The 89,845-nt window shown below is 37.3% G+C and carries 73 protein-coding genes and 2 tRNA genes; 30 read left to right on the forward strand and 45 right to left on the reverse strand.

The window, feature by feature from the left end:
• Nucleotides 1-198: 198 nt before the first annotated feature.
• The 5 genes from B154_RS0114535 to B154_RS0114555 form a co-directional block, all read right to left on the reverse strand.
• Nucleotides 199-537, reverse strand: coding sequence for a CHC2 zinc finger domain-containing protein (locus tag B154_RS0114535; protein WP_018614986.1), 339 nt, complete (start codon nucleotides 535-537; stop codon nucleotides 199-201).
• A gap of 387 nt (nucleotides 538-924) precedes the next feature.
• Nucleotides 925-1,209: a helix-turn-helix domain-containing protein gene (locus B154_RS0114540; protein WP_018614987.1), complete on the reverse strand. Its 285-nt coding sequence runs from the start codon at nucleotides 1,207-1,209 to the stop codon at nucleotides 925-927.
• An 87-nt stretch (nucleotides 1,210-1,296) separates the two neighbouring features.
• A complete protein-coding gene (locus B154_RS0114545; RefSeq protein WP_018614988.1) occupies nucleotides 1,297-2,019 on the reverse strand; it encodes a hypothetical protein in 723 nt (240 codons plus the stop codon).
• A gap of 160 nt (nucleotides 2,020-2,179) precedes the next feature.
• Nucleotides 2,180-2,254, reverse strand: a tRNA-Arg gene (locus B154_RS0114550).
• Nucleotides 2,255-2,276: 22 nt separating this feature from the next.
• Nucleotides 2,277-2,855, reverse strand: coding sequence for a MarC family protein (locus B154_RS0114555; protein WP_018614989.1), 579 nt, complete (start codon nucleotides 2,853-2,855; stop codon nucleotides 2,277-2,279).
• 750 nt (nucleotides 2,856-3,605) lie between these two features.
• On the opposite strand from B154_RS0114555, the gene B154_RS0114560 reads away from it, so the two are divergent.
• Complete coding sequence (locus tag B154_RS0114560) at nucleotides 3,606-4,175, forward strand: UbiX family flavin prenyltransferase (protein ID WP_018614990.1); 570 nt, start codon at nucleotides 3,606-3,608, stop codon at nucleotides 4,173-4,175.
• Nucleotides 4,176-4,246: 71 nt separating this feature from the next.
• Here the strand turns inward: B154_RS0114560 and B154_RS0114565 are convergent, their stop codons facing one another.
• Nucleotides 4,247-4,882 (reverse strand): deoxynucleoside kinase, encoded by a 636-nt coding sequence (locus tag B154_RS0114565; protein ID WP_018614991.1) that lies wholly within the window; start codon nucleotides 4,880-4,882, stop codon nucleotides 4,247-4,249.
• A 60-nt stretch (nucleotides 4,883-4,942) separates the two neighbouring features.
• Entirely contained in the window at nucleotides 4,943-6,007 is a 1,065-nt protein-coding gene (gene trpS / locus B154_RS0114570) for a tryptophan--tRNA ligase (RefSeq protein ID WP_018614992.1), read from the reverse strand.
• A gap of 255 nt (nucleotides 6,008-6,262) precedes the next feature.
• Here trpS and B154_RS0114575 point away from each other — a divergent pair, with 255 nt between their 5' ends.
• The 3 genes from B154_RS0114575 (at nucleotide 6,263) to B154_RS33910 (ending at nucleotide 10,900) form a co-directional block, all read left to right on the forward strand.
• On the forward strand, nucleotides 6,263-6,817 hold the full coding sequence (locus B154_RS0114575) for a GNAT family N-acetyltransferase (RefSeq protein WP_018614993.1): 555 nt from the start codon (nucleotides 6,263-6,265) through the stop codon (nucleotides 6,815-6,817).
• Between the two features lie 151 nt (nucleotides 6,818-6,968).
• Nucleotides 6,969-7,943: a Gfo/Idh/MocA family protein gene (locus B154_RS0114580; protein ID WP_018614994.1), complete on the forward strand. Its 975-nt coding sequence runs from the start codon at nucleotides 6,969-6,971 to the stop codon at nucleotides 7,941-7,943.
• Nucleotides 7,944-9,109: 1,166 nt separating this feature from the next.
• Nucleotides 9,110-10,900, forward strand: coding sequence for a M1 family aminopeptidase (locus B154_RS33910; protein ID WP_425423114.1), 1,791 nt, complete (start codon nucleotides 9,110-9,112; stop codon nucleotides 10,898-10,900).
• Nucleotides 10,901-10,958: 58 nt separating this feature from the next.
• Here B154_RS33910 and B154_RS0114590 read toward each other — a convergent pair whose 3' ends face one another.
• Nucleotides 10,959-12,686: a phospho-sugar mutase gene (locus B154_RS0114590; RefSeq protein ID WP_018614996.1), complete on the reverse strand. Its 1,728-nt coding sequence runs from the start codon at nucleotides 12,684-12,686 to the stop codon at nucleotides 10,959-10,961.
• Nucleotides 12,687-12,873: 187 nt separating this feature from the next.
• On the opposite strand from B154_RS0114590, the gene B154_RS28660 reads away from it, so the two are divergent.
• Both B154_RS28660 and B154_RS0114600 read left to right on the forward strand, forming a co-directional pair.
• The gene (locus tag B154_RS28660; RefSeq protein ID WP_169337672.1) at nucleotides 12,874-13,914 is read left to right on the forward strand and encodes a DUF2279 domain-containing protein; all 1,041 of its coding nucleotides are present in this window, start codon (nucleotides 12,874-12,876) and stop codon (nucleotides 13,912-13,914) included.
• A 178-nt stretch (nucleotides 13,915-14,092) separates the two neighbouring features.
• A complete protein-coding gene (locus tag B154_RS0114600) occupies nucleotides 14,093-15,493 on the forward strand; it encodes a c-type cytochrome domain-containing protein (RefSeq protein ID WP_018614998.1) in 1,401 nt (466 codons plus the stop codon).
• A 73-nt stretch (nucleotides 15,494-15,566) separates the two neighbouring features.
• Here B154_RS0114600 and B154_RS0114605 read toward each other — a convergent pair whose 3' ends face one another.
• The 3 genes from B154_RS0114605 to B154_RS0114615 all read right to left on the reverse strand — a co-directional run bounded on the left by B154_RS0114605 (nucleotide 15,567) and on the right by B154_RS0114615 (nucleotide 19,364).
• Nucleotides 15,567-16,589 (reverse strand): LacI family DNA-binding transcriptional regulator, encoded by a 1,023-nt coding sequence (locus B154_RS0114605; protein WP_018614999.1) that lies wholly within the window; start codon nucleotides 16,587-16,589, stop codon nucleotides 15,567-15,569.
• Nucleotides 16,590-16,695: 106 nt separating this feature from the next.
• Nucleotides 16,696-17,970, reverse strand: coding sequence for an ABC transporter permease (locus B154_RS0114610; RefSeq protein ID WP_018615000.1), 1,275 nt, complete (start codon nucleotides 17,968-17,970; stop codon nucleotides 16,696-16,698).
• A gap of 185 nt (nucleotides 17,971-18,155) precedes the next feature.
• On the reverse strand, nucleotides 18,156-19,364 hold the full coding sequence (locus B154_RS0114615) for a bifunctional 3,4-dihydroxy-2-butanone-4-phosphate synthase/GTP cyclohydrolase II (RefSeq protein WP_018615001.1): 1,209 nt from the start codon (nucleotides 19,362-19,364) through the stop codon (nucleotides 18,156-18,158).
• Nucleotides 19,365-19,668: 304 nt separating this feature from the next.
• On the opposite strand from B154_RS0114615, the gene B154_RS0114620 reads away from it, so the two are divergent.
• Nucleotides 19,669-22,953, forward strand: a complete 3,285-nt coding sequence (locus B154_RS0114620) for a TonB-dependent receptor (protein ID WP_018615002.1) — start codon at nucleotides 19,669-19,671, stop codon at nucleotides 22,951-22,953.
• An 86-nt stretch (nucleotides 22,954-23,039) separates the two neighbouring features.
• Here B154_RS0114620 and B154_RS0114625 read toward each other — a convergent pair whose 3' ends face one another.
• Nucleotides 23,040-23,879 (reverse strand): alpha/beta hydrolase, encoded by an 840-nt coding sequence (locus B154_RS0114625; protein ID WP_018615003.1) that lies wholly within the window; start codon nucleotides 23,877-23,879, stop codon nucleotides 23,040-23,042.
• A gap of 257 nt (nucleotides 23,880-24,136) precedes the next feature.
• Here B154_RS0114625 and B154_RS0114630 point away from each other — a divergent pair, with 257 nt between their 5' ends.
• The 4 genes from B154_RS0114630 to B154_RS0114650 all read left to right on the forward strand — a co-directional run bounded on the left by B154_RS0114630 (nucleotide 24,137) and on the right by B154_RS0114650 (nucleotide 30,009).
• A complete protein-coding gene (locus tag B154_RS0114630; RefSeq protein ID WP_018615004.1) occupies nucleotides 24,137-25,090 on the forward strand; it encodes an ATP-grasp domain-containing protein in 954 nt (317 codons plus the stop codon).
• Between the two features lie 174 nt (nucleotides 25,091-25,264).
• Nucleotides 25,265-26,374, forward strand: coding sequence for a carboxylate-amine ligase (locus tag B154_RS0114640; protein WP_026260200.1), 1,110 nt, complete (start codon nucleotides 25,265-25,267; stop codon nucleotides 26,372-26,374).
• 166 nt (nucleotides 26,375-26,540) lie between these two features.
• Nucleotides 26,541-27,842, forward strand: coding sequence for a hemolysin family protein (locus B154_RS0114645; RefSeq protein ID WP_018615007.1), 1,302 nt, complete (start codon nucleotides 26,541-26,543; stop codon nucleotides 27,840-27,842).
• A 511-nt stretch (nucleotides 27,843-28,353) separates the two neighbouring features.
• Nucleotides 28,354-30,009, forward strand: a complete 1,656-nt coding sequence (locus tag B154_RS0114650; protein WP_018615008.1) for a L,D-transpeptidase family protein — start codon at nucleotides 28,354-28,356, stop codon at nucleotides 30,007-30,009.
• Nucleotides 30,010-30,193: 184 nt separating this feature from the next.
• On the opposite strand, the gene sucC is transcribed toward B154_RS0114650, so the two are convergent.
• Nucleotides 30,194-31,405: an ADP-forming succinate--CoA ligase subunit beta gene (gene sucC / locus B154_RS0114655; protein ID WP_018615009.1), complete on the reverse strand. Its 1,212-nt coding sequence runs from the start codon at nucleotides 31,403-31,405 to the stop codon at nucleotides 30,194-30,196.
• A 326-nt stretch (nucleotides 31,406-31,731) separates the two neighbouring features.
• Between sucC and B154_RS0114660 the strand changes: the two genes are divergently transcribed.
• On the forward strand, nucleotides 31,732-34,185 hold the full coding sequence (locus B154_RS0114660; protein WP_018615010.1) for a TonB-dependent receptor domain-containing protein: 2,454 nt from the start codon (nucleotides 31,732-31,734) through the stop codon (nucleotides 34,183-34,185).
• 112 nt (nucleotides 34,186-34,297) lie between these two features.
• On the opposite strand, the gene B154_RS0114665 is transcribed toward B154_RS0114660, so the two are convergent.
• Nucleotides 34,298-36,769: a glycoside hydrolase family 95 protein gene (locus B154_RS0114665; protein WP_211217501.1), complete on the reverse strand. Its 2,472-nt coding sequence runs from the start codon at nucleotides 36,767-36,769 to the stop codon at nucleotides 34,298-34,300.
• Between the two features lie 174 nt (nucleotides 36,770-36,943).
• On the opposite strand from B154_RS0114665, the gene B154_RS0114670 reads away from it, so the two are divergent.
• From B154_RS0114670 to B154_RS0114680, 3 genes are all read left to right on the forward strand, one after another.
• The gene (locus B154_RS0114670; protein ID WP_018615013.1) at nucleotides 36,944-37,891 is read left to right on the forward strand and encodes an SGNH/GDSL hydrolase family protein; all 948 of its coding nucleotides are present in this window, start codon (nucleotides 36,944-36,946) and stop codon (nucleotides 37,889-37,891) included.
• Nucleotides 37,892-38,048: 157 nt separating this feature from the next.
• Nucleotides 38,049-38,507 (forward strand): (2Fe-2S)-binding protein, encoded by a 459-nt coding sequence (locus B154_RS0114675; protein WP_018615014.1) that lies wholly within the window; start codon nucleotides 38,049-38,051, stop codon nucleotides 38,505-38,507.
• 2 nt (nucleotides 38,508-38,509) lie between these two features.
• Entirely contained in the window at nucleotides 38,510-40,720 is a 2,211-nt protein-coding gene (locus B154_RS0114680; RefSeq protein ID WP_018615015.1) for a xanthine dehydrogenase family protein molybdopterin-binding subunit, read from the forward strand.
• 184 nt (nucleotides 40,721-40,904) lie between these two features.
• Here B154_RS0114680 and B154_RS33915 read toward each other — a convergent pair whose 3' ends face one another.
• The 4 genes from B154_RS33915 to B154_RS0114700 all read right to left on the reverse strand — a co-directional run bounded on the left by B154_RS33915 (nucleotide 40,905) and on the right by B154_RS0114700 (nucleotide 44,834).
• Nucleotides 40,905-41,369, reverse strand: a complete 465-nt coding sequence (locus tag B154_RS33915) for a YqaE/Pmp3 family membrane protein (RefSeq protein WP_018615016.1) — start codon at nucleotides 41,367-41,369, stop codon at nucleotides 40,905-40,907.
• Between the two features lie 278 nt (nucleotides 41,370-41,647).
• Nucleotides 41,648-42,076, reverse strand: coding sequence for a hypothetical protein (locus B154_RS28670; RefSeq protein ID WP_018615017.1), 429 nt, complete (start codon nucleotides 42,074-42,076; stop codon nucleotides 41,648-41,650).
• Nucleotides 42,077-42,342: 266 nt separating this feature from the next.
• Nucleotides 42,343-44,253, reverse strand: a complete 1,911-nt coding sequence (gene dnaK, locus B154_RS0114695; protein ID WP_018615018.1) for a molecular chaperone DnaK — start codon at nucleotides 44,251-44,253, stop codon at nucleotides 42,343-42,345.
• Between the two features lie 89 nt (nucleotides 44,254-44,342).
• Nucleotides 44,343-44,834 (reverse strand): GtrA family protein, encoded by a 492-nt coding sequence (locus B154_RS0114700; RefSeq protein WP_018615019.1) that lies wholly within the window; start codon nucleotides 44,832-44,834, stop codon nucleotides 44,343-44,345.
• 74 nt (nucleotides 44,835-44,908) lie between these two features.
• Here B154_RS0114700 and argS point away from each other — a divergent pair, with 74 nt between their 5' ends.
• Together argS and B154_RS0114710 are read left to right on the forward strand one after the other, a co-directional pair.
• Complete coding sequence (gene argS, locus B154_RS0114705) at nucleotides 44,909-46,801, forward strand: arginine--tRNA ligase (protein ID WP_018615020.1); 1,893 nt, start codon at nucleotides 44,909-44,911, stop codon at nucleotides 46,799-46,801.
• 310 nt (nucleotides 46,802-47,111) lie between these two features.
• Nucleotides 47,112-48,764 carry a catalase gene (locus tag B154_RS0114710; protein WP_018615021.1) on the forward strand — a complete coding sequence of 551 codons (1,653 nt, stop codon included), beginning with the start codon at nucleotides 47,112-47,114 and terminating at the stop codon, nucleotides 48,762-48,764.
• Nucleotides 48,765-48,916: 152 nt separating this feature from the next.
• Here B154_RS0114710 and B154_RS0114715 read toward each other — a convergent pair whose 3' ends face one another.
• From B154_RS0114715 to B154_RS0114730, 4 genes are read right to left on the reverse strand one after another with little or no spacing between them, the layout of a single operon-like run.
• The gene (locus B154_RS0114715; protein ID WP_018615022.1) at nucleotides 48,917-49,489 is read right to left on the reverse strand and encodes an NUDIX hydrolase; all 573 of its coding nucleotides are present in this window, start codon (nucleotides 49,487-49,489) and stop codon (nucleotides 48,917-48,919) included.
• A 2-nt stretch (nucleotides 49,490-49,491) separates the two neighbouring features.
• Nucleotides 49,492-50,031: a YfiT family bacillithiol transferase gene (locus B154_RS0114720; RefSeq protein ID WP_018615023.1), complete on the reverse strand. Its 540-nt coding sequence runs from the start codon at nucleotides 50,029-50,031 to the stop codon at nucleotides 49,492-49,494.
• A 2-nt stretch (nucleotides 50,032-50,033) separates the two neighbouring features.
• Entirely contained in the window at nucleotides 50,034-50,744 is a 711-nt protein-coding gene (gene bamJ / locus B154_RS0114725) for a BamJ family beta-barrel-assembly machinery protein (protein ID WP_169337673.1), read from the reverse strand.
• Nucleotides 50,745-50,796: 52 nt separating this feature from the next.
• Nucleotides 50,797-51,555, reverse strand: a complete 759-nt coding sequence (locus B154_RS0114730; protein WP_018615025.1) for an ABC transporter ATP-binding protein — start codon at nucleotides 51,553-51,555, stop codon at nucleotides 50,797-50,799.
• Between the two features lie 219 nt (nucleotides 51,556-51,774).
• Between B154_RS0114730 and B154_RS0114735 the strand changes: the two genes are divergently transcribed.
• The gene (locus B154_RS0114735) at nucleotides 51,775-53,280 is read left to right on the forward strand and encodes a saccharopine dehydrogenase C-terminal domain-containing protein (protein WP_018615026.1); all 1,506 of its coding nucleotides are present in this window, start codon (nucleotides 51,775-51,777) and stop codon (nucleotides 53,278-53,280) included.
• Between the two features lie 89 nt (nucleotides 53,281-53,369).
• Here the strand turns inward: B154_RS0114735 and B154_RS0114740 are convergent, their stop codons facing one another.
• Nucleotides 53,370-54,062 (reverse strand): SIR2 family NAD-dependent protein deacylase, encoded by a 693-nt coding sequence (locus tag B154_RS0114740; RefSeq protein WP_018615027.1) that lies wholly within the window; start codon nucleotides 54,060-54,062, stop codon nucleotides 53,370-53,372.
• 238 nt (nucleotides 54,063-54,300) lie between these two features.
• Here B154_RS0114740 and B154_RS0114745 point away from each other — a divergent pair, with 238 nt between their 5' ends.
• On the forward strand, nucleotides 54,301-55,356 hold the full coding sequence (locus B154_RS0114745; protein ID WP_018615028.1) for a methyltransferase: 1,056 nt from the start codon (nucleotides 54,301-54,303) through the stop codon (nucleotides 55,354-55,356).
• Between the two features lie 205 nt (nucleotides 55,357-55,561).
• On the opposite strand, the gene B154_RS0114750 is transcribed toward B154_RS0114745, so the two are convergent.
• From B154_RS0114750 to B154_RS0114760, 3 genes are all read right to left on the reverse strand, one after another.
• Entirely contained in the window at nucleotides 55,562-56,266 is a 705-nt protein-coding gene (locus tag B154_RS0114750) for an SDR family NAD(P)-dependent oxidoreductase (protein ID WP_018615029.1), read from the reverse strand.
• 9 nt (nucleotides 56,267-56,275) lie between these two features.
• Entirely contained in the window at nucleotides 56,276-58,054 is a 1,779-nt protein-coding gene (locus B154_RS0114755) for an aromatic amino acid hydroxylase (RefSeq protein ID WP_018615030.1), read from the reverse strand.
• A 280-nt stretch (nucleotides 58,055-58,334) separates the two neighbouring features.
• Nucleotides 58,335-59,960 carry a hypothetical protein gene (locus B154_RS0114760; RefSeq protein ID WP_018615031.1) on the reverse strand — a complete coding sequence of 542 codons (1,626 nt, stop codon included), beginning with the start codon at nucleotides 59,958-59,960 and terminating at the stop codon, nucleotides 58,335-58,337.
• A gap of 720 nt (nucleotides 59,961-60,680) precedes the next feature.
• Here B154_RS0114760 and B154_RS0114765 point away from each other — a divergent pair.
• Nucleotides 60,681-62,186: a flavin monoamine oxidase family protein gene (locus B154_RS0114765; protein ID WP_018615032.1), complete on the forward strand. Its 1,506-nt coding sequence runs from the start codon at nucleotides 60,681-60,683 to the stop codon at nucleotides 62,184-62,186.
• A 31-nt stretch (nucleotides 62,187-62,217) separates the two neighbouring features.
• Entirely contained in the window at nucleotides 62,218-62,967 is a 750-nt protein-coding gene (locus B154_RS0114770) for a c-type cytochrome (protein WP_157580781.1), read from the forward strand.
• 72 nt (nucleotides 62,968-63,039) lie between these two features.
• Here the strand turns inward: B154_RS0114770 and B154_RS0114775 are convergent, their stop codons facing one another.
• The 6 genes from B154_RS0114775 to B154_RS0114805 form a co-directional block, all read right to left on the reverse strand.
• Nucleotides 63,040-63,756 carry a 3-ketoacyl-ACP reductase gene (locus B154_RS0114775; protein WP_018615034.1) on the reverse strand — a complete coding sequence of 239 codons (717 nt, stop codon included), beginning with the start codon at nucleotides 63,754-63,756 and terminating at the stop codon, nucleotides 63,040-63,042.
• A gap of 106 nt (nucleotides 63,757-63,862) precedes the next feature.
• Nucleotides 63,863-64,714, reverse strand: a complete 852-nt coding sequence (locus B154_RS0114780; RefSeq protein WP_018615035.1) for an oxidoreductase — start codon at nucleotides 64,712-64,714, stop codon at nucleotides 63,863-63,865.
• Nucleotides 64,715-64,943: 229 nt separating this feature from the next.
• Nucleotides 64,944-66,038 (reverse strand): alkene reductase, encoded by a 1,095-nt coding sequence (locus B154_RS0114785; protein WP_018615036.1) that lies wholly within the window; start codon nucleotides 66,036-66,038, stop codon nucleotides 64,944-64,946.
• A gap of 219 nt (nucleotides 66,039-66,257) precedes the next feature.
• Complete coding sequence (locus tag B154_RS0114795) at nucleotides 66,258-66,950, reverse strand: DsbA family oxidoreductase (protein WP_018615038.1); 693 nt, start codon at nucleotides 66,948-66,950, stop codon at nucleotides 66,258-66,260.
• Nucleotides 66,951-66,980: 30 nt separating this feature from the next.
• A complete protein-coding gene (locus tag B154_RS28675) occupies nucleotides 66,981-67,544 on the reverse strand; it encodes a DsbA family protein (protein ID WP_018615039.1) in 564 nt (187 codons plus the stop codon).
• Between the two features lie 18 nt (nucleotides 67,545-67,562).
• Nucleotides 67,563-68,192: a nitroreductase family protein gene (locus B154_RS0114805; protein WP_018615040.1), complete on the reverse strand. Its 630-nt coding sequence runs from the start codon at nucleotides 68,190-68,192 to the stop codon at nucleotides 67,563-67,565.
• Nucleotides 68,193-68,306: 114 nt separating this feature from the next.
• On the opposite strand from B154_RS0114805, the gene B154_RS0114810 reads away from it, so the two are divergent.
• Nucleotides 68,307-68,714 carry a winged helix-turn-helix transcriptional regulator gene (locus B154_RS0114810; RefSeq protein ID WP_018615041.1) on the forward strand — a complete coding sequence of 136 codons (408 nt, stop codon included), beginning with the start codon at nucleotides 68,307-68,309 and terminating at the stop codon, nucleotides 68,712-68,714.
• Between the two features lie 98 nt (nucleotides 68,715-68,812).
• Here the strand turns inward: B154_RS0114810 and B154_RS0114815 are convergent, their stop codons facing one another.
• The 6 genes from B154_RS0114815 to B154_RS0114840 all read right to left on the reverse strand — a co-directional run bounded on the left by B154_RS0114815 (nucleotide 68,813) and on the right by B154_RS0114840 (nucleotide 74,454).
• Complete coding sequence (locus tag B154_RS0114815; protein WP_026260203.1) at nucleotides 68,813-69,469, reverse strand: alpha/beta hydrolase family protein; 657 nt, start codon at nucleotides 69,467-69,469, stop codon at nucleotides 68,813-68,815.
• Between the two features lie 656 nt (nucleotides 69,470-70,125).
• On the reverse strand, nucleotides 70,126-70,575 hold the full coding sequence (locus B154_RS0114820) for a DinB family protein (RefSeq protein ID WP_018615043.1): 450 nt from the start codon (nucleotides 70,573-70,575) through the stop codon (nucleotides 70,126-70,128).
• Nucleotides 70,576-70,662: 87 nt separating this feature from the next.
• A complete protein-coding gene (locus tag B154_RS0114825) occupies nucleotides 70,663-72,411 on the reverse strand; it encodes a glycoside hydrolase family 13 protein (protein ID WP_018615044.1) in 1,749 nt (582 codons plus the stop codon).
• A 176-nt stretch (nucleotides 72,412-72,587) separates the two neighbouring features.
• Nucleotides 72,588-73,208 (reverse strand): HAD family hydrolase, encoded by a 621-nt coding sequence (locus B154_RS0114830; RefSeq protein ID WP_018615045.1) that lies wholly within the window; start codon nucleotides 73,206-73,208, stop codon nucleotides 72,588-72,590.
• Nucleotides 73,183-73,329, reverse strand: a complete 147-nt coding sequence (locus B154_RS32440; protein WP_018615046.1) for a hypothetical protein — start codon at nucleotides 73,327-73,329, stop codon at nucleotides 73,183-73,185. The genes B154_RS0114830 and B154_RS32440 overlap by 26 nt, the downstream gene beginning before the upstream one ends.
• 156 nt (nucleotides 73,330-73,485) lie before the next feature.
• A complete protein-coding gene (locus tag B154_RS0114840) occupies nucleotides 73,486-74,454 on the reverse strand; it encodes a phytanoyl-CoA dioxygenase family protein (protein WP_018615047.1) in 969 nt (322 codons plus the stop codon).
• Between the two features lie 144 nt (nucleotides 74,455-74,598).
• Between B154_RS0114840 and B154_RS0114845 the strand changes: the two genes are divergently transcribed.
• On the forward strand, nucleotides 74,599-75,438 hold the full coding sequence (locus B154_RS0114845; protein WP_018615048.1) for an AraC family transcriptional regulator: 840 nt from the start codon (nucleotides 74,599-74,601) through the stop codon (nucleotides 75,436-75,438).
• 123 nt (nucleotides 75,439-75,561) lie between these two features.
• Here the strand turns inward: B154_RS0114845 and B154_RS30775 are convergent, their stop codons facing one another.
• Nucleotides 75,562-78,870: an Ig-like domain-containing protein gene (locus B154_RS30775; RefSeq protein ID WP_018615049.1), complete on the reverse strand. Its 3,309-nt coding sequence runs from the start codon at nucleotides 78,868-78,870 to the stop codon at nucleotides 75,562-75,564.
• 441 nt (nucleotides 78,871-79,311) lie between these two features.
• Nucleotides 79,312-81,360 carry an Ig-like domain-containing protein gene (locus tag B154_RS0114855; protein WP_018615050.1) on the reverse strand — a complete coding sequence of 683 codons (2,049 nt, stop codon included), beginning with the start codon at nucleotides 81,358-81,360 and terminating at the stop codon, nucleotides 79,312-79,314.
• A gap of 701 nt (nucleotides 81,361-82,061) precedes the next feature.
• On the opposite strand from B154_RS0114855, the gene B154_RS0114860 reads away from it, so the two are divergent.
• The 7 genes from B154_RS0114860 (at nucleotide 82,062) to B154_RS0114900 (ending at nucleotide 86,701) form a co-directional block, all read left to right on the forward strand.
• Complete coding sequence (locus tag B154_RS0114860) at nucleotides 82,062-82,565, forward strand: Kelch repeat-containing protein (protein WP_026260205.1); 504 nt, start codon at nucleotides 82,062-82,064, stop codon at nucleotides 82,563-82,565.
• A complete protein-coding gene (locus B154_RS0114865) occupies nucleotides 82,550-83,038 on the forward strand; it encodes a Kelch repeat-containing protein (RefSeq protein WP_026260206.1) in 489 nt (162 codons plus the stop codon). Before B154_RS0114860 ends, B154_RS0114865 begins: the two co-directional genes overlap by 16 nt.
• The gene (locus tag B154_RS0114870) at nucleotides 83,026-83,433 is read left to right on the forward strand and encodes a T9SS type A sorting domain-containing protein (RefSeq protein WP_018615051.1); all 408 of its coding nucleotides are present in this window, start codon (nucleotides 83,026-83,028) and stop codon (nucleotides 83,431-83,433) included. The genes B154_RS0114865 and B154_RS0114870 overlap by 13 nt, the downstream gene beginning before the upstream one ends.
• A 284-nt stretch (nucleotides 83,434-83,717) precedes the next feature.
• The gene (locus B154_RS0114875) at nucleotides 83,718-85,127 is read left to right on the forward strand and encodes an APC family permease (protein ID WP_018615052.1); all 1,410 of its coding nucleotides are present in this window, start codon (nucleotides 83,718-83,720) and stop codon (nucleotides 85,125-85,127) included.
• A 114-nt stretch (nucleotides 85,128-85,241) separates the two neighbouring features.
• Nucleotides 85,242-85,754: a Fe-S protein assembly co-chaperone HscB gene (hscB, locus tag B154_RS0114880; protein WP_083934968.1), complete on the forward strand. Its 513-nt coding sequence runs from the start codon at nucleotides 85,242-85,244 to the stop codon at nucleotides 85,752-85,754.
• A gap of 80 nt (nucleotides 85,755-85,834) precedes the next feature.
• Nucleotides 85,835-85,918: transfer RNA gene (locus tag B154_RS0114885), tRNA-Leu, on the forward strand.
• A 387-nt stretch (nucleotides 85,919-86,305) separates the two neighbouring features.
• On the forward strand, nucleotides 86,306-86,701 hold the full coding sequence (locus B154_RS0114900; protein WP_281166873.1) for a phage integrase SAM-like domain-containing protein: 396 nt from the start codon (nucleotides 86,306-86,308) through the stop codon (nucleotides 86,699-86,701).
• 1 nt (nucleotide 86,702) lies between these two features.
• On the opposite strand, the gene B154_RS0114905 is transcribed toward B154_RS0114900, so the two are convergent.
• From B154_RS0114905 to B154_RS0114930, 5 genes are all read right to left on the reverse strand, one after another.
• Nucleotides 86,703-86,936, reverse strand: coding sequence for a hypothetical protein (locus tag B154_RS0114905; RefSeq protein WP_018615056.1), 234 nt, complete (start codon nucleotides 86,934-86,936; stop codon nucleotides 86,703-86,705).
• A gap of 633 nt (nucleotides 86,937-87,569) precedes the next feature.
• Complete coding sequence (locus B154_RS0114915) at nucleotides 87,570-87,962, reverse strand: Dabb family protein (protein WP_018615057.1); 393 nt, start codon at nucleotides 87,960-87,962, stop codon at nucleotides 87,570-87,572.
• A gap of 243 nt (nucleotides 87,963-88,205) precedes the next feature.
• Nucleotides 88,206-88,778, reverse strand: coding sequence for a dihydrofolate reductase family protein (locus B154_RS0114920; protein ID WP_018615058.1), 573 nt, complete (start codon nucleotides 88,776-88,778; stop codon nucleotides 88,206-88,208).
• A gap of 103 nt (nucleotides 88,779-88,881) precedes the next feature.
• Nucleotides 88,882-89,109, reverse strand: a complete 228-nt coding sequence (locus B154_RS0114925; protein WP_018615059.1) for a hypothetical protein — start codon at nucleotides 89,107-89,109, stop codon at nucleotides 88,882-88,884.
• Between the two features lie 321 nt (nucleotides 89,110-89,430).
• Nucleotides 89,431-89,754 carry a cupin domain-containing protein gene (locus B154_RS0114930; protein ID WP_425423115.1) on the reverse strand — a complete coding sequence of 108 codons (324 nt, stop codon included), beginning with the start codon at nucleotides 89,752-89,754 and terminating at the stop codon, nucleotides 89,431-89,433.
• Between the last annotated feature and the right edge of the window lie 91 nt (nucleotides 89,755-89,845).

Consider the following 89,845-nt stretch of genomic DNA (forward strand, 5'->3'; position numbering starts at 1 on the left):
ACTGGCATCATAAGTACAAGGCCGATTCTTATTGGTGAAACAATCCCGTCGGTGAAATTGGTTTTGCCTGCTTATAAGCACTTAACATTGTACAGCTATAGTACGGGGAAGAAAATTTTTAATCTTTAGCAGGCGCACTTATGATGCTTTATTAGTCAAACTCCAACCCTTACCCTTTCGCTTAACATCAATCCATTACTAAGGTGGCCTGGTGAAGAAAAAGTATTTGCATAACGTATTAAGAATTTTCGGAAGAAAAGAAAAAGATTGGGAGAGCTTCTGGAGAAATTCGGGTATAGAGCATTTGTAGTATAACATTCCAAAGTCTATTATACTTCCGCCTTTGCCTAAACCGTGATCATACCATAGATTTAATTTCCTGTTCACTTTAAATGATGCTTCCTTTTCTTCTCTTAACGGTGATAAATACCAGTAATCATTATTACGGATGCTTTCAGGATGGTATCCTAATTTTTCAAGGTACTCTACAATGTCTATCTGCTTCAATTCCTGGCAGGAAAAATAAGGGTGGTTCATGGGTAATTTTTTGATGCAGTGATAAAAACCTTTATAACTGCTTGTACTTTAATTATTTATTGTAGCATCAAACCGGCATCAGCGTTTAAAATTCGGCATCAACGCTATTTTTCTGATGCGATGTTGATGCGACTTTTGATGCGTATATTTCTTTGACTAAGAATTAGTTATAGCAACGGCATCAAAATCATCAAGATTATTGAGGTTAAAAACCTTTTTTTGATTCAAGTCGAAACCACAATCTCTATATCAAGCTGTTCCCCAAACACATGATTAAGAAAGACAAGCATCACCTGAAGCCAATGGTTTACGTACCTTCTTATAATAGGTCGTACCAATACGCACATATTCCATAAAACTAATTTTTGCGGTCACTAACTAAAGTCTCTACATATTTTTGTTGCCTCTGGTTAAGTAGGCAAGTATCTCCTGTTTATTAAAAAACACCCTTGACCCTATATAATGCTTCTTATAATAGCCTTGGCTGACATGACTGTCAACTGTTGGCTTGGAAACCTTTAGCATTTTACACACTTCGTGTTTTTTGAGATAAACATCGTTATCCTCTTTCTTAAGCGTTGAGAGTTCCTGCTTAATGGTCTGGTGGATGCACTCACGGAGCTGCTCGTAAAAATGCTCCGGAGTATCACTAAATAAAATGGAGGTAGACATATACTTGATTTTAGAAAGCAAATCTGCTAACAAAATCAAGTAAAAGAAAAGGAAGGTATACCCTTTTTAAGCAATTTGTAAGAGTGGTTATTTTTTAATGGCAGAATGCTCTTTTAGAATATTTTCAGCGAATGCTGAAACATCCTTTCCGAAAATTTCAGGATTGACTGCAATCTGCCGGATCTGTGGTATTAATTGTCCTTTTGCACTCACCGCACTTTTGCTTTGCAAAATCTTTTTATAAGAAAAGTTCTTCATCTCTTCAATTCTGCCTGGTATTCTGCTAAGCTTAAATTTTGCTGAGATAAATTCTTTTAGAGCAGTAGTGTCACGAATAAGAGTTTCATAGTGTAGCTCATTATTATTTATTTCTAAGTAAATGTGTGTAGCGATAACATACGTACGCACAGGAAAGTCTGCAGCAGATAAAGGTTCTCCATCCGCTGAAGGCTCTTCAAAATTCGAAGGACGATTATGCATTAAAAGGCTGACTTTGTTTAAAAACTGCTTTATCTCCTCCTTTTTAATAGAGGCATCCTTTTTCTCAAACAAGAACATCATTTGATTTTTTGTCTCTATGTTTTCCAGGATTTTTGTTACAGCTGCCAGTGCCAAAGACTTTTTATTCACTGTGGTTTCCTTTGTCAATTCGATTGCTACCTCAATAAGGAGATTTTCCAGATACAAAGCTGCTGAAATGGTAGGGTCATCTTTGCTGCAAAAACGAAAGTGGTACCATTTGAACTTTATATAATTATAAATGGAGGGATTGAAATTATAAATGAAATTTTGTATTACCCAATTGCTCATTTTAATCCTTTAAAATACTATGTGGCTTTTTAAAATGTAAAAAGATGAGGTAAGATAAGAAAAAGAGAAAAAAAGATGAAAATAACGGGCAACTACACAGGCAACTAAAGGACCTGCTGAACCCATAATCCACTGATAAGCAAAAAGTTATAAAACTAAATGGTGGCCTCGACAGGAATCGAACCTGTATCTGGAGCTTCGGAAACTCTTATACTATCCATTGTACTACGAGGCCGGGAGGGTTGCAAAAGTAATAGTTACTTGCCAAATTCACCTATATTACTTCCAAATATCTTTACAGCTATCGCTAGTAGTATTACCCCAAAAAATTTTCTTACTGCTATCAGGCCTGCTTCACCAAGCGCTTTTTCTATAAATCTTAAAGACTTTAATACTATATACACCAATACCAGGTTTACCAAAATGCCTAATAAAATATTTATTTCGTCATAGTTGGCTTTTAAAGACATTACGGTAGTTAAAGTGCCCGAGCCGGCAATAATCGGAAAGGCGACCGGTACCACTGTACCTGCACGCGCATCTTTTTCACTTTTAAATATTTCATGCCCTAACACCATTTCCAACCCTAATAAAAAAATAACAATAGAACCACCAACTGCAAAAGAGTGGACAGTCACTCCAAGCAATTTTAGTAAAGGCTCACCCACATACAGAAAAACAATCATAAACAATCCGGAAATCACCGTGGCTCTGAATTCCCTGATACCTCCAAGTTTGTTATGAAGTGAAATAAGCAGCGGTATCGATCCTATTGCGTCAATTACTGCAAAAAGCGTAAAACTTACCGTAAGGAATTGCTGTAAATTAAATTTCATTCCATTGATTTATTACAAAATTAACCTCTGCGATTAAAACAAGTTTTTAATCACCATATTTCTTTTCCGCATTCTTTTCCTTTACGTGGAGTTAGTTACTTTGAACTTAAAGATCACCAAATAAAAAAGGGCCAGGATAGAAATCCAGCCCGTTTTTAATCCAATATTCTATGAAAAACCATTTATATAGACTGTAGTAAAAGAAGGAAGTTGCAATGAGTGATAAGTTTTTTTTGTGATATGCTTTTTATAGAAACACTTATACTTTTAAACATGCCTATTTTTTTGATCTTTCCAGTAAGGGAGGTAAAATGAACAGAGAAAAAAACAGATTAGTTAAGCAAAGAGCAAAAAAAAGGGCCAGGATAGAAATCCAGCCCTGTTTTTAATCCAATATTCTATGAAAAACCATTTGTATAGAGGTAATTTAAAAATATAAAGTTGCAAACCGGTTAAATAAATGCCAGCGTGAAATTGAGGCTTATAATCCATTTAAGCAGATAACAAGGCGGTAAAGCAGAAATATAGGTAACAAAAAAGGGCAAAGGATAGACATCCTGCCCCGTTGAATCCAATATTCTATGAAAAACGCCTTAAATATACCTTTATTTATAATATTTTAAAATAGTTGGAAAATTATTTTTAATTATTGTTATTAACAAAAGGGAAGAAACTGCCGTAATAAATTATTTTTAAACCCTTTCATAAAAAACCAAGTAGTAGTTTTACCTCATATTCTATTCTTTTCGCATGGCAAATAAAATACTGGTAGCTATCAGCGGTGCAAGCGGCTCTATTTATCCTAAACTTTTAATTGATAGATTGTTAACAATAAAAGATCAATGGGCAGAACTTAGTGTTGTAATGAGCACAAATGCAAAACAAATCTGGGCAGCAGAATTAGGAAATGAAGACTTTAAAAACCTGCCGGTTCACTTCTACGAAAAGAATGATTTTAATGCACCATTTGCTTCAGGCTCCGCAAAATTCAATATAATGATAGTGTCGCCATGCAGTATGGGTGCTCTGTCGCGAATTGCTACAGGCATAAGTAATGACCTGGTGACCCGGGCAGCAGACGTTATATTAAAAGAAAGAAGAAAATTGTTATTAATGCTTAGGGAGACCCCATACAATCTTATACATATCAGGAACATGGAAGCCGTCACGCTTGCAGGAGGAATAATATGCCCCGCTACTCCGTCTTTTTACAGCAGGCCCAAAACAATTGAAGATGCGGCAATGACTGTGGTAGATCGTTTGCTAGACCTTTCAGGTTTAGACATTGCCTCTTACCGATGGGGTTCAAAAGCAGATTAGTTTTTTTTGTTTTACTTAAATGATAATGGAAACTAAAAATGCTTAAAGTCTAAATTCCCTTAAAAATCGTTTTAAAATAACCCAAACAACTGAGCGTCAATTTTATTAATAATAATTCCGAGGTCTTCCTCATTTTCTGCAAAATTATTTTTATCTACATTAATTACCAGCAAAGGACCTTCTCTATAACTTTCTGTCCACTTATTATAGTATTCGTTTAGTTTTTTTAAGTAATCTAGGCGTATATTTTCTTCGTACTCCCTTCCTCGTTTCTGTATTTGCCCAACAAGTGTTGGCACAGATGCCTGTAGGTAAATAAGCAGGTCAGGAGGCTTTACCATTGATTTCAGTGTCTTAAAAAACTGGTAATAATTGTCAAAATCCCTTTTGCTCATCAAACCCATATCATGCAGGTTGGGTGCAAAAATATTGGCATCTTCATAAATTGTTCTGTCCTGTATTATCGTTTCTGTACCTCTCTCAATTTCAAGCAACTGGTTTAAACGGCTGTTTAAAAAATATATTTGCAGGTTAAAACTCCACCTAGGCATATCCTCGTAGAAATCCATTAAATACGGGTTATTCGCTACGTCTTCAAACTGCGGAATCCATTTATAATGTTTACTTAGAGCTTCTGTTAACGTTGTTTTACCGGCGCCAATATTGCCTGCAACTGCTATATGCTTCGGTTTCGTTGGTTTTTCCATTCAGTGATAATTACCTTGGTTTCAAAAAGTAGGTTGAGTAAAAAATTAAAAATAATATTATCAAAAGTATTTTAATCCCATACTTTCCCTTACCAGCAGCATTGTAGCCTTTGCACTTTTTCTTGCTTTTTCTGCGCCAACTTCCATTACCTGCTTCAGATAGATCTCATCACCTAATATATCTTCTACCCTTCCACGTATTGGCGATATAAAATTGACCATGTCTTCTGCCAACTGCTTTTTCATATCTCCATACCTGATATGGCAATTTTTATAATCATTCTCAAACTTATTGATTACATCATTACCAGAAACAAGTTTCATCAGCAGAAAAAGGTTTTCTATATAATCGGGTTTCTCCGAATTTGGTTCCGAAGGCCCCATATCAGTTTTAGCTTTCATCACCTTTTTTCTAATCATGTCATCTGTATCCGCAAGATACAAGGTTGCCATCTGGTTTTCACTCTTACTCATTTTACCTGTTCCGTCGAGACTAGGCACTTTTACCAATTGTTCGCTATAATTAAACGCCTGGGGTTCGGGAAACACATCTCCGTATCGGTGATTAAAACGATTGACAAAGTTTCTTGCCATCTCCAGGTGCTGCTCCTGGTCTTTTCCTACCGGTACCAGGGATGCGCGATGAAGAATAATGTCTGCCGCCTGCAAAACAGGGTAAGTTAGTAGTCCGGCATTAACGTTTTCAGGCTGCAGACGCACTTTGTCTTTAAAAGTTGCCGTCTTTTCCAGCTCGCCCTTATAAGCAAGCATATTCAAATACAGGTACAGTTCTGATGTTTCGTACACGTGGCTTTGACAATATAGTGCTGCCTTTTCAGGATCAAGGCCACATGCAATATTTTCTGCCAGCACCCTATGAACATTTGCTTTTAGGTGTCTTGTATCTGGATGAGTGGTCAGCGAATGCAAGTCGGCTACCATGAAAAAACATTCGAACTCATCCTGCATCCGCACATAATTACGAATTGCACCAAAGTAATTCCCAAGGTGCAAAAATCCGGTGGGTCTTATCCCACTCATTACAATTGGTTTCTTTCCTTCCATAAAGACGGCGAAGATAAGGAATGGAAAAGAGTTATAAAATGATGAAAAGGAAATGTTCATTAGTTTTGGCAGTTATCTTTACCAACTTGACATTTGCACCTTATTTATCATCCTTAACGATACAATTACTATTGCTGGCTCTTGACTTTACGTTTAAAGGCCTTCCAAAATCAAACAAATTGAACACCCTAAATTTGTGTCATTTATAGTTTTAATGATTTATAGCTTTACGTTGAGAGCGAGCATATATTCGAACAATAAATTAAACAATTGCATATAATTTATTAGAAATAATTTTTTTATAAAAAAACTTTCATGATTAAATTAGAATACTTTGATCGGGAAGATTTTCAACAGTTGATAGAGTGGATGAACAGTGAGCATTTAATAACCAATTGGGCAGGGTCGCTGTTTAAATATCCTTTAACCGAAGATAGCCTTGATTGGTACATAGAGGATACCAATAAAATAGACTCGTCTGACGCGTTTATTTATAAAGCTGTAAGTACTATAACCGGCAAAACTGTGGGTCATATATCTTTAGGAAGCATAAGCGACAAAAACAGGTCTGCAAGAATTAGTCGTGTGCTGGTAGGGAACACAGTGGAGCGCGGAAAAGGCGTTTGCACAGGAATGATAAAAGCCATTCTAAAAATAGGATTCGAAGATTTGAAATTACACAGAATAAGTTTAGGGGTATATGACTTTAATACTTCAGCAATCCGATGTTACGAAAAAGCAGGATTTGTAAAAGAAGGATTAATGAGAGACGTATTAAGATATGACGAAAATACTTATTGGAGCCTTATTGAAATGAGTATTCTGGAAGATGAATGGAAAAAATTGCAGAAAACGCATTTGATGAATTAGCAGAAATTTTAAAAAGAAAACCAGAATGGTGTTTTCTTAGACCACAGATATAACTTCAATTAATAATCCATTTGTAATTTCCTCTACAATCCTTTTTAATGCTGTTAATCGTGGTTCTGTATCTTTACAAGTATTAAATATATGAATAGCTATGCTGAAGATAGGTGTATTTGGAGTTGGACATTTGGGAAAATTTCATTTGAATAACTGGAAAGAGATTGAGGGAGTAAAAGTGATTGGCTTTTATGATCCGGCAAACGAAATGGCGAAAGAAGTTGCTGAAAAATATAACCTGAAAAGATTTACCGACCCAAATAAACTTATGGATACCTGCGACGCCGCCGACATTGTTGCACCAACCAATTATCATTTTGAATTGTGTGAAAAGGCTATTCGAAAAGGAAAACATGTTTTTGTAGAAAAGCCGCTTGCCAATACGATTCAAGAGGGAAGGTTACTTGTAAACATGGCACGGGAAGCAAATATAAAAATGCAGGTAGGTCACGTCGAAAGATTTAACCCTGCCTTCCTTGCAATTAAAGACATGAAGCTTAAGCCTATGTTTATAGAAGTGCACCGCCTTGCACAGTTTAATCCGCGCGGCACCGAAGTAAGCGTGATACTTGACCTGATGATTCATGACATTGATATTATTTTAAGTATTGTAAACAGTGATGTCAAAAATATTTCAGCAAGCGGCGTTGCTGTTATGACCGATACTCCTGATATAGCCAACGTACGGATAGAGTTTAACAATGGCTGTGTTGCCAACCTCACCAGCAGCCGTATAAGTATGAAGAAAATGCGGAAGATACGCATGTTTCAAAAAGACAGCTACATTGGTATTGACTTTTTGGAAAAGAAAACAGAAATAATAAAACTAAAGCAGCCCGAAGACGCAAACGTTTTTTCATTTGATATTGAAACACCAGGCGGGAAAAAAACAATAGCCGTTGCTAATCCGCCAATAAAAGATGTAAATGCTATAAAGCTCGAACTTGAAGCTTTTGCAGACTCAATCATCAATAATAAACCTACTGTTGTGACCGAAATTGATGGGTTTCTTGCCATGGAAGTAGCTCACCAGATTTTGGAAAAGATAAGCCGCTCTAGGTCTTTATCATAAGCTTAAAAATATTTGGATAGAAATAGTAGAAAGTTTATCAACAAACCTTAATTTTTAATGTGCCGTGGCAATCCTTTATAGGTTGAGCACTAAAAGATTGGCAAAAAAAATAAAATTTTTATTGTATTTAAAAAGAGAACCGAACCTTATTAATTAGTCTTTTTTATCTTCATTCATCAATTCTCGTCTGTGTGACTAAAACTATTCTTATTATATGCCTCCTTCTACTTTCTAACGTATTATTTGCACAACATAAGTATTGGCAGCAAAACGTAAATTTTACTATAAACGTTTCACTTAATGATACTGATAATACCCTTGACGCCTTTGAAACAATTGAATATACAAATCATTCTCCGGATACTTTACGCTTTATATGGTTTCACATATGGCCAAACGCATATAAAAACGATCGCACAGCCTTCAGCGAACAACTATTGAAAGAAAGAAGAACTGATTTTTATTTTTCAAAACCAGAAGAAAAAGGATACATTAATCAACTCGACTTTAAAGCCGATGGCAGCAATGCGACGATTATAAATGATACCAATAACATTGATATTATAAAGATTATTTTACCAAAGCCTTTGCCACCCGAAAATAAGACGATTATCACTACGCCTTTCAAAGTCAGGCTTCCTTATAATTTTTCACGTGGTGGACATGTGGGCAATGATTACCAGGTTACGCAATGGTTTCCAAAACCAGCGGTATATGACTGGCAGGGCTGGCACCAGATGCCTTACCTTGACCAGGGAGAATTTTATGCGGAATTCGGAAGTTTTGATGTAGAAATAACAGCTCCCTCAGCCTACGTTATAGCGGCGACTGGTACATTACAGGATGCTGCAACTTCGCAGCAGCTTAAAGAAAAAGGCCACCATACCATAGAAGGCACAACTAAAACATGGCATTATAAACAGGATAGCATTCATGATTTTGCCTGGTTTGCCAGTAAAGATTTTATTGTAAAACATGATACAGCTATTCTTCCTTCTAAAAAAATTATTGATGTTTTTTCCTATTATAGAGAAGGTTCAAAAGGGTGGAATAAAAGTATTGCGTACGCTAAGGATGGATTGAGAAAATACAGTACTTGGTTAGGCGATTATCCGTATGCGTCTGCAACTGTTGTACAGGGAAGTGAGAACCAAAACAGCGGCGGCATGGAGTACCCGACAATAACATTGATAACAACCCAGGAAAGCGGTGAGGAACTTGATGTGACAATAGTACACGAAATTGGTCATAACTGGTTTTATGGAGCCCTTGCCAGCAACGAACGAACGCATCCATGGATGGATGAGGGAATGAATAGTTTTTACGAAAAAAGATATGAAAAAGATAAATACGATTCACATTACAAAAAATCTTTCCTCTCATTAAAAAAACATTTACCTGTTGATGAAGAAGAAATGTTCTTCAACTCGATTGTAAAAATTAATAAAGNCCAGCCAATAGAAACACCTTCAGAAGATTTCACACTCATCAATTATGATCTGGTGGTGTATTATAAAACCAGCAAGTGGATGGAAGAACTGGAAGATGTTTTGGGAAAAGATGTATTTGAAAACTGCATGCGAAATTATTACCGCACCTGGAAATTTAAGCATCCTTATCCTGAAGATTTTAAACAAAGTATAGAACAAACCAGCAGAAGAAATCTTGACAGTATTTTTAATTTACTTCATACAACCGGGCCAATTTCTTCTGTCAAAAAAAAAACCATTAAACCTTCTTTGCTTTTTAATTTTAATGATTCCCCAAAGTATAATTATATAAATATTGCTCCTGCTATTGGTTATAATAGTTATGATAATATAATGGCAGGCGCGCTTATTCATAACTATACCTTACCCTTTACAAAAGTTCAGTATGTTGGCGGTGCAATGTATGCTACCAGCTCAAAAAAGATAAATGGATTTGCCCACGTCTCCTATAATATTTATCACAAGGCTTATCATCTCAATACATCTTTAGGTTATATTTCCTATTCACAAAATGATTTTACAACGAGTGATAATAATAAATTAATTCTTCCTGTGAAGCGTTGGACACCTTCGGTAAAAATCACCTTTTTTGATAAAGACGTCCATTCTTCCCGCCATTTTACTGCTCAATGGAAAACATTTTTATTAAATGAAGGCACACTAAATTTTAAAACAGTGTTCTCTCCTACTGATACAACAGACGTAGCAAGTGTCACTGACAATCATTCATACATCAATCGCTTGTCTTTCGTTATCAGTGATGACCGCATCTTATTTCCTTATAGTCTCAACGTATCTGCCGACCAGGGAAGAGATTTTGTAAGGGCTGGCCTGACTGCTAAATATTTTTTCAACTACCCCGATGGAAAATCAGGAATGACTGCACGTTTTTTTGCAGGAAAATTTATGTACCTAAACCCAAAAAAAAATATTACAAGCTTTAATAATGAACGATATTTTTTAAATATAAGCGCACCCTCTGGCAACGAAGATTATACTTATAGCGATTATTTTATTGGAAGAAATGAATTTGATGGATGGAAAAGCCAGCAGGTAATGGAACGGGATGGTTTTTTTAAAGTCAATACCAACCTTTTAAGCAATAAGATTGGCAAATCTGATAATTGGATCATGAGTGTTAACCTTGCTTCAGACCTGCCTGACAATGTTAATCCATTGCGCATTTTGCCTATAACAATTCCAATAAAAATTTTTGCTGATGTAGGAACTTATGCTGAAGCATGGCGAGATAACCCTGCTTCGGGCCGTTTTATTTATGATGCCGGCATTCAGTTACCCCTCTTTAACTCATTTATAAATATCTATGTTCCTTTAATTTACTCAAAAGTTTTCCGGGACTATTATAAAACTACCGTAACAGAAAAAAGGTTCCTAAAAACGATCTCATTTAATATTGATTTGCAAAAATTACAGTTGAAAAGCTTTGTAAAAGAAATTCCATTATAAACCAAGGGAGGCTGTCTCACAACTAATGAGACAACCTCTCTATGGATAAATAATTTGCTTATTTAAGTTTCAAATCTTTAATTATTGCCTGTATTTTATCATCCATTTTCTTTTGAGTTTCTTCAAATTTTTCAACACTTTCAAGGTGGGTCTTCACGCTGAAATAAAATTTAATTTTTGGTTCTGTTCCGCTTGGTCTTGCAGATATTTTTGAACCATCTTCGAGTATGAACTGCAGCACATTGCTTTTTGGTAATTCTATATCCCAGACGTTTCCTGATTGAAGGTTTTTACCAACCTTTGTCTGGTAGTCTAGTAATTGAACGACAGGAGTACCGGCAATAGTGGCTGGCGGATTTGCACGATATTCTTGCATCATCTCTGCAATTTCTTCTGCGCCACGCATACCTTTTTTTGTTATCGATATCAATGACTCTTTATAATAGCCGTATTGCACATATAAGTCCAGCAGTTTCTCAAACAAGCTGCGCCCCTTGTTTTTTTCATAAGCTGCCATTTCACAAAGTAGTGCAACTGCAGAAATTGCATCTTTGTCACGCAGTTGATCACCTATCATCAGTCCGTAACTTTCCTCACCGCCTATTATAAAATTTTCTTTGCCCAATTTTTCGGTTATCAATTCAGCTATCCATTTAAACCCTGTAAGAACATTATAACAGGTAACACCGTTTGCCGCAGCTATATCATCGATCAGGTTTGTAGTAACTATGGTTTTCACTACCATATCGTTCGGTTGAGCAATTCCTTTTGCCTTGCGTGCTTCGATCATGTAATTAAAAGCAAGAACAGCAGTCTGGTTGCCATTCATTAGAACCCACTCTCCCTTAGGATTTTTTATGGCGATACCTACCCTATCACTATCTGGGTCAGTTCCCAATAAAATATCTGCATCCAGTTCCTTTGCTTTTTTGAGCCCTATGCTCATCGCTTCACTTTCTTCAGGATTTGGATAAACAACGGTAGGAAAATTACCATCCGGGGTTGCCTGCTCTTCCACTATATGCACGTTGGTAAAACCAAAGCGTTCTAATACCTGAGGTACCAGGGTAATACCTGTACCATGTATGGGTGTATAAACAATTTTAAGGTCTTTTTGTTTTTCTATTACTTCAGGGTAAATGCTTAAACTTTTTACCATATCAACAAAAGCCTCATCCATGCCCTTGCCCAGTATGGAGATATTGGCTTCACCCCCACTCCATTGCACTTCATCTACGCTGGTAATAGCATCTACTTCTTCAATCACGTTTTTATCGTGTGGCGGTACCAGTTGTCCTCCATCGTTCCAATACGCTTTGTACCCGTTGTATTCTTTAGGATTGTGCGAAGCGGTAAGTACAAGGCCCGCATGGCAATTCAAATGGCGAATGGTAAAAGACAATTCAGGCGTCGGTCTCAGATCTTCAAACAAATAGACTTTAATGCCGTTTGCAGCAAAAACATTTGCTGCAGTCTCGGCAAAATACCGGCTGTTGTTTCTGCAATCATGTGCAATTGCTACTTTTATTTCAGCATTTCCATACACTTTTTTCAGGTAGTTGGCAAAGCCCTGTGTCGCCATTCCTACTGTAAATTTATTCATCCGGTTTGTGCCTACGCCCATAATTCCCCGAAGGCCACCAGTACCAAATTCAAGATTACGATAAAATGATTCTGCAAGTTCATCAGGAGAAGAGGATTGCATACGTTTTATTTCCTCTTTAGTCTCCTGGTCATAATTACCATTCAACCATACATTTACTTTTTCTAAGATAGCAGCGTCCATATGTTTTAGCTTTTATTGAAAATACATAATTATAGTACCAGCTTTTGTAACTCCGGTTAATCATCCTTGCGACGCTCCGTTTATCACAACAACAACATCAACCGTTTTTTAAGCAAGTTTAAGAATTTTTAACGATTAAAACCTTCAAAAATAAACTCTAATGTATTTAAACCCGTACGTTTGGCAAATGAAGAATGCCCTTATGCTCAAAAAATACGCTTTAAGTATATATGTGTTCATTATTTCATTTTCCCCATTATGCATAGCGGCGCAAAATATAGAGAAATTAGAATCTCCTCTTTCCTTTCACCAAAAAGATTCGGTTACTTATTTAACTCCCCACCCATCAACTGAAAATTTTCAAAATTCAACATACCATTCAACACAAAACAGGATCAAGATAATTGCGGCTACTAATATTATTGGTTACGGCGCGGCCATGGCTGGTTTGTATAGCGACTGGTACAGCAACTACCCACAGACTCATTTTCATTTTTTCAATGATAACCACGAGTGGAAACAGGTAGATAAAGTTGGTCATGCCTATAGTGCTTACGTTGAAAGTAATGGCAGTATGGAACTGTGGCGTTGGGCAGGAATGAAACGGAAACAACGTATTTGGATAGGAGGATTAAGTGGTATCGCTTACCAGACAGTAATTGAAACGCTTGATGGATTTAGTTCACAATGGGGCTGGAGCTGGGGAGACTTTGGGGCAAATGTTTTCGGGAGTGGATTGGTAATAAGCCAGGAGCTTGCGTGGAATGATCAACGAATTCATATGAAATTTTCAACGCATAAAAAAAATTATGGCTCTCCTGACTTCAATCAACGGGCAGATCAATTGTATGGAAAAACGTTTGGCGAACGCCTCATAAAAGATTACAATGCACAAACGTATTGGCTAAGTGCCAACCTAAAATCTTTTATGCCTGCAAGCAATCTGCCTTCGTGGTTAAATATAGCGGTGGGATATGGTGCTGATGGAATGTTTGGTGCAGTATCTAATGTAGGAAAAGATGAACGTGGCGATATAAATTTTGACCGCAGAGACGTTACCCGATATAGGCAATACTATATTTCGCCTGATATTGATCTTACTAAAATTAAAACGCGTCACACTTTGGTAAGGCTAGCATTGGTTGCACTTAACTGTTTTAAGTTTCCTGCACCGTCGTTAGAATATAACTCTAAAGGACAACTTGCCTTTCATTTTATTCATTTTTAGTGTTTTATTAAATAAAAACATTTGTGCCGGCATCAATTTTCAACATTTTATGTTTATTTGTACAAGATATTAAAGTATGCAAAACATAGTTATGGTGAGACTACTATATTAGTAGCTTCATAATCACTTTATTTAAAAATATTACTATAGCCAGTAGCTTTTACAAGACTTTTCATACATGATAGAACTGATAGGCCACTTTCATCCTTTACTTGTGCATTTACCCCTTGGTATTTTAATGGTTGCTTTACTGCTTCAATGGCTAGCAGGCAAAGAAAAATATGCATCGGTTAAGGAGGCAGTGCCTGTAGTTTTATTGTGGGGCTCGATAACCGCACTTCTTTCCTGCATAACAGGCTATTTTTTAAGTATAAGTGACGATTATGACAAATCATTAGTAAACTGGCACATGTGGATGGCCATAGCAGTTGTACTTACCTCTGCAATATTATATGCAAAAGAAAAAAATCCTGCATTTGAGGTTCCTAAAAGATTACTGTCATTGGGGCTTTTAGGGTTGCTCCTGGTAACGGGCCACCTGGGAGGCTCATTAACACATGGCTCTGATTATCTTACCAAACCATTTTTGAGAATTCTGGGTGATGACACTACTGCAAACACAGCTATCAAACCACTTCCAAACGTGCAGGAAGCACTGGCTTACAATGATGTAGTAAAACCAATTTTGCAAACCAAATGTTACTCGTGCCACAACTCCAACAAACAAAAGGGCCGTCTTAGAATGGATGATATTAAGCTACTGATGAAAGGAGGTAAAAATGGTAAAATAATTGATTTGAACAATGCTGATTCAAGCGAAATGATAAAACGCATGCTATTGCCTGTGGATGACGAGCACCATATGCCGCCAAAAGAAAAACCGCAGCCAACAGAAAACCAGGTTGCGCTGCTTCACTGGTGGATAAGCAATCAGGCAGACTTTACTAAAAAAGTAAAGGAGCTTAATCAAACTGTAAAAATAAAGCCAATACTGCTTGCACTGGAAAGTCCCGTGATCATTAAAAAAGAATCAACCGATATACCTGTAGCAGCCGTTGAAAAAGCAGATAATAAAGTAATTGAACAGCTGACACAAAAAGGCTTTTTGGTTTTACCAGTGACTCAAAACAGCAATTATCTTATGGCGTCTTTCGAAGAAGATACTGTGGTGAGTAAAGAAGATATGCAGTTATTACAAAAATTAAAAAAGCAATTGATTTGGCTAAAAATTAATACTACTATTCAAAAAGAGGCGCTTCTGCAACTTCCTCAGTTGACTAACATTATAAAACTAAATCTCTCAAAAACAAATATTACCGATAAAGAAGCAGCCGCTTTACAGTCTCTGGATAGCCTTCATTATTTAAACATGGTAGGCACAAAAGTTACTGCTGAGGGTATAATGCCACTAAAGAAATTGAAGTCTCTTCATTCTTTATTTTTATATGAAACTAATATTTCGAGGGACGATTTTAAAAAACTAAAGCTCTCTTTTGTTAAAACACAAATCGATTCGGGCAATTATTTTGTTCCTACCCTTGTGACGGATACAACAATTGTAAAGGAGAAAAAGAAATAACCGGAGAGGAAATACTACGCTAGATTATTCTGCAGAGAGATGAGTATGAATAATAGAGTTGTTGTATGCTATGTCAGTTTTTATTTGCAGATGTCGACTTGCGTATTATGAATTCAGGCTCAAGATTTACTTCACTTATCGGCAAGCGCTTTTCAATATGTTCTAATAAAATTTTTGTTGCTAATTGTCCCATTTGTTCTAATGGTTGTTTTATATGAGTGACAGGGGAATAAAACAGATCAGCGGCATCTGATTCATCAAATGATATCAGGGCTAAATCATCGGGAACTTTAAGGGGAAGATTGACGATGTATTTTAGCCCATAAATGGACAGGTAGTTTGAAGCAAATAAGATGACTTCCACAGGCTCCTGCAATCCTGTTAATTCATCAATCGCCTTTTCTACTGCTTCCTTTGAGCTGTTTATGCCTACTTCTTTTATCCATGTTTGCATAACTGTTACATTGTTTTCCTCAATAGCCGCTGCATAGCCCCGTTTGCGTTCCTGGAAATGAAAAAGGGAACTTTTAAAAGTGATAAGACCGATTCGTTTATAACCTTTGTCAATAACATGTTTTACTAAAGTATATGCAGCTTTATAATTATCTATTGCTACATAATTTGCTTTTATTTCAGGAAAATAACGGTCAATAAGTACAAAAGGAATTTCGTTTTCCTGTAGAAAAATTAATTGAGATAATGAGTCTTCTGCAGGTGCCAGAATGAAACCGTCAACCTGGTGATTAAGCAGGATATTCGTTAATTTCAATGATTTTTCTGCATTTTCGTCTGAACTGCCAAAGATGACAGTATAATTATATTTTTCTGCTTCGTCTTCTATAATTCGTGCCAGGCTTGACCAAAAAGTATTTGAAATATCTGCTACTATCAGTCCAATTATAAAAGTCCTATTCGTCTTCAGGCTTCTAGCAATCTGGTTTGTTCTGTAGTTTAATTCTTTTGCAGCATCTTTTATTTTTTCAGTAACTTCTTTGCCTATTCTGCCTATATTTTTATTATTTAAAACATAAGAAACAAGGGCGGTTGAAACTCCCACTTTTTGAGCAATATCTTTCAGAGAAACTTTTTTCTTCATAATACAACAACCAGGTTTAAATGGGAAGAATAGAAAAAGCAAATGTAACTCCAGTATCTTATGTCACACCTATTAAATACCGCTTCTGCAAGAGGAGTATTTTGGGTCATTCATATCGCAGAGCGACGATGGGATCTAGTTTAGACGCTTTGATAGCGGGCCACAAACCGGCGGTAAGTCCAACGATACTACAAATAATTATTCCGGTAAAAACCCAGCCCCATGGCACGACGAAGCCAGTCCCTAATACCATTGAGAAGACATTCCCCACCAAGACACCGAGCACAATTCCAAAAATGGCTCCTAACAAGCTTATTATGATAGATTCAAATAAAAACTGATTGCGTATACTACTCCTGGTGCCTCCCAGTGCCTTGATTAAACCAACCTCTTTTGTTCTTTCAGTTACTGCTACCAGCATTATATTCATCAATCCGATTGCGGCACCTATAAGTGTTATTAAGCCAATAGCGCCTGCAGAACCCGATATGCTTCCCAACAGGCCAATCATTGTTTCGGCCACTGCATCACTTTTGTCAATATAAAAATTATCATTATCTTTTATATCCATTCTGCGTATTGCTCTGAAAGTACCGGTAGCCTCACCAATTGCCGGGTCAAGTTGCGTAACATCATTTACCATAACATTAATTGTATAAGAAACAGCGGCATTTGGCAAACGACGAACATTGTTATAACTGGTTATCGCCACTTTATCCATTCGCATAAATACACTTGTGCCTTTTGGATTAAGCAAGCCAATTACCCGGTAAGGGATATTGGCAATTCTTATTATTTTGTCTACCGAGCTTTCAGGATTTTTAGGGAACAGCTTTTTTGCAATATCGCTTCCTAGCAGGCAAACATTTCGGCCAGTTTCTACATCGAGTTTACTGAAGTTTCTTCCTGAGTGCAAAGAATAGCCGTTGATTAATAAAAAGTTTTCGTCACCTCCATTAACCTGCACTTCAGGATTTGTTTCCTTGTTTCCGTACTTAGCAATCAAAGACCTCGGGCCACCCAACTGGATGCCGACATAGGATGGAAACCGGTAATTTTGCTTAAATAATTTTGCCTGGGTATAAGTTATCGGTTGACCTGCGTTAGAATTTTTATCCCTCCTTGCACCTCTTTTAACCTGCGATACCCGACTGCTTCCCGGTCCTATACGTATATTTCTTTCTTTATATCGAATGGTAAATGCATTCGCACCTAAAGTTGAAAAGCTTTCTTTCAGGCTCTGATTCATAGCCTGTATTGCAGTGATAATACCAATCAATGCCATTATGCCAAAAGCAATAATTGCAACAGTAATACCGGTGCGCAATTTATTACTGCGAACAGTACGGGAGGCCAGCGCGAAAATATCAGCGTATTTCATGCGCATTGTAACAAAAATTGGAAGTAAGCAATTTGAAAGATTTGAAAATGACGCCTTTTAAAATTATTAAATGCCAGGGTTGACTGCAGGATTTGCAATCAAAAAAGGAACTTTATGATCAATACAAAAGATCTTTCACCTCATTTCCCTTAGTTCAAATAATCATATGCATTTTATAAAGCCAATTATAATATATCATTCAAAATCTCGTGACCCATTTTATCGCGTTTGGTTTGGAGGTACTTCTCATTGTGCGGGTTTGACTTGACTTCAATAGGGATAATATCAACTATTTCTAAACCATATCCTTTCAACCCTGCTCGTTTTTTCGGATTGTTGCTCATCAATCTTAACCTGGTAACTTCAAGGTGTCTCAAAATCTGGGCACCCACTCCATAATCTCTTTCATCTGTTCCAAACCCAAGATGTATGTTGGCCTGCACAGTGTCCATCCCTTGTTCCTGCAGTTTATATGCTTTCAATTTATTTACAAGGCCTATTCCCCTTCCTTCCTGGTTCATATATAAAATGATCCCCTTACCCTCCTGCTCTACCATTTGCATCGCTTTGTGCAATTGTTCCCCACAATCACATCTCAGGCTTCCTAAAATATCGCCGGTGAAGCAACTGCTATGTACGCGTGTGAGTACTGGCTCACCTTTTTGCCATTCTCCTTTTATTAATGCAAGATGTTCTCTTCCCGTACTTTTTTCTTTAAAAGCCACCAGTTTAAAATTTCCATATTTCGTGGGCATTTCAACCCTGACGATCTCTTCAATCAAAGAATCCCTTTTAAGCCTGTACTCAATTAAATCTTTTATTGAAATAATTTTTAAATTAAACTTTTGCGCTATCTCCTGCAACTGCGGCAGTCTTGCCATGGTTCCGTCCTCACTCATAATTTCTACCAATACTCCTGCAGGCTCAAACCCGGCCAGCCGTGCTAAATCAATAGCAGCCTCGGTGTGGCCTGTCCTCCTTAGTACGCCACCTTTTTTTGCCCGTAACGGAAAAATATGTCCTGGCCGTCCTAAATCTGCCGGCATTGTATTACGATCTATTAATGCGAGTATTGTTTTCGCCCTGTCATGGGCAGATATACCGGTAGTACAACCATGACCTAATAAGTCAACAGAAACAGTAAAAGGGGTTTCGTGTAAAGAAGTGTTGCTATTAACCATAAGATCGAGTGCCAGTTCATCGCAACGGTCTTCTACAAGAGGAGCACAAATTAATCCACGACCCTCTTTGCTCATAAAATTTATAACTTCGGGCGTCACCATTCTTGCTGCGATTATAAAATCACCTTCATTCTCCCTATCCTCATCATCAACTACAATGACCATTTTTCCTGCCTGTATATCTTCAATAGCACTTTCAATAGAATCTAACATAAATCGCATTTTTACAAAATTACAATCAAAGAGTGTAAACCTTTCAAATATAACAAAATCAATCGTAAAGTTTAAATGTCAACGATTAAACATAACGGCGGTGTATACTACAATATAACGGTCTATCATACAAAGTACAGTTTACTAGGTGCAGTAATAATTTTAAATAAATACGTATTAAAATAATACAGCATAATATTTAATGAAACAAATTTTGTGCATCGTTGTTAATATTTAATTAATATCGGCAAATCGGTGATAAAAGAATAAAACGTTTCTTTGCCTTTCAAACAAAAATGCACTTATGTTTAAAAATTACATTTATTTTTTATTAATATTTTTTATACCCTTCGTCGTAATGGCACAGGAAACTACATCTGAAATTGTAGGAACAGTTTCAGATGGAAAAACGCCATTGGTAGGAGCTACAGTAAGTGTGCTTAATATTCCGACGGGCACCCAATCTACAACTACGACACGTAAAGAAGGCCGTTATAATTTGCCTAATCTACGGGTAGGCGGACCTTATTCTATTACAGTTAGTTATGTGGGGTATGAGCAATCAAAACGGGATAGTGTTTTCTTGCTATTGGGACAGGAATATAAAGCAGATTTTAATCTCACCGCTTCATCGGCAGCACTGCAAAATGTAATAGTTACATCTGTGAGGCAAGACAGAGTTTTTAATACAAGTCATACAGGTAGCCAGGAAATAATTGGACGCAACCAAATTGAAAGGTTGCCGACCATTAACCGTAGTTTACAGGATTTTACAAGACTTACTCCTTCCGCAAATGGCTTAAGTATCGGTGGACGCAGCAATTTGTATAATAATGTAACCGTTGATGGTGCAAACTTTAATAACGCCTTTGGACTTTCTTCTACATTAGGCGGCCAAACCAGTTCGCAACCTATTAGTCTTGACGCGATAGAGCAGATACAGGTAAACGTCTCTCCTTACGATGTGAGGCAAGGAGGATTTTCAGGAGCAGGTATTAATTCTGTTACAAGAAGCGGCTCTAATACTTTTAAAGGCTCTGTTTATACTTATATAAGAACACCGGACCTGCAGGGTTATAACGTAAGAGAAAACAAAATACCTAAGCCAAGCTTTGATTATAACTTACGCGGAGCTTCTGTTGGAGGACCTATTATTGCAAATAAGTTATTTTTCTTTATAAGCGGTGAACAGGAAAGAATAAGCCAGCCGGCTACTACCCTTGTTGCAGCTAAGCCTGGTCAAACCGGAGTGCCGGGAGTTGTTTCACAAGCTGTTGCTGACACTTTAGATGCGCTAAAGAATTTTTTGATGTCAAAATATAATTACAATCCCGGAGAGTACCAGGGTTATAATTACAGAACGCACAGTGATAAATTAACGGTACGGCTAGATTGGAATATAGACAAAGCCAATACACTTACATTGAAATACAATTACCTGAAATCATTCAGAGACATCGCTGCAAGTAATAGTGGTGCTCCTAACGGAAACAGGCAACCAGGTAATAATGGATTGCCTTTCAGCGGAAGTGGTTACACCATTAATAATAATTTCAACATTTTTATTGCAGAATTAAATACCAGGATCAGTAATAAGTTATCTAATAAGTTACAGGCAGGATACTCTGCATTACGTGACTTCAGAGCTTCTCTAGCAGGCTCAGATTTTCCTTTGGTAGATATTTTAAATCCAGTAGGGCAAACTTATACTTCCTTTGGTTATGAGCCGTTCACTTACAACAACTTGTTATATTCTGATATTTACCAGGTATCAGACATATTAACGTACTATGCAGGCCGGCATGAAATAACAGCAGGCACTCAGAATTATATTAAGAAATTTGAAAACGGTTTTGCACCTAATTACGAAGGCGCCTATATATTTAATAGTCTTTCAGACTTTTACAACAGCGCAACCAACGGTGCTCACACTGCCAAAAATTACGCTTTGCAATATTCATTGACTAAAGATGGCTCTTTTCCTTATGCTAATATAGGCTCTACCGAGATAGGATTTTTTCTGCAGGACAAATGGAGGGTTAAGAATAATCTTACTATTACTTATGGGCTTCGCACAGATGCTCCGATATTCAAGAATCAGTTTACGTCGAATCCGTTTGTTCCATCCTTAACCTTTAGAGACGGCCAGCATTATGATGTAGGTCAAAAGCCTTCTACAAATCCACTGATATCGCCAAGAGTGGGATTTAACTGGGACGTATTTAATAATCAGAAAACGCAAATACGCGGAGGAATAGGTTCATTCTCAGGCCCACCACCATTTGTATATATCAGCAACCAGGCAAGTAACAATGGAGTGCAATTCGGCTCATTTTCAAGAACTGTAAATCCTGCTGACAGTTTGCCTTATGTTTTCAGTCCTGATATAAACACTTACAGGCAAGGCACAACAGGAAAAGCAAATACTTCTTACAACCTTGTATTCACGGATAAAAATTTTAAGTATCCCCAGGTTTTAAAAACAAGTATAGGTGTAGATCAAAAACTTCCCGGTGGCGTTATTGCAACTGTTGAATTTACTTACAACAAAGACCTTTATGCTATCAATTTTGAAAATGTAAACCTGCCTTCAACAGGTACCCCTTTAGCAGGGCTTGATAACAGGATTCGGTATTCATCAACAAAAATTTATTCCGGTACGCCTGTCGCAACAGAAACTAATCCTAATATCACCAATGCAATATTGATGAAAAATTATTCTAAAGGATATTCTACTGTTGCAACAATTCAATTACAGAAAAACTTCCGCAACTTGTATGCTAGTGTATCTTATACATATAGTAAAAGCAAGAGTATAAACGATGGAGGCTCTATTGCTGCCAGCACATGGAGAGACAGGCCTGTTTCGAATGATCCAAATGCCCCTGAGCTGGGTTATTCAAATTTTTACCAGCCTCATCGTGTTATTGCCCAGGCTTATTATCGCAAAGAATATGGAGATCACTATGCAACATCAGTGGGTTTGGTTTTTGAGGCTGCGCCAAGCGGTGTCGGTTCATATACCTATGCAGGTGATGTAAATAATGATGGTACAGGTGGAAATAATGATCTTATCTACATTCCCAGAACACAGGCTGATATAGTTCTTGTACCTGTTAATACAGGTGGAGGCACTGTAACCGATACCCGGACACCCAATGAAATGTGGAACGAGTTAAATAGCTTCATTGACCAGGATCGTTACATGAAGTCTCATAGAGGACAGGTAGCCGAACGGAATGCTGCAGTTTTGCCTTTCTTTAAACACCTTGATGCTAACATAACACAAGATTTTTATTTAAAAACAGGCAAAAGCAAGCATACGTTACGATTGACCTTTGACATGATTAATATTGGGAACTTCGTAAATAAAAATTGGGGGATTGCTAAAAATTTCAGTTCTACTTCATTTCTTAAATATGAAGGTTTAGTAACCGACCCAGCTGACGCAAACTTTGGAAAGCCCCGTTATTCATTTCTTTACCAGGATGCTGCGAACAAAATTCCTTTTACAAACAGTTACCAGGATAATACAAGTATTTTTTCTCGCTGGCAGGGCCAGTTTGGAATAAGATATTTGTTTAACTAAATACTATTACTACACAGAAAAGCTGCGTTTTTAAAATAATAACGCAGCTTTTTTGTATTTGTATTTTTGCAAAATCAAAAGTTGAATTATTCCGTATTTCCCCATCCCCACTGTAAAAAAGCAGGGAAAGCTCTTTTCCATGTTTCTACGTTATGTCTACCATCTTCTAGCTCCAAATAAAAAATCTGTTCATCAGTATAGCCTAAATCTTTTAAGGCACTAATAAGGTCGGTTGTGTCTTCTATTGAGTCAATAATTCCATTATTGTTGCGATCAGCAGTTTCATCCAGTCTTCCACATTCAAAAAAGAATCGTAAGCCGGGTTTAAAAATTCCTTTCTTAACCTGCAAATGCATGAGCCGATCCTTTTCATCATTATAACCTTCATCTTCGTACCCTTTTCTTCTCCACCATAATGAACCACTAAAAACACCTGCTTTTACAAATTCGGCAGCATGATTCCAAACAAGATCAAGTGCACTTAAGCCCCCAAGAGAAAAACCGGCAAATGATTTCTCTTTGAACGAGGAAATAACGAATTCTGATTTTATAGAGGGCAACAATTCATCAAAGATAAACTTACCATAAAGGCCGGCCTTTACACCCCTGCCTTTGTAATCAACACTGCAGATCGTTCCGTATTCATTCATTCTGTCAATACCACAATGTATCCCCACACATAAAACCGGTCTAATACTTTTAGACATGAGCAACGAGTCTATAAGTGAAGTAAAGTTCATAGTACGCAGATCTTGCCCATCATTAATAAGCAATAATTCGATTTCTTCTGCAGTGCCAAGTAAACTTATGGGCAGATATATATCGACAATAACATCTCTCTCTAAATAATCAGAATAAATTCTTCTTTGTTCAACACATCGGATGCCACCAGTTTTTTCGTTTAAAACAACCTCATCTTCCAACATAAATCTTTAATATAATATTCCTAAATCTACATTTTTGCAATAAATGAGCCCCTTTTATAATTCTTTAAGTATATTCGAGAAATACAAAGATGAGGAACGAATGTATCACTTTACATACTCATTTTTACAGTCCGCTATCCTAATTAACTAAAAACGAATTAGCTGGCAATACTTTTGTTCTTGAGTGTCACTTGTATATGGCAGTGCTACCGGAAGCCCTATAAAAAAGGCTTTTAACATGAAAACAGTTAATTGTTATGAAAAAAATTGGAATTCTTTTTGGAAAAGAGAGAAGCTTCCCCATGGCTTTTATTGATAGAGTTAACAGCAAAAAATTTGACGGAATATCTGCTGAACCAGTCTATATAGATAAAGTAATGCAGGGAGAACCAGCAGGTTATGCAGTTATCATCGATCGCATCAGCCAGGATGTACCTTTTTACAGAGCCTATCTTAAAAATGCGGCTTTAAGTGGAACTGCTGTTATCAATAATCCTTTTTGGTGGAGTGCAGATGAAAAGTTTTTTAATAACTGTCTTGCGACCAAAATAGGAGTTCCTGTGCCTAAAACAGTTATTTTACCTTCATATAAATTGCCGTTAGACACTTCAAATGAATCTTTCAGCAACCTTGCCTACCCCTTAGACTGGGAAGGAATTTTTGACTATATCGGTTTTCCTGCTTATATGAAACCATTTGCTGGTGGAGGTTGGAAAAGCGTGTATAAGGTTGAGAATGTAGACGATTTTCTGGTAAAACATCATCAGACTGAAGAACTGGTTATGATGCTGCAGGAAGAAATTATATTTGAAGAATATTACCGGTGCTACTGTATTGGCGGAAAATACGTGCGCATTATGCCTTACGAACCCCGCAATCCTTTTCACTCACGGTATGTCGCCAATTTTTATCCTACTGAAGAAAAGCTTAAAGAAATGGAAGATATTGTTCTTCTCTTAAATAAATATCTTGGATATGATTTTAATACGGTAGAATTAGCGGTAAGAAATGGAATTCCATACGCAATTGACTTTTGTAATCCTGCACCAGACGCTGATATAAATAGTGTAGGCCAGGAAAATTTCGATTGGGTAGTAGAAACAGCCGCAACCTATGCAATAGAAAAAGCACTTTCCTATCAACCTGGAAAAGATAATCTTACATGGGGAGAATATGTAAAAAGAAGCAGTTCAAATGTAAATTTGGTTTAACAACAAAATTCTAATGTTTTCTATTGGTAATTATTTTATTCAAAGTTTTAATATTTCTGCAAAAAAAGTAATAAGAGTCAGCCGTGGTAATACCGATGCAATATTTCAATTTAAAGAATTTCTCACACACAATATCAGCGGGCTGAACAAATTTCTAAAATATAATCTACTTGTATGGGGCCTGCGAATTATAAACATTTTACGCTTGGGATAGAGGAAGAATATATGGTAATGGACCCGCAAACGCGCGAATTAAAAAGCCACGAACAAAGAATTGTAATTGAAGGTCAGAAAGTAATCAGAGATAAAGTAAAGGCCGAAATGCACCAGGCGGTAGTAGAAGTAGGAACGGACATTTGCCCCGATATTGATACTGCATACAGGGATGTTGCAACGCTTAGAAATACAATTGCAAAAATAGCAGGAGATATGGGGTTGTGGTTGGGAGCTGCCGGTACACATCCTTTTAGCCATTGGGAAAGACAGTTGATAACCGATCATGCCCGCTACAATGATATTGTTAACGAACTTCAGGAAGCTGCAAGAAGTAACCTTATATTTGGTCTTCATGTACATGTAGGAATGGAAAGCAGGGAGATGGCCATACATATTGCGAACTCTGCCCGTTATTTTTTGCCACATGTATACGCCCTCAGTACTAATTCACCGTTTTGGGAAGGCAGGTTTACGGGTTATAAATCTTACCGTACCAAAGTATTCGATAAATTTCCCCGTACCGGAATTCCCGATTTTTTTGAAAGTATCGAAGCATATGACAATTATATTAAGCTACTCGTAAAAACCAACTGCATAGACAATGCTAAAAAAATCTGGTGGGATCTGCGCGTTCATCCATTTTTTAACACTGTTGAATTTAGAATCTGTGATGTGCCAATGACGATTGACGAAACAATTGCAATAGCAGCTCTGTTCCAGGCTATTTGTGCAAAATTGTATAAACTTCGAACAAAAAATCTGAACTTTATTATGTACCAGCGCCTGCTGATAAACGAAAATAAATGGCGCGCAGGCAGGTACGGAATTGACGGAACAATGATTGACTTTGGTAAAGAGTCAGAAGTAAATACAAGAGTTTTAATTTATGAATTACTGGAATTTGTAGACGATGTTGTAGATATTCTTGGTAGCCGACATGCCATTTCTTTTGTACACAAAATACTTGAAAACGGAACTGGCGCTGACAGGCAGCTAGCAGTATTTAAAGAGACAAATAGCTTGGTATCAGTTGCAGACTACATACACGATAGCTTTTTACAAACGTGAAATATTGAAATAACTATTTGAAAATAAAAAAGAGCGAGTATCATAACTGCGATAAAAGGCAAAAAATGTTAAGGTTTATGCATATATAACATTCTGTATACGAATTGCTTTTTATATACTTTTCAAAACAAATTCATTTGCAATAGCTTTGCAGCAAGAAAGTAAGATGACTGAAATATTAATAATTTTTGGATTAATTGTAATAAACGGGCTTTTTGCAATGGCAGAGATAGCTTTAGTATCTGCCCGTAAGACAAGGCTTGAGCTACAAGCGAACAAGGGAGATGAGCAGGCAAAAAGAGCCTTAGAACTTGCAAACCATCCTGACACTTTTCTATCAACCGTACAGATAGGAATAACTCTTATAGGAATCCTGACCGGTATTTTCTCAGGTGAAAACCTCAAAGGATCTGTTAATGATTTTTTTAAACAGTATCCTTTACTGGCTCCGTACAGCGGGCCTATTGCTACTGCAGTGGTAGTAATATTGCTAACCTATTTTTCTTTGGTAATTGGTGAACTGGTACCGAAAAAAATCGGGCTTTCAAAACCTGAATCGATAGCCAAACTGGTAGCAGCGCCAATGAGAGTTATTACTTTTATTACCTATCCTTTTATTTGGCTGTTGACAAGAAGCGCAAACGCGCTGGTAAAAATTTTCAAAATTAAACCACATGAAAGTTCAGTGACAGAAGAGGAAATAAAAGCCATTATAAACGAAGGAACGGAAACCGGTGCAATAGAAGAAAAGGAACAGGAAATTATCGAAAGAGTGTTCCATCTCGGTGATCGGAATATTACTTCACTTATGACACACAGGAGCGACATTGTATGGATGGAAGTAAATGCCAAGGTTGCAGATATTAAACAAAAAATGAATGAGGTGGTTCATACCAGTTATCCGCTTTGTGAAGGAGTTATCGACAACATAAAGGGGATAGTTTCAATAAAAGATATTTTGCTCGCAAGTGATGATACCTTATTAAGAAATCTTATGAAACCCGGCCTATATGTTCCCGAAAACAATTCGGTGTACCAGGTATTGGAAAAATTTAAACAGTACAGTGCCAATAGCTGTTTTATAGTAGATGAGTATGGAAGCCTCGAAGGTATGATGACTCTTAACGACATTCTCGAAGCAATTGTAGGGGACATTGGTCCTGTGGATGAGGACGATTATGAAATATTGGAAAGAGAAGACGGAACATATCTTATTGATGGACAAATTCCTTTTTATGATTTTTTAAGCAGGTTTGAAAAAACGGAATTTATGAATGAAGGTGAACAGGAGTTTAATACTCTTGCTGGTTTTATTCTGCACCAGTTAAAGACCATTCCTAAAACAGGCGATACACTGAACTGGAAGGGTTTCGACTTTGAAATAATTGATATGGATGGAAACCGCATCGATAAAGTTTTAATAACTCTTTCGGAAGAAATAAAGACAGAACTGCAGGAAAACAGTTAAAATAGTTCCTTCTGCGTTTAAATTATTAAAACCGGTATAATAATTTCAGAGACATCGCTCCAAAATGTTAACGCAATAAAGAGTCCTTAATGAACGAATTTTACAAACTGTTCAATTTCCGGCAATGTGAGAATAACCTTCACCAGCCTTTTCTTAAGTAACATTACAGGCTTTTTGACGGAAGAATTTAAAAAAAGCTTTCAAAACCTTGCCCGTGTCTTCAACAAACCCAAAAAAATGTAATAGATTGTCACAAGGTGAATTACTTGTTTAAAAAAGAACACAGGATTTTAATTCAGACTCAAAGTTACTCCACATCTTTTTTTGGAAAGTACTCAACTAAAGCTAAATAAATGATCGTCAATCATTCTTAATGATAAGCTTAAATACTGAAAATAGAGATTTCATAACAGCAGGTTATTAAAAGATTTTCATAAAAAAACCCATCCAAAACCTTCTTATTTTATTACCTCTGATTGCGGGCATGCGATTTGCAAAATAGAGATCAATTATGAAAAGATTTATAGCCTACCTCACATTGATTTTAATTTTCGCCGCCTGTAAAAACAATAAAAATGATAAAGAAACAACAAACGGAACTGATAATGAAAAAACTGAGAACACAAAGAAAATAACAAAAAGAGATTATAGCATAAATTCCTCAAATTCTTATTCTGATCTTTTTCTTGACAGCACTGACGTAGAAAATTTTATTGCTGAAAAAAAATTAAACGACACCTTAACGAGGCGGATAAGAAGTTTTTATAACGCACGTAATTACCAGTATGCCTGGTTTGCAAGCGATGGAGTAACAGAGCAGGGCCGAAGCTTCTGGAATTTGCATCAATACTATACGACTTATAATAGCGACACCACTTTAGATGATAAAGCGCTAAAGAAAAAAATGAATGCATTGGTAAGTGTGGACACATTATCGGTAAAAGCTTCTGATAAATCAATCGCCAATACTGAAATAACACTTACTGAGCACTTTATTCAATATATATTGGATAATTATAAATCAGGGGAAATAAAGCGCAAAGAACTGGAAAGGTTTGTTCCTTTTAAAAAAGAAGAAGCGATGTCCCTGGCCGATTCTTTGCTCACAAAAAAGCATAAGGATAACAAATATTATTCTGATGTAAATCCTGCGTATAAGTTCCTCAAAGACCAGCTACAAAAGTATTTTGACATAGCAAAAAAGGGAGGCTGGCAATCTGTAGACGCGGCTCAAAAGAAGATAAAAAAAGGCGATTCATCGCTTGCTATTTCAGCAATTAAGAAAAGACTGCAAATGACAGGCGAAATGCCCGCAGGTGATACTACACAAACTTTTGATGATCAGCTCGCACGTGCTGTTAAAACGTTTCAGATCAGTCACGGCCTGACGCCTGACGCCATTATAACTCCTTCCCTTATAAAGGAAATGAACGTTCCTGCTCTTAAAAGAGTTGAGCAGTTATTAATAAATATGGGAAGAATGCGCTGGATGCTTAACCATACAGAAGGAAACTTAATAACGGTCAATCTTCCTGAATTTGTATTGCATGTTTATGAAGGGAAAAATAAAGTATTTGATATGAATGTAGTGGTAGGAAAAGAAGGACACAATACGACCATCTTTACCGGGAACCTTAACCAGATAGTTTTTAGTCCCTATTGGAATATACCTTCTAACATAGTTGAAAAGGAAATACTTCCTGCCATGGAAAATGATCCGGACTATTTGTCAAAAAACGAGATGGAAGAAGTTGGAGAACCGGTTGATGGTATACCTGTTATAAGACAATTGCCTGGGCCAAAAAATTCCCTGGGCAAGGTTAAATTCCTGTTTCCAAACAGCTACGATATATACTTTCATGATACCCCTGCTAAGAGCCTTTTTAATAAAGATAAGAGAGCTTACAGCCATGGTTGCATACGCCTAAGCGATCCGGTAAAAATGGCAAATTATCTTCTGCGAAATCAAAAGGAATGGACCCCGGAGAAAATAGAAGAGGCAATGAACAGTGGGGAAGAACAATTTGTAAAGCTTAAAAATCCTATTCCTGTGCTTATCACTTATTACACTGCATGGGTAGATGAAAAAGGAATGTTGAACTTCAGGGATGACATTTATGGCCATGATGCTAATCTTATTCAAAAAATGTTTACTAACCCGTTATAATAAATAAAGAAATAATATGGAAAGTAACCATAACGTCAGTAAAATAGCCAGGCATAGAAATAACAAGAAAAAATTTATTTTAAAATTGGATGTATACCAACATTAATAGCAATACAAAAGTTTTGTACAAAAAAAAGATCCTGCCATTACGGTAGGATCTTTTTTACATCATTCAAGTATATGTTTAGGCAACAGCTCTTCTTACTAATTCGGCTGCTTCGCTAAGTTGAATAGCGCTCTGCACTTTCAAGCCACTTTCGTCTATCAGTTTCTTCGCTTCTTCCGCATTAGTTCCCTGCAAACGGACAATAATAGGAATTTGAATATTTCCTAACTTATTGTATGCTTCTATAACGCCCGCAGCAACACGATCGCAACGAACAATTCCTCCAAAAATATTTATAAGAATTGCTTTTACGTTAGGATCTTTCATTATTATTTTAAAACCAGCTTCTACAGTTTGTGCATTTGCTGTGCCACCAACATCAAGAAAGTTAGCAGGTTCTCCCCCACTTAATTTAATCATGTCCATGGTAGCCATTGCAAGGCCGGCGCCATTTACCATACAACCTACATTACCATCTAATTTTACAAAATTCAAATTATATTGGCCTGCTTCAACTTCTGTAGGATCTTCTTCAAAAACGTCTCTCATTGCAGCCACATCCGGATGACGCATTAAAGCATTTTCATCAATGTTCATCTTACAATCAACTGCAATAATTTTTTCATCTGCTGTTTTAAACATTGGGTTAATTTCAACCATACTACAATCTAAGCCTACATATGCATTGTACAAATTTGTCACGAACTTCACACAGTTTTTAAAAGCCTCTCCATGCAACCCAAAGTTGAAAGCAATTTTTCTTGCCTGGAAACCAGGAAGACCGCCTCCAGGAAATACCCATTCTTTAAATATTTTCTCAGGTGTTTTATGCGCCACTTCCTCTATATCCATACCCCCTTCGGTACTGTACATGATAACATTCTGACCTTTTGTACGGTCAAGTAAAATACTTAAATAAAACTCCTTTACAGGGTTAGGGCCGGGATAATAAACATCCTGCGCTATCAGCACTTTATTTACTTTCTTACCTGCAGCACCTGTTTGAATAGTAACGAGTGTACCACCCAAAATATTTTTAGTAATATTAGAAATGTCTTCAAGACTTTTTCCTACAGCAACACCCCTTTGTTCTTTACCTTGTATTTTACCTTTACCACGCCCGCCGGCATGTATCTGGGCTTTTACTACAGCAAAGTTATTGCCGGTGTCATTCTTAATTTGCCTGTAAGCTTCTTCAGCAGCCATTACGGTATCTACTGCAATGCCTTCCTGTACAGGAACATTATATTTCTTCAGTAATTCCTTAGCCTGGTATTCATGCAAATTCATAGCTACATTATTTTGAGGCGAAGATAATTGAATTACAAATTGAAGGATGTATTAAAGTGAAATTTTGTTGCAGTCATTTGTTCTTCTAATAGCCTTAATCTTGTCTATGTACTATCTTCTACTTTATTAAGTATATGTGGGAAGAACCAAAGATGTTCCGTTAATCGTGATCCACTCGGCAAGTAAAATACTATCACTCCTATTTTTTGCCACTCATCCAATTATATAACCGCTCATAACAATACAAGCTACTATATTATACATAGTACCAATCTTTGTGATGTAATCTTGTATAACTAGTACTGTCAGAAATAAAAAAAACAATCATGAAAAAAATAATTACACTGTTAAGCGTGGTCTTTACAACAGTGTCATTGCTTGGTTTCTCGCAACCACATAATGGCAAAATAAATGGAAGCGTTACGGATGGAAATACCAAAATAATTGAATCTGCCACTATTACCTTATTAAGGGTTAAAGACTCTTCAATAGCGAAAATCAGTGCATCAGATAAAGTTGGCAATTTTCGTTTTGATAACATAGCAAGCGGAAAATATTTTGTTTCTATTTCGGCTGTCGGGCATGAAACAGCTTATTCTGAAGTTGCTGAAATAAATGAAAAAATTAGCTCTGTAACTTTAAAAACAATCCGCCTGGTACCGCAATCAAAATCACTGGGTACAGTTACCGTAACAGCTAAAAGACCTCTAATAGAACAAAGGCCCGGGATGACAGTACTAAACGTAGACGCATCGCCAACAAATACAGGTGCAAATGCTTTGGAACTTTTAGAAAAATCACCGGGAGTGTCTGTTGATAATGATGGAAACATTAGCCTTAAAGGTAAGCAGGGGGTGTTGATACTGATTGATGGTAAGCCTACTTATATGAGTCCGACAGACCTTGCTGCATTTCTAAAAAACATGCAAAGCAGTAACCTCGACCAGATTGAAATAATGACAAATCCTCCGGCAAAATATGACGCTTCGGGCAATTCAGGTATCATTAATATAAAAACAAAAAAAGGGAATATAAAAGGTATGAATGGCACTGCTAACATCGGTTATTCACAATCCGTTTACAGCCGGTTTAATGGCAGTACCAACATCAACTACCGTAATAATAAGCTTAACTTATTTGGCGGTTATAATGGAGGCACCTATGAAGGTTATAACAATATGACGATAGATCGCAAATTTTATAATGATGATAAAACTTTAGCAGGAAGCGGAGACCAATTTTCATACAGGCATTTTAAAGGGAACTATCAAAGTGTAAAAGCGGGAATGGACTACTATTTCTCTAAAAAAGACGTTGCAGGTTTTGTAGTCAACGGATATTTTGGTGATAATAAGCAACCTAATAATTCAACAAGTTCGACTGTACGCGATGCATCAGAAAATATTCTTTACAGGCTTAGATCTACTGCAGCCAATCCTTCTTCATACAACAACGTCTCTGCAAATGGAAATTACAAGCATACTTTCGACTCTACCGGCCGTGAAGTAAGCGTAGATGTGGATTATGCATTTTATAACAACAAAACGAATAACATTTTAAATACACAAAGTTTTGACGAAAACGATATAAAAGATGGCAATACTATAAGTCTGCTGGGCTCCATTCCCTCAAAAATAAATATTTACAGCGGAAAGCTTGATTATGTACATCCATTTAAAAGTGGAATAAAACTTGAAACCGGCCTTAAAACAAGTTATGTAGAAACAGACAACCAGGTTACATATCTGAGGAACAATGGTAGCGACTGGAGCCAGGATGACAGAAGTAATCATTTTGTATACAAAGAAAATATAAACGCTGCCTATGCAATTTTTTCTAAAAAAATGAAGAAATGGGATTTGACAGCAGGCTTGCGTTTGGAGAATACAATTTCCAAAGGACACCAGGTTAAAAATGACTCAACCTTTAATCGCAACTACACTAACCTGTTTCCTAATATAGGTCTTGCCTATAGCGCAAACGATAAAAACCAGATAAATTTCAGTTACAGTCGTAGGGTTAACAGGCCTGATTATGAAGATCTTAACCCATTTATCTACTTTATAGACTCGCTCACCTATGGCCAGGGAAATCCGTACCTGCAGCCGCAGTTTACGCACAACTTCGAACTCAGCCACACCTATAATAAATTCCTCACAACCACTATTAACTACACGCAGACCAACGGTATTATGACGCAGATATTAAAGCAGGATGCACAAAAGAAAACGACTTATCAAACTACGGAAAATCTAAGCAGCATGAAGCAATTTGGTATCGCGGTAACAGTAAATATGCCTGTAACAAAATGGTGGAATATAAACCTTTACACCAATGTTTTTAATAATCACTACAAAGGTATTTATGGCACTGATCCAATAGATATACAATTGACAAGTTTAATGGGCAATATGACAAACAGTTTTACGATGGGCAAAGGCTGGAATGCAGAAGTAAGCGGCTGGTTTCGCAGCAATGGAGCAGAAGGACTTTTGATAGCTGAAAAAATGGGTGCATTAAATTCAGCAATATCAAAACAAGTACTGAAGAAAAAAGGCACAATTAAAATGGGCGTAAGCGATATCTTCAATACCCAGCAGTTTCACGGTTATGCAAAATATAGTGTTGTAGATGTAAAAGTAGCTGGATACAGAACCAGCCGTCAGTTGAACATTAACTTCATATATCGATTTGGTAAGACAAATATTCCATCAGAGCGCAGGAAAACCGGCGGTGCTAATGATGAGCAAAACAGGGTTAAAAGTGGTGGAGGAAATTAATTGTACCAAGGTTAACTTTTTCAGAGATAAGACCTCAAATAATTAAGTCCCAATGACGTGGGACTTAATTATTAATGAAAAATACAACCAGTATTAAATTTTATAACTCATATCATAATGGAACAAGTGTATAAGCTTTTCCTTTTTGAGCTATAAAAGATAATACGTAACCAATATTCATTTTTTGTGTCTTTGCAATTACTCCTTCTATTTTTACTGGTTGCGAAGTTCTTAGTTTACAAGGCCCACCAACACCTGCTTTGATAGTCGCTGTAGTCAACTGCTTACTTTTCCAATCTATGTCTATTTCAAAACCACCTCTTGCTTTTAAACCCTTTACCTGTCCTTCCTCCCATGCGTCAGGAAGCGCAGGAAGCAAGTGCAGTTCACCTAAATGACTTTGAAGTAGCATTTCACTCATGCCAGCCGTTCCACCAAAATTTCCATCTATTTGAAAAGGCGGATGAGCGTCAAAAAAATTAGGATAAGTTCCCCCGCCCCCGGAGTAATTGGTTCCTTCCTGACCTGTAGCGTGTAGTAAGTCCCTCACCAATAAATAAGCGTGATTACCATCAAGCAGCCTTGCCCAAAAATTAATTTTCCAGGCCTTACTCCAGCCTGTTCCCTCATCGCCTCTTATTTCCAATGTTTTTTTCGCTGCTGCAGCAAACTCAGGCGTAGCAATTGGTGAAATCTGCCTACCTGGATGCAGCCCAAACAAATGCGAGACGTGTCTATGGTGCACCTCCACGTCTTCCCAGTCTTTATCCCATTCCTGCAGGTTGCCCTTGTGACCAATATGCATGGGATATAATTTCTTTTTCTTTGCAATCAACAGGGTACGAAAATCACTATCAAAACCCAATTCTTTTGAAGCGTCAATCAGGTTTGTAAATAAATCCCAAACAATAGACATGTCCATGGTGGTGGCAACAGACACTTCAGAAACTTTACCTTTGGCATAACTGAAAACATTTTCAGGAGAAACAGATGGGGCTACTACAAGGTACCCATCTTTATCTTCTACAAGCCAGCTTAAACAAAAGGTCGCTGCTCCTTTCATTAATGGATAAGCAGTGTCTTTTAGAAATTTTTTATCACCTGTAAAGCGGTAATGTTCCCATAAATGCTGGCATAACCAGTTGCCACCCTGCGCCCAGTTAGCCCACTTAGGGTCTCCGGTTTTTTGTCCCACAGGATTTGACAGAGCCCATATATCTGTATTATGATGTGCTACCCACCCCGGCAAATTATAAAATTGTTTTGCTGTTACTTTGCCCGTAATCGAAAGTTCTTTTATCAAATCAAAAAGCGGCATATGCATTTCTGACAAATTCGTTACTTCTGCAGGCCAGTAATTCATCTGGGTATTGATATTAATAGTAAAATTGGAACTCCATGGCGGCCTTAATTCCTTATTCCATATTCCCTGCAGATTTGCAGCTGTGCCACCCGGTCTTGAACATGAAATAAGCAGGTACCGGCCATACTGAAAATACATCGTTTCTATGCCCGGATCATAAGCTCCTTTTGTGTATGACTGAAGGCGTTCATCAGATGGTAAGGAGGCATTTTTATTCTCTGTAGTATCTTTTAAAGTAAAAGAGAACCGTTTAAAATATTTGTGATAATCAGATAAGTGGTTTTTTAATAATTGCTGATATGATTTATGCACTGCTTTTTCCAGGTATTGCTGAGCCAGCTTATTCTCATCTTTTCCGTCTTTATCAGGGCATTTATCAAACCCGTTGAAACTGGTAGCTGCTGATAAAAATAAAATAGCTTCAGATGCGTTGCCGATGTGTATGCCTGCAGTATCAGCCTTAACAGTCCCATCTTTTGTAACAGCTTTTATTCGTAATTGAAACCGCATTCCATTACATCCCGTTGTATCTTCATATGCAACAGGATCTTTGTCAGTGTTATGATAACTCGGATCTACATGAACAGGGGCTTTTCCCTTCATTATCAGTTCATCGTTACCTGATGCAACAAGTTGATAAAGCAACAGGCTTTTTGTACTTACTGAGAAATTTAATTGATTAGGCTTGCCGGAGGTTAAACGAATAACAATTACCTGGTCAGGTGCGGAGGAAAATATTTCACGTGTAAACTCAGTTCCGTCAATGGTAAACTTGGTTGTAGAAATTGCATCCTCTATGTTTAAATCGCGATAGTAAGATGAAGGAGTCGTGTCTTTAAAATTTTGTTTAATTAAAAGATCTCCCAACGGCATATAGGACTCAGTAAAAACACCTTGCATTTTTTTTGCTAATGCAATGGCGGTTTCGTAATCTTCGTCTTTCATTAATGCCTTTCTAATTAGTGGCAAGTATTTAGGTGCATCAGGATTTACATTTGTTTTTACCGGCCCACCAGACCATAAAGTACTTTCATTTAACTGTATTAATTCTTCGCTTACTTTACCAAATACCATAGCACCTAACCTTCCATTTCCAATAGGCAAGGCTTCCGTCCATACAGCGGCCGGCTTTTTATACCAAAGCTTAAGATTTTGCTGGGCCAGTAGTTGAGAAAAAATTAGCATGATGCTAAAAAAGACAAATAATAATTTTTTAGTCATAATCGTTAGTGCACTTTGGTTAACCGTTGTTATTAGAAATTATTTGAAAACATATGGATTGCAAATAGAAATCATTTAAGGCAAAAATGCTGAATTTTTCTTACAGCCAACTTCACTTTTCCTTCTTGTCAAGTCGAACTTTTCATAATTAAAAGTTTTCGTTTATTTTCAATTATGAATACGTTTACCCGTACTGCTTTCTTCCTTATCTTACTTTGTTTTCAATGGGCCAATGCATGTTACTCCCAAGCTCTTTCTGCGAAAGTGAAACGAATAGTTTTTCTTGGCAACAGTATAACCTACGCCGGTAATTATATTAATGACATTGAAGCTTATTTTATTTCACATTTTCCCGAAAAGCATTTAGAATTTATTAATGTAGGCTTACCTAGCGAAACGGTTTCGGGCTTATCAGAGGTGGGGCATGCCGGGGGTAAATTTCCAAGACCTGATCTTCATGAACGATTGGAGCGGGTTCTTGCTCAGACAAAGCCAGATCTTGTATTTACCTGTTATGGAATGAATGACGGAATTTATATGCCTTTTGATAATAGCCGTTTTACGAAATTTAAAGAAGGAATCAACTGGATGCATACTATGATTGTGAAGAGCGGCGCGAGGTGTATACATCTTACCCCACCTGTATACGACGAGTTTAAAGGTAAGAGTATTGGTTACGCTGAAGTTTTAGACCAGTATTCAAATTGGTTATTAAGCTTACGCTCCGAAAAAAAATGGGAAGTAATAGATATTCATTACCCTATGAAAAAATATCTTGAAGCACATAGAAAAGTTGATTCAATATTTAATCTAAAAGGTTTTGCGTTGGCAGATGATGGCGTACATCCAGGCGAAACAGGACACTGGATCATGGCACGGAAAATTCTGGCATATCTAGGCTGTAAAGGTGCTGTTGCTTCTCCCGGTATATCTGAAAGTCTTGCCGCAGATGCTAACGGCATACAAATTTTAAAGCTGGTTGAACAGAGACAGTTGATGATGAAACATGCATGGCTTACAGCTACTAAATATATACGTCCCGACATTCCTGAGGGATTGCCACTTAAGGAGGCACTGGAAAAATACGTTGAAATAGAGCATGAAATACTTGCTTTACAATAAACAGAGAACTTATAAAGATAAGATATTAATTAAGTAACCGACAGGTAAATAATTGATTGCCACAGCAAGAAACTAATAGAATAAAATTTGTATCTATTGTTTGTGAAGCAAAACCTATTTTCCTTATTTTTATAAATAATTTATAATCAATCAAGTTATGGCGATTTATAAGCTTCATATTAACGGCAAAGAGCAGGAAGCAGATGTAGCTCCGGATACTCCTTTGTTGTGGGTCCTGCGGGATCACCTGGGTTTGGTAGGAACCAAGTTTGGATGCGGAATAGCGCAATGCGGAGCATGTACTGTTCACTTTGATGGTGTTGCTGTAAGGTCTTGCATGTTACCTGTATCTTCTGTAGGTTCTTCCAAAATTACGACTATAGAGGGGTTGTCTGAAAATGGAGATCATCCTTTACAAGTAGCATGGAATGAAGTAGATGTACCTCAATGTGGTTATTGCCAGGCTGGGCAGATTATGACAGCTGCTGCACTTTTGAAGCAGAATCCGAACCCTACCTATGAACAAATAGATGGAACAATGCATGGTAATATATGCCGTTGCGGAGCATATCACCGTATTCGTGAAGCAATAAAATTAGCCAGTACTAAAATTTGATTATGTCTACCAACAATAAAAATAACAGGCGGGAATTTTTAAAAATGTCAGCTCTCACCGGAGGTGGATTGCTGCTGGGTTTTAGCTGGTTTGGTGCTGATGCAAAAGCGCCGGCAGTTGTTGATAAAGCAGGTGTAGCAGGAACGGGCGCTTTTAATAGTTATTTATCTATTTCTACTGATGGAACCATAACCATTCTTTCTCCAAACCCCGAGTTGGGACAGAACATTATGACTTCTTTTCCTATGATTGTAGCAGAGGAACTCGATGCAGATTGGACAAAAGTAAAAGTGATCCAAGCTCCTCTGGACACCAAGAATTTTGACAGGCAGGTAACCGGCGGTAGCGGCGCTGTTCCACATTCCTGGAAATTATTAAGGAATGCAGGAGCTACTGCAAGACACATGTTAATACAGGCGGCTGCACAACGGTGGAATGTTTTACCTGAAGAATGTACAGCAAATAATGGTTTTGTACTTCATTCAAAATCTTCAAGAAAATTAAGCTTTGGTGATCTTGCAGAAGAAGCTTCTAAAATTCCAGCTCCAACTGAAATAAAGCTGAAGGACAGAAAAGATTTCAAACTTATTGGAAAAGAAATAAAAAATGTTGCAAACAAGGATATTGTGACAGGTAAAGGGCTTTTCGGGTTGGATTTTTACAGGGAGGGAATGTTGTTTGCGGTACTGCAGCGTCCACCTGCTTTTGGCACTAAAATTAAGTCAGTAGATGCTGACGCCGCAAAAGCTTTGCCGGGAATTGTTGATGTGGTTACTTTTAAAAACAATGTGGCCGTAGTAGGTAAATCAACGTGGGAAGTGATGAAGGCAAGAAAGGTTTTAAAGATTGATTATGAAAAAGACGGCAATATTGAAAGCTCAAGTGATCATGACCAATTATTTAAATCATTATTAGAAACAGGAACTGCTACTGTGCGAAGAAAGGATGGAGACACCGAAGCTGCGTTTAAAAATGCTGATAAAACTATAAAAAGTGAATACCAGTGCCCTTTTTTATCGCATAGCCCTATGGAACCAATGAACTTTTTTGCCCATGTACGTGCAGATGGAGTAGAATTAGTTGGACCGACGCAAACGCCTGCAAGTGCGCGTGAAGCGACTTCAAAATTATTAGGCATACCGGAAGATAAAATCACTTTAAATATAACCCGCTTAGGTGGCGGTTTCGGAAGACGCTTAAAAACAGATTACGTAACCGAAGCTGCTGAATTATCTAATCTTATAAAAGCGCCGGTGAAAGTAATATGGTCACGGGAGGACGATATGACGGGAGGAAGCTACCGGCCTGCGGTTCGTTACCGGTTTGAGGCTGCTTTAGATACCAGCGGAAATATGATAGGATATAAATTAAGAGGCGTCGGAATAAATTCTGGAAATTGTACACGTGAAGATAATTTCCCATCAGGGGCAGTAGATAATTTATTGATAGATACTGTTGAACACGTATCACCTATCACAACAGGTGCATGGCGAGCTCCAATTACTAACTTTCTGGCTTTTGCAGAACAAGCCTTCCTTGATGAGGTTGCACATGCTGCCGGTAAAGATCCGGTTCAGTTTAGATTGGAGCTTTTACAAAAAGCAAAAAAGGCGCCGGTGGGTGAAATAAAATATGATATTGATAGAATGGAAGGCGTGATAAAATTGGCTGTTGAAAAATCGGGTTGGGGATCGAAAAAAGGAATCTCGCAAGGTTTTAGCGTTTACTTTTCTCATCGTTCATATGTTGCCCAGGTTTGTGAAGTTGCGATGAAAAGCGGAAAACCTGTTGTCAAAAAGATTTATGCTGCTGCAGATTGCGGACAGGTTGTTAATTTAAGTGGAGCACGTCAACAGGTAAGAGGGGGTATCGTAGATGGATTAGGACATGCCATGTTTGGCAAATTATCGTTTAAAGACGGAGCTACAGAACAGAAGAATTTCGATACGTATCGTCTGATACGTATGAAGGAAATACCGGAAATTGAACCATATTTTGTTGATAATGGTATTGACCCAACTGGTTTAGGGGAGCCGGCCCTTCCGCCTACCGGCGGAGCGGTCGCAAACGCTATTTTTGCTGCGACCGGCAAGCGTGTCAAAAATCAACCATTTATGGAAGAACCCGTTTTTAAAAGCAGTAATAAGGCCATTAATAAAACTAAGCATAGCAAGCTTCCAACCAGCAGCCTGGAAAGAGAAAAGAGGTCGTAGGAAAAGTTGCAGAATTTAAATAAGGCAGATAAAAGAAAAATATCTATAAAAGAGGGTGTCCAAAAAGGCATCCTCTTTTATTATTGAGTGGTTTTAGAGTTCCCGCTATAGCTTGCCGTATAAAAAAGGCTGCTTAAAGTAAAAGTTTGAGCAGCCTTTCAATTTTAATAAACAGTGTCTTTTATTACGTACCGCTTAAAATAACATACAAAGCATAAATAATGCCTGGTAATGACCCTAAAAAGAAAATTCCTGCAAAGCCAAAAAGAAGATAGCCTAAGAGTGTAAGTAACACTGAAATCCAAAACCTGTTGTTTATTTCGCCTTCATGCAAATAAACGGCTAAAGGCGGTATAAGAATACCAATTATTACAAGTAATAAGGTATTTGTACTAACATCGCTCCCTTGTTTTTTCTGAGCCTTGTATTCTTTAATAGCTTTCTTCATTTCCTTGATCCTGCTCTTTTTTTCATGCTTTGAAAGACTATTAAATTCTTTCATAGCTTCCTCTATGGTTGCAGTAGCTGGCTCCTTAGCTAGCGAAGTATCAGGCTTTTTTACTTCTCCCTTACTAAAGGCAGCAAAGGAAACACAGGGAGAAAAATACATTAAGAATAAAAAAATAAAAAGAGTAAATTTTGTTTTCATATCTTTTTTCTGATTTGGCAGATTAAAGCAATTTTTTAATAAAATTGTTTAACCTACTATACATTTTTGAAAATAGTAAATAATTTTTCAAATGTAGTATAAGTTTTTGTGGCAAAATATGGCAGCTGCGGTACGTGAATAACTTTATTAAGTGAAGGAACAACACACACAGTACGAATAAATGGCGTTTAGTAACAGAACAAGTAGTGTTAGATTTCTTTAATTAATTCTTTTACTTATAGCATTAAAGATGTTAACAAAGAAGGGACCGTTTTATTTTACCTGTTTACGGCATTCCAAACAGAATTAGGAACATCTAACAAATATTTAAAATCTCCCCTGATTGCTTTCAGAGCGTATTTTTCCTTTTCGATTTCTACCCTTGTTCTAAAACCAAGTTTTCGTAAAATAGGTAAGGCAGTTGTTCCGTTTTTTGCTATTGTATTTAATGCTACAATAGAGGCTGCCAATGATAATGCAAACCACTTTTTATTAACAGTTAGACCTAAGATCACACCAGCGATGTTTATTGCAGTGCTTTCCAATTGCAACACCCTTTCAATATCCCACTCATCATCCAATGCTACCAGTCTGGCTGTTATATCTTCCTGATCGTGATAATAACGATTCAACTTTTCCTGAATTTCTTTTTCTGCTTCAGTAGAATGTTCTAACGTTATGTCTGTTTCTTGTTCTAAATTTTCCATACTTTATTTTTAAAAAGAGAATTCATTTTTCGTACCAACTTTATTTGTTACCATGAAGATGACGGGAAAAAATTAAACTATGCAGTGTTGCGAAAATCATTCAACAAAAGACTCAAAGAATACACTTTCTAAAATAAGGTGCTTCGAACATATAAAACTTGTGCTAACTTTTTAATAGAATTTCCTTATCAGCTATATTATGTATAAAACAAAAATCCCCGCCAAAAGATGCGGGGACTTTTATATTCAGATTTACCGAACTAAATTTATTTTACTTCTTCAAACTCAGCATCAGTTACGGTTTCACCTGCATTAGTGTCAGCACCACCTGTGCCTGCACCTTGTCCGTTGCTACCTGGCTGTTCTCCTGCTCCTTGAGTTGCTTTATACATATCTTCACTAGCTGCAGTCCAGGCAGTATTCATTTCATTTAATGCTGTATCTATACTTGCCACATCCTGCGATTTGTGAGCGTCCCTTAATTTATTTAAAGCAGCTTCGATAGGTGCCTTTTTATCTGCCGGAATTTTATCGCCATACTCTTTCAGTTGCTTTTCAGTTTGGAAGATTAAACTATCAGCCTGGTTGATTTTTTCAACTTTTTCACGAGCTTCTTTATCCGCAGCTTCGTTGGCTTTAGCTTCATTCTTCATTTTTTCTATCTCATCCTTGCTTAATCCGCTACCTGCTTCTATGCGTATGTTATGAGATTTTCCGGTTCCTTTATCTTTAGCGGTAACATGTAAAATACCATTAGCATCAATGTCAAAAGTCACTTCAATCTGAGGAACACCTCTGGGTGCAGGTGGAATACCATCAAGGTTAAACATACCTAAGCTCTTATTTTGATTAGCCATAGGTCTTTCACCTTGCAATACGTGTATTTGTACGCCAGGCTGGTTATCGCTTGCTGTAGAAAACACTTCAGTTTTCTTTGTAGGAATAGTAGTGTTGCTTTCTATCAAACGAGTCATGACACCTCCCATTGTTTCAATACCAAGACTTAGCGGAGTAACATCAAGTAACAATACATCTTTCACCTCACCGGTTAATACACCACCTTGTATCGCTGCTCCAATTGCTACAACTTCATCAGGATTTACTCCCTTACTTGGTTTTTTGCCAAAGAATTTTTCAACTATTTCCTGTACTTTAGGTATACGTGTACTACCACCTACTAAAATAACTTCATTGATATCATTGGTAGAATAACCGGCATCTTTTAAAGCCTGCTCACAAGGTTTAATACATCTGGCAAATAAATTATCGCTTAGTTGCTCAAACTTAGCGCGACTTAGCTTTTTTACCAGGTGTTTAGGAACTCCATCAATCGCGGTAATATAGGGTAAATTAATTTCTGTTTCAGAAGAAGAGCTCAATTCAACCTTAGCTTTTTCAGACGCTTCTTTTAAACGCTGCCAACTCATTGGATCTTTGCGGAGGTCAACATTTTCATCTTTTTTAAACTCGTCTGCCAACCAGTCCATAATTACTTTATCGAAATCATCTCCACCGAGGTGTGTATCACCATTTGTTGATTTAACTTCAAATACACCTTCACCTAATTCAAGTATAGATATATCGAAAGTACCTCCACCCAAGTCAAATACTGCAATTTTCTGGTCTGCATGTTTTTTATCCAATCCGTAAGCCAAAGCGGCAGCAGTTGGCTCGTTTATAATACGACGTACATTTAAGCCTGCAATTTCGCCGGCTTCTTTGGTAGCTTGCCTTTGTGCATCATTAAAGTAAGCAGGTACCGTGATAACTGCTTCAGTTACTTCTTGTCCCAGGTAATCTTCTGCAGTTTTTTTCATTTTCTGCAAAATCATGGCGCTTATTTCCTGCGGAGAATATTGACGGCCATCTATATCAATACGAACAGTACTATTGTCACCTCTTACGACTTTATAGCTCCAGTGTCCTGCTTCAGATGTCACTTCATCAAATTTGTGACCCATAAAACGCTTAACACTCATGATAGTTTTAGCAGGGTTAGTAATAGCCTGACGCTTTGCAGGGTCACCTACTTTACGTTCGCCGTCTTTTATAAAAGCGACAATACTTGGGGTTGTTCTTCTGCCCTCGTCGTTAGCTATAACCACTGGCTCATTACCTTCCATTACGGCTACGCAACTGTTGGTAGTTCCCAGGTCAATTCCTATAATCTTTCCCATATTTTATCCTTTTGTATTAATATTTAATTGTCAATTAACATTTGTCAATCATTATGCCAAGGGGCAGAAGATGAAAAAATGGCAGAACACTACAGGCTATGCTGTTTAATCTTCTTTATTTTAAAAGTAAAATGTTTTTGGCTGAGATAACTGAATGTAATAACAACAACCGAGGTAAAAATTTTTGAAAGGGTCGGCTCTATATGCAATTGCTCAATAAAAAATTTAAGAAACATATAGTTAAGAGCCATACACGCTAGTACAAGAGAAAAATATCTGACTAATTGAATTCTGCCACGAACATTGCTTTCGGTAAAAACAACATACCTGCTCAGGTAAAAACCAATAGGAAAAGTGAAGCAAAAAGCTGCAACCAGAGCAGCGATGTGAGGGCTCATTGCCAGGGAATAAATTCTTATGATACCTCTTTGTGCAAAAGAAGATTCAAACTCATGAAAAAGAAAAATATCGAGTAAAGTATTAGCACCCCCGCAGGCAGCGTACCTGAAAGTCTGTAAAGGCATAAACTTTCTAAATAACGGATGAAAAAAGTCAATAACCTTAAGAATCAAATCCTTCATTAATGGTGTCTTTTCAAAAAGCGACGAAGATAAGAGTCTTAAATTGTACTTTTGCCGCCCAAATCGTTAAAAGAATGAGTGTCGTTTCAAACATAAAATCTGCTGCTTCTAAGGCCATTAATGAATTATATCAATTTTCAATAAATGAAAACGAAATAACAGTTAATGCCACCAAACCTGAATTTGAAGGTGAATATACAATTGTATTGTTCGCTTTTATTAAGCAATTGAAGAAATCGCCAGAATTACTGGGACAGGAGTTGGGAAGATATCTGGTTGAAAATAACAAAGGGTTATTTTCAGGATTTAACGTAATAAAGGGCTTTTTAAATTTATCAGTCTCCCCCGTCTATTGGACAGGCTTTCTTAAAAATGAATATCAAAATACTTCATTTGGAACATCTGCCAGCACGGGAAGAAAAGTGATGGTTGAATATTCTTCACCCAATACTAATAAGCCGTTGCATCTGGGGCATTTACGCAATAACTTTTTGGGGTGGAGCATTGCAGAAATTTTAGAAGCCTCCGGAAACCAGGTGATTAAGACATGTATTGTGAATGACCGGGGAATACATATATGCAAGAGTATGCTGGCATGGCAGAGACATGGTAATGGGGCAACTCCTGAAAGCACAGGTGAAAAAGGAGACCATTTGGTTGGCGAATACTACGTTCGGTTTGAAGAAGATCTGAAGGCTGAGGCTGCAATTGTTCTCGATCAGTTTTTAAGCAGGGAGTTCGAACATTTATCTGAAGAAGAAGAAAGTGCAGTAATGACGTTGCTCGATGCAATGGATCATGCAGTATTGGCACAAAACAAAGAAAAATACAATGCATTAAAAAGTGAATTGAATGAGATAGCACGCAGCAACACTCCTATTATGAAAGAAGCAAAGCAAATGTTGCTTAAATGGGAACAGGGCGATGCCGAAGTGCTTGAGTTATGGAATAGAATGAATGCCTGGGTTTATGCAGGCTTTGATGAAACCTATAAAAGAATCGGGAGCGATTTTGATAAAATTTACTATGAAAGTAAAACATACTTATTAGGAAAAGATATAGTAGAAGAAGGCTTACAAAAAGGTATTTTATTTAAAAAAGAAGATGGAAGTGTGTGGATTGACCTGACAGCAGAAGGATTGGACCAAAAACTTGTTTTACGGAAAGATGGAACTTCAGTTTACATTACCCAGGACCTGGGTCTTGCCCAATTGAAATACCAGGAGTATGGTATAAATGAAAGCATTTATGTAGTGGGCGATGAGCAAAATTATCACTTAAAAGTGCTGGAGCTGATTTTGCAAAAGTTGCAGTTCCCTTATGCAAATGGCATCACTCACTTAAGCTACGGAATGGTAGAGCTGCCTACGGGTAAAATGAAAAGCCGTGAAGGAACAGTCGTAGATGCGGATGATCTGGTAGATGAGATGATCTCCATTGCTAAAGAGAAAACGGAAGAACTTGGTAAAGTCAAAGATTTTGAAGAAGACGAATTAAAGCAACTACACGATACCATTGGATTAGGAGCTTTAAAGTTTTTTCTGTTAAGAGTTGACCCTAAAAAACGAATGGTGTTCAATCCGGAAGAAAGTATAGATTTTCACGGTTTTACCGGACCTTTTGTTCAATACACGTATGCGCGTATAAAAAGCATTTTACGGAAACAGCAACCAAAAGCAGTTTCTTATGCGGCTAGTCTGCTTCCTATGGAAAAAAATATTTTAGTTAGCCTCGAGCAATTTCCGACAATTATACAGGAAGCAGGGAATGATCACGATCCATCAAAAATTGCCATTTTTGTTTTTAATCTTGCAAAATCTTTTAATTCATTTTACACAGAACATTCGGTTACCAATGCAGAAACAGAAGAGAAAAAGGAACTTCGTTTGCAGTTAGCGCAACTAACTTCCCAGGTAATTGAGACATCTATGAGATTGTTAGGAATCAATGTTCCGCAAAGAATGTAAAACTTTGGCGATTTCTGACCTTTAAACCATCATAACCAAGCTGCTTTATGTATAGAAAATAAATAACTTTACAGAAAGAAAAAATACCGGTTTTAATTAAAACAGATAGTAAAAAACTTTTGAGCAGATACTAAATAATCACTTGTTTAAGTAAAAAAGTAAACACTTGCTGACAAGGCGAAGAAGTTTTAATGGTATTTTTTTTGAAACACAATCTTTCCGGCAATTGTTTCTTTAACTTACAAAATTTGAAAAACAATTTTTTAAAAAATTTGTAATAACAACAGTTTCACCTTTTAAATTTTTACAAATGATACCTGAAGAAAACGGTAAACAAAACCAAAACAACGGTGGTCCATCAACAGGCCAGTCAACGCCGTCTGATATTCTAACAACCCGGCAGGGTCATCCTGTCAGCGATAATCAAAATCTTCGCAGCGTAGGTAATCGCGGTCCAGCCACTCTAGAGAATTACCAGTTCCTCGAAAAAATGTCTCATTTCGACAGGGAGCGTATTCCTGAGCGGGTGGTACATGCACGCGGTACCGGTGCACATGGGTATTTTGAAGCATATGGAACCGTAGGAAATGAACCTATATCAAAATATACCAGAGCTAAATTGTTCCAGGAAAAAGGAAAAAGGACTCCAACATTCGTTCGATTTTCAACAGTAGGACATGGAATTCATTCTCCCGAGACGCTGAGAGACCCAAGAGGTTTTGCAGTTAAATTTTACACAGAGGATGGCAACTGGGATCTTGTCGGTAATAACCTTAAAGTATTTTTTATCCGCGATGCCATTAAGTTTCCTGATCTTATACATTCACAGAAACCTGATCCTGTTACCAACATTCAGAACGCAGAACGCATCTTCGACTTCTTCAGTAACACACCTGAAGCAATGCACATGATCACCTTTTTATATTCACCCTGGGGCATACCTGCCAATTATCGGCAAATGCAGGGATCAGGCGTAAATACATATAAATGGGTGAATGCAGATGGCGTTGGTGTTTTAGTAAAATATCACTGGGAACCATTGCAAGGCATTAAAAATCTTACCCAGGCACAGGCACAGGAAATACAGGGTAAAAACTTTAACCATGCAACACAAGACCTTTACCAAGCGATTGAAAGAGGCGATTATCCTCAGTGGGAGTTAAATGTGCAGATCATGGAAGATGGTGAACATCCTGAATTGGATTTTGATCCTTTAGACGACACGAAGATCTGGCCGCAGGACTTGTTCCCATGGATGCCGGTCGGTAAAATGACACTGAACAGAAATCCGGTAAACTTCTTTGCAGAAGTAGAACAATCAGCCTTTGGTACGGGCGTGTTGGTTGACGGTTTAGATTTTTCTGATGACAAAATGTTGCAGGGGCGTACCTTCTCTTATTCAGATACACAACGTTACAGAGTAGGTGCAAATTACCTTCAATTACCCATCAATGCGCCAGTAAAAAAGGCTGCAACAAACCAAAGAGATGGTCAAATGGCTTATTACCAGGATATTGTCCCTGGCTTAAATCCGCATGTAAACTACGAACCATCGAACTTAGGCGGGTTAAAAGAATCTCCTAAGACCGGTAAAGATCATACACCTTTTTATTCAGCTAATCTTGTTCGTCAAAAAATTGACAGAGTTAACCCTTTTAAACAAGCTGGAGAAAGATACAGAGCATTTGAGAATTGGGAAAGAGAAGAGCTTATTTCAAATCTTGGAAGCGCTCTTGCAACTTGTGCACAGGTGATCCAGGATAAAATGATCGACATGTTGACACAGTGCGATGCCGAATATGGGCAAAGAGTAGCTGATGGTATAAAGAAAGCCAAAGAATTGATAATGAAAGAAAAAGAGATGATGAAGGAAAACGGCCACGCCGCGGCAGGAAGCAATGCACAGAAAGAAGAAGCAGTTAAACAAGCTGAAGAAATATCTACCGAAGCAAGGCCCTATTAGTGGAGCAAACCTTTCTTGATCAATAAAAATAAAACAGCCTGGAAAATGATTTCCGGGCTGTTTTATTAAAATCGTTTTTAATAGTTTTTATATTGCTTTTACAAATCTTGTTCTTCCAATTTACAAAAGCAAGAAAAAATTTTCTTTGACCTTTAGCTAAGCTGAAGTTTCTTCAATCTTGCTAATGCATAAAAAATATTGGTTACATGCATAGACTGAATGAACTTGTTTTCAGAAAGCATCTGCTTAAATTCTTCGAAGCTTACAATTAAAATGTCAATTTCCTCATTAGCATCTAACTGCTGGCTTTGAACCTTTTCACCGCCTAACAATAAAAACATGTGTAAGGTATTGCTGTTGGTAGATGGATTTGCAGATGATCGTCCAAGGTATTCTGCAGTTTCAAAGCTGTAGCCCGTTTCTTCCAAAAATTCTCTCCTGATAGCTTCTTCAAAATTTTTATCAGTTTTATCTACACATCCTCCGGGTAATTCAAGGCACACCTCTCCTAATGCATGCCTGTATTGCCTCACTAGTATCACTTTCTCGTCTTTTGTCAGTGCTAAACCGGTTACCCAATCAGGGTATTCCATTACATAGTATGGATCAACAATTTTCCCGTCGGGTCTTATGCACCTGTCTTTTCTTGCATACAACCACGTATCTCTAAAAATATATTCCGAAGAAATTGTTTCCCACTTCATCCCTGTATTTTCTTTTTTCATTACTACCAACCTTCCTGTTCTTTAAGCCGCGTAATGTGTGCGACATGATGTCTCCCATGCCATGCATACATGCCCAACAAATCCCATAGTGACAATTGCTTCTGCTGCCCCGGATGATAAACAGTTCTATCAAAAAATTTCTGTTCGGTAATATTTTCGATAGCAGCATACCAACGACGGTGCAAAGCATGCAACAGGGTCGTTGACACGTTTACAGGAACGGAAAACACGTCTGTACAATTTGCCCACTCCTTTTCTTCGTACGTTTTAATAGTGGGATTATCTTCGGTGAGCGCAAGTTTAAAACGAATGTATGCATTCATGTGGCTGTCAGCAATGTGATGCGTCAATTGCTTCACTGTCCATCCACCTTCACGGTAAGGAGTATCCAATTGATGTTCATCCAGATTTTGAATAGCAAACTCAAGATCAGTGGGAAGAAACTTAATATCTGTTAACCATTTTTCTTTTAAGTTACCAGAAAAAGGTTGAGGCTCAAATTTTCCAATTGGATAACGAACGTTGTCATTAGCTTCAGACATAATTACTGTTTCGGTTTATTACTGCCAATTCCAAGCAACTCTACTTCAAACACGAGCGTAGATCCCCCGGGTATTTCCTGTCCTGCACCGTAGTCGCCGTAGCCAATAGACGATGGAATATACAATTTCCATTTACTGCCTACAGGCATCATAGTCAATGCTTCTGTCCAACCAGGAATTACACCTGAAACGGGAATACTAAGAGGCTCACCGCGTTTGTAAGAGTTATCAAATTCTTTTCCGCTAAGCAATGATCCTATGTAGTGAGCAGTAACAGTATCTTCTTTTTTAGGAACCGGACCGGTACCCTTCACCAAAATTTCGTACTGAAGTCCACTCGGAGTTTCAACAACTTCTTTGCGTGCTTTATTTTTCACCAAAAACTCCCTGCCCTTTTCTTTTTCTACTTCAGCAACCTTTTTCGCTTTGGTTTCAGCTAATTTGCCCATTATCTGGTTAGCCTGGTCCATATTCATCAATGTTGGCTGATCTTTTATTGTCTGGTCTATTGCCTTATTCAACATAGAATAGTTCAGCGTTTTTATCCCCTGGCTTTTCATATACTGACCGAGGGATATGCCAAAAGCATAACTTACACTGTCTGTATTACTTTTAAGTGCAGCTCCGGTAGTCGCAGTTTTGGTTTTTGTTACCGTTTTGCCTGTTTTTGTTTGTGCATGCAACGTTACAGTCAGCATCAGAACTGATGGCATTAAAAAAAGTCTTTTCATAAATCGTATAAATGGTAATTTGTTTGCAATGTAGTTATTCTTCGCGAAGGGATTTACCTGTAAGATGAATGAAAACATCTTCAAGTGTTGCCGCCTTTACTTCTTTTTTTCTTTCAAAACCGGTAGAAACAAGGTCATCAATAAGTTTATCAGGATTGTCAATGGCAATAATTTTACCACTATCAATCACCGCTACCCTGTCACAAAGCACTTCAGCCTCATCCATGTAGTGCGTGGTTATTATAACAGTTGTGCCTTTTTTCCTTATATCAGTTATCAAATCCCACAAATTTCTTCTTGCCTGTGGATCAAGACCTGTGGTAGGCTCGTCTAAAAAGATAATTTTAGGCTGATTGATAAGCGTGGTTGCAATGGAAAAGCGTTGTTTTTGTCCACCGCTAAGCTCTTTATATTTTGCCTTTGCCTTATCTTTTAAATTTACAAGATTCAAAAATTCCGTTACATCAACTTTTTGGTTGTACAAGCCGCTAAACAGCTTAATCAGTTCGGTAAGATTTAGCCCGGGATAATACCCCGAAGTTTGTAATTGTACTCCTATTATCTTTTTTATTTCATTTGGCTCCAAATCAAGGTCCATTCCATCTACAAATACTTTTCCGTCGGTTTTCTCTCTAAGGGTTTCAATAATTTCAAGTGTTGTACTTTTTCCTGCTCCATTAGGTCCAAGCAAGCCAAAAATCTCACCTTCATTTACACTAAAGCTAATGCCTTTTACCGCCGTAAAATCTCCATATTTTTTTACCAGGTTTTGAACCTCAATTATTTTTTTCATTTGATTTTGTACCTCACTTTATTAATAGCGAGATTTAACCTTCAGCCTTTTTTCACTACAATGATATTTTTTTCCAGAAAACCAGGAATGCAAATATCACTAAGTATTACTTATTAAAGATTTAAAGTTATAGTTCCATCTCTTTTTAAGAAAAAGTTTTTTTATTTGACTAGTAAGTTGCAGGTTCAATAAGTATCTTTCGTTACAATCTGTAACATTATGAAACACATTTTGCTTTTTGGTGCAGGCAAATCTGCTACTTATCTGATAGAATATTTAAAAGAGTTTTCTACGACTTTTCAATATAATGTTACTGTCGCCGATGAAAATTTTGAAAGTGTACGGTCAAAAGTTGGTGAACATCCTTTTGTAAAAGCCGCAGAGGCCAATGCAGAAAATGAAACTGAAAGAAAAAATCTAATTCAAGAGGCGGATGTAGTTATATCGTTACTTCCTCCTTCGCTGCATTATCTTGTAGCGATTGACTGTATAAACTATCGTAAACATCTTTTAACTGCTTCCTATACAGACGAAAAAATACTTGCGCTAAAGCCTCAGATCGAATCAGCAAAATTGTTGTTTTTATGCGAAATGGGTTTAGATCCTGGTATCGACCATATGAGTGCAATGAAGCTGATAAATACAATAAAAGCGCTGGGTGGGAAAATAATATCTTTTAAATCGCATTGCGGTGGATTAGTAGCGCCGGAGAGTGATGATAATCCCTGGCATTATAAAATCAGCTGGAACCCGAGGAATATAATTCTTGCTGGAAAAGCAGGTGCCGTATTTAAAGAAAACGGTGAAATAAAACATGTTCCATACGAAGAACTATTTACAAATAAAAACACGGTAGTTGTAGATAAAGAAATAGTTCTTTCATATTATCCTAACCGCGACTCTCTTGCTTATGTTCCTATATATAATTTAGAAAATACCAATACATTTATCAGAACTACTTTACGACATCCCGATTTCTGTTTCGGATGGAAAAATCTGATTGACCTCAAGCTGACAGATGATACAATTGAGTACAATACAAACAACATGTCGATAGCTGATTTTTTTAAAGCGCACTTTGACAAATTTGGATTTAACGAATGGTTAAATGAAATGCTGACAACAAGGCTTTCTAATGCAAAAGATATAATGGAAAATCTTGTTCAGCTGATAGAAACAGAAAAAGAATCGCAAAAAGCCCCGGAAAATGAAGAAGATGAGACGATTATGCTGGTAAATGAAAATGGTGAATTAAATACTTTTGAAGTAGAAGATGTAAAAGAACAGGCAGCAGCAAGTCTTGCAGTTAAAATGCATGAGGCAAGTCTTATTCTTAAACAACTTTTCTTTTTAGGTCTTGACAGCAACGAGATGATAAACCAGGGAAATTGTACTGCCGCAGAAGTTCTTCAGTTTATTGTTGAAAAAAAACTTGCATTAAAAGAAAAAGATAAGGATATGATAGTAATGGTGCACGAGATAGAATATGAAAGAAACGGGAGTCGTAACAAAGTAAGGAGTAGCCTGATAGTTAAGGGAGAAGATGGTATGCATACTGCTATGGCTAAAACTGTTGGTCTTCCTCTTGGTATTGCCGCAAAACTTGTTCTTGACGGCAGTTTAACTGAAACCGGTCTTCATATTCCTGTTCTCCCCTCTATTTACATTCCTGTTTTAGACGAACTTGCAAAACACGGCATTGAGTTTACAATTAAATTTGAATGAAAGAAATGCTTTTCATTACACTTTTATATTGCGTTATAAGACTCTCCTACCCTTTTTTCATTCATCTAAAATAAAACTGAAAAAACTGTTTAGGTAAATTCACTTAATATTCTTTTCAACTCCTTCACTCCTTCTGTGGCGGGTTTTTCAATAACAGTTACATTGCTTATCGAACGTGTGTAAGGAATATTTTTATCGATTATAAATTTAGGAATATTCGCAGGAGCGTAATTTACCAGGCCGGCAGCAGGATAAACTAACAATGAAGTGCCGATAACTACAAATATTTCCGCTGTACTCATTACCTCTAACGCATCTTCTATTTTAGGTACCAGCTCATCAAACCAAACTATATGAGGCCGTAACTGGCCTGCATCTTCAGCAAGGTCTCCTATATTGATGTCGCCCCTTATGTCGTAAATAAGGTTTGAATTTGTTACACTACGCATTTTAAAGATTTCGCCATGCAGGTGTATTATATTGCTGCTTCCGCCTCTTTCGTGAAGGTCATCTATGTTTTGAGTGATTACGGTAACATCAAAATCTTTTTCAAGCTCTGCAAGACCAGTATGTGCTTCATTTGGCTTAGCCGCAGCTACATCTTTTCGACGCATATTATAGAAATCGAGCACCAGCTCAGGATTTTTTTCAAATCCCGTTGGGGTAGCCACTTCATATACATTGTATCCTTCCCACAATCCGTCTGTATCTCTAAAAGTTTTAAGGCCGCTTTCTGCGCTTATTCCCGCGCCGGTCAACACTACTAACTTCTTTTTCCTCATTGTTCATTATTTTCAGATCTTCAAAATTCGTATTTTTTTATTGATAGCTGCAGGAACAGAACGTATATTATCACTAATCATTAAGATAGTGGTAAGATTTTTATGAACCAAAGTGTAGGAATACTATGAGACATTGTTGCGACGCAGTACATTCATCTTTTAGTTCCCTGATTTAACTTTTTCAAATAATACGTGGAGATCATTGTAAAGTAGGTTAACACAAAATAGAAACAGTACTATGAAGTTTTCTCCCATCGCTCAAAATCCCTTGGAGTGGGTTGCGTTAAAGGCTGGCCTTGTACCAACGCCATTAGCTTATTCGCACTTCGGGTTTATGCTAAGCAAGTTTTTGCTCGAGGCAGTTGACAAAGGAGTCTTTGAAGCGATTGGCCGTAACAACGTTTCGCTAGCCCACATTGCGGGAGCATGTAGTTTAAATGAAAAAGCGCTTAAAAGTTTATTAGGAGTTCTCGCAACAATGGGTTTGATAAATTATAAAAACGATTCTTTTTTTCTCACAAAAAAATCAAAAAAATGGATACTGAAAGATAGCCCCGAATCCTTGTACTGGTTAATGATGTTTGACAACCGCGTTTGCCTAAAGTGGATGGATAACGTAGGGAATTTTCTGGAAACAGGCCAGGGGCTTCAATACCACAACACTTTCAACGAAGAAGAATGGTTTTATTATCAAAAAGCAATGGAAGCAGCAGCCTCTGCGACATCTAAAGAAGCAGTAAGAAAAATCCCTGTTCCTGCAAATGCCTCTCAAATGCTTGATATTGGCGGCGCTCACGGATTATATTCTGTTGCCTTATGTAAAAAAAATCCTGGTCTTTCATCAGTAATTCTTGACCTTCCTGCTGCTGTAGAAAAAGCAAAACCTATTTTAGAAAAGTATACAATGGGAGACCGAATAAAGCACCGGGCAGGCAATGTACTTACCGACGATTTGGGAAATGAAATGTATGACCTTATTTTAATGGCAAGCGTTTCTCATCACTTTACAAACGAAGAAAATATACTTGTGGCAAAAAAGGCTTTCACAGCACTGAAACCAGGGGGCGTTTTTACAATTATGGAAGTGTTAAGAACTGATACTATTCAATACAACGGGGATATGTTGAGCGCGTTAGGAGATTTCTTTTTCGCCCTAAGCAGCACATCGGGCATATGGAGTTTGCAGGAAATTAAATTATGGCAAAAAGAAGCCGGCTTTGCTCCTTACAAAAAAAGTACTTTCTTAACTATTCCGGGCTATACAGCTATTTCTGCCCGCAAAGAATCAAAATAGCAAATGTTGCGTTTATGTTTACAGCACACTAAAAAGCATAAAAAAACCTGCTATTAAACGCTTATTAACCTATTGAATATTTGCAGCCCGTTTCAATTAACTTCATAATTTATTTTTTGCATCAGTTTTTTTAAAACAAGTGCCGCTACAAACAGATTTAATATAATTATTGAACATTTGAATATAGAAAAATAAACTTGTGTGCTTAAGGAGTCGTAATAGAAACGGGCAAAATTTTACCATTAAAAATTTTATGACCTGAAAGCGCAAAATCTGCAACAAACTTTCCCATTTCTGCAGCTTTAACTGGTGAAAGATAACCCGGAAAAGCTTTTGCAAGCATTTCGGTTTGGGCAGAGCCTAAAGCGAGACAATTTATTTTAATACCTCTATCAGCAAGTTCCAATGCAAGACATTCGGTTAATGTATGCAAGGCGGCTTTGCTTGCAGAATATGCTGACAAACCCGCAAACTTGACGCTTCCCTGGAAACCGCCCATACTGCCAATGTTAACAATATGAGCACCCTTTCTCATAAGGGGAAGCAAAAACTGAATCATTTTTACATGCCCGAGTAAATTTGTTTGAAGCATTTCAGCAAAATCCAATTGCGTTATTTGTTCAAAAGGTTTATTGATAAGTGTGCCTGCATTATTAATAAGAACGTCTATACTTCCAATCCTCTCCTTCACAAAAGGAATTAAGTCGGCAGTGTAATCTCCATGTACAATATCAAACCTTGATGTTATTAAATTACAATCAGGATTAAGAGTTAAGGCAAGTTCAGATAGAGTTTCCAACTTATCTTCGGAACGCGCCAGCGCGATAACTGCATTATCAGTATTAAGAATAAGTTCGAGAACCGCTTCATATCCTACCCCGCTGCTTGCACCTGTTATTACAATATTCATATAAATAGTTTATGTAGTTGCCAACTCGACGACGGGATGATCAATAAGATAAAGCCCATCTGTTATTAGTTTTTCATATTCTGCCGATGTGGAAGCTTTGCGCTCTAAATATTCTTTTATTTCTTTTGCGATTTCTGTATAAATGTTCTCCTGGGTCATTATCTCGAGAATTTCAAGAGAACATAACCAATCATCAGGAAAAACATATTTTAACCTGTTCCAAACTTCGGGCAACTGAAGACAATCATTGTGTTGCTCCCGGCAATTTCTTACCGCCTGAAACAATTGCTGGTATTCCTTTTCCCTTACAGTATAATTATGGTGATGGGTTTTGGTTTTAGGAATTAATGCAACTTCTTCAAAAGCGTTTTTATCTGCTGCCCCACAAAAAACAGACCTAATTCTTTCTCCAACTGCCATATCATAATTACCCCATGCAGGCTCAAAATAATTTTCCCCGTCAACACCTTTAACCGTACAGTTTGCAAAAGTAATAATTAATAATTTTTCATTTTTAAATGTCAGTTGTGCAACCACTCCACCTACAGTAATGCCTGATTCAAATTTGAGGGAACCAGGTTTATCTTTTTCAATGCCTATATTTTGCAAGTCTTCTTCTGAAAAATTTTCAAGTGGCAAGTTGTTTCCTTTTAGTTTTCCCGCAGGGGATGTAAAACCATTTTTATGATAACTCTTGTCGTGACCGCTTAGTTGCTTATTTTCTTCAGCGAGAGCAGTAGGTCCGCCGGTTTTAATAAAAATTACATTGTTTTTGTCATCTACCTTCACATCTGTAAATATTCCTGAGACCTGCAAACCCGAATTGTAAACAACCGTGCAAACATTTTTGCATTCTATAGCTTTAAGCACACCTTCGGCACCCCCTTTTCTAAAAGCCATCGTATTTGCAAATTCTTCAAGTACATTTATCAAATTTTGAAAAGTTGGTGTTACAAATAACTGCGGCTGTGGTTTAGTTATGTCAAACGGATAATTAACTGCGTCAATAGTGTACCAGAGTTTTTTTACTTCCGGCTTCATACAGTTAGCGCTTTCGCCGATAGACGATAACAAACCTGCTCCGTAGATTTTCGGATTTTCCAATGTTCCTATTAAACCATATTCTACTGTCCACCAATGCAAGCGGCTTAATAAAGCCATTTCTGAAGGTTCACCAAGATTTTGCTGGCAGAACGCTACCTTTTTTTCTGCCTGGGTTAACTCATCAGCGTCAGCATCTGGCAACTCTTTTAAAATTGACAGTTCGCGTATTGCTTCATACAGCTCAAAATCTTTAAAGGAAAACATTGCTTTTGCACCAATAGAACCAAAATAACTTAAGTATTGATTATAATCACTATCTGCAATTATAGGAGCATGGCCGGCAGATTCGTGAATGATGTCAGGAGCAGGAGTATATTCTATATGATGTAGCTGGCGTATGTCAGCGGCAATGACCAAAACGTGGTATGCCTGGTATTCCATAAAGGCGGCCGGAGGAATGAAACCATCGACAGTAACAGCTCCCCATCCAATTTTTGCGAGTGCGTCATTCATTTCCTGCAAATCAGGAATTTTTTCTATAGTAAGGCCGGCTTTACGCAAACCAGGTATATAAGGGTAATAAGCCACATCTTTTAAATAGCTATAATTTTGACGCATCACGTATCGCCATACAGCATGATCAACAGGTGTGTATTTTTCATAATGCTGTTCTACTATAAATTGCCTTAAATGTTTTGGCAACAGGGCAACATGTGGATTATTAAAGTCATTAAATTCATTCATATAGTTTGCATTCAAACACCTATGTAAAGTTAGCTAATTGTCTCGACCTGAGTTAGGCTGAACTGCGGATTGGCAGAACCAGATTTGATGGAATTATTTGGAAAATTGGAAGGATTTTTTTTTGAAATTCAGGTTACAAACTGATCAAGGTTAAGGTGATTTAAAACCTTTACTCACTGAAGTTGATACTAGTTGAACTATTGCAGCAGGCTATAGAAATACATTACAATTAAGACCGATCAAAAGCAGATAAAACCTGTTAATTTTGTACCTCAGAATATTACAGACCCGTAATTATTATATTTCCCAAGCTCATTCTTTTAATTGTAACTGCATAATCACCATTAGCAAGGCTTTTCAAAACATAGCCCTGGTCTCTTAGATCGGAACGTAATGAAATAGTCTTCCCATTTAAAGTTATTTTTACTGGTTTAAATGCAAGCCGTAGATATTCTGTTCCATTATCGCTTGTAGCCCTATATTCAATTCTTTTAGGCTTGTAAAATACTTTTTTTAATATTCCTTCAGAATACAAAATGTGGTTTTCATGGAGGGGCGCCCATTCCGGAATTGCCCCTAAAGCTGGATAAAACATGCGAGGGCCTTCACCATAACAGTCAGACCACCAATTGGAGATCCCGTTACTGACCGGGCTCTCAAAAGCACGCCCGGTCGAATCATTACAATAGGTAACCCAGTTGAATGAACGGTACGCCTTATCTTTATATTTTTCATCGCCCGATATTGCATACCAACGTGCGCATTCTGCTGCATATCGCGCTGTCTGATAATCCATTTTAATCAAAAATCCATCCTGTTCCCCTACTATATTTGCCCCCCACATATTAGCAGGTTCGTTTCCTGCGCAACGGGTAACAAAATTGTCCTCGGTCCATTTTATCAGTTTCGGTATATCAGTTTTCCACGCGGTATCAAACTCTGGATGATCAAACATATACAGTTTTGCATTGCTCGCGCTCATGTTACTTTTATATGTGTTGCTGTTAACATTATTATCAGTGTGGCCATCAGTCCAGTAACCTGTTTTCATAGGAAATTGAAGTATAAAATTCCGTGTTTTGTCCATCGCCAGTTGATAATCGCATATATTACCAATTTTTGCTTTCACAAGATTGTCCAACAGCGAGTAACATCCTATCCAGTTGGCTCCATATTCCGCTTTAATTTCACCTGTACTCATCACTACCCTGTAAGGCCAGACAGACTTGGTTGCAGAACCCGTTCTTGCTTTGAGAGCAAGCGTATTTGCAACATTAACTGCCGCTGTTTTATATTTTTCTTCACCTGTATACAGGTACAGCCGGTAGTAGGTCAATCCCATATCACCTGCATGGTCTACCTGTATTTCATGCAAAACAAATCTTCCAGCTGATGTAAAACCACGAAAGATTGTGTCGCCTGCATTGGTGGTAGTGTATGGAAAATTTGGCCAAGCAAATGTTGAAGGACTGGTCCCATGAGCTATAGTATAATCAATCAGTTTTTTTACAATAGTCATTACGGTTGTATCGCCCGTATACGCATAATATAAACGAGCAGATTCAAACCAGTTTGGTATTTTTTCACCAACATCATTCATCCATGTATCAGGTTCAAGATTCCAGAGGTACGCACAGTAAAAATAATATTGCGGATAAGAGGATCGGGGTTTAGGGCCCGGACTATTTGGAACCCTGGTTTTAATGAAGTTCCACCGCTGGTGGAGAAATTTACTATAAGCACTTGATTGAGGTGTGATCCAGGAAACAATTTTTGACTGCTTATCTAAAATTACTTTGTGCCCAATAAATGAATCAGCTTTTGCATTTGCGGTAAATAAAGTCGATTGAGCAGAAAGAGAAGATGTAATTGAAGTTGCAAGTATAAATACCAAAATATTTTTCATGACTTGGGGGTTGAGGTTTGCACGTGTAGAGTCTGTATCTAACCATTCTGATAATAAGAACTTATTTGCGGCAGTTTTGCCTCAGATAAATAAAATTAATTGCTGTTATCAGCTTTTTATTCACTTAATCTTTAGGGCTCGGTGTAGTTATTTTCTTTATGTAGTAGGTGAGCAGGTTATCACAACTCAAATATAAATAATTTAAATAGGTATTCAAATTTTGTTGAAACACTCTCTTATAGATTTATTTTGCCGCTGAGTTAGTCGAAGAAATGAATACACTTTTGAAAGCCGTAAGTATCGCATTAGTTCAAATTAAAATAGAGAAAGTACATAGTTTATTTTTATTAGTGGGAGAACAAAACGTTTTGACGTAACTTTTTATATTGATCATTCGGCCAATTGTTTTATGAAAACAGTGAGTTTGTCAAGTATGTAGTCGTATATACTATCCAATTGCTATCAATATCACATTCACACCTCTTCCACGACATTTTGTAGAAATCAAGATGTTATTTATAGAATACAGAAATTGTTACAACTTTAAATAAGTATTTTGCAATTAAGGCTAAAGCCGAACAATGCAGTGCGAAAAAACGGGTTGCTGCCAGGATGGTGTAATAACTGGCATTGCGATCTTGAATTATCGAGGTGTAGTGAACATTCTGCATGAACGCGACCAACAGAGTTTCTAAAATTTATTAGCATAAAGCCAGGTAAATGAAAAATGTAAAAAGAAGAGATTTTATTAAAAACACAATGATAGCCGGAATAGGTACTTCTCTTATTGCTCCTGTTAGTCTAGAAGCTATGGAAGATGTTGTAAAAGTAGAAGTCGGCAATATTGGTGTTTCTGTTCCTGGTAAAAGTAAGAAAGTTATTGTTGCCGGTGGTGGCATTACCGGTTTATGCTGTGCCTATGAATTAATGAAAAACGGTCATGATGTAGTTGTATTGGAGGCTAACGGGAGGCATGGAGGACACGTCTTTACCGGTCGCGACGGCTTGTCTGAAGGGTTATATGCAGATTACGGAGCCGACCACATAACAAAGCCGGGTTATGAAAGATTTTTTGAGTATGTGAAGGAGTTCGATCTTACTGCACTTCCTTACCCCAATGCAGAAGGCTCTGAGGCCGCCCCTGATAAAAATGCCCTTAAAATGATTGATGGTAAATTTTATTCACGCGAAATGCTTGCTGATCCCGCGGTTTTAAGAAAACTGGGTTTTAATGAAAGGGAAGTTACATTCCTATCCAAGAACCCCTGGTACAATTTAAGCTCGCTGTTTTTGAAATCCTATCGCAATAAGTTTGCTGCCCCTGACGAGCCCTTTGGGATAGGTTACGATGATCTGGATAAAATTTCCATTGTTGATATTTTTAAAAAAGAAAATGCGTCACCAACTGCACTTCGTTTTCTTGGAGGACAGAATACGTCTGCGCTCTACTACTTGTGGCGGCTGGCAATTATGGGTTTTCGCGGAATACCAATGTCGGAGGGCGAAACTTTTCATTTGAAAGGTGGCAACCAGGAACTTCCTACTGCTTTTGCCAAACGGCTGGGATCACGTGTCTTGTTAAATCATCCTGTTCTTGCTATTAAACGTGGCGAAACCGGAATCACGGTTATTTACAAGGCCTACGGCTATGATGAAGAAAAAGAAATGACCGCAGATTTTCTCGTGAACTGCATTCCACTTCCCATATTTAAAAACATTCCGGTAACTCCTGCGTTATCACCGGAAAAGCAATATGTAGTAGACAACATCTCTTACAGTTCTCATCCCTTTTATGTATTTGAAGCAAGTTCAAGATTTTGGTTAGATGATGGAATAAAAAGCATTAATATGGAATTTGAACATCCTGATATTTCATCTGTCTGGCAGGAAACAAACCAGGTAGATACGACTCGCATTATCTTAAAGGCATATGGGCCTGGCGGACTTTCTCCCCAACGGGTTTTAGCTGCTTTTAGAAAACTCTATCCAGGTAAAAAAGACACAATTGTACAGGCATTAACGGTAGACTGGACAAAAGATAAGTTTGCACCAACCTGTGAGATGGAACCATTTCCTATTGGAGAAATGCATAAGTTTTGGCCACAAATAATGAAACCTGATGGAAGAATATATTTTGCCGGCACTTATGCAGACAATCTCAGCCGCGGAATGGAATCGTGTATTCGTTCGGCTCAACGGGTAGCCAGGGAGATTAATAATATTTGATTTTTCAGAACAATTTATCTGAAGTTAACTTATGCTAAAGAAACTAACATTCTTTCTAATGTATGTATTTGTTGTTGTTGTTTTATATTCTTTTGTTACGGTCAGCAGCAATTTCGAAAAGAATATAAAAGGGCAAGAAAACCATCCACCTGTTGTAAAAATCATTACTCCTGCAAACAACAATTCTTATGCATGGAACACTCCAATTCCTTATAAGATCAAAGTGTCTGACCCGGAGGATGGAGAATCTGAATTCCAGGAAATTTCATCAAATGATGTGTTTCTACAGGTAAAGTACCTGGCTGACGCAACAAAAGCATCTGCTGAATTAAAGCAGGGAGACAAAAGCGAACCGACAGGGTTAACAGCCATTAAAAGTTCAAATTGTCTTAACTGTCACGCTTTTACCGGTAAATTAATTGGTCCTTCATTTTACGATATTAGCAAACGCTATCCCAATACAAAATTGAATCTTGATATTCTCGAAAAACATATCCGGGAAGGTTCATCAGGTGTATGGGGCAACGTAACCATGCCTACGCATACTGAATTAACGAAAGAAGAAACCCGGGAAATGGTTACCTGGATCTTAGAAAACGCAGCTGATCCTAATGTGAGTTACTTCCGGGGCACAGAAGGTTACTTTACCATTAAACCTCCTGTTGAAACTCAGCAACAAGCCGCCTTTGTTGTCACCGCCAGTTACACTGATCATGGAGTGAAAGATAAACCTAAACAAAATCAAAGAGGCCAGGATGTAATTATTATCCACGGCAAGTAAAGTGAATACAAGTTATTGCAGTAGACGGGTTTCGAAAATTTTTTAACCCTTTTCGAAGCACCTAATACCTGTTTATGGATTTGTAGAAAAAATACTGGCTTCTTTTACAAATATTCTTCGGTTTAATTTTAGTTGGGCAATAATCAGTTCAGCAAAGTCTTCCGGATGCATGACTCTTTCAGGATCACCAGTAATTAAATTGGCGCTATGTGCTAAATCTGTAACTACAGTACTTGGTGCTAATGCCATTACACGGATGTTGTGCTTACGTACCTCCTGCATTAAGCTTTCCGTTAAACCAAACACGGCAAACTTAGATGCACTATACGCACTCGTTACAGCACTACCCGTTTTACCTGCTGTAGAAGAAATATTAATTATATCACCGGTTTTTCTTTCTATCATTTGCGGCAATACAGCCCGCGTTGCATAATACACACCAAATACGTTTATTCTAATCATATTTTCCCATACTTCAGGTTCAAGTTCCAGAAACTTTCCAAACGTTCCGGTCCCTGCATTATTAATAAGTATGTCCACAGGTGCTAATTCACTTTGCACTTTTGCAACGGCTGCTTCTACCTCAGTTCTGTTACTTATATCAGCAGTAGCAACAGATGCTTTTACGCCTAAAAGAGTAATTTCATCTGCCACGGCCTTTAAGTCTTTTTCTGTGCGCGCAAGCAGGCCTACGTTTACACCTTCCTTAGCCAGTGCTACAGCTATCGCCTTTCCAATTCCTTTGCCAGCGCCTGTTACCAACGCTGTTTTACCTCGCAATGATTCCATATATTTAATTTTAGTCTATAAAAATATCTAATACGTCAGGACCCCTTTACTTCTAATGCTTTTTTATTACATAAACTTTCGCCGATTGTTTTATTTGCCCAATAATTTATCGTTCTGATTCAGGAAAATCTGCACTAAGGGTAAGCTCTTTCCATGCTGTAAAATTTTCTTTAAGTGCGTCTACTTTTTGTAGCGCCATGTCAAAAGCCGGCCTGCCTAATAATAAACGCAGGTGGGGACTTTGAGATTCGACTGCTTCAATAATGGCTTCACATCCCCTCACAGGATCTCCTTGCTGCTTACCACTACCCTTTTGACTTGCTGCCATGCGTATTCCTACCGTACTTTCATAATCTGCCAGTTGAACAGGTGTACGGGAGGTTGACCGTCCTGCCCAATCTGTCCGGAAAGGTCCTGGTTCAACCAATAATACCTTAATTCCCAGCGGTTCTACTTCTTTAGACAACGATTCAGATAATCCTTCCACTGCGAACTTGGTTGCATGGTAAAAACCAGTTGCGGTAAAGCCTACAAGTCCTCCAATAGAAGAAAAATTAATAATGTGGCCGTGTCGTTGTTTTCGCATTCCAGGTAATACTGCCTGAATTACATTAACTAATCCAAAAAAGTTTGTTTCAAATTGCGCCCTGATTTTCTCTTCTTCACCTTCTTCAATGCTGCTGAAGTAACCATATCCTGCATTATTTACTAAAACGTCAATTTTCCCAAACGTTTCTTCTGCTTTAGCTATCGCAGTTAAAACCTGAGATTTATTGGTCACATCAAGTGATAGTACCAGTGCGTTTTCATATCCTTCTGCAATATCTTTGATTTGGTCTACGTTTCGGGCAGTAACAACTGCATTCCAGCCTCTGCCTAATATCAATTTGGCAAGCTCTCTTCCAAAACCCGTAGAGCAACCAGTTATAAACCAAACAGGACTACTTGTTTTTTCCATGATATTATGTTTAAGATTATTTTTTATACCGTTACATTTCTTCCATATCTCTTTTCTAGCCCTCGTCTGTTAAAACGGTACCTCAATAAAAGGGATTAAGTATTTCATCATAAGTCCAATATTAATTAGATAGAGTACTGCTACAACAACCAGACCTGATGGTTTTGTTGCAGCAGCAAATCCTAAGAACCGGTAAAATTTTTAAATTTGAAAAAATATAGTCAGTTAATTAAGCAGTTAATGCGGGATAATCCAAATAGCCCTTTATTCCTGTTGTATAGAAAGTTTGCTGATCGGGTTTATTTAAAGGGGCACTAATTTCAAACCTCTTCACAAGATCGGGATTGGCAAGAAAAGGAACACCAAAAGCAACCAGGTCAGCATAACCCTCTTCAATTATTTGTGTGCCTGTTTCTTTGTTAAAACCTTTATTGATAATGAGTGTACCATTATACAAGGGTCTGAAGTGTTTCGCTACCTTGCTTACCGCAAACGGCACATCATCAACATTGGTAAAGGGTTCAGTTAAATGAATGTAAGCAAGACTATAATCATTCAAGCGTTTTATAATATATTCAAATGTTGGAATTGTTTGCTCATCCACCATCATACCCATTGCATTGTGCATAGAAGGATTGAAACGAATACCTACGCGATCATAATCAATAACTCCTTTTAAAGCATCTAATGTTTCAAATAAAATGCGCGCACGATTTTCTATACTGCCACCATATTCATCAGTACGACGATTGGAAACACCATTAAAAAATTGGTGAAATAAATAGCCGTTGGCCGCATGTAATTCCACTCCATCGAAACCTGCTTTTACTGCATTAGCGGCGGCATTTTTGAAGTCTTGAACAGTCTGTTTTATTTCTTCAATGCTCATTTCTTTAGGCGTTACGGTGTCAACAAAACCAGCGGTGGTATATGCCTTTGAGTTTGGATTGATAGCTGAAGGCGCGTGCGGCAGCTCCCCGTTGTGTAAGTCAGGGTGTGATAAGCGGCCAGTATGCCACAACTGAGCAAATATTTTTCCTCCATTATCATGAACCGCTTTTGTTACCAGTTTCCATCCTTCAGTTTGAGCCTCACTATAAATACCTGGAACATTGATAAAACCTACTGCTTTTGTGCTTACGAAAGTTCCTTCTGTAATAATTAATCCGGCTGTCGCGCGTTGCGCGTAATATTTCGCCGTTAATGATGTGGCTACATTGCCCTCGTTATTAGAACGGCTGCGGGTCATAGGTGCCATTACCATTCGGTTATTCAACTCTAATCCTGCCAAATTATATGGCGTTAATAAAACTTGCTTTTTCATATTGTTATTTGTCAGGCATATCTGCCTGTTCACATTTATGGTGAATGAATGCTATCAAACTTTTAGTTAGTAAATTTTAATACAGCTTTCAAGGGAACAGAAATTTTTTTTACCCAGAAGGCTGCGACTTTTGGGTTACAATATAGAAGTTGTAATAATGTAATAAGTTTTAAAGCCAGCATTAGTATAGGGCCTAATAACACCGCTGTAAGGATAGGGTTAACAAACGCCATCAATAGTGCAGAAACCCTCACCTTCCTGGCTAGTTAAAGCGGGCTTTTCTTCTTCCCACACCTTATGAAGCACCTCGGAAAACAGTTCGGTTGGTTGTGCTCCCGATACTGCATATTTATCATTAAATACAAAAAATGGTACACCCCGGGCTCCAATCTTTTGTGCTTCATACTGATCTAATTGCACTTCCTTCACAAAAGCCTCACTTTCTAATGTTTGCTTTACTTCTGCTCCATCAAGCCCTATTTCTTCTCCTAGCTGCACAAGTGTATCTATGTCACCTACATTTTTGCCTTCGGTATAATAAGCAGCAAACAGACGTTCTTTGGTTTCGTTCTGCAAGCCCTTTTCCTTAGCCAAATGCAGTAACCGATGTGCATTCAATGTATTATTAATTACAGCCTTATCAAAATTGTATTCAAGTCCTACTTCTTTGGCTATGCCTGCCATTGTATCGTTCATTTTTTTCCCTTCCGCAGCAGAGGTGCCTTTTCTTTTCCCCAGGTATTCATGCACAGACTGCCCGGGTACATATTCCATTTCAGGGTCTAACTGAAAGCTGCGCCATACAATTTCTGACTTATCTCTTCCTTCAAAACCTTCTACTGCTTTTTCAAACTTGCGTTTGCCAATATAACAAAACGGGCAAACGATGTCTGACCATATTTCTACTTTCATTTGTAAATTTTAAAGGCTTGATTTTTTTATTCAAGCAGCACTTTTTACTGCTTTTTGTTTTGTTTTTTCCAGCAGGTTTTGAATATAACTGCTTAAATTTTCAAAACTAGGTTCCTGTTCAAACTTTTTACCATTGATAAAAAAAGCAGGAATATCCGTTACTCCTAATGTAATACCCTCTCTCAAATCATCCTGCACATACATACCATAGTAACCGTTAATTATTTCTTCAAGGAATTTTTTTGATTTCACGCCAACGTCGCGTGCATGCCCTTTCAGGCTAATGACTCCAAGACTATGACGGTTAGCAAAGAGTTCATTATGCATCTCCCAAAATTTACCTTCCTGCCCAGCAGCCAGTGAAGCCTCTGCTGCCTTATGCGCCTTTTGATGAAATTTCAGTATTGGAAAATGACGGAAGATAAATTTCACCTGTTGCGGAAATGCTTCCAATATAGCATTTACTACCACATTTGCTTTAGCACACGCTTCACTTTCATAATCCCCAAACTCCATTAACGTAACAGGTGCATCTTTAACACCTACCACTATTTTGCCGGAAGGAATAACCTCCACTATTTCAGCTTTCTTCATAATTTTTCATCGTAATATTTACTGCACGATGAACAGTTTTTCTTTTTGTCTTCTCACTTTAGGAAGATTTGCGAGCCAATCGTTTTCTGTATCACGATAACCTAAAGGCAATAAAGTAACACTTCGCAATCCTTTTTCGTTCAATCCAAGTAATTTATCCAGAGCTGCTGCATCAAAACCTTCCATTGGAGTAGCATCTACCCGTTCTTCAGCAGCGGCGGCTATAGCTGTACCAAAGGCAATATAAGTTTGCCTTGCTGCCCACTGGTAGTTCTGTTCGGTGTCATTTTTAAGTATAATACCTAGCAAAGAGTTTTTAAAATCATTTAATCCTTCAACAGGCGTCTTGCGTGCTTCTGCTGTGTGCTGTATGTACTCTTCAACCTGGCCCGGAGTAATATCTGCCCAGGCTGCAAATACGAGTAAATGCGAGCTATCTACAATTTGTGATTGATTGTAAGCAACCGGTTGGATCCGTTTTTTAAGATCAGGATCATTAATAACCAAAACAGTATAAGGTTGCAAACCCATAGATGACGGAGTAAGTTGTATAGCCGTTAATATATTATCTATCTTTTGCTGAGGCACTTTTTGACCATTCATTTTCTTTGAAGCATAACGCCATTCGAGCGACTTTATTAATTCCATAACTTTAATTGTATTTCGCAGTATCAGTAATTTAACTTTACTAAGTTACTTTTAGTAACCAAAGGTAAGTAACTTTACATTATTGAAAAAAGAATTAATGTTAAAACAACGAAAATGTCTGTAAACAATAAAGATTGTGAACGAATAGGTAACATTTTATCTGGTCGTTGCAGCCAAAAGAATATTTGCCCGGTTAAAGACATCATGGCTACTTATGGAGATAAATGGTCAATGTACACTATTCTATTATTGGGTCAGCACAAGCGAATGCGTTTTAATGAACTTCGCGCAGGTATTACTGGTATTTCACAACGGATGCTAACCGTAACCCTCCGGTCGCTGGAGGAGGATGGAATTGTTTCCCGCACGCTTTATCCGGAAATACCGCCCCGGGTAGAATATTGCTTAACAGATTTGGGAGAAAGCCTGCTAAAGCAACTATTATCATTAGCCTCCTGGGCTGAAGAAAACTTTGAAGCTATTATGAAGGCAAGAAAAAAATATGAGAAGAAGAACGCTTAACCCTTGCTTGTTTTACTTTTGCTTGAAATGAGGTCAGGCTTTCACCTTTGCTGGTACCCATGGTAAAAAAAATTCCATAATCTTATTTCGCTATAAATTCACTCAATAGCATTTCCTATCCATTTACCTGTTGATTTAGCCAATAACTCCACAGTATTTTGCTTTCCAGCTTTAAATGCGTGGTCGGCTCCTTCTATTTTTATCAATGTAGCGTTAGAAAGTGATGAACACACTGATGTTATCAAGCCTAAAGTAGCCAGTGCATCACGTGTACCTTGTAGAAATAGCATGGGAACTTTTACATTTTTTAAATGATCGGCTCTTTCCACGGAGGGTTTGCCTAGAGGATGCAACGGAAAGCCGTAAAAAATTATTCCTCTAACTAAAGAGTGAGGATGAATTGATAAATACTGTGACGTCATCCTGCCACCAAAGGATTTGCCTGATACGAAAAGGGGCAGTAATGGAAACAATTCACGGGCATGAAAGATAGCTGCTTCTATTGTTTTGTGAGCGACCGCAGGCACGTCAGGTCTTCTTTTTTTGTGTTCAATAAATGGAAAATTAAAACGAAGTGTAGCGATGCCAATTTCTGCAAGTGTTTTTGCCAGCGATACCATGAAAGGATGATTCATGCCTGCTCCTGCCCCATGTGCTAAAGTCATTATGCAATTACTCTTTTCGGGAATGATATACTCAGCTGAGACCGACCCGACATCGGGTGAAACGATAAGGGATAGAGATTCGGTTTTCATTCTGCACTTTGTTTTATAAAAGATGTGAAAATAGAACTTGTAGCTATTACTTTCACACAAGTCACTCTTCCTACTACTCTTCTAAACTTACTAAAAAATAATACGTCTATAACACCTCCGTTTATCACCTATACTTACCTTTTTCTTCTTGTTCCCTGTACCCGAACTGGTATTTTATTTTGTTGTATCGCGTATCTCTAAAGCGTTTGTGAATTACTAGCATTTGAAGAAGTTAATCTTCGCGACTTATGTACTATTTTCCTCTAAATGTGTGAATGACTGGTCACTCTTTGTTACCTATTACGTTATGCTTATTTTCACGTTTGAACAGCAACTTGACTTTTTTCCAATGGAAAAAAGACGTCATAAAAAAGGCATTCAAAGTCGCATTAAAAATATGATATGTCAACGATCGTGATCGTAAAAAGAATATGCTGTCGCCGACCAGCGAGCCTATAAACCAAACAATCCAGGTTATTAGAAATGAAACACAAGGTGCTGTGTAGGTGTTAAATTTTTATACCAAATCTTAAGGCGCATAAGCATTTAATAATTTTTTTTTTGATTGACTGGAGATTTTGTGCTTAATATAATCTCATCATATAACATTTACCTTTGATTTTTGCACAAAATGGATTTATATTTTTATTAGCCTTTTAGCTGCCATATTTTAGAATAATCCCTATTTGTCCCGCATGCCATGCTGTATGAGTAACAATTCTACCTAATGATTCCGCGAGCGTTTTTGTGCCAAATTCTTTTGTAGTAATGTTTTGTATCCATGCTTCTTCTTTCATTTTCACGATAGCCTGCTGCAATATTGTTGCAGACCCTTTTACATAATCTTTCAATTCATTCAGGTTTGTCCATTCCCCCGTATCTTTTTGAGCAATTACCGTTTTTGCATGAACGGAAACTTCATTTAAATGAAACACATTTTTCGCAAACAACAATTCCACATCACCGATATGCCGGATAAGAAACCCTATGCTGTTAGGCGAAGGCAAAAGTTTTTTTGGCAAATCATTTTCCGTTACCACATCCAAAAGTTTGGTAAAACGGGTTCGGCCTTCTGCCCAAAGAGCCAATAAATTATTTGTGGTCATATATTTAAAATTAGTAACTACTACTTGCTGAGCTCAAGCATAGCTCGCGTACTTACTTTACCATATTGGTAGCACGCACTTTTTTCTTTATGGTAATTGATAAATTACGGCCTCAAAAGGTCGTAATTTAATCATTGCTTTTTCTCCTTTTTGCACAGGTGCCTCTTGATAATTAGATAAAAGAATCTTTGCCTTTTCAGTATTCAGTCCAACTTTTGCGATGGCATTTGCACCTGTAAAGTTTAAAGCTATCAGCATCTTTTTCCCTTCCCCTTCTCTTGTATAAGCATACACTTTTGGATTGTCCTTATCTAAGAGTGTGTACTTCCCGTAAATCAATGTCGGGTTTTGCTTTCGTAACCGGACCACCTTTTTAAAATAGTTTAATACAGAATTAGAATCTTTTTCCTGTGCTTCTGCATTTATAGTTTTATAATTTGCATTTACTTTTATCCAAGGTGTGCCGCTTGTAAAACCTGCATTGGTTGTATTATCCCATTGGAAGGGAGTTCTGCCATTATCCCTGCATTCAAATTTTATCCGCTCCAGAAATTGATGTATGTCTCCACCAATATCTTTTTGATGCTGGTATTCATTAAGTGTTGGCATATCCCTGTAGTCTTCAATTTTTTCAAATCCAGCATTGGTCATGCCCAATTCATCTCCATTGTAATAATACGGCGTACCACGCATAGTCATAATAAAGGTTGTAAGCATTTTCGAAGACAAATCTCTGAAGGCAGGACTGTCATTTCCAAACCTGCTAACTAATCTTGCCTGGTCATGATTGGCAAGAAAAATTGACAACCATCCTTTCTCTGCAAAAGCGCTGTCCCATCGGCTGAATACTTCTTTAAAATGCAAAAGGCTGTATCCTTCTGGCTTTGCAACATCAACACCTTCAAAGGCATACGCCATATTTAATTCTTTACGTTCCGCATCTACCAGGTTGTGCGCATCTTCAAATGTATTTCCTGCACCTTCCGCCACGCTCATTACATCATATTTACTAAACACTTGCTGGTTCATTTCCTTCAGGTAATCGTGTAAGTGTGGGCCCATGGCATAATACTTTACGAAGTTTTTTTCGTAACCTGCTGGAAAAGCTGGAAAAGTGGTGTCTTTTGCTGCAAATTGAAAAGCATCGAGCCTAAAACCATCAATACCTTTATCTGCCCAGAACTTCATAATATCATACACTTCTTTGCGCACCTGTGGATTTTCCCAGTTTAAGTCTGGCTGCTTTCGCGAAAAATAATGCAGGTAATAGGCCCTGGTCATAGAATCGTACTTCCAGGCATCGTGATTTACATCGAATAAACTATATCTCGGAGCTGGCTTTCCCCTTTCCGCGTTCCACCAGTGGTAATAATTCCGGTAAGGACTGGTTCTTGAACTCCTTGAATGCTTAAACCATTCATGCTCATCGCTACTATGGTTAACCACCAAATCCATAACCAGCTTTATGTTACGTTGATGCATGCCCTTCAGCATTGAATCAAAATCTTCCATAGTTCCAAATTCCTTCATAATATTTCGATAATCGCTGATGTCATAACCGTTATCATCATTAGGGGAAGAATAAATTGGATTAAGCCAGACAGCATCGATACCGAGACTTTTTATATAATCTAATTTGGAGATAATGCCTTTTAAGTCTCCAACACCATCACCGTCGCTGTCCTTAAAACTTCTGGGATATATTTGATATACAACAGCTTCTTTCCACCATTTTTTGTCTCGCTCGTTATTCTGGGCCGGTACATCAAGAGATATTAATAAAGTTGCCAACATAAAGAAAAACCATTTTACCAGGTTTCTATTTACAGCTTCCATATAACTTTATTTATGTTGAAAATCAGCGCGATTATTAAACATTATTATAGCAAATAATCCTTTTGCTATATTGTTTGAAGATAATACTTTTTAAGAGAGTTATATGTTGAATATAAAACTAATTGTACAAGGGAGTGACACAACGATGTCTAATAAAGGTACAGAAGTTGGTTACACTAAAAAAAGACCCTTAATTCTTTAAAATCTACAATCTTCTTAACCGAAGTAGTGGCTGGTTGATAATTATTTTTATCATAAAGTACCGCTTCAATTCCCAATTCCTTTGCAGCTTTTATTTCTGAATGTGGGTCATCTCCTACCACTAACACTTCTGAAAAATTATATTTATTTCTTTTCAAGACGTCTGCAAATACATCCTTTTTTGTTTTACCTGATGTTGCGGGGTCAACAATATGAATTTCTTTAAAGTCTTTTTCTATTCCCATTCGCTCTATCTTGCTTTGTTGCAATTTTAAAAAACCTGTAGTAACTAAAAACTTTTCTGCAGGCAAATGCTTTACTTCCTGGTAATCGCTAAATGGCTTGATTGGTCCCCGGTATGTCAGGTTCTTCAGCAAATCAATACCTTTTTGTGTTAGCTCGTCACTGAAGCTGTAATGGGCCGCGACAACCTGGAAAGGCTTTCTCATAATATCATCTTTAATAGCGTCAATATCGTTGTCATGCTTGCCACTTTCTATTATAAGTTGAAATAAAGTTGCAAACAACTTATCTCCTATTGAATGGACGGAATAAATGGTGTTATCTAAATCAAAAATGATTGCCTTCTTTGACATTTTTTAGTTTATAATTCTTTCCCTGGTTGTTATTATTTTGTAAGGTCAATTTTTCATCTGCAAATTGTTTATTATCGTTGCTAAGGTGAAAGCTCACTTCGTCTTTTAATAAAGCAGTCATTTTGTTTTTACAAGTGAGACACCGATTACTGCAATCAATGCCGGATTTACTCCTAATAACGTTTACGCACATATAAGCAGGTTTACAAGTTATAAGCAGCAACAGTTATTACCATTGCTGTTCATTAAATTTTATTTTTTATAAAAAAGATGCATTTTACCACTTATCTAGCCCGAGCAATTTTCTGCCTAAAGGTGATAATTCTGCTGTTTTATATTTTGTTTGTTCCCAGCCTCTGGGGTCACCGGGAAAAGCATAGCCTTCCGGAGCCCGTCTTTCTTTCCAGGATGCAATTCTCCATTGACGCAGCTCTTCATTTTCTTCCTCTGTCGGCATCATAGAAATATATTGAGCCAGACGCACTTTATCACCACTTTTGTTTGGCCTGATACCATGAGGTTGTGTGCTGTTGAATATTAATAAATCTCCTGCATTCATTTTTACTTTCACTATTTCAAATCCTGTTACATCTGGTTTAAAATGGTCGCGATTTTCAGGTTGTGTCAATTTCCAGGTATCGTATGTTCTGTATAATTCAGGTACACATTGAAAACCGCCCATGTTTTCATCATTTTGGTCTGCAAGCGCCAACACACCTTGTACATTTTGGGGCTTTGTTTCGGGGTCATAATCCCAGTGAATAAATCCTTTGTATTCATACCCGGGACGTATAGGCAGATTTAGGTTTGCCCTGTCAATGGTTACCCATAACTTTTCTGTCCCCCATATATCAGTAAAGGCCTGGTGTACTTTTGGATACTGGCGGTTATCCCACAAGTATTGATGATTGTACACTTCGACCATTCCGGTATTAGTTAATTCTTTCATTTTCATTTCTGCCCTGGGCGGCGCATACCATGTTTCAGGATTGTTGGGGTCTTTATCTTCAAACTCCCAAAGAAAGTCAGCCAACCGTTTCACCTGCTCTTTTGGAACAGCATCTTTGATAACTATGTAGCCATTTGTAATCCAGAATTGCCAGTCTTCTTCAGATAATACCTCAAGCGGTTTTCCATTGCTTCGGTCATTCAGTTTCACTTTGCTGCTTTTTGCAGTAGAAGGATTGCCAGGAATGTCTTTGTGTGCATTTGTCAGAGGCATGGCAGGTGCCATTGTCTTTTCCATATAACAATTTTATTTGTAATTTAATAAAGCAAAGTTCATAATTGGCCGAGGCCTCTCTGTTATCAATAATGACCAATATTTGCTCTGTATTGACATTTTTACTCCTTTTTCTTCTTAAATTGTATTTTTATAGAAAATGATGCAGTGAAAATTAAAAAGGAAATAGTACTGCCCGACCCCGGACAATCTTTCAAACTCTTTACTCCCAGACTAAAAAATTATTTTTTCTGGCATTACCATCCCGAATATGAATTGGTGTATGTTGAAGCAATAAATGGAATACGACACGTAGGTCAAAATATATCAAGTTTTATGGGAAGTGATTTGGTACTTATAGGACCAAATGTTCCTCATTTAAATTTTGATTACGGGCTAAAAACCGAGTACCGGCAAATTGTAGTGCAGCTAAAGGAGAACTTTTTAGGAGATGCTTTTAAGGAAACTCCGGAATTTGAAGCAATACAACACCTTTTTGAGAAAGCATATCTTGGATTATCATTTAGTGGTGAAACGAAAATGGAAGTAGTAAAAAAGCTAAAGGATATGCAAGACTTAAGTCATTTTGAACAATTATTGTGCTTATTAGAAATATTTCAGATAATGGCAACTTCTGACGAAGTAATTCGGTTGAATGAGCAGGACACCAGTATAAAGTTGTTTTTGAATGACAAAATAAGAATGGGCTCTATATACAAATACATTCACGCAAACTATAACGAAACGCCAGACGTCAATAAAGTTGCTTTAAGTGTTCATTTAAGTACAGCTGCATTTTGCCGTTATTTTAAAAAGCAAACCAATATGACTTTTACTGATTTTGTTAACCAATACAGAATTACCCAGGCAAAAACGTTGCTTTTGCAGGAGATAAGTGTTTCAGAAGCTTGCTATGAAGTAGGCTTTGAAAGTCTTTCTTATTTTAATAAACTATTTAAAAAAATAACAGGCGAAAATCCATCTGTTTTTAAGAAAAGATATTCGTAAAAGTTTAAGCTAAAACCCTCTTTATATAACTTTCTACTGTGTATCACCGGCTTACAATTCTTCAGCAATGTGCATTTATATTAATAGCAAGAAAATTTACCTGGTTTAAAAGCTATAGTATGCTTACAACTTTACTATTTTCTTACAAATGACCATATCTCCGCTCATAATCTTTATAGTGTACACCCCGCGTTGCAGCGATGAGACATCCAATAAAATTTTTTGATTTAGAATATTTGATGAGACATTTTTTATTACAATTCCTGAAGCAGATATTACAGATATTGTTACCCGATTATTACTTTGAAAAGTATTTGCAGAAATGAGCAGCGTCTTATTTACAGGATTAGGACTAAGCTTCACACCTAAGATTTTATTTACATCAGTTTGTTTTATCGAAGTCGGTTTGCTTTCTACAACGCCATGGGTCGGGTCAGCAACGGTTACTATAACAGGAAGAGATGTTGTTGAAAGGCCTTTGTCATCAGTAGCTTTTGCGGTAAGGGTATATGTGCCAGGTTGCACCTCCATCCAGTCGTAAGTATATGGATAAATGTATTCTGTTTTTATCAACATTGTTCCATTAAAAAACTCCACTTTGCTTATTTTATCATTTGCATCTCTTGTTTTGGCTTTTAAGTGAATGGTCGCCGGCGATGTATAAGTTGTACCACCAACCGGATTTACAATACTTACAACTGGCGGAACATTTTCTTCTACTACAGATATATTGATACTATTAGATGTAGTTACATTGCCACTGTTATCAAAAGCTTTAGCGGTAAGTGTATAATTCCCGACATGTACATCCTTCCATAAGAAACCATATGAAGACATATTTTCTGTATGCAACAAAGCCTTGCCATTGTAAAACTCTACCTTAATTATTCTGCCATCTTTGTCAGTTGCCATAACATTGAGTTTAATTCTTGCAGGGCTGGCATACTTTACAATGCCATCTAAAACTGAGAGATGTACAATTGGAGCTACATTACTTACACCTGTAAGATTATAAGCTGCAATTATATTATTGCCGGTTACATAAAGCGTATTATTAAATATCACAGAAGCATCAGCGCGCTCATAACTACCAAAGTCAGTTGTCAACTTTCCATTTAAACCAAAACCACTATCTAACGACCCATTACTATTGTACCTGGCAATTGCAATGTCATTCCCTTTTAATTCCTTACCATTATAACTTGATCCTGCAACAACTATTTTTCCATCTGCCTCGATTCTTACGGTCCTTATGCCATCATTGTAACCGAAATCTGTAGTTAATTTTCCATTATTACCAAATTTATTATCTAAGGATCCGTCACTGTTATACCTGGCAAGCGAAAAGTTATAATCCTCATCGCTTATATAAATACTGCCTCCTACTATAATCTTTCCATCGTTTTGAATGGCAACTGAGTTAACATAATCATTTGTAGAAGCAAAGTCAGTAGTTTGTTTTCCATCATTACCAAAGGTCTTATCCAGCCTTCCATCCTGGTTATACCTTGCAACAGCAAAATCAAGGTTACTATTAATAACTGCATGACCTGCTATTACTATTTTATGATTTCGTTGAAGAGCTATTGAGAAGGCAACATCAAAATCAGAACCAAAGGATGTTGTTTGTTTTCCATTAATACCGAAAGTATTATCAAGGCTGCCATCAGTATTATAACGAGCGACTGCAAAACTTGTATTCCACACGGTATCTGTAACAGCGCCCGCTACCAGTATTTTTCCATCATCCTGAATCGTTAGTGAAGAAGTACTTGCGAACAGGTAACTCTTACCAAAGTTTGTAATTTGTTTTCCATCACCGCTAAATGTGCTGTCGGGGTTTCCATCGATATTGTACCTGGCAATAGCAAAATAGCTGTTATCAGAATTGGGATAGCCGGTATGAAAAACAGTACCTGCTACAACTATTTTTCCATCATTTTGAAGAGCTAACGAACTTAAAATAGAGTAGCTATACCCAAAATCTGTAATTTGTTTACCATCGCCGCTAAATGTTTCGTCCGGGCTTCCATCCATAGTGTGCCGGGAAATGAAAAAGTTTTCACGACTGAGGCTGTCAAAACTGACGCCTGCTACCACTTTCTTTCCATCACTTTGAACTGCGATACTATTTAAAGACCCTATCCCCACAGGAACATATCCAACTTCTTTTCCGCCTCTATAAAAACTTTTATCCAAAGACCCATCGCTGTTATATCTGGCAAGGGCAAAGTCCCAGTTGTTTGTGCCGGTCGTTCCGCCTGCAACAATTATTTTTCCATTACTTTCTACTGCCACAGAATTCGCAAAATCATTAAATCCAAAATCAGTAGTAAGTTTTCCATCTTCATTAAAACTACTATCTAAAGTACCATCTTTGTTATATCGCATGAGAGCAAAGTCCCGGCTATTTTCAGGACGATCTCCTCCCGTTGATCCTGTAATAAGAATTTTTCCGTCTCTCTGAAAGGCAACAGAAGAAGGGAAAAGGCCATTTTCAAAACTTACCTGGTGAGACGCATTTTTATTAAAACTGAGATCAACTGAACCATCGATTTTATAACGTGTAAGAGCAATGCCAATTCCGCCGGTACTTACCTCCATTATTTTTCCATCATTTTGCATTGACAGAACTCCTCCGGAAATAATTTTTTTACCTTTTTTTCCAAATCTAAGGTCCGTTGTGCCGTTGATGTTTAATCGCATTAAAATAAACTCAGTACTTCCGTCTTCAGGATCACATCTATCACAAATAAGGGGTATAAAAATGGAAGCTCCAACAATAAGTTTACCGCCCCTTTGTACTCCAATAAAATAAATTTTATCCGGACCACCATTAAAATCAAGGGTTAATTTGCCATCAAGATTAAAAGTAACATCAGGGGAGCCATCGCTATTATAACGCGCAACAATAAAATGATCGTTTCCTCCTGCTACTACAATCTTTCCATTGTTTTCTACAGCGATACAAGTAATCTCAAAGCTGGTGTTTTCCCTCCCATCATTACTGAAAGTACTATCCGGGCTTCCATCGGCATTATAACGGGCAAGGTTGTAACTATCACTGCTATTACTGTTATTTGAGGTACCGGCCACTATAATTTTACCGTTAATTTGTTCCGCTACTTTTGTTATTTGCATATAAGTAATAAATAAATAACCTTCTTTGCCGAAACCGCGATCTAACGTTCCATCAGAACGAAAGCGAGATAACGCATTAGGCCCACCATTCAATCCACCTATTACCAAAAGATAACAACCATTTTTTTGTGGCAAGATTTGCAATGCACTTTCATAATAATAATTAATTTTTATAAAATCTTCATTTACCCAACCTTTTCCTCCAAATGAAGAGTCAAGTTTTCCCGGCTGAGAATAGACAATGTGCAGACAACAACTACATAGGGTAATTAGTAAAATAAAGTTTTTCATATATTAAGAATATTATTAGTTTAAAGAGCGGATTGGAAGTTGTACACAGAAGTGCAGACTCGGAATCAAGCAACGACACAGCATTGCTAATAGCAATTTCATAAATTGAATAATGAGTTGTTTAAAACGTCAAATAAAAATGAGGATTGGAGGAATGGAACTGTTTCTATCTCATTATATATTATAAATCAAGATAGCACTATTAAAGATAGATCATTATATTTTGAAATGCAATAGCAATTTTTGGTTTCAATTATCGACTTGTGCACGCTGCAGACAAACTTATTGTTACTCTTTTTCCTTTACATTTTTTACAATAAAAATAAAAAGAGCCATTACTTTTTTGTATTGTATGGCTCTTGGTTACATTTATGTATTCGACACCTTTGCGTAATGCTCGGTAAGGCTTACGCGTTTATAAACGGGTGAACTTTACCAGACTTACAATTTTATAAATTGCTTATACACCGTTTTATCTCCATTTATAATTTTAATAGTATAAACTCCGCTATGCAATGAAGAAACATCAAGAAGAATATTATTTGAAGCATTTGTATGGATAGTTTTCTCTGCAACTCCTGCGATGGAAATAATAGAAATTGTTGTAGACGTATTTTGCCGCAAGCCATTTGTAAAAATCTGCAAAGAATTGCTTGTCGGGTTAGGAGTCAGTTTCAAACTCACAGGATAATTTATATTGGTATTTTCAAGAGGCCGGCTATTTACAATTGTTGCATTTGCGACTGTTATGGTTACAGGTGCAGATGTTGCTGAAAGGCCTTTATCATCTGTAGCAATAGCAGTTATTGTATAGGCCCCAGGTTCAATGTTTGTCCATGAGTAAGTATATGGGTATATATATTCTGCTCTTAGCAATGTTTTTCCATTATAAAATTCTACTTTGCTTATTCTGTCATTTGCATCTTTTGCGTTAGCCTCCAAATGAATGGTAGCGGGTCCGGCATATGTTGTATCAGTTACCGGGTTTACAATACTTACAACAGGGGGTACATTTTGGTCAACTACTGACACCGTTATATTGTTTGATGTAGCTACATTACCACTTTTATTGTAGGCTTTAGCGGTAAGTATATAATTTCCAACTGGTACATCCTCCCAAAGAAAACCGTAAGGAAATTCAGTTTCAGTATGTAGTAAGGTAGTGCCATTATAAAACCGCACTTTGGTTACAGTGCTATTTTTATCTGTCGCAAGATCATTGAGTTTGATTCTTGCAGGCGAAGCATATTTGATAATATTGCCGGGAATGCTTAGGCTTACATTCAGAGTTTGATTACTATTTTCATTGTTAAGTAAATAACGGGCAAAAAGACCATAAGTGGGCACTAAATCTTCGTAAGGAGGATTTGAAAGTATCTTACCAATATAACCAACAACGTATAATTTGTCATCTAAAGAATCATAAGCGACAGAGTTCAAAATAGATACGTCACTCGCGTCTTCACTTACTGATGTTTTCAGTACTCCCTTATTACCAAAAGTTTCATCTACACTTCCATCTGCTTTAAACCGGGCAAAGGCAAACCTTTCAGCTACGTAACCTGCAATTATTATTTTTCCATTGTTTTCAATAACAACTGATTTGGCCGTAGTAGTTGGCCCAAAAAAATCTCCGAAATTTGCTCTTTGTTTTACATCGAGACTACCATCGGTATTATACCGAACAAGAGAAAAACTAAACTCAGGGTTATACTGTCTCTCCGTACCTCCCCAACTTCCACCCGCTACAACAATTTTTCCATCGTTTTGTATTGTTACTGAGCTTACCTTATCATCGGCGTTATCAGTAAAAAACTCATGTTCATAATAAAAGTTAGTGGTTTGTATTCCGTCATTCGAGAAACTGGTATCCAGGCTGCCATCGCTATTACAGCGCACAACCGCAAAATCATTAAGGCTTAACGCATTAAAAATAGTGCCTGCTACTACAATCTTATTATCTTTTTGAACGGCTATTGAAGCTACTGCAACGCCGGTGGACTTAATTCCATTTCCATTAAACGTATTATCCAAACTTCCATCTTTATTGTAGCGGGCAACCGCAGCACCACCAACCACAATTTTTCCATTAGGCTGGATAGCCATTGAAGTAATATTGAAATCAGAAGTTTGCTTACCATCTCCTGAAAAAGTATTGTCAAGACTGCCATCTGTATTATAGCGCGCAATGGCAGAGCCGGCAACCACTATTCTTCCATCGCTTTGAATAGCTATTGAAGTAATATTAAAATCCACCTTATGGTTTTTAAAAGTATTGTCAATACTTCCATCGGCATTATAGCGGTCAAAAGCCAATCCTGCTACAACTATTTTTCCATCACTTTGAATTGCAGTGCACGAAAAAGAGTTTGTATCAATCTTAACCATTCCGTTGTTTGCAAAAGTAGAGTCAAGCTGACCAGTGTGTTGGGAGTAGGTGATTGCAGATAAAGAAAAAAACAAAAAAATAAGTAAAATAATCTTTTTCATATGGTTAGTGTTAAACCGTAAACTGTATATTAAGTTTGTACAACAGCTTAATCCTTACGATTGCGATCGTGTTATGAAGATAACTCTACCTGTTGTTTGCTGATAACCTCAATAGTATTTGTTCACGAACAAAGCAGGCACTTTTCGTATTAAATATAGAAGACTGGAAAGAAAATTAGCCACTATTATCTGTAATAATGCACTCAAGATTATTCTAAAAATAGCAATATCTAAAATTATATTTTATTTATTAAAATGCAAGAAAATAAGAGAATTTTTTGTTGTAGTATATTCCTTTTGAAACTTTAGTACATTATTATCCGGTACCAGGGTTATTATTATTAGCCTATCTCAAGCAAAAAAATAACAGTTTTTCTGAAATTAGTAGAAGTTAAAAAACGCTTACTTACTATTTATAAAATTTTTTTTGATTATCGAACATTTGTTGATTAAGTCTTCAATTCATAACCTTTTATATTAATTATGGCTAAAACCATTTTCCAACCCTTTAAAAAAAAGTACTAAGAAGATTTTACCCGGAGATTAAAGTAAAAGAAGCAGTATTTAGTTCTCTGTTTTTGCAATCAATCCTTATAATAGTCTGTTGTTTCTTAAAATAGTCTAATTTTTTTTAATAATGGTATAGGCTTTGTTTTAACATTATTTCTGTAAAAATTAAAAATTACTAAACAAATCTTATTGTGAAAAAATTTTACTACCGATTTTTAGGATATCAATCCGAGGTAGCTCTTAAGTTTGCTTTTACCATTTTCATTCTTACAATTATTTATTTTCCTGTAACAGCACAAAACGGAAACGATAGCATTTCGTGGAGTACAGTTGCAGGCGAACCGGTCGCAACGCATGAAGTACACGGAGAAGTTGTAAAAGGTAAATTATACATTTTTGGTGGCTACGATAAAAATAAGCAACCTACATATACTCCTACCAAACGTTCTTATGTGTATGATCCTGCAGCAGATACCTGGAGTCCTATTGCTGATTTACCACATACTCCGAATGGTGCTGGCTTTGGTGGCATCACGCATGTAGGTCTTGCGACTGACGGAACTGATATTTATTTTGCAGCGGTTACACCTCCAATTCTGATGGTACCGGCCAGTTGTTTGGGACAAAAGAGGCCTGGAAGTACGACGTCTCTACTGATACTTATTCTAAACTTCCTGACTTGCCCGAGCCTTTAGCTGCAGGGCAGCTGCAGTACTTAGGTGGGAAAATACATTATATGGGTGGGGCAAATTTGTTGAGAGAAGATGTAGGAGTTCATTATGCTTTAGATCTGAATAATCTATCTGCGGGTTGGGTTGCGTTAGCTCCGCTTAACAATCCCCGTAATCACCCCGGTTCTGCTGTTTATAATGGAAAAATATATTTTATAGGAGGGGCGCATAACCAGGATGATAATGCTATTACCCAGAAAACTGTAGAGGTGTACCATTCGGACACTGATACCTGGACGGCTGCCGCCGATATGCCTGTAGCACGCGATCATATTTCTTCTTCAGTAGCTGTCATAGGATCGAGGATACTTGTGTTGGGAGGTGAAACGTCTCACAATGTAAGGAGCAAACTTGTCTCTGCTTATTCACCGGCAACTGATAGCTGGACTGAGCTTCCCCCCTTACCTGAGACAAATCTGCGGGCTTGGCTGCAGTAATAGACAGCAACATTTATTATACAGGTGGAAATTTTTCTACCAGAACATATAAAGGAACCCTTGTAAGTAAAGATGTTCTTCTGTCTTCAGAACAAACTGTTGTTCAACCTCAGCAAGGTAGTACGCAAAGAATAAGAAAGCCCATTGTTTATCCTAATCCTGTTCAGGGGAATTTGAATATAAGACTCCCACTTACCTACAAGGGAAATTTTAATTTTATAATTACAGATCAAACAGGACGAAGTTATCATCTTGGCAATAAAAAAATATATCAGGGAGCATCAGAGGCAAATTATGATATTTCAAAACTTTCATTACCGCGAGGTGTGTATTTTTTAAAAATAAGTTCAAATACAAAAAATGATGAAGTTAAATTGGTAATAGGAAACAAGTAATTTATGGTCGGTATTTAGTTTACCATATGGTAAACTTGAAGAAGAGTTATTTTTAAAAGATTTTATTCCAATAATTTAGTATTCCCGCCCAGGAAAAAACAGCCAGCAAACAGGCTGTTTTTTTGTTTATCATGAATTTAACGGAAGAAATACGATTCATCTACAGGAAAACGTATAACATCTGTAGCAGATCAATAAGCATTTTGAAAAATACTTGTCTTAATAACGTACCTGTATTCTCTACTTTCACATTACTTTTATCGAATAAATTTTAGCTAGAGCCTATGAGTACTTCTCAATTAAACAGATCACTGGGACTGCGGTTAGTAATTGTGGTTGTTGTAGGAAATATAATTGGCTCGGGGGTATACAAAAAAGTTGCTCCAATGGCAGCTGAATTACATTCATCAGGATGGGTATTAGTCTGTTGGATTCTTGGCGGCATTATTACTTTATTTGGCGCTTTAAGCAACGCCGAGGTAGCGGGCTTACTTGCCGATACTGGTGGAGAATACGCTTATTATAAAAAAATTTATAATCGCTTTTTTGCTTTTCTTTTTGGTTGGTCTTTATTTGCAGTGATACAAACAGCAGGTATTTCTTCTTTGGCTTACGTTTTTGCACAATCGTTTAACAGCATTGTTTCAGTTCCCCCTTTGCTACCTTCATTAGCAACATTCAGCATAGGCGGCATCTTCTACCCTTTTGCAGATTTTAATGTAAAGCTTACTGCTATTATACTTATAATCATTCTTACCTGGATAAATACCAAAGGTATAAAAACGGGCGCAGGAGTTAGCACGGCTATATTGCTTTTAGTATTTGGCGGCATCTTAATTATAGTTGGGGGAGCTGTCGGCTCGGGACATCTTAATGTAAGCCACAGTTTTGATATGAGTACGACAAATAATTCGCCTGTTACAATTAGTGCGGTATTTACTGCTATGCTTGCCGCTTTCTGGGGTTACCAGGGATGGGCATCTGTAGGTTATGTAGGTGGAGAAATCAAAGATCCTAAAAAGAATATTCCAAAGGGAATTTCGCTCGGCGTATTTATAATTCTAGGGTTATATATGCTGGTAAATGCAACCTACCTGTCCGTATTATCTATACCTGCTCTTGAAGAAATATACCATTCAGGAAACAAGATAGCTGCAGTGGAAGCTGTACGAAGTTTCTGGGGACAAAAAGGCGCTTTATTTATATCTGTTCTTATTCTTATTACAACACTCGGCTGTACCAATGCGACCATATTGGTCAGCTGTCGCACATATTTTGCAATGGCTAGAGAAGGACTGTTTTTTAAAAAGGTTGCTACGTTAAATGATGCTCATACTCCTGCTAATTCATTACTGTTTCAATGTGTATGGGCTTGCTTGCTGGTACTTTCGGGTACTTTCGACCAGCTTACAGATATGATTATTTTTGCCGTTTTTATTTATTACGGAGCTACTACATTAGGTGTTTTTATACTGCGCAGAAAAATGCCCGATGCCCCGCGTCCATATAAGGTATGGGGATATCCTCTTGTGCCTGCTATTGTAATTTTGTTTTGCGCGGTCCTTATAGTCAATACCATTTTTTCCCGTCCGCGTGAGGCAGCAATTGGAGTGGTTCTCATGCTTACAGGAGTGCCAGTGTATATATGGTTTAAGAAAAAAAATAAAGCAATAATAAATAAAGTACAGTACTAATCTATAAAATACGTAACGGAGCAAAAACATCATTTTCATATAATTACTATTTGGATTTTGAAAAGTAAAAGAGGTTAAATTTTACCTTTAGCGCTTCCGGTTACTAAAATTGAAATGATGAACTATTTTGAATTATACAATTTACCTGTTTCTTTTATACCTGATATGCAGCAGGTAAAGCAAAAATTTTATGAGCTTAGCCGGAAGTATCATCCGGATTTTTATACAAACGAAAATGAATTTGAGCAAGCAGACTCCCTTGAAATATCGTCAGAGATAAACAAAGCCTATAAAGTTTTTCAAAATAAAGATGAAACAATCAAATATGTTTTGCAATTGAAAGAATTGTTGGAAGACGAAGAGAAGTACCAGTTGTCCTCAGACTTTTTAATGGAGATGATGGAACTGAATGAGCTGTTAACTGAGTCAAAAATGGGAGAAGATCCGGCAGCAATAGCAGCAATAAAAAAAATAATTGAAAATCAGCAAAAAGATATCTATGCACCGGTAAAGGATATTGTCGAAGGATATGAAGAAGGCAAAACAACAAATAAAGAACTGCTTAAGGTGAAAGAATATTATTTCAAGAAAAAATATCTGAACAGGATTTTGGCTGCTATGATATGATGCATTAATATTGCAGCCCTAATTCAATGTAATCATATTTTCATCATGTGGTTTGTTGAAATAAGAAAGGATGATTTAAAGCCCGGGTGGCGGAATTGGTAGACGCAGCAGACTCAAAATCTGCCGTTCGCAAGGATGTGCTGGTTCGATTCCAGTCCCGGGCACTTTATAACCCTTGTACTTCATTAATTACTATTGATTTACAAGGGTTTATCATTTTAAGTCGTCCGCTTTTTTTCTCTGTTTTCCCGCTTTTCCCGTTTTTTCTGACAAACTTTTGACTACCAGATTGACCCACATTTTTATATATTTGTTTTATGAATGTAAACATAATTCAAAAAGTATCACGGGATAAGCAAAAAGTGTGGTATTCCCTTGAATGGGGAAGATCTACAGGACAAAGAAAATCAACCGGGTATTTACATGGGTGAAGCCGAAAAATCAGGTAGAAAAAATCACAATAAAGAGGCTTTTATCATTCTTCAAAGCAAGCTGTCACAACTTATACTGGCGGTCAAGCAATAAATTCAGGCTACACGCCTCAACATAAAATAAAAACTAATTTTCTAGACTACTATTCTGAATACATCAAATTGAATCGAAAAGCTGGTAATCGACATTTAGAAACTAGTCTTGCTGCTTTTAAAACATATCTAAAAAAGGATTTCATCTCGGCTATTGATATTACAGAAAACTTATGCGAAGGTTTTCGAGACTACCTACTAAAAAAATATAATGGAGAAACTCCTGCTAATTACTTCATGCGTTTTAAAAGGGTTTTAAAAGCCGCAAAAAAAGATGGATACTTTAGAAACAACTCATCAGAAGATGTAGTGGCTAAGTCCAACAAAAACAAACAGATAAAAGAGATTTTGACGGAAGATGATTATATAAAGCTCATGAACATGCCGTCTAAAGAAGCCATTAAGAAGCTCCCTCGGTTATAGTTTAAGCTTCTTTATCGTGTCTCCGTATGTATTCAGTAGGTGCTGCTGACAATATAAGATCAAGCTCTTCCCTTTTGTAGTATCCGTTGTTATTTTTGAAGATGCCATACTCCTCACATTTTTTCGCGAGCTGAGTACGACCCAGGTTACAATAAATCATAGCTTCTTCTGGCGTAAGACAGGGTTCGTAACATATTGCAACCGCCTTCATTACTGCCTTGTCATTATACTTCATCGTATCTCACTCACTTTAAAATTTCTCATCAAATCATCGCTAGGCGTGTTCTTTATTGGGCCAATATTCGTTCAAATTTACTTTCTACTTTTATATATTTCCTGTTCAAAATTTGAACATGATTGAAACGCAATAGGCACTTGTGCCCCTTGTCCTTACTTAGAAAGAGAAAGAATTAGCTTTTAATTCTAAGCGCGAAATCAATAAAGTCTCCTGCCATTGCCTTTTTATAGAAGATTTTATAGAATCTAGTTCAGTGAAGTGTGGTAATAGATTGATGATGTTTTGAAAAACGAGTTTCGCAGTGCGTAGTAGTTATGTTCCCAGCGAAGCCTTTTTTCGATTTTTTCAAGTCGTTCATGCTAAGTGTCAACATATTTATTCGCTGTTCCATTGTTTTATCGTTTTTGTTTGAAAGTATATTATTAATTAAATATTGACATCAGATGTATTTACCAAATCATACAAATGCAGTCTTATATTGTAATGTGATTAGGGTTGCAACTTACGGTTGACCGCTTCTGAAGGCAGGGCAATTGGGTGTTTCGTTTCACTTGCTTGCTGTTGCTCAACAGAAATAGTTTGTTGAAAACACATTTTTCAGATGTTGTGCGTTCGTGCTTGTATGCAGGACTATTTATTAACGAAATAATCGGTAGCACTGACACTTTCAATGTAATCTGCCGCAAGTTTGATATGCGTTTGGTGCTGAGGAGAAGCACCATAGCTTGCTTCATCTTTTTTATTTGCAAAAGCTATCATGTAAATATGTTTAACATGTGATGTATCACGTTCCTCCGAACCAATGCCCCATTCAAAGCCCCTTACCATATTTAATTTTGCAAGATTCTTAAAAGAATTGTCAATCGCTTGCATCTGTTCATCAGACGTTCCTGGCTTAAACGTTACAACCACTATGTGTCTTAGCAAATTTCCGGCCTCACTTTTTCTTTGAGCCCAAACGCTGTTTATTATGCAAAAAATGCTCAATGTGCTAAGTAAGATAGTCCTGTAAAGTAATTTCATACTGTGATGATTAGAAGTGTTTGTTATTATTCCTTAAATCAAAGTTAGGTGCCGTTAATCAAGGCAGAGTGTAATTTAACTCTACAGCTTTATCAGCATTAACGCACAGCGGATAAGGGTTTGTTTGATGCGACTGATTTTTAGCACTAAAGTTCAATAGAACTCCAAATCTTCGTTTTCGCACAAAGTTTCATAGAAGCACTTCAGGCGCGATACCGCCAAACCGATATTAGTAGTTTGTTGTTATTGTCTGTCCGCTGTGTAATTCAGTTCAGTTACCCCGGAAGTAAATTGTCGTATTGTCAATAGATTGAGTTTTATTTTGTCTTTGACGTCTGCAAACAATGGAATGCCCCGCCCAAGAATAATTGGATTAACAAATAGCCAGTAGCCGTCAATTAAGTTCAGTTGAATAAGTGAATGTGTTGCTGTCGGGCTACCGAAAACCAGGATCTCACTCCCTTCCCCTTGTTTTATTTCATTTATTTCGTTTGAAAGGTTGTCGCTGATAATTGTTGTATCCGCCAAACTTGCACCTTTCATTGTTTTTGATAAAACAAGTTTATGAGCCTTGTTATACCACTTTGAATGTTCGACGTCGTGTTTGGATGCTCCAGGTTCGTCTCCAGCATTAGGCCAGTAATTTTGCATCATCTCATAGGTTACTCGTCCATATAATGCAGTATCAGTTTTGCTTATCCGTTCGCCAACATGATCAAAAATTTCTTCATCAACTTTAATCCAGTTCATTTCTCCGTTCGGTCCTGCAACAAAACCATCAAGCGATATGTGCATAAATGAAATTAATTTCCTCATACATTTCTATTTTTTATTGTGTCTATGATTTATTACTGTCGTTTTACAATTGCGACTGACGTTTTACAACGAGCTGCAAGTTAGGCCCAGTTCATGCGTAAGATTAAACGTAGTGATTAGTTTTCATTTCCTGCAACTTTCTTTTTCTTTTCTGCTTGAGGAACCCGTAGATGGTGGACGGATTGTAAGAAATACCTCCTACTACCATGTTCCAGATGATGACCGCCACCTTTTCGGGCTGTGGCGGATATGGCTGCCGCTCTTCCTCTTTGAAAGCAAATGCGCCAAAAGAAGTTGGTAAGATGGATGTCTTTAAGGTTGCCAACGACATTCGCCGTGTTTTAAGGGCAATCTGTGATTTAGCCAAGCCTCTTCAATAAAGAAATAAGGCTTGTCTGACGATTGTATGAATTTCATAAGGTGTCCGATAAGGTGTCCGATAAGGTGGCATACAAAGGCAATTGGCTTTCTGCGTGCTGATATTCTGTGGTTTGTCAGCCCGGAACCAGCTGAGTAAAGTTATTAAAGGTGATGTTGTATTCTGAATGCTAGACTTTTTTAATTCAGCCCGAACTGTAACTGATTATCGATAAGTCGATGAGTATATATTCTTCAACCAGCATAGCAAATAACTCCCTGTTGTGCGTTCGTGCTATTTGCTGGTATTCGGTTCTTTATAAACCATTCCATATTTTTTTTCAGTAATTGCATATTCTTCCTCAGTTTTTTCTTTTACAGGCATTCCTACTAACGTGCCATTCTCTATAAAATATTCTTCAAATCCCGCCGGTGAATACTGAAAAATCATCAGCAGATTTTCTTTCCCGGTATTGTCAAGACCGTGCCATGTCCCTCTTGGAACGAATGCAACATNACCAGTCTTTACTTGAATAGTCTGCTCATCCAAAGTAAGTGTACCTTCACCTTTTTGAATAAAAATAAGTTCATCATTATTCAGATGTTTGTGAATACGCATTTTACGTCCAGGACTTTGATCTTCAGCACAAAATGAAATTCCATCTACGCCATGTTTTGTTTTCGAAATTTTTATAGTTATTGGCACTCTA

It is taken from the genome of Segetibacter koreensis DSM 18137 (assembly GCF_000374045.1).
Classification (GTDB): domain Bacteria; phylum Bacteroidota; class Bacteroidia; order Chitinophagales; family Chitinophagaceae; genus Segetibacter; species Segetibacter koreensis.

Coding starts and splice junctions, on each gene's coding strand:
- B154_RS0114630 (WP_018615004.1), top strand. CDS start 24,137: ATGAAAAAAATTGGAATTCTTTTTGGAAAAGAGAGAAGCTTCCCCATG.
- B154_RS0114565 (WP_018614991.1), bottom strand. CDS start 4,882: ATGGAAAAACCAACGAAACCGAAGCATATAGCAGTTGCAGGCAATATT.
- B154_RS0114680 (WP_018615015.1), top strand. CDS start 38,510: ATGTCTACCAACAATAAAAATAACAGGCGGGAATTTTTAAAAATGTCA.
- B154_RS33915 (WP_018615016.1), bottom strand. CDS start 41,369: ATGAAAACAAAATTTACTCTTTTTATTTTTTTATTCTTAATGTATTTT.
- B154_RS0114820 (WP_018615043.1), bottom strand. CDS start 70,575: ATGACCACAAATAATTTATTGGCTCTTTGGGCAGAAGGCCGAACCCGT.
- B154_RS0114795 (WP_018615038.1), bottom strand. CDS start 66,950: ATGAAAGTAGAAATATGGTCAGACATCGTTTGCCCGTTTTGTTATATT.
- B154_RS0114855 (WP_018615050.1), bottom strand. CDS start 81,360: ATGAAAAAGATTATTTTACTTATTTTTTTGTTTTTTTCTTTATCTGCA.
- B154_RS0114745 (WP_018615028.1), top strand. CDS start 54,301: ATGAAGTTTTCTCCCATCGCTCAAAATCCCTTGGAGTGGGTTGCGTTA.
- argS (WP_018615020.1), top strand. CDS start 44,909: ATGAGTGTCGTTTCAAACATAAAATCTGCTGCTTCTAAGGCCATTAAT.
- hscB (WP_083934968.1), top strand. CDS start 85,242: ATGATGAACTATTTTGAATTATACAATTTACCTGTTTCTTTTATACCT.
- dnaK (WP_018615018.1), bottom strand. CDS start 44,253: ATGGGAAAGATTATAGGAATTGACCTGGGAACTACCAACAGTTGCGTA.
- bamJ (WP_169337673.1), bottom strand. CDS start 50,744: ATGCCATCAGTTCTGATGCTGACTGTAACGTTGCATGCACAAACAAAA.
- B154_RS0114535 (WP_018614986.1), bottom strand. CDS start 537: ATGAACCACCCTTATTTTTCCTGCCAGGAATTGAAGCAGATAGACATT.
- B154_RS0114775 (WP_018615034.1), bottom strand. CDS start 63,756: ATGGAATCATTGCGAGGTAAAACAGCGTTGGTAACAGGCGCTGGCAAA.
- B154_RS0114925 (WP_018615059.1), bottom strand. CDS start 89,109: ATGTCGTTGGCAACCTTAAAGACATCCATCTTACCAACTTCTTTTGGC.
- B154_RS0114840 (WP_018615047.1), bottom strand. CDS start 74,454: ATGGAAAAGACAATGGCACCTGCCATGCCTCTGACAAATGCACACAAA.
- B154_RS0114665 (WP_211217501.1), bottom strand. CDS start 36,769: ATGACTAAAAAATTATTATTTGTCTTTTTTAGCATCATGCTAATTTTT.
- B154_RS28675 (WP_018615039.1), bottom strand. CDS start 67,544: ATGAAGAAAGCTGAAATAGTGGAGGTTATTCCTTCCGGCAAAATAGTG.
- B154_RS0114825 (WP_018615044.1), bottom strand. CDS start 72,411: ATGGAAGCTGTAAATAGAAACCTGGTAAAATGGTTTTTCTTTATGTTG.
- trpS (WP_018614992.1), bottom strand. CDS start 6,007: ATGAACATTTCCTTTTCATCATTTTATAACTCTTTTCCATTCCTTATC.
- B154_RS0114560 (WP_018614990.1), top strand. CDS start 3,606: ATGGCAAATAAAATACTGGTAGCTATCAGCGGTGCAAGCGGCTCTATT.
- B154_RS28670 (WP_018615017.1), bottom strand. CDS start 42,076: ATGGAAAATTTAGAACAAGAAACAGACATAACGTTAGAACATTCTACT.
- B154_RS0114710 (WP_018615021.1), top strand. CDS start 47,112: ATGATACCTGAAGAAAACGGTAAACAAAACCAAAACAACGGTGGTCCA.
- B154_RS30775 (WP_018615049.1), bottom strand. CDS start 78,870: ATGAAAAACTTTATTTTACTAATTACCCTATGTAGTTGTTGTCTGCAC.
- B154_RS0114540 (WP_018614987.1), bottom strand. CDS start 1,209: ATGTCTACCTCCATTTTATTTAGTGATACTCCGGAGCATTTTTACGAG.
- B154_RS0114670 (WP_018615013.1), top strand. CDS start 36,944: ATGAATACGTTTACCCGTACTGCTTTCTTCCTTATCTTACTTTGTTTT.
- B154_RS0114700 (WP_018615019.1), bottom strand. CDS start 44,834: ATGAAGGATTTGATTCTTAAGGTTATTGACTTTTTTCATCCGTTATTT.
- B154_RS0114650 (WP_018615008.1), top strand. CDS start 28,354: ATGAAAAGATTTATAGCCTACCTCACATTGATTTTAATTTTCGCCGCC.
- B154_RS0114810 (WP_018615041.1), top strand. CDS start 68,307: ATGTCTGTAAACAATAAAGATTGTGAACGAATAGGTAACATTTTATCT.
- B154_RS0114730 (WP_018615025.1), bottom strand. CDS start 51,555: ATGAAAAAAATAATTGAGGTTCAAAACCTGGTAAAAAAATATGGAGAT.
- B154_RS0114755 (WP_018615030.1), bottom strand. CDS start 58,054: ATGAATGAATTTAATGACTTTAATAATCCACATGTTGCCCTGTTGCCA.
- B154_RS0114920 (WP_018615058.1), bottom strand. CDS start 88,778: ATGAGGAAATTAATTTCATTTATGCACATATCGCTTGATGGTTTTGTT.
- B154_RS0114575 (WP_018614993.1), top strand. CDS start 6,263: ATGATTAAATTAGAATACTTTGATCGGGAAGATTTTCAACAGTTGATA.
- B154_RS0114720 (WP_018615023.1), bottom strand. CDS start 50,031: ATGTCTGAAGCTAATGACAACGTTCGTTATCCAATTGGAAAATTTGAG.
- B154_RS0114915 (WP_018615057.1), bottom strand. CDS start 87,962: ATGAAATTACTTTACAGGACTATCTTACTTAGCACATTGAGCATTTTT.
- B154_RS0114805 (WP_018615040.1), bottom strand. CDS start 68,192: ATGGAATTAATAAAGTCGCTCGAATGGCGTTATGCTTCAAAGAAAATG.
- B154_RS0114605 (WP_018614999.1), bottom strand. CDS start 16,589: ATGAAGAAAAAAGTTTCTCTGAAAGATATTGCTCAAAAAGTGGGAGTT.
- B154_RS0114545 (WP_018614988.1), bottom strand. CDS start 2,019: ATGAGCAATTGGGTAATACAAAATTTCATTTATAATTTCAATCCCTCC.
- B154_RS0114905 (WP_018615056.1), bottom strand. CDS start 86,936: ATGAAGTATAATGACAAGGCAGTAATGAAGGCGGTTGCAATATGTTAC.
- B154_RS32440 (WP_018615046.1), bottom strand. CDS start 73,329: ATGACTGCTTTATTAAAAGACGAAGTGAGCTTTCACCTTAGCAACGAT.
- B154_RS0114735 (WP_018615026.1), top strand. CDS start 51,775: ATGAAACACATTTTGCTTTTTGGTGCAGGCAAATCTGCTACTTATCTG.
- B154_RS0114645 (WP_018615007.1), top strand. CDS start 26,541: ATGACTGAAATATTAATAATTTTTGGATTAATTGTAATAAACGGGCTT.
- B154_RS0114715 (WP_018615022.1), bottom strand. CDS start 49,489: ATGAAAAAAGAAAATACAGGGATGAAGTGGGAAACAATTTCTTCGGAA.
- B154_RS0114830 (WP_018615045.1), bottom strand. CDS start 73,208: ATGTCAAAGAAGGCAATCATTTTTGATTTAGATAACACCATTTATTCC.
- B154_RS0114750 (WP_018615029.1), bottom strand. CDS start 56,266: ATGAATATTGTAATAACAGGTGCAAGCAGCGGGGTAGGATATGAAGCG.
- B154_RS28660 (WP_169337672.1), top strand. CDS start 12,874: ATGAAGAATGCCCTTATGCTCAAAAAATACGCTTTAAGTATATATGTG.
- B154_RS0114770 (WP_157580781.1), top strand. CDS start 62,218: ATGCTAAAGAAACTAACATTCTTTCTAATGTATGTATTTGTTGTTGTT.
- B154_RS0114660 (WP_018615010.1), top strand. CDS start 31,732: ATGAAAAAAATAATTACACTGTTAAGCGTGGTCTTTACAACAGTGTCA.
- B154_RS0114675 (WP_018615014.1), top strand. CDS start 38,049: ATGGCGATTTATAAGCTTCATATTAACGGCAAAGAGCAGGAAGCAGAT.
- B154_RS0114600 (WP_018614998.1), top strand. CDS start 14,093: ATGATAGAACTGATAGGCCACTTTCATCCTTTACTTGTGCATTTACCC.
- B154_RS0114620 (WP_018615002.1), top strand. CDS start 19,669: ATGTTTAAAAATTACATTTATTTTTTATTAATATTTTTTATACCCTTC.
- B154_RS0114610 (WP_018615000.1), bottom strand. CDS start 17,970: ATGAAATACGCTGATATTTTCGCGCTGGCCTCCCGTACTGTTCGCAGT.
- B154_RS0114615 (WP_018615001.1), bottom strand. CDS start 19,364: ATGTTAGATTCTATTGAAAGTGCTATTGAAGATATACAGGCAGGAAAA.
- B154_RS0114815 (WP_026260203.1), bottom strand. CDS start 69,469: ATGAAAACCGAATCTCTATCCCTTATCGTTTCACCCGATGTCGGGTCG.
- B154_RS0114580 (WP_018614994.1), top strand. CDS start 6,969: ATGCTGAAGATAGGTGTATTTGGAGTTGGACATTTGGGAAAATTTCAT.
- B154_RS0114765 (WP_018615032.1), top strand. CDS start 60,681: ATGAAAAATGTAAAAAGAAGAGATTTTATTAAAAACACAATGATAGCC.
- B154_RS0114590 (WP_018614996.1), bottom strand. CDS start 12,686: ATGGACGCTGCTATCTTAGAAAAAGTAAATGTATGGTTGAATGGTAAT.
- sucC (WP_018615009.1), bottom strand. CDS start 31,405: ATGAATTTGCATGAATACCAGGCTAAGGAATTACTGAAGAAATATAAT.
- B154_RS0114785 (WP_018615036.1), bottom strand. CDS start 66,038: ATGAAAAAGCAAGTTTTATTAACGCCATATAATTTGGCAGGATTAGAG.
- B154_RS0114760 (WP_018615031.1), bottom strand. CDS start 59,960: ATGAAAAATATTTTGGTATTTATACTTGCAACTTCAATTACATCTTCT.
- B154_RS0114875 (WP_018615052.1), top strand. CDS start 83,718: ATGAGTACTTCTCAATTAAACAGATCACTGGGACTGCGGTTAGTAATT.
- B154_RS0114780 (WP_018615035.1), bottom strand. CDS start 64,714: ATGGAAAAAACAAGTAGTCCTGTTTGGTTTATAACTGGTTGCTCTACG.
- B154_RS0114740 (WP_018615027.1), bottom strand. CDS start 54,062: ATGAGGAAAAAGAAGTTAGTAGTGTTGACCGGCGCGGGAATAAGCGCA.
- B154_RS0114640 (WP_026260200.1), top strand. CDS start 25,265: ATGGGGCCTGCGAATTATAAACATTTTACGCTTGGGATAGAGGAAGAA.
- B154_RS0114625 (WP_018615003.1), bottom strand. CDS start 23,879: ATGTTGGAAGATGAGGTTGTTTTAAACGAAAAAACTGGTGGCATCCGA.
- B154_RS0114555 (WP_018614989.1), bottom strand. CDS start 2,855: ATGAAATTTAATTTACAGCAATTCCTTACGGTAAGTTTTACGCTTTTT.